Source organism: Cupriavidus sp. UME77 (genome assembly GCF_014170355.1).
Taxonomy (GTDB): domain Bacteria; phylum Pseudomonadota; class Gammaproteobacteria; order Burkholderiales; family Burkholderiaceae; genus Cupriavidus; species Cupriavidus basilensis.
Genome location: NZ_LZZU01000007.1, coordinates 1 through 114059 on the forward strand (window position 1 = coordinate 1; position 114059 = coordinate 114059).

At 64.7% G+C, this 114059-nt stretch carries 94 protein-coding genes, 3 tRNA genes, 3 rRNA genes and 4 pseudogenes (1 of these 104 running past the window's edge); 59 read left to right on the forward strand and 45 right to left on the reverse strand.

Annotation, left to right across the window (positions count from 1 at the left end):
• The 5 genes from A9975_RS03160 to rrf form a co-directional block, all read left to right on the forward strand.
• Positions 1–552, forward strand: a 16S ribosomal RNA gene (locus A9975_RS03160); the annotation flags it as partial.
• 61 nt (positions 553–613) lie between these two features.
• Positions 614–690, forward strand: a tRNA-Ile gene (locus A9975_RS03165).
• Between the two features lie 48 nt (positions 691–738).
• Positions 739–814: transfer RNA gene (locus tag A9975_RS03170), tRNA-Ala, on the forward strand.
• Between the two features lie 314 nt (positions 815–1128).
• A 23S ribosomal RNA gene (locus A9975_RS03175) occupies positions 1129–4101 on the forward strand.
• Positions 4102–4237: 136 nt separating this feature from the next.
• Positions 4238–4350, forward strand: a 5S ribosomal RNA gene (rrf, locus tag A9975_RS03180).
• A gap of 205 nt (positions 4351–4555) precedes the next feature.
• On the opposite strand, the gene A9975_RS03185 is transcribed toward rrf, so the two are convergent.
• Positions 4556–6610 carry a hypothetical protein gene (locus A9975_RS03185; RefSeq protein WP_183031359.1) on the reverse strand — a complete coding sequence of 685 codons (2055 nt, stop codon included), beginning with the start codon at positions 6608–6610 and terminating at the stop codon, positions 4556–4558.
• Between the two features lie 281 nt (positions 6611–6891).
• On the opposite strand from A9975_RS03185, the gene A9975_RS03190 reads away from it, so the two are divergent.
• Both A9975_RS03190 and A9975_RS03195 read left to right on the forward strand, forming a co-directional pair.
• Positions 6892–7104 (forward strand): hypothetical protein, encoded by a 213-nt coding sequence (locus tag A9975_RS03190; protein ID WP_183031360.1) that lies wholly within the window; start codon positions 6892–6894, stop codon positions 7102–7104.
• 141 nt (positions 7105–7245) lie between these two features.
• Positions 7246–7321: transfer RNA gene (locus A9975_RS03195), tRNA-Met, on the forward strand.
• 489 nt (positions 7322–7810) lie between these two features.
• Here A9975_RS03195 and A9975_RS03200 read toward each other — a convergent pair.
• The 5 genes from A9975_RS03200 to A9975_RS03220 form a co-directional block, all read right to left on the reverse strand.
• On the reverse strand, positions 7811–9139 hold the full coding sequence (locus A9975_RS03200; RefSeq protein ID WP_183031361.1) for a CsgG/HfaB family protein: 1329 nt from the start codon (positions 9137–9139) through the stop codon (positions 7811–7813).
• A gap of 37 nt (positions 9140–9176) precedes the next feature.
• A complete protein-coding gene (locus A9975_RS03205; RefSeq protein WP_150984667.1) occupies positions 9177–9851 on the reverse strand; it encodes a hypothetical protein in 675 nt (224 codons plus the stop codon).
• Positions 9852–9931: 80 nt separating this feature from the next.
• A complete protein-coding gene (locus A9975_RS03210) occupies positions 9932–11005 on the reverse strand; it encodes a hypothetical protein (RefSeq protein WP_183031362.1) in 1074 nt (357 codons plus the stop codon).
• Positions 10996–12156: a hypothetical protein gene (locus A9975_RS03215; RefSeq protein ID WP_183031363.1), complete on the reverse strand. Its 1161-nt coding sequence runs from the start codon at positions 12154–12156 to the stop codon at positions 10996–10998. Before A9975_RS03215 ends, A9975_RS03210 begins: the two co-directional genes overlap by 10 nt.
• Positions 12157–12469: 313 nt before the next feature.
• Positions 12470–13120, reverse strand: a complete 651-nt coding sequence (locus A9975_RS03220) for a TetR/AcrR family transcriptional regulator (RefSeq protein WP_183031364.1) — start codon at positions 13118–13120, stop codon at positions 12470–12472.
• A 192-nt stretch (positions 13121–13312) separates the two neighbouring features.
• Here A9975_RS03220 and A9975_RS03225 point away from each other — a divergent pair, with 192 nt between their 5' ends.
• The 3 genes from A9975_RS03225 to A9975_RS03235 all read left to right on the forward strand — a co-directional run bounded on the left by A9975_RS03225 (position 13313) and on the right by A9975_RS03235 (position 16362).
• Positions 13313–14881: an NAD(P)/FAD-dependent oxidoreductase gene (locus A9975_RS03225; protein WP_183031365.1), complete on the forward strand. Its 1569-nt coding sequence runs from the start codon at positions 13313–13315 to the stop codon at positions 14879–14881.
• Between the two features lie 79 nt (positions 14882–14960).
• Complete coding sequence (locus A9975_RS03230) at positions 14961–15899, forward strand: alpha/beta fold hydrolase (protein ID WP_183031366.1); 939 nt, start codon at positions 14961–14963, stop codon at positions 15897–15899.
• A gap of 130 nt (positions 15900–16029) precedes the next feature.
• Positions 16030–16362, forward strand: coding sequence for a hypothetical protein (locus A9975_RS03235; protein WP_183031367.1), 333 nt, complete (start codon positions 16030–16032; stop codon positions 16360–16362).
• Between the two features lie 26 nt (positions 16363–16388).
• Here the strand turns inward: A9975_RS03235 and A9975_RS03240 are convergent, their stop codons facing one another.
• The 3 genes from A9975_RS03240 to A9975_RS03250 form a co-directional block, all read right to left on the reverse strand.
• On the reverse strand, positions 16389–16595 hold the full coding sequence (locus A9975_RS03240) for a hypothetical protein (RefSeq protein ID WP_150984659.1): 207 nt from the start codon (positions 16593–16595) through the stop codon (positions 16389–16391).
• 185 nt (positions 16596–16780) lie between these two features.
• Positions 16781–18298 (reverse strand): MFS transporter, encoded by a 1518-nt coding sequence (locus A9975_RS03245; protein ID WP_255503038.1) that lies wholly within the window; start codon positions 18296–18298, stop codon positions 16781–16783.
• 135 nt (positions 18299–18433) lie between these two features.
• Positions 18434–19189 carry a hypothetical protein gene (locus A9975_RS03250; RefSeq protein ID WP_183031368.1) on the reverse strand — a complete coding sequence of 252 codons (756 nt, stop codon included), beginning with the start codon at positions 19187–19189 and terminating at the stop codon, positions 18434–18436.
• 756 nt (positions 19190–19945) lie between these two features.
• On the opposite strand from A9975_RS03250, the gene A9975_RS03255 reads away from it, so the two are divergent.
• Positions 19946–21370: a DUF1254 domain-containing protein gene (locus tag A9975_RS03255; RefSeq protein WP_183031369.1), complete on the forward strand. Its 1425-nt coding sequence runs from the start codon at positions 19946–19948 to the stop codon at positions 21368–21370.
• Positions 21371–21443: 73 nt separating this feature from the next.
• Here A9975_RS03255 and A9975_RS03260 read toward each other — a convergent pair whose 3' ends face one another.
• A complete protein-coding gene (locus tag A9975_RS03260; protein ID WP_183031370.1) occupies positions 21444–23564 on the reverse strand; it encodes a TonB-dependent receptor in 2121 nt (706 codons plus the stop codon).
• 293 nt (positions 23565–23857) lie between these two features.
• Positions 23858–26245, reverse strand: coding sequence for a 5-methyltetrahydropteroyltriglutamate--homocysteine S-methyltransferase (gene metE / locus A9975_RS03265; RefSeq protein ID WP_183031371.1), 2388 nt, complete (start codon positions 26243–26245; stop codon positions 23858–23860).
• Positions 26246–26398: 153 nt separating this feature from the next.
• On the opposite strand from metE, the gene A9975_RS03270 reads away from it, so the two are divergent.
• Entirely contained in the window at positions 26399–27322 is a 924-nt protein-coding gene (locus A9975_RS03270) for a LysR family transcriptional regulator (RefSeq protein ID WP_183031372.1), read from the forward strand.
• A gap of 8 nt (positions 27323–27330) precedes the next feature.
• On the opposite strand, the gene A9975_RS03275 is transcribed toward A9975_RS03270, so the two are convergent.
• Entirely contained in the window at positions 27331–28260 is a 930-nt protein-coding gene (locus A9975_RS03275; RefSeq protein WP_183031373.1) for a sugar kinase, read from the reverse strand.
• Between the two features lie 89 nt (positions 28261–28349).
• Positions 28350–29381, reverse strand: coding sequence for an SPFH domain-containing protein (locus A9975_RS03280; protein ID WP_183031374.1), 1032 nt, complete (start codon positions 29379–29381; stop codon positions 28350–28352).
• Between the two features lie 173 nt (positions 29382–29554).
• Between A9975_RS03280 and A9975_RS03285 the strand changes: the two genes are divergently transcribed.
• Positions 29555–30268, forward strand: a complete 714-nt coding sequence (locus A9975_RS03285) for an NUDIX domain-containing protein (protein WP_183031375.1) — start codon at positions 29555–29557, stop codon at positions 30266–30268.
• A 66-nt stretch (positions 30269–30334) separates the two neighbouring features.
• Here the strand turns inward: A9975_RS03285 and A9975_RS03290 are convergent, their stop codons facing one another.
• Positions 30335–30655, reverse strand: a complete 321-nt coding sequence (locus tag A9975_RS03290) for a hypothetical protein (protein WP_255503039.1) — start codon at positions 30653–30655, stop codon at positions 30335–30337.
• 172 nt (positions 30656–30827) lie between these two features.
• Between A9975_RS03290 and A9975_RS03295 the strand changes: the two genes are divergently transcribed.
• Positions 30828–31298 carry an Lrp/AsnC family transcriptional regulator gene (locus tag A9975_RS03295; RefSeq protein ID WP_045240794.1) on the forward strand — a complete coding sequence of 157 codons (471 nt, stop codon included), beginning with the start codon at positions 30828–30830 and terminating at the stop codon, positions 31296–31298.
• 16 nt (positions 31299–31314) lie between these two features.
• Here the strand turns inward: A9975_RS03295 and bluB are convergent, their stop codons facing one another.
• The 5 genes from bluB to A9975_RS03320 all read right to left on the reverse strand — a co-directional run bounded on the left by bluB (position 31315) and on the right by A9975_RS03320 (position 37108).
• Complete coding sequence (gene bluB, locus A9975_RS03300) at positions 31315–31992, reverse strand: 5,6-dimethylbenzimidazole synthase (protein ID WP_183031377.1); 678 nt, start codon at positions 31990–31992, stop codon at positions 31315–31317.
• Between the two features lie 128 nt (positions 31993–32120).
• On the reverse strand, positions 32121–33338 hold the full coding sequence (metC, locus tag A9975_RS03305; RefSeq protein WP_183031378.1) for a cystathionine beta-lyase: 1218 nt from the start codon (positions 33336–33338) through the stop codon (positions 32121–32123).
• A gap of 105 nt (positions 33339–33443) precedes the next feature.
• Positions 33444–34451 (reverse strand): tripartite tricarboxylate transporter substrate binding protein, encoded by a 1008-nt coding sequence (locus A9975_RS03310; RefSeq protein ID WP_183031379.1) that lies wholly within the window; start codon positions 34449–34451, stop codon positions 33444–33446.
• Positions 34452–34735: 284 nt separating this feature from the next.
• On the reverse strand, positions 34736–36376 hold the full coding sequence (locus A9975_RS03315; protein WP_183031380.1) for a rhodanese-like domain-containing protein: 1641 nt from the start codon (positions 36374–36376) through the stop codon (positions 34736–34738).
• A gap of 144 nt (positions 36377–36520) precedes the next feature.
• On the reverse strand, positions 36521–37108 hold the full coding sequence (locus tag A9975_RS03320) for a cysteine dioxygenase family protein (protein WP_183031381.1): 588 nt from the start codon (positions 37106–37108) through the stop codon (positions 36521–36523).
• A 137-nt stretch (positions 37109–37245) separates the two neighbouring features.
• Here A9975_RS03320 and A9975_RS03325 point away from each other — a divergent pair, with 137 nt between their 5' ends.
• Complete coding sequence (locus A9975_RS03325; protein ID WP_183031382.1) at positions 37246–38112, forward strand: LysR substrate-binding domain-containing protein; 867 nt, start codon at positions 37246–37248, stop codon at positions 38110–38112.
• A gap of 46 nt (positions 38113–38158) precedes the next feature.
• On the opposite strand, the gene A9975_RS03330 is transcribed toward A9975_RS03325, so the two are convergent.
• Positions 38159–39715, reverse strand: a complete 1557-nt coding sequence (locus A9975_RS03330) for a methyl-accepting chemotaxis protein (RefSeq protein WP_183031383.1) — start codon at positions 39713–39715, stop codon at positions 38159–38161.
• 245 nt (positions 39716–39960) lie between these two features.
• Here A9975_RS03330 and A9975_RS03335 point away from each other — a divergent pair, with 245 nt between their 5' ends.
• Both A9975_RS03335 and A9975_RS03340 read left to right on the forward strand, forming a co-directional pair.
• Entirely contained in the window at positions 39961–41502 is a 1542-nt protein-coding gene (locus A9975_RS03335) for a methyl-accepting chemotaxis protein (protein WP_183031384.1), read from the forward strand.
• A 262-nt stretch (positions 41503–41764) separates the two neighbouring features.
• Positions 41765–44758 carry a transglycosylase domain-containing protein gene (locus A9975_RS03340; RefSeq protein WP_255503040.1) on the forward strand — a complete coding sequence of 998 codons (2994 nt, stop codon included), beginning with the start codon at positions 41765–41767 and terminating at the stop codon, positions 44756–44758.
• Positions 44759–44781: 23 nt separating this feature from the next.
• Here the strand turns inward: A9975_RS03340 and A9975_RS03345 are convergent, their stop codons facing one another.
• From A9975_RS03345 to A9975_RS03355, 3 genes are all read right to left on the reverse strand, one after another.
• Positions 44782–44961, reverse strand: a complete 180-nt coding sequence (locus A9975_RS03345; protein WP_183031386.1) for a hypothetical protein — start codon at positions 44959–44961, stop codon at positions 44782–44784.
• Positions 44962–45084: 123 nt separating this feature from the next.
• Entirely contained in the window at positions 45085–46227 is a 1143-nt protein-coding gene (locus tag A9975_RS03350) for a DUF1275 domain-containing transporter (RefSeq protein ID WP_183031387.1), read from the reverse strand.
• A 25-nt stretch (positions 46228–46252) separates the two neighbouring features.
• Positions 46253–46540 carry an HPr family phosphocarrier protein gene (locus tag A9975_RS03355; RefSeq protein ID WP_370563795.1) on the reverse strand — a complete coding sequence of 96 codons (288 nt, stop codon included), beginning with the start codon at positions 46538–46540 and terminating at the stop codon, positions 46253–46255.
• Between the two features lie 220 nt (positions 46541–46760).
• Between A9975_RS03355 and A9975_RS03360 the strand changes: the two genes are divergently transcribed.
• Positions 46761–48125: a M20/M25/M40 family metallo-hydrolase gene (locus A9975_RS03360; protein ID WP_183031389.1), complete on the forward strand. Its 1365-nt coding sequence runs from the start codon at positions 46761–46763 to the stop codon at positions 48123–48125.
• A 41-nt stretch (positions 48126–48166) separates the two neighbouring features.
• Here the strand turns inward: A9975_RS03360 and A9975_RS03365 are convergent, their stop codons facing one another.
• Entirely contained in the window at positions 48167–50734 is a 2568-nt protein-coding gene (locus A9975_RS03365; protein ID WP_183031390.1) for an EAL domain-containing protein, read from the reverse strand.
• Positions 50735–50976: 242 nt separating this feature from the next.
• Here A9975_RS03365 and A9975_RS03370 point away from each other — a divergent pair, with 242 nt between their 5' ends.
• The 7 genes from A9975_RS03370 (at position 50977) to A9975_RS03400 (ending at position 56622) form a co-directional block, all read left to right on the forward strand.
• Entirely contained in the window at positions 50977–51666 is a 690-nt protein-coding gene (locus A9975_RS03370; protein WP_183031391.1) for a cobalt-precorrin-7 (C(5))-methyltransferase, read from the forward strand.
• Positions 51667–51832: 166 nt separating this feature from the next.
• Positions 51833–52684 (forward strand): universal stress protein, encoded by an 852-nt coding sequence (locus A9975_RS03375; RefSeq protein ID WP_183031392.1) that lies wholly within the window; start codon positions 51833–51835, stop codon positions 52682–52684.
• A gap of 132 nt (positions 52685–52816) precedes the next feature.
• On the forward strand, positions 52817–53140 hold the full coding sequence (locus tag A9975_RS03380; protein WP_253930483.1) for a metalloregulator ArsR/SmtB family transcription factor: 324 nt from the start codon (positions 52817–52819) through the stop codon (positions 53138–53140).
• Positions 53130–53564, forward strand: a complete 435-nt coding sequence (locus A9975_RS03385; protein WP_183031394.1) for a YeeE/YedE family protein — start codon at positions 53130–53132, stop codon at positions 53562–53564. The genes A9975_RS03380 and A9975_RS03385 overlap by 11 nt, the downstream gene beginning before the upstream one ends.
• Before the next feature lie 8 nt (positions 53565–53572).
• Entirely contained in the window at positions 53573–54037 is a 465-nt protein-coding gene (locus A9975_RS03390) for a DUF6691 family protein (protein ID WP_183031395.1), read from the forward strand.
• Positions 54038–54094: 57 nt separating this feature from the next.
• Complete coding sequence (locus tag A9975_RS03395) at positions 54095–55045, forward strand: cation diffusion facilitator family transporter (protein ID WP_183031396.1); 951 nt, start codon at positions 54095–54097, stop codon at positions 55043–55045.
• Positions 55046–55197: 152 nt separating this feature from the next.
• Positions 55198–56622 carry a DHA2 family efflux MFS transporter permease subunit gene (locus tag A9975_RS03400; protein WP_183031397.1) on the forward strand — a complete coding sequence of 475 codons (1425 nt, stop codon included), beginning with the start codon at positions 55198–55200 and terminating at the stop codon, positions 56620–56622.
• A 56-nt stretch (positions 56623–56678) separates the two neighbouring features.
• On the opposite strand, the gene A9975_RS37925 is transcribed toward A9975_RS03400, so the two are convergent.
• Positions 56679–57125, reverse strand: a complete 447-nt coding sequence (locus tag A9975_RS37925) for a hypothetical protein (protein WP_255503050.1) — start codon at positions 57123–57125, stop codon at positions 56679–56681.
• Between A9975_RS37925 and A9975_RS37930 the strand changes: the two are divergent.
• Positions 57087–57431 (forward strand): annotated as a pseudogene (locus A9975_RS37930) (ATP-binding cassette domain-containing protein); the annotation flags it as partial. The gene A9975_RS37925 and the pseudogene A9975_RS37930 sit on opposite strands and share 39 nt — an antisense overlap.
• A gap of 20 nt (positions 57432–57451) precedes the next feature.
• On the opposite strand, the gene A9975_RS03410 reads toward A9975_RS37930, so the two are convergent.
• A complete protein-coding gene (locus A9975_RS03410; RefSeq protein ID WP_150984633.1) occupies positions 57452–58396 on the reverse strand; it encodes a LysR substrate-binding domain-containing protein in 945 nt (314 codons plus the stop codon).
• A gap of 157 nt (positions 58397–58553) precedes the next feature.
• Here A9975_RS03410 and gtdA point away from each other — a divergent pair, with 157 nt between their 5' ends.
• The 12 genes from gtdA to A9975_RS03470 all read left to right on the forward strand — a co-directional run bounded on the left by gtdA (position 58554) and on the right by A9975_RS03470 (position 72334).
• Positions 58554–59615: a gentisate 1,2-dioxygenase gene (gene gtdA, locus A9975_RS03415; protein WP_183031399.1), complete on the forward strand. Its 1062-nt coding sequence runs from the start codon at positions 58554–58556 to the stop codon at positions 59613–59615.
• 55 nt (positions 59616–59670) lie between these two features.
• A complete protein-coding gene (locus A9975_RS03420) occupies positions 59671–60369 on the forward strand; it encodes a fumarylacetoacetate hydrolase family protein (protein ID WP_183031400.1) in 699 nt (232 codons plus the stop codon).
• A gap of 49 nt (positions 60370–60418) precedes the next feature.
• Positions 60419–61063 carry a maleylacetoacetate isomerase gene (gene maiA / locus A9975_RS03425; protein WP_183031401.1) on the forward strand — a complete coding sequence of 215 codons (645 nt, stop codon included), beginning with the start codon at positions 60419–60421 and terminating at the stop codon, positions 61061–61063.
• Between the two features lie 73 nt (positions 61064–61136).
• Positions 61137–62345 carry a 3-hydroxybenzoate 6-monooxygenase gene (locus A9975_RS03430; RefSeq protein ID WP_183031402.1) on the forward strand — a complete coding sequence of 403 codons (1209 nt, stop codon included), beginning with the start codon at positions 61137–61139 and terminating at the stop codon, positions 62343–62345.
• A gap of 134 nt (positions 62346–62479) precedes the next feature.
• Positions 62480–63823 (forward strand): MFS transporter, encoded by a 1344-nt coding sequence (locus A9975_RS03435; protein ID WP_370563803.1) that lies wholly within the window; start codon positions 62480–62482, stop codon positions 63821–63823.
• A 306-nt stretch (positions 63824–64129) separates the two neighbouring features.
• Positions 64130–65980, forward strand: coding sequence for an OPT/YSL family transporter (locus A9975_RS03440; RefSeq protein ID WP_255503041.1), 1851 nt, complete (start codon positions 64130–64132; stop codon positions 65978–65980).
• A 404-nt stretch (positions 65981–66384) separates the two neighbouring features.
• Positions 66385–69210, forward strand: coding sequence for a monovalent cation/H+ antiporter subunit A (locus A9975_RS03445; protein WP_183031404.1), 2826 nt, complete (start codon positions 66385–66387; stop codon positions 69208–69210).
• Complete coding sequence (locus A9975_RS03450; RefSeq protein WP_220810615.1) at positions 69210–69605, forward strand: Na+/H+ antiporter subunit C; 396 nt, start codon at positions 69210–69212, stop codon at positions 69603–69605. Before A9975_RS03445 ends, A9975_RS03450 begins: the two co-directional genes overlap by 1 nt.
• Positions 69602–71134, forward strand: coding sequence for a monovalent cation/H+ antiporter subunit D (locus tag A9975_RS03455; protein WP_183031405.1), 1533 nt, complete (start codon positions 69602–69604; stop codon positions 71132–71134). The genes A9975_RS03450 and A9975_RS03455 overlap by 4 nt, the downstream gene beginning before the upstream one ends.
• Before the next feature lie 4 nt (positions 71135–71138).
• Positions 71139–71642: a Na+/H+ antiporter subunit E gene (locus A9975_RS03460; RefSeq protein ID WP_183031406.1), complete on the forward strand. Its 504-nt coding sequence runs from the start codon at positions 71139–71141 to the stop codon at positions 71640–71642.
• On the forward strand, positions 71627–71902 hold the full coding sequence (locus A9975_RS03465) for a K+/H+ antiporter subunit F (RefSeq protein WP_183031407.1): 276 nt from the start codon (positions 71627–71629) through the stop codon (positions 71900–71902). The genes A9975_RS03460 and A9975_RS03465 overlap by 16 nt, the downstream gene beginning before the upstream one ends.
• Before the next feature lie 18 nt (positions 71903–71920).
• Positions 71921–72334: a Na+/H+ antiporter subunit G gene (locus A9975_RS03470; protein ID WP_183031408.1), complete on the forward strand. Its 414-nt coding sequence runs from the start codon at positions 71921–71923 to the stop codon at positions 72332–72334.
• 18 nt (positions 72335–72352) lie between these two features.
• On the opposite strand, the gene A9975_RS03475 is transcribed toward A9975_RS03470, so the two are convergent.
• On the reverse strand, positions 72353–72670 hold the full coding sequence (locus A9975_RS03475) for a high-potential iron-sulfur protein (RefSeq protein WP_183031409.1): 318 nt from the start codon (positions 72668–72670) through the stop codon (positions 72353–72355).
• 235 nt (positions 72671–72905) lie between these two features.
• On the opposite strand from A9975_RS03475, the gene A9975_RS03480 reads away from it, so the two are divergent.
• Positions 72906–73613, forward strand: a complete 708-nt coding sequence (locus tag A9975_RS03480; protein WP_183031410.1) for a hypothetical protein — start codon at positions 72906–72908, stop codon at positions 73611–73613.
• 110 nt (positions 73614–73723) lie between these two features.
• Here the strand turns inward: A9975_RS03480 and A9975_RS03485 are convergent, their stop codons facing one another.
• Positions 73724–74488, reverse strand: a complete 765-nt coding sequence (locus A9975_RS03485; RefSeq protein WP_183031411.1) for an SDR family oxidoreductase — start codon at positions 74486–74488, stop codon at positions 73724–73726.
• 131 nt (positions 74489–74619) lie between these two features.
• Between A9975_RS03485 and A9975_RS03490 the strand changes: the two genes are divergently transcribed.
• Positions 74620–74901: a XapX domain-containing protein gene (locus A9975_RS03490; protein WP_183031456.1), complete on the forward strand. Its 282-nt coding sequence runs from the start codon at positions 74620–74622 to the stop codon at positions 74899–74901.
• A gap of 68 nt (positions 74902–74969) precedes the next feature.
• On the opposite strand, the gene A9975_RS03495 is transcribed toward A9975_RS03490, so the two are convergent.
• Both A9975_RS03495 and A9975_RS03500 read right to left on the reverse strand, forming a co-directional pair.
• Positions 74970–75188, reverse strand: coding sequence for a DUF2188 domain-containing protein (locus tag A9975_RS03495; protein ID WP_183031412.1), 219 nt, complete (start codon positions 75186–75188; stop codon positions 74970–74972).
• Between the two features lie 85 nt (positions 75189–75273).
• Positions 75274–75999: a GntR family transcriptional regulator gene (locus A9975_RS03500; protein WP_183031413.1), complete on the reverse strand. Its 726-nt coding sequence runs from the start codon at positions 75997–75999 to the stop codon at positions 75274–75276.
• A gap of 170 nt (positions 76000–76169) precedes the next feature.
• On the opposite strand from A9975_RS03500, the gene A9975_RS03505 reads away from it, so the two are divergent.
• The 5 genes from A9975_RS03505 to A9975_RS03525 all read left to right on the forward strand — a co-directional run bounded on the left by A9975_RS03505 (position 76170) and on the right by A9975_RS03525 (position 84413).
• The gene (locus A9975_RS03505) at positions 76170–77390 is read left to right on the forward strand and encodes an alanine--glyoxylate aminotransferase family protein (RefSeq protein ID WP_183031414.1); all 1221 of its coding nucleotides are present in this window, start codon (positions 76170–76172) and stop codon (positions 77388–77390) included.
• Positions 77391–77636: 246 nt separating this feature from the next.
• The gene (locus A9975_RS03510) at positions 77637–78905 is read left to right on the forward strand and encodes an MFS transporter (protein ID WP_183031415.1); all 1269 of its coding nucleotides are present in this window, start codon (positions 77637–77639) and stop codon (positions 78903–78905) included.
• A 198-nt stretch (positions 78906–79103) separates the two neighbouring features.
• Positions 79104–82109 (forward strand): FAD-binding and (Fe-S)-binding domain-containing protein, encoded by a 3006-nt coding sequence (locus tag A9975_RS03515; RefSeq protein WP_183031457.1) that lies wholly within the window; start codon positions 79104–79106, stop codon positions 82107–82109.
• Positions 82110–82543: 434 nt separating this feature from the next.
• The gene (locus A9975_RS03520) at positions 82544–83614 is read left to right on the forward strand and encodes a porin (RefSeq protein ID WP_183031416.1); all 1071 of its coding nucleotides are present in this window, start codon (positions 82544–82546) and stop codon (positions 83612–83614) included.
• Positions 83615–83885: 271 nt separating this feature from the next.
• On the forward strand, positions 83886–84413 hold the full coding sequence (locus A9975_RS03525) for a group II intron maturase-specific domain-containing protein (protein WP_255503042.1): 528 nt from the start codon (positions 83886–83888) through the stop codon (positions 84411–84413).
• A gap of 371 nt (positions 84414–84784) precedes the next feature.
• On the opposite strand, the pseudogene A9975_RS03530 reads toward A9975_RS03525, so the two are convergent.
• The 6 genes and pseudogenes from A9975_RS03530 to A9975_RS03550 form a co-directional block, all read right to left on the reverse strand.
• Positions 84785–85407: pseudogene (locus A9975_RS03530) on the reverse strand (trimeric intracellular cation channel family protein).
• Positions 85404–86669: a M20 family metallopeptidase gene (locus tag A9975_RS03535; protein ID WP_183031417.1), complete on the reverse strand. Its 1266-nt coding sequence runs from the start codon at positions 86667–86669 to the stop codon at positions 85404–85406. Before A9975_RS03535 ends, A9975_RS03530 begins: the two are co-directional and overlap by 4 nt.
• 295 nt (positions 86670–86964) lie before the next feature.
• On the reverse strand, positions 86965–87576 hold the full coding sequence (locus A9975_RS37935; protein WP_370563826.1) for a DUF4434 domain-containing protein: 612 nt from the start codon (positions 87574–87576) through the stop codon (positions 86965–86967).
• A pseudogene (locus tag A9975_RS03540) lies at positions 87530–88585 on the reverse strand (acyl-CoA dehydrogenase family protein); the annotation flags it as partial. The gene A9975_RS37935 and the pseudogene A9975_RS03540, both read right to left, overlap by 47 nt.
• Before the next feature lie 7 nt (positions 88586–88592).
• Positions 88593–90236 carry an AMP-binding protein gene (locus A9975_RS03545; protein WP_255503043.1) on the reverse strand — a complete coding sequence of 548 codons (1644 nt, stop codon included), beginning with the start codon at positions 90234–90236 and terminating at the stop codon, positions 88593–88595.
• A gap of 32 nt (positions 90237–90268) precedes the next feature.
• Entirely contained in the window at positions 90269–90526 is a 258-nt protein-coding gene (locus A9975_RS03550) for an acyl carrier protein (RefSeq protein WP_183031418.1), read from the reverse strand.
• A 1147-nt stretch (positions 90527–91673) separates the two neighbouring features.
• Here A9975_RS03550 and A9975_RS03555 point away from each other — a divergent pair.
• The gene (locus A9975_RS03555) at positions 91674–91802 is read left to right on the forward strand and encodes an AraC family transcriptional regulator (protein WP_183031419.1); all 129 of its coding nucleotides are present in this window, start codon (positions 91674–91676) and stop codon (positions 91800–91802) included.
• A 55-nt stretch (positions 91803–91857) separates the two neighbouring features.
• Here A9975_RS03555 and A9975_RS03560 read toward each other — a convergent pair whose 3' ends face one another.
• A complete protein-coding gene (locus A9975_RS03560; protein ID WP_183031420.1) occupies positions 91858–93057 on the reverse strand; it encodes a tyrosine-type recombinase/integrase in 1200 nt (399 codons plus the stop codon).
• Between the two features lie 141 nt (positions 93058–93198).
• Between A9975_RS03560 and A9975_RS03565 the strand changes: the two genes are divergently transcribed.
• The gene (locus tag A9975_RS03565) at positions 93199–94242 is read left to right on the forward strand and encodes a DNA-binding protein (protein ID WP_183031421.1); all 1044 of its coding nucleotides are present in this window, start codon (positions 93199–93201) and stop codon (positions 94240–94242) included.
• Between the two features lie 97 nt (positions 94243–94339).
• Here the strand turns inward: A9975_RS03565 and A9975_RS03570 are convergent, their stop codons facing one another.
• Positions 94340–95842: an aldehyde dehydrogenase family protein gene (locus A9975_RS03570; RefSeq protein ID WP_183031422.1), complete on the reverse strand. Its 1503-nt coding sequence runs from the start codon at positions 95840–95842 to the stop codon at positions 94340–94342.
• Positions 95839–96783, reverse strand: a complete 945-nt coding sequence (locus A9975_RS03575) for a LysR family transcriptional regulator (RefSeq protein WP_183031458.1) — start codon at positions 96781–96783, stop codon at positions 95839–95841. The genes A9975_RS03570 and A9975_RS03575 overlap by 4 nt, the downstream gene beginning before the upstream one ends.
• Positions 96784–97124: 341 nt before the next feature.
• Here A9975_RS03575 and A9975_RS03580 point away from each other — a divergent pair, with 341 nt between their 5' ends.
• The 5 genes from A9975_RS03580 (at position 97125) to A9975_RS03600 (ending at position 102802) form a co-directional block, all read left to right on the forward strand.
• Entirely contained in the window at positions 97125–98618 is a 1494-nt protein-coding gene (locus tag A9975_RS03580) for a UbiD family decarboxylase (RefSeq protein ID WP_183031423.1), read from the forward strand.
• Between the two features lie 4 nt (positions 98619–98622).
• On the forward strand, positions 98623–99216 hold the full coding sequence (locus A9975_RS03585) for a UbiX family flavin prenyltransferase (RefSeq protein WP_183031424.1): 594 nt from the start codon (positions 98623–98625) through the stop codon (positions 99214–99216).
• A 69-nt stretch (positions 99217–99285) separates the two neighbouring features.
• The gene (locus A9975_RS03590; protein ID WP_183031425.1) at positions 99286–100248 is read left to right on the forward strand and encodes a tripartite tricarboxylate transporter substrate binding protein; all 963 of its coding nucleotides are present in this window, start codon (positions 99286–99288) and stop codon (positions 100246–100248) included.
• 34 nt (positions 100249–100282) lie between these two features.
• The gene (locus tag A9975_RS03595) at positions 100283–102022 is read left to right on the forward strand and encodes a GMC family oxidoreductase (RefSeq protein ID WP_183031426.1); all 1740 of its coding nucleotides are present in this window, start codon (positions 100283–100285) and stop codon (positions 102020–102022) included.
• 78 nt (positions 102023–102100) lie between these two features.
• Positions 102101–102802 (forward strand): sterol desaturase family protein, encoded by a 702-nt coding sequence (locus A9975_RS03600; protein WP_183031427.1) that lies wholly within the window; start codon positions 102101–102103, stop codon positions 102800–102802.
• A 20-nt stretch (positions 102803–102822) separates the two neighbouring features.
• Here the strand turns inward: A9975_RS03600 and A9975_RS03605 are convergent.
• Positions 102823–103047, reverse strand: a pseudogene (locus tag A9975_RS03605) (LysR substrate-binding domain-containing protein); the annotation flags it as partial.
• A gap of 98 nt (positions 103048–103145) precedes the next feature.
• Here A9975_RS03605 and A9975_RS03610 point away from each other — a divergent pair.
• The gene (locus tag A9975_RS03610; protein WP_183031428.1) at positions 103146–104489 is read left to right on the forward strand and encodes an MFS transporter; all 1344 of its coding nucleotides are present in this window, start codon (positions 103146–103148) and stop codon (positions 104487–104489) included.
• A 625-nt stretch (positions 104490–105114) separates the two neighbouring features.
• On the opposite strand, the gene A9975_RS03615 is transcribed toward A9975_RS03610, so the two are convergent.
• The 3 genes from A9975_RS03615 to A9975_RS03625 all read right to left on the reverse strand — a co-directional run bounded on the left by A9975_RS03615 (position 105115) and on the right by A9975_RS03625 (position 106307).
• Positions 105115–105396 carry a hypothetical protein gene (locus tag A9975_RS03615; protein WP_183031459.1) on the reverse strand — a complete coding sequence of 94 codons (282 nt, stop codon included), beginning with the start codon at positions 105394–105396 and terminating at the stop codon, positions 105115–105117.
• A 255-nt stretch (positions 105397–105651) separates the two neighbouring features.
• Positions 105652–105933: a hypothetical protein gene (locus tag A9975_RS03620; protein ID WP_183031429.1), complete on the reverse strand. Its 282-nt coding sequence runs from the start codon at positions 105931–105933 to the stop codon at positions 105652–105654.
• Positions 105934–106124: 191 nt separating this feature from the next.
• On the reverse strand, positions 106125–106307 hold the full coding sequence (locus tag A9975_RS03625; protein ID WP_255503044.1) for a hypothetical protein: 183 nt from the start codon (positions 106305–106307) through the stop codon (positions 106125–106127).
• 606 nt (positions 106308–106913) lie between these two features.
• Between A9975_RS03625 and A9975_RS03630 the strand changes: the two genes are divergently transcribed.
• The 4 genes from A9975_RS03630 to A9975_RS03645 are packed head-to-tail and all read left to right on the forward strand — an operon-like array spanning position 106914 to position 110601.
• A complete protein-coding gene (locus tag A9975_RS03630; RefSeq protein WP_183031430.1) occupies positions 106914–108110 on the forward strand; it encodes a hypothetical protein in 1197 nt (398 codons plus the stop codon).
• A gap of 17 nt (positions 108111–108127) precedes the next feature.
• On the forward strand, positions 108128–108766 hold the full coding sequence (locus A9975_RS03635) for a TerD family protein (protein ID WP_183031431.1): 639 nt from the start codon (positions 108128–108130) through the stop codon (positions 108764–108766).
• Positions 108767–108790: 24 nt separating this feature from the next.
• Positions 108791–109870 (forward strand): hypothetical protein, encoded by a 1080-nt coding sequence (locus A9975_RS03640; RefSeq protein WP_183031432.1) that lies wholly within the window; start codon positions 108791–108793, stop codon positions 109868–109870.
• Positions 109858–110601 carry a VWA domain-containing protein gene (locus tag A9975_RS03645; protein WP_183031433.1) on the forward strand — a complete coding sequence of 248 codons (744 nt, stop codon included), beginning with the start codon at positions 109858–109860 and terminating at the stop codon, positions 110599–110601. The genes A9975_RS03640 and A9975_RS03645 overlap by 13 nt, the downstream gene beginning before the upstream one ends.
• A gap of 339 nt (positions 110602–110940) precedes the next feature.
• Here A9975_RS03645 and A9975_RS03650 read toward each other — a convergent pair whose 3' ends face one another.
• Positions 110941–111600 carry a carbonic anhydrase gene (locus A9975_RS03650; protein ID WP_183031434.1) on the reverse strand — a complete coding sequence of 220 codons (660 nt, stop codon included), beginning with the start codon at positions 111598–111600 and terminating at the stop codon, positions 110941–110943.
• A gap of 117 nt (positions 111601–111717) precedes the next feature.
• On the opposite strand from A9975_RS03650, the gene A9975_RS03655 reads away from it, so the two are divergent.
• Positions 111718–112659, forward strand: a complete 942-nt coding sequence (locus A9975_RS03655) for a hypothetical protein (protein ID WP_183031435.1) — start codon at positions 111718–111720, stop codon at positions 112657–112659.
• Between the two features lie 129 nt (positions 112660–112788).
• Here A9975_RS03655 and A9975_RS03660 read toward each other — a convergent pair whose 3' ends face one another.
• The gene (locus A9975_RS03660) at positions 112789–113139 is read right to left on the reverse strand and encodes a hypothetical protein (RefSeq protein WP_183031436.1); all 351 of its coding nucleotides are present in this window, start codon (positions 113137–113139) and stop codon (positions 112789–112791) included.
• A gap of 749 nt (positions 113140–113888) precedes the next feature.
• Here A9975_RS03660 and A9975_RS03665 point away from each other — a divergent pair.
• Positions 113889–114059 carry the start of a universal stress protein gene (locus A9975_RS03665; protein WP_183031437.1) on the forward strand. 660 nt of this gene lie beyond the right edge of the window, so 171 of the gene's 831 nt are visible here — the first part of the coding sequence; its start codon is at positions 113889–113891; its stop codon lies beyond the right edge, outside the window.

Genomic DNA, 114059 nt, shown 5'->3' on the forward strand with positions numbered 1-114059 from the left:
CCCTTGACATGCCACTAACGAAGCAGAGATGCATCAGGTGCCCGAAAGGGAAAGTGGACACAGGTGCTGCATGGCTGTCGTCAGCTCGTGTCGTGAGATGTTGGGTTAAGTCCCGCAACGAGCGCAACCCTTGTCTTTAGTTGCTACGCAAGAGCACTCTAGAGAGACTGCCGGTGACAAACCGGAGGAAGGTGGGGATGACGTCAAGTCCTCATGGCCCTTATGGGTAGGGCTTCACACGTCATACAATGGTGCGTACAGAGGGTTGCCAACCCGCGAGGGGGAGCTAATCCCAGAAAACGCATCGTAGTCCGGATCGTAGTCTGCAACTCGACTACGTGAAGCTGGAATCGCTAGTAATCGCGGATCAGCATGCCGCGGTGAATACGTTCCCGGGTCTTGTACACACCGCCCGTCACACCATGGGAGTGGGTTTTGCCAGAAGTAGTTAGCCTAACCGCAAGGAGGGCGATTACCACGGCAGGGTTCATGACTGGGGTGAAGTCGTAACAAGGTAGCCGTATCGGAAGGTGCGGCTGGATCACCTCCTTTCAAGAGCGTGCATCTCAAGTCGAGCGTTCACACTTATCGGTTTGTTTGCTGTTACAGCCAAGGGTCTGTAGCTCAGGTGGTTAGAGCACCGTCTTGATAAGGCGGGGGTCGTAGGTTCAAGTCCTACCAGACCCACCAAGTTATAGACGGTGGTTCGATGTTGAGCTTCCGGCGCTAGTAGTATTTGGGGGATTAGCTCAGCTGGGAGAGCACCTGCTTTGCAAGCAGGGGGTCGTCGGTTCGATCCCGTCATCCTCCACCAATTACCTCGCACTTCACTGTGCACCTTGGATTGGTCGTCAAAGGCAAGCGCTTAGGATTGAGCGTTTGCCTTTGGCCTTGGCCAAGACGTTGCGAGACGAAGTTTCGCACGGCTGTTCTTTAACAATATGGGATGTAGTAAAGGTGTCGTGAGCGTTGATGAGACGCTGCAGTAAAACACGATACCGGGTTGTGATTGTATCAACCAAAATGTATTTAAGTGATCGAAAGATGACTTGGAATACGGCACAAATGCGAGAACTCATCCTGTAGCGAGCACGGCTTGAACGCAAGTTTGAGACACACTCGTTATAGGGTCAAGCGAACAAGTGCATGTGGTGGATGCCTTGGCGATCACAGGCGATGAAGGACGCGGTAGCCTGCGAAAAGCTTCGGGGAGCTGGCAAACAAGCTTTGATCCGGAGATGTCCGAATGGGGAAACCCGGCCCGTATGGGTCATCCCTGACTGAATACATAGGTCAGGGAAGCGAACGCGGCGAACTGAAACATCTAAGTAGCTGCAGGAACAGAAATCAACCGAGATTCCCAGAGTAGTGGCGAACGAAATGGGAAGAGCCTTGTACTCTTTAGCAGCATTGTTAGCAGAACGGGATGGAAAGCCCGGCCATAGCAGGTGATAGCCCTGTATGCGAAAACAGCGTTGTGGAACTAGGTGTACGACAAGTAGGGCGGGACACGTGAAATCCTGTCTGAAGATGGGGGGACCATCCTCCAAGGCTAAATACTCGTGATCGACCGATAGTGAACCAGTACCGTGAGGGAAAGGCGAAAAGAACCCCGGGAGGGGAGTGAAATAGATCCTGAAACCGCATGCATACAAACAGTCGGAGCCTGGAAACGGGTGACGGCGTACCTTTTGTATAATGGGTCAGCGACTTACATTCAGTGGCAAGCTTAACCGATTAGGGAAGGCGTAGCGAAAGCGAGTCCGAATAGGGCGTTCAGTCGCTGGGTGTAGACCCGAAACCAGACGATCTATCCATGGCCAGGTTGAAGGTGCGGTAACACGTACTGGAGGACCGAACCCACTAACGTTGAAAAGTTAGGGGATGAGCTGTGGATAGGGGTGAAAGGCTAAACAAGTCTGGAAATAGCTGGTTCTCTCCGAAAACTATTTAGGTAGTGCCTCGTGTCTCACCTTCGGGGGTAGAGCACTGTCATGGTTGGGGGGTCTATTGCTGATTACCCCGCCATAGCAAACTCCGAATACCGAAGAGTGCAATCACGGGAGACAGACATCGGGTGCTAACGTCCGGTGTCAAGAGGGAAACAACCCAGACCGCCAGCTAAGGTCCCTAAGATTGGCTAAGTGGGAAACGAAGTGGGAAGGCTAAAACAGTCAGGAGGTTGGCTTAGAAGCAGCCATCCTTTAAAGAAAGCGTAATAGCTCACTGATCGAGTCGTCCTGCGCGGAAGATGTAACGGGGCTAAGCCAGTCACCGAAGCTGCGGATGCGTGCATTCCTTTAAGTGCACCTTGCTTGTCGATGCGCAGCATCGACAAAGCGCCCAACAGTGATCGTTGGGATGCAAGTGAAGTGGATTTAAAGGAGTGCACGCATGGTAGGAGAGCGTTCTGTAAGCCTGTGAAGGTGTCTTGTAAAGGATGCTGGAGGTATCAGAAGTGCGAATGCTGACATGAGTAGCGATAAAGGGGGTGAAAAGCCCCCTCGCCGTAAGCCCAAGGTTTCCTACGCAACGTTCATCGGCGTAGGGTGAGTCGGCCCCTAAGGCGAGGCAGAGATGCGTAGCTGATGGGAAGCAGGTTAATATTCCTGCACCGTCGTATGATGCGATGGGGGGACGGATCGCGGAAGGTTGTCCGGGTGTTGGAAGTCCCGGTCCCTGTATTGGAGAAGGCGCTTAGGCAAATCCGGGCGCGGAATTCAAGGATATGGGGCGAGCGGCCTAGTGCTGCGAAGCAATTGGAAGTGGTTCCAAGAAAAGCCTCTAAGCTTCAGTCATACGAGACCGTACCGCAAACCGACACAGGTGGGCGAGATGAGTATTCTAAGGCGCTTGAGAGAACTCGGGAGAAGGAACTCGGCAAATTGGTACCGTAACTTCGGGATAAGGTACGCCCTTGTAGCTTGACTGGCCTGCGCCAGGAGGGTGAAGGGGTTGCAATAAAATGGTGGCTGCGACTGTTTAATAAAAACACAGCACTCTGCAAACACGAAAGTGGACGTATAGGGTGTGACGCCTGCCCGGTGCCGGAAGATTAAATGATGGGGTGCAAGCTCTTGATTGAAGTCCCGGTAAACGGCGGCCGTAACTATAACGGTCCTAAGGTAGCGAAATTCCTTGTCGGGTAAGTTCCGACCTGCACGAATGGCGTAACGATGGCCACACTGTCTCCTCCCGAGACTCAGCGAAGTTGAAGTGTTTGTGATGATGCAATCTCCCCGCGGCTAGACGGAAAGACCCCATGAACCTTTACTGTAGCTTTGCATTGGACTTTGAACCGATCTGTGTAGGATAGGTGGGAGGCTTTGAAGCGTGGACGCTAGTCTGCGTGGAGCCGTCCTTGAAATACCACCCTGGTTTGTTTGAGGTTCTAACCTTGGCCCGTGAATCCGGGTCGGGGACAGTGCATGGTAGGCAGTTTGACTGGGGCGGTCTCCTCCCAAAGTGTAACGGAGGAGTTCGAAGGTACGCTTGGTACGGTCGGACATCGTACCTAAAGTGCAATGGCAAAAGCGTGCTTAACTGCGAGACCGACAAGTCGAGCAGGTGCGAAAGCAGGACATAGTGATCCGGTGGTTCTGAATGGAAGGGCCATCGCTCAACGGATAAAAGGTACTCTGGGGATAACAGGCTGATACCGCCCAAGAGTTCATATCGACGGCGGTGTTTGGCACCTCGATGTCGGCTCATCTCATCCTGGGGCTGTAGCCGGTCCCAAGGGTATGGCTGTTCGCCATTTAAAGAGGTACGTGAGCTGGGTTTAAAACGTCGTGAGACAGTTTGGTCCCTATCTGCCGTGGGCGTTGGAATCTTGACGGGGGCTGCTCCTAGTACGAGAGGACCGGAGTGGACGTACCGCTGGTGTACCTGTTGTCTCGCCAGAGGCATCGCAGGGTAGCTATGTACGGAAGAGATAACCGCTGAAAGCATCTAAGCGGGAAACTCGCCTGAAGATGAGGATTCCCTGGAGCCTTGAGCTCCTTGAAGGGTCGTTCGAGACCAGGACGTTGATAGGCTGGGTGTGGAAGCGCAGTAATGCGTTAAGCTAACCAGTACTAATTGCCCGTAAGGCTTGATCCTATAACCAGTGTGTTTCTACCTGGTGTGAGTGTCGCGTGCCGCTGCAGCAGCAAAAAGCAGCTTGGCCGATACGCACAACCCCTACTACATCCCTATTTGCTGCGTTGAGCGAACCTCAACGCGGCCACCGTTTATGCCTGGTGACCATAGCGAGTTGGAACCACCCCTTCCCATCCCGAACAGGACCGTGAAACGACTCCACGCCGATGATAGTGCGGATACCCGTGTGAAAGTAGGTAATCGCCAGGCTCTCCCTTGAAACCCCCCAGTACGAAAGTACTGGGGGGTTTTGCTTTTGCACGATCGAAAGTGCGGTCGAAATAGCGACGGAAATAACGATGAATTGCCGAGATGGAGATATCCAGATCATTCGTGATGGAAAAAGGCCGGCAAGCGCCAGCCTTTTTCCATGCGTAATCGCCGCCGACCATTGTCAGCGGCGATAGCATCTCGGTTACCGCACCGTGCCAACAATACGCACGAACTTCTGCGTGTCGTCCGCAGTCGTGGATCGGATTTCAACAGTGCGCTGGTCGCCCGCCAGGCCGAATGCCGGGAACTTCGCGGCGTTGCAGGGCGTCAGCTGCGCGCTGGATGCCGAATTGCTTGCACTGATCGTATCGCTGCGCGCGGACCGCGCGACGGGCGATCCCTGAATCAGCACGCGCTCGGGCAGTGGCACCGCACTCTGCAGGGCGCCAAACGCCAGGGCGCGGTCGACAGGCTCTGCGTTCTGCGTCCAGCTGATCTGCATGTCGGACTGCGCCGCAGTCTTGCTGCCCCCCGTGGCGACAAAGTCCTGGCTGCCTGCGTCGATGCTGTTCCAGGTCTGCCGCGCCAGTACCGACGGCGTGAGCACGCTGCCCGATGTAGTCACGTAGAACGTATCGTCAGCCGCTGCCAGGCTGGTTTTGTAGCTGGAGTTGACGTTGCGGTTCCACACCTCGAACTTGTAGCGGCCATAGGCCGGAAGGCTCTCGATGGCGGAGTCCGACAGGGCTGCAGGCAGGTACGTGTTGCCGCCGGTGGATAGCCCGCCCCACCTTACTGCCTGGTTGCTATCGATTGCCGTGGCCGCCAGGACCACGGTGCTGCTCGATTGCCCGCTGTCGCCGATGATCTGGCTGGGCGTCACAGGATCGTCTGTGGCGTAGGTCAGCGACCCGGCCAGATTTTGTACCACCAGATTGTTGTAGCTGCCGCAAACGCGCGAGCGCGAGAGGGTAATGCCAGCAGCCGGCAATCCCGGGCCCGTCACCCGTACCAGTTGCACATTCATACCTGCGCCCCGGGCGGGGTTGAACAGAAAACGTAGCGAACTCTCATAGCGCGATACGATCCCCTGCGCCGATAGCGGGTTCAACTCGGTGACCTTGCTGATTCGCCGCGTGACCGCAGCTTCGTAGCTGCGCTGGTTGCCCGTCAACTGCCAGCCGGCGGGCGCACGATTGGTGACAAGGCGCGTGATGTGGTCGGTGGATTTGTCGGTGCGAACGAAGGGCAGGCGTACCAGCGCGGTTGCCTGGTTCTGGGCATTGGTCGAATTGAACAGGACAACTGGCGCCTCGAACTTCGCGCCCTTCATGTCGCTCGCAGCCAGCAGGGTGGACAGGTCGTCGCGAACGGTGTAGCTGTTGTTCAGGTAATCGCTCGAGAATGCGGTGCTGCAAGCGCCAAGCACGCTATTGCCATCCGCGCGGGCGGCGGGGTCCAGCGCAAAGCAGGCCTGAAGGGCAGCACGGATGCCTTCAAACGTCGCGGCATTGGTCTTGACTTCAGGCTTGGGCAAGGCGGGCGGAGGCGATGCCAGCGAGTCCGCCGTCAGGATGACTTCGTATGCGGCATTGTTGCCGGTGATCACGGAGCCGGTGCTCGTCAGCTTTGCACCACTCGTTGTCAGCGTGACCCGGATGACGTCGAGAACGCTATCGGCACCTTCCCCTTGTTTGCTGAGCGGCGTGGAAATCGGATCAAAGGCGGCAGGGTCCAGCCCTGCATCGCTCGTGACATTGGCAAGCACGGAGCGCAGCAAGCTGACGATTTGCTGCACCTGGGCGCTGCTTGCCTTGCTGCCAAGCACCGACGACTTCGTCAGGTCCAGGGGGTTGCCACCAACCAGCAGCGCTGCCACGGCAGTCGTCAGTGGCGTGACATTGACGGTTGCAGAGCCATTGGTTGGCTTGGTCGCCAGCACCGAAACATAGGTCAGCTGATCGCCACCGCTGCTGCCCGTTGCGACAACCGCAAACGGTGCGCGGAAAGCGGTGACATCGAATTCAAAATGGCCACTGCCATCTGCCGTGTTGCTGCCCACGACTTTTCCGTCAGCGTCATAGACGGTGACCAGGGCGTTGGCCATAAAGGCGCCGCTGGCTGCCGTGCCTTGCAGCGTTACCTTGCCAGCCTGGCTCGCCGGGGTCGTCGCCGTGCTGCCGTCTCCGCCACACGCACTCAATACGGCAAGCGTGATCGCTGCAACTACGGGCGTGAGCAGGGTGCGGCGATTCATCCCCGACCTGGATTCCCCTCTAATATTCATTGGATTTCCCTTTCATTATTATCTGTAAATACAGCGGGTTTTCGAGTCCCTGACCACGCTGCGCATGCAGATTACAGGAAGAGACGTCGAAGGCACCCCCCCCGGCGGTGGGGTGATTCGGCAATTTTGCAAAAAATGACAATTGGCATTTCGTGTCGGGGATACACCGGCGCTGATGTGAATGAAAAACCTGCGCGTGCTAGGATCCTGCGAGATTTCGACGAGAAGCATGCAGGGGAGCCAGGACACAGATGGAAAGCGGCATCGCAGAGTACAAAGGGTACGTAGTCCACGTCTTCTGCAAGACGATCAAGGACGGTTTGCACATCGCGTCATGCGCGATCTGGGAGGACGGGGCGGTAGTGCAGGATTCCAAATCCATCGGCCGCAATCACGCCACGGCAGCCGACGCAAAGATCGCGGCTTACGAGTGGGCGAAGCAGTGGATAGATGAAAATAGCTGAGTGGCGCTGACGCGGCTGCGTGCACTCGCGAACGTACATGGAGCGGCAGTCGCCGCACGCCAAAAGAATGGGTGCTAGCACTTTTCACTTCTTTTTGTATTAGGGCTATCCAGATGCCGCTAATCCGCGTATATTCTCATTCGCGGGGTGGAGCAGTTGGCAGCTCGTCGGGCTCATAACCCGAAGGTCGCAGGTTCAAGTCCTGCCCCCGCAACCAAATTCCAAAAGCCCGTCCGGTTCAAGCCGCACGGGCTTTTTGCTTTGTCGCCCTGCAATTGTGCGCTAAGCGAAATCACCCGGCGGGTCGTCCGGGATGGTCCACTTCATCGGCTTTTCTACAGTGGCCGGTGGCGGCTTCTGCGATCGCGAAGGGGCTTGGGGCGCAATCTGAGACAGGAGTTGAGCGGACGATACATTGACGGTTTCCTCATCGCCGTCTTCTGACCAATACCTGAGCGTCACTGACATGTTCCTCTCCGGTAAGTGACTCAAAGAACCCCAACTGCCAGTCGCGCAGGAGGGGGCCAACTCTTACCTTAGGACCATTTCGCGCGCTTGCCTGTCGTCAATGGCGATGGCGATGGCGTGCGCAGGCGGCGTCCAGAATGGACAAAGCCGCACGCCAGGACGGCGTGCGGCTTTGTAATGCGAGCCGTCTTTCAGACCGGCTGGCGCCAGGGCTTCAACAGATCACCCAATCACCCGATCACCAGTTCGAGTCGCTCTTGGGCGGGCCCAGCGACTCTTCCTTGCGCGGAGCTGCCTTCTTCTTGGGCTTGGCATCAGCAGCCGGCGGCGCCGGCGGAATTTCCGCGCGCAGCTGCAGGGAGCCAGCGGGAATATCGTCGAGCTTTACCTTGACGTCTTCCAGATGCCCGTACGACAAGGAGGGCGTGACCCGGTCCACCACCACGGTACAGCACTCCTGCTCGGTACGTCCGAGCGAGCGGCCGGTCTGCGGATCGCGCAGCTCGTTGCCCAGCATGACGACCTGATAGGCCGTACCGCTGCTCACCGACTGGCCACCCTGGCTCAGCACCACGTTGTGGCCATCGCGGGAGGCTACGCTGACCGGGTAGAGGCGCACCAGGATGTCGGCTACCACCTTGGAGACGACGGCGCCTTCCATGGCTTCCACGCGCTCGCCTGCCGCGCGGCCGGCGTCGCCCTTGGCGGTATTGCTGAACAGGACTTCGCTGGTGGTCACGTTGACGAACTTCTGCGAGACCGACCAGTGCCCTGGCACGCTGCCCTCACCATCTGCATTGGCGCGGCGTCCCGGCTCGAATGCATTGACGCGGCCAAACCAGATCAGGTCCGCACCGAGTCCCTGGCCGAGCTTGGCGAACTGGTCCGCCGAAGTCTGGCCGTTCGAGATGCGATCCATTTCGTCACCGAGCTCCGGCGCGAAATCGCGCTCTAGCACGGTAAAGCGTCCGCTCTGCGTCAGCGCGTCCATAATGCGCTGGCGCAGCTCGGCGGCGATGCGCACGGTGTCGCCGCCGGCGCGGCTGTCCACGCGCAGCGGGGCAATGGCGATGCGCAGCTTGCCCTGGTCCGCCGGCGCCTTGTACTTGGCCACATTGGCTTCGATGGTGGCCTTGATCATGCGCTCGGTCAGGCCGGGCTCGCTGATCTCGATCACCTTGAAGTTGCTGATGGCGCCACGGCTGCTCTGGCTCACCAGCTCCGCGAAGCCGGCCGAGCTCAGCGTGAGCGGATCGCGTCCCACGGCCAGGCCCAGCACCGACTTGAACTGCGTCGACGACTGCTCGATGGTCATGCCATTGACCTGCATGACGGCCTGGCGCAGTGCCTGGTCGATGGCTTCGGCCGGCGTGTGGCCAAGCCCGGTGGTGGTGACCCGCACCTTTTCGACCTGGCCCACGTCGGGTGCGCCGCCCCCGCTCGCCACCGGCGCGGAAGCGCTGGCGGATGCGGCGGCAGGTGGCGGCTCTGCGTCACGGCCTTTGCAGCCAGCCACCGACACCGTCAATGCGAGGCCGCAGACGGCCAGCGCACGATGCCATTTCATGGGGAGTGTTCCGCTCTGGTTCACGATGGCAACAGGCTTAGAACTTGGCCGAGAGTGCCGCGGTGGCATCCTTCGGCACGGGGATTTCGTTGCTCTTCGCGTATGCGGTGGCAGCCTGCAGCGTGCTGCCCAGGCGGGTCACGTGGCCCGGCGCTTCGCTAGCGATGTAGGTGCCCGTCGACAGCTTGTTGGTCAGCGTCAGCTTTTCCATCACCGATGCGCTGGTGAGTTGCGACTGTGCGGCATCCTTGAAGGCGATCAGGCTGGGACGCAGGCCCACATAGCGCAGCACGCCCAGGCCAAGGTGCTTCATGCCTTCGGCGTACGATTGCTTGCCGGCGGCGTCGATCTTGGTGTTCGAGTCTTTCAGCTTAGCTTCGATGGCGGCCGAGGCTTCGCTCTGCAGCTTGTCGGAGTCTTCCAGGTTGCCCTTGGTGGCGCCGTCGGTCAGCGCGTCAGCCGTCGCCTTTGCCTTGGCCGACAGTTCCTTCAGGCCAACCGCGTCCGCCAGGTAGGACTGGGCCACCAGCACTTCGCGGCCGGCAGCCACGTAGGCCTTGGACAACTGATCTTGCGCGCCGCTTGCATCGGCGGTGGCGCCGCTGCTGGACGAGGACGAACCACCCGTCAGGCTGCCCAGCGAAGGCAAGGCGTGGGCCTGGCCAGCGGCCAGCAGGGACAGTGCAGCGATCGAGATGACTTTCTTCAACATGTTTGTTCTCCAGGGAAAGCAAAGGGGTAGGGAGGCCGGCCGTACGGTACCGTGACGCGCTTGCGCCGGCCTGGGAGCGATTAGCGGACCTTGGCGTTGTTCAGTTGCGCCGCCAGCTCGCGTGCTGCCGAATCGGCCGCGCGCTTGAGCGCGTTGGTCTGCGCCACGCTGGCATCCGGGCCGGTGCCGGCATACTGGACCGGGCCGACCGACGACACCGTGCGCGGGAAACGCGTGGTCACGTCAAGCAGCCTGGCCGTTACCGTCACGTACACGCGGGTCAGGCCGGTGACCGGGTCGCTGTCCTGCATGCCGATGTCGAGTGTGCCAAGCGCCAGGTAAGGGACCTGGGCGGTCTGCAGGCCCAGCACGGCCTCTCGCATGGTGGCGGGCTGCAGGTCGTTGCCGCTCTTGTAGTCGTTTTCCAGCGCGCTGATGCGCAGGTGACCACCCGAGGAGGGCTCGACATAGGCGGCTTCCACCACCTGGAAGCCCGACTGCGCGAACACGCCGGTGAACACCGAGTTCAGGTTGCCCGACGGCACCAGGCGCCAGCTCACGTCGTCCGCCTTGCGGGTACGGCTGCCGCCGGTTTCGACGGACACGGAGGCATTGGCCGAATAGCTGTTGCGGGTCGACTTCTCGTTGACATTTTCCTTCACGTCCGCGCGCTTGTAGACGCGCGTATCGAAGGACTTGACGGAGTCCTGCTGGCGCGCCACGAACAGGAAGGTCAGCGGGGATTTCTGCGCGTCCGAGGCGGTGGCCACAGCCGCGCCGCCCTTGACCGCGTTGCGTAGCTTGGCGACGTTGATGTCGACACGGACCACGACTGAATACTGGCTGGCGTCCTTCTTGTCTTCCTCGCTGATGATGGTCGCGCCCAGCACGAACTTGTCGAGGTTGGCGGCGACCTTGTCGCGGATGCTGTCGAAATTCTCGGCCTGCGACTCACCGCTCTCGGCGTAGTAGCGCTCGATGGCGTTGACCTGCGCGGTCTTGAAGGCGCGGTCCTTGTCCTCGGCGCTGGCCTTGCTCGAGAACACCGAGCTGTCGTACTTCACGTTTGCCATCCCCTTGGACGACACCACTTGTGCCGACGCCAGGCTGCACGCGAACAAAAACAGCCAACAGAGCTGACGGATTACTTGCATGACTTGACCACTCCTCTTGTGACATCTACTTGTTTACTAACGTTATCGCCCGACGAAGCCGCAGCCAGCCAGTCGCTGTCCTGGCCGCCCAGCGAACTGGACAGCTTGGTGAACAGGCCTCGCAGGGAATCCGCGTAAGCCGGGAAATCGTCGATCTCTGACTGCGTGACGGGGACGGCTTTCACTTCGCCGTTCTTGAAATCGGCGTCGAGGTACTGCTTGCCGGACATCGGCTCGCCCAGCTTGACGTGGCTGTACACCGCGTAGATGTAGCTGGTGCCGGCCGCGGAGCTGCCGTACTCGACCCGCTTGAAGCCCTTCAGGTCCACCTGGATGGTGTAGTCGGGTTCAGGCAGCTTGAGGTTGAAGACCTCGCCGTCGGCGAAGCGCATCGCCATCGCATTGCCAATGGCATAGCCTTTGGTGAACGGCAGGATCGGTACGCCAGCCTTATCCAGCAGGGCTTCGCCGAACATGTCGGCGAGCCAGCCTTCGGCCACGCCGGAACCCGTCTTCAGACCTTCGGGCAACTGGGCCAGCGCTTCGGGCGCCACGTTGACTTGCGATACCTGCAGGTAGCGGGTGCCCGACGACGGCAGCTTCGCGCCCGACAGGACCTGAGCGTAACGATCGAACAGGCCCGGCTTGTCGCCGCCGAGCAGCAGGCGCTTGACGCGATCGCGCTTCTCACGTTCGCTGGGCGGATGGTCGAGTACGTCGAGGTAGGTCACATTGATCGGGTAGGCGCGCAGCACCGTCATGGCCTTGAAATCGAACACCAGGGCCTGGCCACGTACGTTGGCCAGCACTTTGTACAGGCGGCCGAAGCGCTCGGAAGAGATGGTCTCGCTGGTCACCACCAGTGCGGTGGCGAGAGCCTGCTCGCTATTCTTCAGGCTAGCCATGCCGTCGCTGGACAGCGAGAAATTGGCGGGCGGGCGCGCGGCCAGGGACCGGCTGATGGCCTTGTTCGGCGCGCTGCCGGAGGCGGTCAGCTCGGCCTCTACCTGTCGCGTAACCGGAAAGCGGGCCGCGATCTGCTGAGCGTCGCCGGCATAGGCAAAGCCGGCAAAGGCGACGCTATCAGCAGCGGCTGCCTGGGTAGCCGCGAGGGCAGTAAACAGCAAAACGACAAGTCGGAAAGCTTGCATGGGCAGAGTCAAAAATGAAGGGAAGGCAGCGAGAGATGCAAGGTGCCGCGCATTCAAGCGAACGCGCCGGCCTGTGAAAACTTGATGGGCATTCTGAAATGTCTTAGGACTAAATCAGAAATGTCTTAGGACTCGCGCGCTCGCAAGGCCGGGATTCTACTGTAGAAAAACAGCAAAAATGACTTTAGTGACTTTTTTTAGAAAAATTGAGAATTGCCTTATTGACTTCCACATGCCTTTAATGGCATGGCATGCCGGAGTTGGCAATTAGAGGGCGGTGGAGGTCCGCCTCTCAAGGTCGCGGCGCGCTGCGTCAGCCTTCGCTTGGCTGGATATTCAGCAAGCCGGTGCCGGCCTGCGTGAGGAAAGGCGAGAACAGGCTCATGACCTGCGACGCGCCCCAATTGATGTGCTCGCGCTTGATGGCATCGATGCCGTGTCGGGACCGCAGGTAGTCGATCCAGTAGGTCGATACGATCCACGTGTTGACGACCAGTTGGTCAAGCTGTTCGGGCGTGGCGCGCAGCAATCCTTGCGCTTGCATGGCGCCGAACACGCGACGGACATGGTGTTGTCCGTCGTTGGCCAGCGTTTCGGTGCGCAACCTCAGCGTTGGCGCCAGGCTGTGGATGGACGCCGCATCGCGATAGAAGAAGCGCCACTCCCACATCAGGTTGAACCAGCCGCTCAGGTAGCCCGCGAAACGGTCGGGTGCATCGCCATGTGCCAGATCCGCGATCGAGGTGTCGCGTAGCGCCCGCTCGAAGTTGTCGAACAGGGCCTCGAGGATCTGTTCCTTGCGGTGAAAGTGATAGTAGAGGTTCCCTTCCTGTATGCCGACCGCCGAGGCGATCTCCGCGGTGGTCACGACGACTGGCCCGCGCTCGTTGAACAGGCTCAGGCAAGCGTCAAGGATGCGCTCGCGCGTTTTGGGACGCCTGGCTGGCGCGACTTGCACCGTCATGGTCGGTAACTCCCTGCATATTCCGTTATCTGCATGTTTGCACGGCAGATGGTTAGGGGTAAGCCCTAGTTTTGGCAATCTCGGTTGATTAATTAGGGTGAACACCCTAGTCTAGTCTGAATACAGCACGGACGCACCGTGAAAATTCGACGCGGCAAGCGCCGTTTCGGTTTGGCCAACAGGAGACGATCGATGCTTTCAGGCAATGCGAAGCACCCGCATCCCGACGTTCACGCCGGCACGGCGGCGGGGCGCCAGGACGAGCCGGCGCCAGGGCCGGCAGCGGCGCAGCACCTCGATGTGCTGGTAGTCGGGGCGGGGCTTTCCGGCATCTGCGCGGGCTACCATCTGCAGACCAGTTGCCCGGGCAAGACCTACGCGATCCTGGAAGGGCGCGACGCCATCGGTGGCACATGGGACCTGTTTCGCTACCCTGGCGTGCGGTCCGATTCGGACATGTACACCCTGGGCTTCAGCTTTCGCCCATGGCGAAGCGAAAAATCCATTGCCGATGGTGACGCGATCCTTGAATACATCCGTGGCACGGCGAAGGAATTCGGCATCGAGCGGCACATTCGCTTTGGCCATCGCGTATTGCGTGCGTCGTGGTCGTCCGAGACCGCAAGGTGGACGGTCGATGCCACGGTAGGCCCGCAAGGCACGCCTGCCCGTTTTACCTGCAGTTTTCTCTACCTGTGCAGCGGCTACTACGACTATGCGGACGGCTATATGCCCGGGTGGCCGGGCATGGAGCGCTTCAATGGCCGTGTGGTGCACCCCCAGCACTGGCCGGCGGACCTGGCGTATGACGGCAAGCGCGTGGTCGTGATCGGCAGCGGCGCCACGGCCGTCACGCTGCTGCCGGCGATGGCCCAGCGGGCGGCCCACGTGACCATGCTGCAGCGCTCGCCAACGTACGTAGTGGCGCGCCCGTCCAGCGATCCTGTCTCCGCATGGTTGCAGCGGCGGCTGCCGGCGTCCATGGCGCATCGCGCCACGCGCTGGAAAAACGTGCTCTTGGGCATGTACTTCTACAATCTCTCGCGCAAGAAGCCGGACCTGGTCAAGAGCAAGATCCTCAAGGGGGTGCGCGCGCAACTCGGTCCGGACTACGATATCGACAAGCATTTCACGCCGTCTTACAAGCCATGGGACCAGCGGCTCTGCCTGGTGCCTGACTCGGATCTGTTCAAGTCTATTCGCTCAGGGAAGGCTTCGGTGGTTACCGACCAGATCGAGTCGTTCACCGAGACTGGCTTGCTGCTGCGCTCCGGCGAGCGGCTCGACGCGGATGTCATCGTCACGGCTACCGGGCTTCAGTTGAAGGTGGCCGGGGGGATGAAGCTCGAGGTGGACGGCACCCGGATGAACCCGGCGCAGGCCTTCATGTACAAGGGCATGATGTATAGCGACATGCCGAACCTGGCGGTAGCCATGGGCTATGTCAACGCTTCCTGGACGCTGAAGGCCGAGCTCTCGTCGACCTACGTGTGCCGCCTGATCAATCATATGGACGCGAAGGGCCACGCCTGGTGCGCGCCGCGCCGCACAGATCCGGCATCCGATGAAGAGCCTTCGCTCTCGCTGAGATCCGGCTATGTCCAGCGGGCCAGCAACATCTTGCCCAAGCAGGGCTCCAGGCGGCCATGGAAGGTGCATCAGAACTACCTGTTCGACCTGATGGCCCTGAAGTTCGGCAAGGTGGAGGACAGCGAGATGGCCTTCGGCCGTGCGGGCACGGCCGCCTCGGTGGATGGCTAACGGATAATGCCTGAACGTGAAAGTTGAACGTGAAGGTTGAACGTCAAGGTTGAATTTCAAGGGTGAAGGTACATACACAATGACCATATTGATTGCCTGCGTCGCCGTGGGCGCCGTCGTTCTGCTTGGGTTGGTGGCATTCTCCGGCCTGATTGCGCGCAAGGTGGAAAATGCGCTGCCGCCCAAGGGGAAGTTCATCGAGATCGATGGCGCCCGGCTCCATTACATCGACAAGGGCGAAGGCCCGGCCATCGTGATGGTTCACGGGCTGGGGGGGCAGACCGGCAATTTTTCCTACGCGCTGCTGGAAAAGCTGACCGGCCGGTTCCGGGTGATCCTGGTCGACCGGCCCGGCTCGGGCCATTCGACCCGGCCACCGGCGATGTCGGCCCGCCTGAGCGTGCAGAGCACGGTCGTGGCCAAGTTCATCCGAGCGCTAAACCTGCAGAATCCGCTGTTGGTCGGGCACTCCCTGGGTGGGGCGGTGGCGCTTGGCGTCGCGCTCGATCATCCCGGCACGGTCGGCGGGCTGGCGTTGATTGCACCGCTGACGCATCCGGTGGAGGGCGTGCCGCCCATGTTCCGTACGCTGTCCATTTCCTCAGCTACGATGCGCCGCGTGATCGCGTGGACGTGGGCGATCCCACGGTCTATCTTGCGCGGCAAGGCCATGGTCGAACTGGTCTTCAGTCCCGACCGGCCGCCGCAGGACTTCGGCACCGCAGGCGGTGGCCTACTCAGCCTGAGGCCCCGCAGCTTCTTTGCCACTTCGACGGATATGGTCAGCGTGGAGGAGGACCTGCCATCCATGGCGCAGCGCTATGCCTCGCTGGCCTTGCCGATCAGCATCCTGTACGGGACCGGGGATGCCGTGCTCGACTGGCAGGCGCAGGGCAAGGCGATGAAGGACAAGCTGCCGGCGCTGGATCTCGAACTTGTCCCTGGCGGCCATATGTTGCCGGTCACATTTCCCGACCAGACCGCGGCCTGGCTCACGGCGGCTGCCGCGCGGCTCTGACGCGGCACTGATGCGGCGCGCGGCAGTCGCCGCGCTGGCCGGTCAAGCGTCGATGGTGAAGCCGATCTCCTTGATGAACTCGCCCCAGCGCAGGTAGTCCGCCTTGACCTGCGCGGCGAAGGCAGGTTGCGTGAGCCAGCTCCTGGCCGAATCGCGCGGAGTCGCTCATGCTACGATCCAGCCTCTGAATCAACGTGAGCTAACGATGTCGACTGCCTTCCTGATATTCAATCCGGCCCCGTCCGAAGATGGCGAGCAAATCGGCTTTTCCATTGCGGCAAACGGCGTGGACAGCAGCGGCTTTGTGTCGCGCTCGGCGCTGGATGAACTGGCCCAGGGCCAGATTGGCAGCCACCTGGATATTTTCGAGCGCAATCTCGACCGCATCCAGGAAGTGGCCATGCAGAAGTGGTCTGCTGACCCGTCTCTTAACCCCGTCATGTTGGGGGACCACGATTTCTGAGAGGGTCACGCAGCTCCCCGCACGCGCTACGCCTGAGAGAACGTGCGGACCAGCTTGGTCTTCAGTGGCCAAGGGCGTGACGCAAGAATCCAGATGCATAGCAGCGGCCCGATGAACGGCAGCAGCGCCAGATATGCGTAGAGTGCACCAAAATGGGCCGCCTTGAATACCTTCCTGAACGGGAAGAACCACAAGGCTTCGAAGAATAGGAACCCGAGTAGATAAAGCGTCATGGTGTGCTTCCTGTGCGGCTCGCCTGGCGAGGCAGATGCCCCGCGCAGCCGCATTGTAGAACCCATTCGTTCGCTCACAATCCCGCCACTTCGGGGGATTTTTGCCGGTCCGGCATCCATACCTACGTCGCAATTGCGTGCGCCGCTGAGTCCGCCGCCTCCTTCCGCCCCTTCTTTGACGCGGCTTAGCGCAGCGCGCGCTGCGCCACGGCGATCAGCGCCACGCCCATGCACGCTACCGCCAGCAGCGCGAACAGATTGCTTACCGCAATCAGCTGCGCCTGTTGGTCGATCAGCGCCGACCAGCGCGCCAGCGTGGCGGCGTCAAAACCATCGGGCAGGTCGAAGGGCGTAATCCGCGCGACCAGTTGTGTGCGTGCCATGGCCTCGCCATACTGGAGCCAGAGGCTCGCCACGCCCGTGCCGGCGGCCGTTGCGATCTGGCGCACGATGTTCTTGAACTGATAAGCGTGGGCAAAATCCTCGGCGCTGAATTCCGCATAGGTCAGCCCCGCCACCAACGCCAGGATGAAGGGCGTGGTCAGGCTTTGCAGGGTCAGGGCTGGCAGCAGCACGGCCATGGAGGCCCCCGGCATCATCCGCTGGCTCAGCATCCAGGCCGCGCCGGCGAACATGCAGTATCCGAGGGCGAGGTAGCGGCGTTGCCCTGTCAACCGGGCGCCGGCATAGGTAAAGACGCAAAGACCCGCGAAGCCGATCAGTCCGGTGATGGTGAGCACCTTGCCGGTGGTCTGGAAGGTAAAGCCCAGCCCGGATTGCAGCGTGGTGGGTACCACGTAGCCCCATAGCCCGTTGAGGAAGTAATACAAGGTATAAAAGCCCAGCCCGACCAGGTAGCGGCGGCCGAACAGCAGCTTAGGGTTGAGCCAGGGATCGGGGTGGCGATGCTGGTGGACGAAGACGCTAGCCACGAGCAATAGCCCGACGATCGGGGTGATCGCTACCGAGGGCGAGCTCGCCAGCTCGTAGAATCGCAGGTCGCCCAGCCCGTGTAGCAGCACCAGCGCGCCCGTGCCCAGCAATATGACGGTCACCCAATCCATGCCGCCGACGTCAACCTCCCACGGTGGCAGCGAGGCCGCGACACGGCGCGGATACGAGAGCAGCACCAGCAGTATCGCCGCGACCGACATCCCGGCCTGGACCACGAAGATCATCCGCCAGCTCGCATCCTCCACCAGCACCGCGGAAATCCATGGGGCCAGTGCCGCCAGGCCCATGGCGCCGGCGTTGAAGCCCAGGAACAGGGGCCGGCGCTCTTCACGGGCGGCTGCCAGCTGGATGATGATGCGCGACGCGGTGAACAGGCCGCCCGCGCCCAGACCTTGCACCGCGCGCGCAAGGCTCAGTTCGAGCGGTGTATCGCAGACGGCGCAAAGCGCGGCGCCCACGGTGGCGACGAGCAGGCCGAGCAGGGTAAATCCGCGATAGCTGATGTCCCGCGCGATGCGCCGCAGCACCAGGTTGGCGACGGTGGCCGCTGCGGCATAGGACGTGAGACTCCAGAGAAAATCCTCGGGCGAGGCGTGAGTGCCACCCCGGATATGGGTGCCCGCGACGCCCATCATGGACGACGCTACGAAGTCCACGCCGGTGGTGCAGCCCAGGGTAAAGGCGAAGAGATAAACCTGCGCAGCGGACAGGTCAGGGTGCTTGCCCAGCATCGCGCTGCCAGTTGCCATGACGGTCCCATCTGTCGCGTAGATGCAATTCGCGGTCTGGCGCCGCCGGGGCGACGACCCGCCTACCCAGTATCGGCGAAATGATCCGGGCGCCCAAGCGGAACCGATGGGGGATGACAGGAAGGGGGAGGGGCTCTATGCCCGCGGCCTGGTGTGCTGGAACGCGTCGAGCAGCCGGTCGCGCAACGCGCGCCACGCGCGCGGCACCGCGCTGAGCCCGGCGGTCAGGCCGGGATCATAATAGTGGACGATCAATGAGCGGCGCTCGCCCGCCTCGGCATGCAGGTTGGCGTGCAGCGTGACGAAGCCGTTGAACGCATAGACATTGCCCGGCGCACAGGCGATGCGGTCGCACTGGTGCTCGGCAAGATGGCGGAAGGTCTGCGCGCGGCGAATGACGAACGGCAGGTTACGCAACAGGATCAGCCGGATCTTTGCAACGATATTCGATATGGCCGTCACCGCATGGCGTTGGCGCCGGTAGATGATCAGGTCCCCGTTTTCCTGGGTGGCCTGCGCCTCTTGCAGCGGAATCAGCAGCGTCAGGATATGGGAGTCGTAATGCCGCAAGTGGCTCTGGGCGGGCAGGCCGCTGTTGACACAGCGCAGCACGCACAGTGGCGGCTCGCCATTGAGTTCCCAACCGGCCTTGCGCGCCCATCGTCGCGAGATCTCGCAGGCCTGCCGCTCCGCCAGCTGAAAGCCTTCGTTTTGCCGCAGCATGTCTGCGAAGTGCTGCGCTGCCTGCGTGGCGCGGCGGCCATCCGCCGGCCGCCATGTCTCCCGGCTGGCGTCGATTGCCGCATTGATCTCATCGAGCAGATGTCGAGTCACGACGCCTTCGAATACCTGGAGCCTGGGCAGCTCCGCGTCGATGTCGTAGTCACGCATCGCATGTTGCTCCGCTTACCGCCCCGTTCCGCCCGGTACAAGGGCCGGGAAGGGAGCGACATGTTGCGGCCGGCCACAAATGGCCCGCCGCTACCGGACTAGGCGCGGCCCGCGTTGCCGGCCTTCCTCCTGATGATCTTGCGCAGGCCGCCGCTGGCATCGATCGGTGCTGCCAGGGAAGAAAACGCGGGCGGTCCCATATCCGGTGCTATGAATCTACGGCGTCAGAGCGTTACCGAACGGACAAAACTACTTTCAGATCCGCCAGACGAAACAATCCGAGTCGCTTCGCTTGTGTTAATTATGATGCACTTATGGGTATCGCGCGTACGGGTGGGTCGCCGCAGTCCCACGTGCTCAGGTTCCAGCTTTGCGGAGCGCAATCCAGGATGAAGGTGTCGGGCCGATAATGGAATTTGGGGGCTTGGTCATATTCATTCAATCAGACGGATCTTGTCGGAAAGATAATCACCAAGGTAATCAAAGAGGTAATTACCAGGACAATCTCAAAGGTAATTTCGGCGGCGATGAGCGGCCGCAGCGGTTCATCGGCTTTGCAGTCAAATGCGCTGCGGCGGGGCCGGCGTTGGTGCGTTGGTGCGTTTGCCCTCACTGTTTAGCGTTGTTCAATTGACAACTCCGGTTGCCGGGAACATCATCGCTCGGGGAAAATAGACGCGCCTCTGTGCAACGATGTCGCCCGTTCGTCGTCGAAAAGCGCATGGAAGGTAGCCATTCCGACAAGGAACCGGGGTCATGATCATTTCGCTACGTCGAATCGCGAGCGCGCTTGCGCTTGGTCTGCTGTTGTCTGCCTGCGCTGCGGGTCCGCAAACTTCAGCGGTGCCGCAGCCAGCCTCGCCGCCGTCCGATGGGGCGATCAAGGCTTTATCCGCCCAGATTTTTGTCTACGCCTATCCGCTGGTGCTGATGGATGTCACGCGTGAGGTCATGAGCGAGCGCGTGCCGCCCAATACCTTCTCGCATAAGCGCAGTTTCCCGGACGCGACCTTCACCGACGTGGTCAGCCCTAATGCCGATACGCTTTACTCGACGGCATGGCTGGATTTGTCCGGCGGCCCGGTGATCCTCTCGCTGCCCGACACGCACGGGCGTTATTACCTGATGCCGCTGATGGATGCCTGGACCAACGTCTTCGCGTCGCCGGGCAAGCGAACCACGGGCACCAAGAAAGCGGTTTACGCCGTAACGGGGCCGATGTGGAACGGCATCTTGCCGCCTGGGGTCACTGAAATCCGTTCGCCGACCGAGATGGTGTGGCTGATCGGCCGTACGCAAACCAATGGCAAGCAGGATTACGCAGCGGTCCGCCGCTTGCAGGACCAATATCGCCTGGCGCCGCTCTCCGCCTTGCAGCGTGGCGGCAAGGCACGGCCCAAGCCCGCCGAGGCGATGCTGCCCGAAGCGGTTCCCGTGGATGTGGAAACGCCGCCCGTTGAGCAGGTGGCGGCGATGGACGCGCAGGCATTCTTCACCCGCTTCGCCGAATTGCTGCCGGCTAATCCTCCGGCCGCGGCCGATGCGGCCATGGTGGAGTCGATCAAGAAGTTCGGGATCGTTCCGGGCAAGCCCTTCTCCGTGACCGCGCTGGAGCCTTCGACGGCCCGTGCGGTGCAGGAGGGCGCCACCACCGCCCTGGCGGGCATCGTGGCCATGGCCAAGCGCGGCGGCGGCGAAGGGGATGGCAAATGGACCGTGCACCGGGATCTGGGCAACTACGGCACAGCCTATGGCAAGCGCGCGCTGGTGGCCTGGGTTGGGCTTGGCGCCAACCTGCCGGCGGATGCGCTGTATCCCAGCACGCGGGTCGACGCTGCCGGCAAGCCGTTGAACGGGGCAAACCGCTACGTACTGCATTTCAACAAGGGCCAGATGCCGCCGAGCACGGCCTTCTGGTCGCTGACGCTCTATAACGACAAGCAGGCGTTTGTCGCCAATCCGCTCAACCGCTATGCCATCGGAGACCGCGATCGGCTGCGGTACAACCGGGACGGCTCGCTTGATATCTATATCCAGAATGCGCGCCCGGCGGGCAAGCGGGTGGCCAACTGGCTGCCGGCGCCGCCTGATGGCTTCAACCTGATGATGCGGGTGTATTGGCCCCGGCAGGCGATGCTGGACGGCAAGTGGAGCGCGCCGCCGGTGACTCGGGTGGAGTGATTGCGGTCCCCAAGCCGGTCACTGAGATGAAAAAACCCGCCGAGGCGGGTTTTTTTCATGACAAGGTGCAGGCTCAGAACTTGTATTTGACGCCAGCATAAAGCGCGCGGCCCGAACCGGGGTAGAACACCGTGGTGTTGGCTGTCCGCGCGTCGGCCACGGTGCTGAAGTCGCTCACATAGCGCTTGTTGCCGAGATTGCGCGCATCCAGGAACACCGTCACGCCGCGCTGGAATTCGTAGCTGGCCTGCAGGCCAAACAGCACGTAGCCAGGCGTGCGCAGCGTGTTGGCGTAGTCGACATAGGCGCCGCCCGGCACCCAGTCGATGGTGCCGGCAACGCGCAGCCCGGCCGCGCGGCTGTAGGCAACGGTGGTGCGCAGCACATGCTCGGGTATGCCGGCGATGCGGTTGTTGCCGTACTGCGGATCATTGTCGAAGCGGAAGTCGCTGTAGTTCCACAGTTGCGACAGCGTGAGCTTGTCGCCGGAGCCGAACAGGTTCTGCAGCACGTCGCCGCTGACGCCGAGCTCAACGCCTTGCAGCGTGGTGCGGTTGGCGTTGAAGGTAGCTGCCGGGATAATCGGGTTGGTGGTGTATTGCAGCAACTGGTCGCGCACCAGCGAGCGGTAGGCCGTCACGTCCCAGGAGAAACGTTCGCGCTTGCCCCGCGTGCCCAGCTCGAGCGTCCAGCCGCGCTGCGCGCTCAGCGGCACAAAGCGGGTGGTGGTGGCCATGGTCTGGCTCAGGTCGGTAAAGTCGGGTACGTCCGCGCTGCGCGTGATGTCGGCAAATGCCTGCACGTCAGGCACCGGCTCCCATAGCACGCCGAATTTCGGGTTCACGCCGCTGTAGGTGGCGCTATCGGACTTGGCCGTGGGATTGGCCGGCAGGCCACCGTAGTCCTGATAGCGGCGGACATTGCGGTAGGCCTTGGCACCGGCCATCAGCGCGATGGTGGGGGTCACGTAAAGGCGGTCTTCGAGATAGGCCTCGTAGTTGTACGCATCCTGCGCGGCGTTGAGTGTCTGCGCGCCGCGGTTGCCGGCGTTGTTGACGTACTGGCGCGCATCGTTGTTGCCGCCGAAGAAGCGCGCGCCGACGATGAGCTGGTTGCGCAGGCCGCCGATGGTCTGCGTGCCGGTGTAGCGCGGCGCGAATCCATAGGTCCAGTAGTCCTGGTCGATGACCTGGAAGATCGGGTGATACAGGCTCTTGTGGATGACCCAGGTGCTGAAATCGAGCTGGCCGCCGTCGAGCTTGACGGTGGTGACATTGGCCACGCGCTCGGTGCGCGTGTTGCGCGCCTGGTCGCCGGACAGCGCGGCCGGCGCGGCCTTCTTCGGATTGTTCAGCGCATCGGTGAGCGACAGCGCGCCGGGCAATTGCTGGTCGACGATATAGGCGCCCACGTAGAAGCGGGTTTCCACCGCCGGGCTGAACCGGTAGCCGAAGTTGGCGTTGAACTGCTCGTACTGGCCGCGCTCGTGCGCACGGAATCCGTCCGAGTGGTTGACGCTCAGGTTGGCGAGAAAGTCGAAGGCGCCGATCTGGCGCGAGACCTGGCCGCTGGCGCGCGCCGTGCCGAAGCTGCCGCCATCGACGCGAACCTGGTTGGGCGCATCAGCGGTGAGCGCGGTGGGCGTGGTGAAGTTGATCGCACCGCCCAGCGTGGTGGTACCGTAGGCCAGCCCGTTGCCGCCCTTGTAGATTTCGGCCGCGCTCAGGCCGAGCGGGTCGATCTGGTAGTAGTCGCCGCTGCCGTCGGCAAAGTTGGTGGGGACGCCATCCTGCAGGAGATCCAGGCCACGTGCGTGGTAGCCGCGCGCAACGCCCGAGCCGCGGATCGACAGGCGCAGTTCCTGGCCGTAGCGCTCCTGCACATACACGCCGGGCGCATCCTTGAGCACGTCGCGCAGGTTGCTGGCGTAGGTGTCGCTGTAGGACGCGGCGTCGACAAAGCCGATCGAGCCGGCCGTCTGCTCCAGTGCCTGCTGTTGCTGCTGCACGTTCGGCGCGGTGAGCGAGCCTGGGGCCTTGGCCGTGACGGTCGCCGCAGGTAACGTGACAGCGGCATCGGGTGTGGCGGGTGTGGCGGGCGCGCCAGCCTGTGCGAGCGCGGCAGTGGTGAATGTGGTGAAGGCGGCGGCGGGCAGGGCGGCGGCGCGCTGCTTCCAGTGTCTGGCTCGTTTCATGATTTCCCTTGTGGCGGCAGGCCTGCTTTGGGCCGCGCCTTTTAACCGTGCTTGGATAGCCGCGTACGATACGGAGGGAAGCCTGGTGTGCGCTATGTGACACAGTGCCGCAACGTGCGCCCCGGAGCAGTCTGTCCGTCGCGGTGCGGCGTTTTGCCGCTTTGCGTGCAAGGGAACGCAAGACGGCCAACGGGCCGGCATGCAATGCATGCCGGCCCGTTGGCTTGGTAAGGCTAATGGAAAGGCCGTTGGTAAGGCTTGGCAGGGCTTGATCGGACCCGACAGGGCGCGGATCAGGCCGCCTGGCTAGCGCAATCGACGCAACCCGCTGCGTGCGTGGCGCCCCGGTGTGCCGCGTGGCCGCCCAGGCCCGTGCGGCGGTTGGCGCGCTGCCACTTGGTCGCGCTGTCCTTGCCGATCTGCTCGCGAAGGCTACGCGCGGCGGCGACCATATTGGCCAGCGCGGCTTCGGTTTCGGGCCAGGCGCGCGTCTTCAGCCCGCAGTCCGGATTGACCCACAGCCGTTGCGGCGGAATCACCTCGCAGGCGCGCTCCAGCAGGTGCGTGATGGCTTCCACGCTAGGCACGCGCGGCGAGTGGATGTCATACACGCCCGGTCCGATCTCGTTGGGGTAGTCGAACTCGCCGAAGCCTTCGAGCAGCTCCATGGCGGAGCGCGAGGTTTCGATGGTGATCACGTCGGCGTCCAGCGCGGCAATGGCGGGCAGGATATCGTTGAACTCGGCGTAGCACATGTGGGTGTGGATCTGCGTTTCATCCGCCACCGAGGCGGCCGAGATCTTGAACGCATGCACGGCCCAGTCCAGGTACGCGGCCCAGTCGCCCTTGCGCAGCGGCAAGCCTTCGCGCAATGCGGGCTCATCGATCTGGATGATGCGGATGCCGGCTTGTTCCAGGTCCGAGACCTCGTCGCGGATCGCCAGCGCGAGTTGCAGCGTGGTGGTGGCGCGCGGCTGGTCGTCGCGCACGAAGGACCATTGCAACATGGTGACGGGTCCGGTGAGCATGCCCTTCATCGGACGGTCGGTGAGCGATTGCGCATAGCGCGTGGTTTCCACCGTCATGGGCTCGGGGCGGTACACATCGCCGTAGATCACCGGTGGCTTGACGCAGCGCGAGCCATAGCTTTGCACCCAGCCGTTTTCGGTGAAGGTGTAGCCGCACAGCTGCTCGCCGAAATACTCGACCATGTCGTTGCGCTCGGCTTCACCATGCACCAGCACGTCCAGGCCGAGCGCTTCCTGCTTGCGCACGGCGGTCTCGATTTCACCGCGGATGCGCTGCAGGTATTCCAGCGCGCCGATGTCACCGCGGCGGTAGGCGGCACGAGTCTGGCGGATTGCCGGTGTCTGCGGGAACGAGCCGATGGTGGTGGTCGGCAGTGCCGGCAGCTGCAGCGCGGCGCGCTGGCGTTCGATGCGGGTCTGGAACGGGCTCTTGCGCCGGGCCATGGCAGCGCTGACTGCCGCGACCCGTGCCTGCACCTGCTGGTTGACCACGCGGCGCGAGCTGCGGCGCGAGGCCAGCGCGGCATCGGCGGCGGCCAGCTCGGGGGCGACCGCTGACTCGCCTTCGTTCAGGGCGCGGGCCAGCACGCTGACCTCGGCCAGCTTCTCGGTGGCGAAGGCCAGCCAGGTCTTGATTTCCGCATCGAGCTTGCGCTCGGCCTCTAGTGAGACCGGCACGTGCAGCAGCGAGCAGGACGGCGCGACCCACAGGCGCTCGCCCAGTTCGGCATGCAGCGGTGCCAGCGCGGCCAGCGCGCGGCGCAGGTCGGTGCGCCAGATGTTGCGGCCATCGATGACGCCGGCGGACAGCACCGCGCCGGCCGGCAGCACTTTGCGCCAGGCGTCGAGCTGCTGCGGTGCGCGCACCAGGTCGATGTGGAAGCCTTGCACGGGCAGGGCGGCGGCGCGCGCGGCGTGGTCGGCAGCGCTGTCGAAGTAGGTGGCCAGCAGCAGCTTGACGCCGGACTTGGCCAGTTCGGCATAGGCGCCGTCATAGGCATCGAGCCATGCCGGCGCCAGGTCCAGGCACAGCGCGGGCTCGTCGATCTGCACCCATTCGATGCCGCGTTCGCCCAGGCGGGCCAGGATGCGGCCATAGGCGGCCACCAGGCTGGGCAGCAGGCTCAGGCGGTCGAAACCGTCCACGTGGGTCTTGGACAGCCACAGGTAGGTGAGCGGCCCGATCAGCACCGGCTTGGCCTTGAGGCCCAGCGCCAGCGCTTCTTCCACTTCATCGAAGAACCAGTCCACGCCGCCGTCGAAACGGGTGTCGGGGCCGAGTTCCGGGACCAGGTAGTGGTAGTTGGTATCGAACCACTTGGTCATTTCCATGGCCGGCTGGGCCTTGTTGCCGCGGGCCAGCTCAAAATACTGCGCCAGGCTCAGCTGCTTCGGGTCGAAGCCAAAACGCGCGGGCAGGGCACCGAGCAAGGCGCTCAGGCCCAGCACCTGGTCGTAGTAGGCGAAGTCGCCCACCGCCACGCTGTCCAGCCCGGCATGCGCCTGCGACTGCCAGTGGCGTTGGCGCAGGCCGGCTGCCACCTGGCGCAGGCTGGCCTCGTCCGTTTCGCCGCGCCAGAACGCCTCCTGGGCGAATTTCAGTTCGCGCTGGGCGCCGATGCGCGGAAATCCAGCGATATGAGTGCGTGCCATGCAGTGCTCCGTATTGGGATATTGGGAATGTGACGATGGCGCCCAGTGTGGAATCCAGCGTAAAATGAATCAAGCGATAAGATTTAATCAACGTATGAATCAATTTCATATCATGCCATCCAGGCGTTATTCTTCACATTCCAGGAGCCAGCCGTGATCGAAGTCAGGCACCTGCGCTCGCTGGTAGCGATTGCCGAATCCGGCAAGCTCGCCACGGCCGCGGAGCGCGTGCACGTCAGCCAGTCGGCGCTGTCCCATCAGATCAAAGGCATCGAGGCGCACTACGGCCTGCCGCTGTTCGACCGCACCCGCCAGGGCCTGCGTTTCACGCCGGCCGGCGAGCGGCTGCTGGCGCTGGCGCGCGAGACGCTGGCGGCCATCAGCACGGCCGAGCGTGACCTGGCCCGGCTCAAGGGTGACACGCGCGGCGAACTGCGCATCGTGCTGGAGTGCCATACCTGCTTTGACTGGCTGATGCCCGTGATGGACGAGTTCCGCCGGCGCTGGCCGGAGGTGGAGGTGGACCTGGTGGCGGGCTTCCACGCCGATCCCCTGGCGCTGCTAGCCGAGGGCCGCACGGACATGGTGATCGGCTCGATGCCGCCGGCCAAGCGGGGCTTGGCGGTGGCGCCGCTGTTCCGCTTCGAGATCCTCGCGGTGATCGCCAACGAGCACCGGCTGCGCAACAAGCGCCGGATCGAGGCGGCCGACCTGGACGGCGAAACGCTGATCACCTATCCGGTGCCGGAGCAGCGCATCGACCTGATCCGCGAAGTGCTGGAGCCAGCCGGCATCAAGCTGCAGCGGCGCACCGCCGAGCTGACGGTGGCCGTGCTGCAGCTGGTCGCCAGCCGCCGCGGCGTGGCCGCGCTGCCCAACTGGGGCGTGAAGAACTACGTCGACCACGATTACGTGCTGGCCAAGCGCATCGGCGCCAAGGGTTTGTGGAGCGAGCTTTATGCCACCACGCCAGCGCCGCTTGCGCAGCGCCCTTATGTGCGTGACTTCGTCTCCATCGTGCGCGATACCTGCGCGGCCGCGCTGGATGGGATCGAACTGCTGGCGGAGGGCGAATAAGGGCGGCCCTACTGCACAAGCTGCCCGCTGCGCTCGGCCACGCCGATGCGGGCCTCGGTGCCCGCGTTGAATTGCAGGAAATCCGCTTCGATACCGTCGCTGAAGATCACGCCGGTTTCCGGCATCAGCGAGCGCAGCACGATCTGCTCGCCGCGCGGCACGTTGCCGTAGACCAGTGTGGCCTGGCTGGCGCGGCTCGGAAAGGGCTCACGCACCGCAAATACCAGCCGGTCGGTATCCCATGGCAAAGGTTGATACGCGGCTTCGGCGCCACCGTCTGGCTGCGCAATGGCCCGCGCGCCGGTCACGATGCTCTTGAGCCAGGCAGTGGACCCCAGTCCCGTGGAGACAATGACGCCGCTGGACGACTGCGCCTCGCTGCGCGCGCCGAGCTGGATCTCGTAGCGCGCCGAGGTGTGGCTGCGCGGGCCGATAAAGAAGTCGTTGACCGCGTACAGCACCTGCTGGTCCGACAGCTCGGCGCGCGCCATGGTGACCGGGCGCGCGGGACGGCGGTCCTGCATGGCTTCGGCCAGCACACGCGCCAGGTCGCCCACCTTGAATGGCAGCAGCACACCGTCGTGGCGCGCCGGATCCGGGTTCACGCCGATCAGCGGCTGGCCGTTCAGGTACTTCATGGTGTTGGCAACCAGGCCGTCCTGGCCCAGCGCTACCACGATGTCTTCCGGGCCGAACAGGAAGTTGGGCAGGAACTGGCGGTCCACCACCTGCCGGCGCAGGTAGCGCGACAGCACGGCTGCCACCTGTTCGCGCGCGGCAAGATAGGTGTCGTGCTCACGCTGGTAATCGGTGATGTCCGCGCCCAGGTGTTCGAGGTAGAAGCGTGCCTGTGCCAGCGAGTGGTAGCGCGCCAGCAGCTCTTCCAGCCGTGTCTTGCGCGTCACCAGCACTACCTTGCGATCGGCGGTTGCGCTCATTGTTCTGGCTCCTTTTCATTTAACGGCTTAATTCCGCCTAATTCCGCGTAATCGCGCTTAAAGCTTCTGAAAGCTGCGCCGAACTTCGGTTATTTTGCGCGGCCGCTGCCCAGTGGCACCAGCAGCGACTGAAGCAGCTCAGGTGACATGTTCAGCTGCCCGATTTTCTCGGCCTTGTCGGCAATCCCGCCGAAGGCCTGCGCGATCAACTGGCCCGGCGCCATGCCTGATGCGGCCAGGGCCTGCACGATGCGCGCGTCGGCGCCTTGCAAGGCCCGCATCACGGCGCCCAGGCGCTGTGCCTCGGCCTCGGCGGTGGTGCGCGTGTTGTCGGCCTCCAGGTCCACGAACTCCTTGCGGCGCGCTTCCAGCGTGATCTGCGCCTCCATGGTGCTGGCCTCCAGTTCCGCCTGTTTCTTCTGCACCGCGGCTTCGGCTTCCATCTGGGTTTCGCGGATCGTGCGCTGCTTGAGCTCCACGGCGACTTCGGTGTCGAGCTCGCTTTCCTTGATGGCGCGTTCGTTTTCCACCGCGGCGTTGCGGCGGGCGTAGATGGCGTCGTCGGCCGCCTTCAAGATCTGCTCGCGGACCTCGGCTTCCAGTGCCCGCGCGGTTTCGGCGCGCGGCTTGACGGCCACCATCGAGAACGACAGGATTTCCAGGCCGAGGGCCAGCACGTCCGGATGCGCCTTGAGCGCACCTTCGACCTGGCGGGCCATGCGGTCGGACGCCTGCAGCGCGGAGCGCAGCGTTTCGGCGCTCACGGCCTGCTGCACCAGTACCTCCACCACGCCCTCGACGCGGGTGCGCAGGTTCTGCGGATCCTCGGAGACGTAGTTGCGGCCGTCCGGCTTGAGCGCGAAATTGAGCATGGCGGCCGTCTTGCGCGGCTCGGTGATGCGGTAGGAGAGGTTGCCTTGCACGGTGACGGACTGGAAGTCGGTCGTGATCAGCTCGAAGATATACGGCAGGATCTGGCTGCCCACGGGCACCGCAACGAGGGATGTGGTGGGCGCGTAGTAGTAGAACGACTGGCCGCTGCCTTCGCGGATGATCTTGCCGCTCTTCATCTGCATCAGATAGGTGGTGGGATCTGCCTTGATGAATCGGATGCCGAACATGGTGGTCCTTTCCGGTGGTGGGGTTGGATTCGCCCGCGCTGGGCGCCTGGCATTAAGTGTGTCTGTGCCACTAATATAAGTGTGGCTGAGACACTTGTCAATCTATAATCCGGCGTGAATCGCTTGAACTGCTTGCGCTGCTTGAACCGCCTCCTTCCAGGAACGCCCGCCCTATGACAAAACCCACCACCGCCGCATTTCAGCGCCCGCTGACCACCGTCGACGTGGTCATCCTGACGATCCGTGCGGGGGCGCTGCAGGTCCTGCTCGTGCAGCGGCCGCAACAGTCCGGCGAGCCATTTCCTGGCCAGTGGGCCTTGCCGGGCGGCTTTGTCGATATCGAGCGGGACCAGGATCTGCAGGGCTGCGCGTTGCGCAAGCTGGCGGAGAAGACCGGGGTGAATAGTCCCTATCTGGAGCAGGTAGGCAGTTGGGGCAGCGCCACGCGCGACCCGCGTGGATGGTCCACCACCCATGTCTACGTTGCCTTGCTGGCGGATGACACGCTGGTTCTGCACAAGGGCGGCAACGCCGCCGACCTGCGCTGGGCGCCGGTGGAGGGCGATGGCGTGGGGATGGCGCTGGCCTTTGATCACGCCACGCTGCTGAGCGCGGCGCTCGGGCGCGTGCGCGGCAAGACCGAGTACACCTCGCTGCCCTCGCATTTGCTGCCGGCCGCGTTCACGTTAGGCGAACTGCAGCATGTCTACGAGATTGTGCTGGGCCGTCCTCTCGAGAAAAAGGCCTTCCGCACCCGCATGCTCGCCGCGGACTTGCTGGAAGACCTGGGCGCGCAAAAGGAGACCGGGCGCCGCCCGGCCTCCTTGTACCGCTTGCGCGAGCAGGCCGGCCTGGTCTACTTCACGCGCAGCTTCGAGCAGCGCTGAATCAGGCGGGCGCGGTGCCGGGCTGCGTACCGGGCTGTGTATCGGGCCCCGTTCTTTGGCAACCGCCTAGGCCAATGCCAGCGAAGGTTCCACCTCGTCACGACGCGCCTCGACGGGTGCCGGCGCCTGGGCAGCACGCTCGCCCGGCGCCGCGATCTCGAATACCTCAAGCACGTCCACGCCGTTTTCCAGGCGCCTGACGAACAGGTCCAGCCGGTCCGCATCGTCCGCGCCGACCGACAGCGTGAGCTGGTAGGGCGCGGCCGCTTGCCCGAAGCACAGGTCGATCAGGTGCAGGCCGGTGCGGCGGGCGTTGGCCAGCGTCCATTCGACGGCGCCAAAGAGGTCAGTGCGGTCCAGCCGCAGGGCGAGGTTCAAGGTTGACATGGTATCGGCGGCAGTTTTAATGGGGTTTGTGGCCGGGAAGGCATGCGACAAATTTACCAGCGCCACCCCAGAATGGGCTTCTTTATTGCCTCCAGTTTTGATCAATATGGAGATGAATTATCTATCGATGGTAGAGTTTAAGGTGATTCCTTCCCTATCCTTGGCAGAAGACATGGCAACCTCCCCAAAACTGGACGAAACCGACCGCCGCATCCTGCGCGCGCTGCGGCGCGACGGCAGGCTCTCCAACCTCAAGCTGGCCGAGCAGGTTGGCCTGTCGCCCACGCCGTGCTGGAACCGCGTGCGCGCTTTGGAAGAAAGCGGTGTGATCGAGGGCTATGCGGCGCTGCTGAACCAGAAGGCGCTCGGACTGCCCGACACCGTGCTGATCGAGGTCACGCTGGACCGGCACGACGACGACATGCTGGATCGCTTCGGCGAAGCGCTGGCCGAATTGCCGGAAGTGATGGAGGCGTACCTGCTCACCGGCGAATACGATTACCTGATCAAGGTAGCGGTGGCGGGCACGGAAGGGTACGAGGAATTCCTGCGTCACAAGCTCTACAAGCTGCCGGGCTTGCGGCACAGCCATTCCACCTTCGTGCTGCGCTGCATGAAGCGGGAGCCGTCAGTGGCGCCTTGAGTGGCCCGATGGGGCTTCAGGCGTCCGGGCGGTCCCAGGTGTCCGTGGACATCAGGTCCGCCAGCGGGCGGCCCTGGCGCCAGCCTTCCAGCTCCAGCATCGGCGCGGGGTAGAAGGCCTGCACGGGGCCCAGGCAGAGAATGGCGATAGGCTGGCCACCCGGCGGCAACCGCAATAGCGCAGCCAGCGCGTCGGGCGCGAACATCGAGACCCAGCCCAGCCCGAGGTTTTCCACGCGCGCCGCCAGCCAGAGGTTTTCAATGGCGCAGGCCGCCGAGCACAGCGCCATCTCGCGCGGCATGGTGCGCCGGCCAAACACGGTGCCGTCATCCGGTGCCATCGCCACCACCAACAGCTCGGCGCACTCGCGCACGCCCTCCACCTTCAGCCGCAGGAACTCGCCATCGCGCTCGCCCAGCGCCACGGCGGTCTTCTGCCGTTCGGCCTCGACCAGCGCGGCGATCCTTTCCCGCAAGGCGGCATCGGCGACGCGGATAAAGCGCCACGGCTGCATCAGCCCCACCGAAGGCGCATTGTGCGCGGCCCTCAGCAGGCGCATCAGGACAGCGTCATCGACCGACGCGCCCGCAATGAAATGCCGCATGTCGCGGCGCGAAGCGATGAGACGGTAGAAGCTCTCCTGTTCCTCGGGCGAGAAAACGGCGGAGTGGCTTTCGGTCAGGGGTGCAGGCATCGCGCGGCGCAAGGGCAAAAGCCGGCATTGTATGCCTGTGCGAAGCGGCGGATCGCAAGGTGGGCTTGCGAGGGGCACGGTCAGGACGTAGCGTTGAGTTTTTGCGCTGACACCTGCAGATTGGTTCACTAAGCCGTATCCAGGCGCGCCTCCAACGCTCGCCCGGCAACCCGGCCGCCGCCAATTACCTCGAACCCTCGCGCCAGATCCGCCAGCAGGTCGTCCACATCCTCCAGCCCGATATGCAGCCGGATCACCTGGCCGCGCCCGGACCAGTCGGTGACGCTGCGCGCGCCGCGCATGTCGGCGATCACGGCGAGGCTTTCGAAGCCTCCCCAGGAGGCGCCGATGCCGAACAGTGCCAGGCTGTCGATGAAGCGTTCGGCGGCGTCCGGTGACGCGGCGCGCAGCGAAAACGACAGCAGGCCGTTGGTGCCGCGGCAATCGCGCTGCCATAGCGCGTGGCCGGGGTCGCCGGGCAGGGCGGGGCAAAAGACCTCCGCCACTTCGAGGCGGTTGCGCAGCCAGTGCGCGACCGCCAGCGCACTGCGCTCGTGCTGCGACAGGCGCGCGCCGAGGGAGCGCATGCCGCGCTGGACCAGGTAGGCGTCGTCCGGGCTGACGCTGATGCCGAAGGCGTCGGCCACCGCGGCGAGTGCCGGCCAGGCGGGTTCCAGGGTACAGACCGTGCCCATCATCACGTCCGAATGCCCGGACAGGTATTTGGTCGCGGCCATCAGGGAGATATCGGCGCCCAGCGCAAGGGGCTGGTACAGGAGGCCGGAGCCCCAGGTGTTGTCGGCCGCCACCAGCGCGCCGTGCCGGTGGGCGATGTTGGCGATGGCCGGCAGGTCGCACATTTCATAGGCCAGCGAACCGGGCGCCTCCACATACACCAGCCGGGTTTCGCGCCGCAGCCTGGCTTGCAGGTCGTGGCCATCGGCCGCGTAGAAGCTGGCGGCGATGCCGTGCTGCGCCAGGAAACCTTCGGCCAGCTTGCGCACCGGCTCGTACACGCAATCGGGCAGCAGCACGTGCTGGCCGGGGCGCAGGTAGGCCAGCAGCGTCATCGCGGCGGCTGCCAGCCCGCTGGGGAACAGGCGCGTGCGGTAGCCGCCTTCCAGCTCGGTGACCATGTCTTCGAGCGCAAACGCCGTGGGATTGCCGCGCGCGCCGTAGGTAAACAGGCGTTCGCTGCCGCGCCGCGAGCGCATCTCGCGCATCTGTGCCACCGAGTCGAACAACACGGTGCTGGCGCGCACCACGGGCGGGTTGACGGGCTGTCCGCCATCCACGCCGCTGGCGCGGCCGGCGTGCGCGAGGTGGGTAAGGATGCTGGGCTTCATGGCTTGGCCTGGTGGGGTGCCGCGCCAGGGTGGCGCGGCTGGTGTGACAATTTGTGGTGGCAGGCAGCAGCAAGAGCCATGCCGCCTGCACCGGCTGCGCCCGGATCAGTCCACGCGGGCGCCGGAGAGCTTGACGATCTGCGACCAGCGCGCGATGTCGCCCTTGAGCTGCGCGGCGAATGCCTCCGGCTTGCTGCCCACCACGTCGCTGCCGCCTTCGTTGATCAGCTTCACCACCTCGGGCATCTGCAGTACCTGCAGGATGGCGCGGTTCAGGTAGGCCACGCGCTCGGGCGAGGTGCCGGCGGGGGCGAACACGCCGTACCAGTCCTCGAAACGGGCATTGCGGTAACCCAGTTCCTCCAGCGTCGGCACCTTGGCGAACACGCCCAGTCGGCGCGGGCTGGTGACCGCCAGCGCGCGCATGCGGCCGGCCTGGATAAATCCCGCCACCGAGGAAGTCGAGGTGATCAGCACGTTGACCTGCCCGCCCAGCAGGTCATTGATGGCCGGGCCGGCGCCTTTGTAGGGCACGTGCTGCAAGGCGATGCCGCTATCCTTGTCCAGCACCACGCCGACCAGGTGAGAGAGGGTGCCGTTGCCGGGCGTGGCAAAGGTGATCTTTTGCGGCTGGGCCTTGGCCTGCGTGGCCAGTTCGGCAAAGGTCTGCCAGGGCGCGTTGGCTGCCACCACGATCGCCAGCGGCGCCGCATTGATTTGCGTGACCGGCATGAAGTTCTTGATCGGGTCGAAGCCGGGCGCGCTGTACAGCGTCGGGTTCACGGCCATGACCGACACCTGCGAGGTCAGCAGGGTGTAGCCGTCCGGCTTGGCCTCGGCGACGAAGCGCGTGCCGATATTGCCGCCGGCGCCGCCGCGGTTGTCGGTGACGGCGGTCTGCCCTAGCACTTCGCCGAGCCGCGTAGTGACGATGCGCGTGACGGCATCGTTGCCGCCGCCGGCGGGAAACGGCGAGACGAAGCGCAGCGGCTGCGAGGGAAAGCCGCCGACCGGCGCGAGCGGCTGCGCGCTGGCGGGCGCGTCGGCCATGGCGAGGGTGACGGTGACAGCGGTGGCGAAGGTGCGGGTCAGGACTTGCTGGATGCGTGACATGAAAAACCCCTGTGTATGTAGAGAGTTGTCAGAGCGAAGGGGGCTAGGCAGGCTTTCGTGGCCCCGGTGGCCGGTCTGGCATACCGGTCACTGCCTCTTGCCCCTGTGTCCCCGGAATGCCGGGGTGTCCCCTTGGCGCTGCACCGTCGAGCCGGATGGGAATCAATGCCTCGCGACTCGCCTTGCCAGCCATGCGCGCCGTTGCCCGCCGCGAGGGGCGCGAGGTGGCTGCGTGACGGGCTCGGTCGCTGATGGCGGGTCATGTTGGAAGGACGCTGTACGGATCAGGCGAAGCGGAAAGTGGCCAGTTCCTGCGCGTCGAGCTGGCCGATCAGGTTGGTTTCCCAGGCCAGGTAGCGGCGAGCAGCCTCCTTGTTGCCGTCGTGACGGTCATGGACGAAGAACAGGAAATCGATGCAGCGCGCATCGGGCAGGCCGTTTGGTGCATCGCCATCCCCGGCATCGCTTGCCAGCGCATGGCCTGCCGCCTGCCAGGCGCCTGTGCCGCCGGCGAGCAGCCTGATGTCGCTGTAGCCAAGTGCGGCCAGTTCGCCGGCGGCCAGCGCGGCCACACCCGGTTGATCGTCATCGCCGATGAGCGCGATTGGCGTGTCGCGCGGCACGCCGGCGAGGTCGCGGGCAAACACCGGGCGGATCGACCAGCGGCTGCCAGGCACGTGCCCGGCGCGATACGCCATGCTGGCGCGCACGTCGAGCGCCAGCAGCTGCCGCCCGGCCAGGCCCGCCGCCAGCGAGCTGGCGTCGATGCCCGGCAAGGCACGGGAGGGCGCCACGGGGCCGGCGGGCGCGGCGAGGCCGCAGGCAAGCGCAGCTGCAAGCCCGCCTTCGAGCACCACGGCGTCATGGCCCATCTGGCGCAGCCAGCTCGCCACCACCGTGGCGCGCACGCCATCGGCATCGATCAGCACGAGGCGCGCGCGGCGCACGCCCACGTATTGGTCGGTAGCCTGCATCAACTGGCCGCCCGGCGTGTTCTGGGCGCCGGGCACGGAGCCGGCGGCGTATTCCTGCGGCGTGCGCACGTCGCACAGGAAGGTGGTGCGCGAGCGGTCGTTGAGCCACGCGCCCGCTTCGGCGGCGTCGATATGCGGTACCGCAAAGCGCACCGCCATCGTCTGCGCCGCGGCCCGGGCGGCATCCAGCCCGGCAGGCGCGGCGCTGTCGGGATAGCGCCGGGTGCCGCCGTGTTCCAGCTTGTAATCGTTCAGGTACCAGCCCTGGGTGCCGTTTTCCAGCGCGAACACAGGGTTGGGCACGCCGAAGTTGATCAGGGTTTGCGCGCCGATGATGCTGCGCGTGCGGCCGGCGCAGTTGATCACGATGGGCGTCGCCGGATCCGGTACCAGGTCGCGCAGCCGGTAAGCCAGCTCGCCGTTGGGGCAGCAGATGGCACCGGGGATATTCATCTTGCGGAATTCCGAGACGGGTCGGCCATCAAGCACCACCGGAGCTTGCTCGCCTGCCTGCATGGCCGCCAGCTCCGCGGCCGAGACGCGCGGCGTGCGGTAATGGTGCTCGGCCAGCTCGCCGAAGGTCTTGGAGGGCACGTTGACGCCAGCGAACAAGGCATAGCCGGCGGCTTGCCAGCCCGGCACGCCGCCGTCCAGCACGAACAGGCGGGTGTAGCCGAGGGTGGCCAGGGCCTGCGCGGCGCGCGCTGCCACGCCGTCGGCGTCGTCCGCCAGCACGATGCGCGCCGCGGTGTTGGGGGCCAGGCGGCCGATATCCAGCTCCAGCCGGCTAAAGGGGAGCGGCACCGCGTAGAACGGATGGCCTTCGCCATACTGGCCATGCTCGCGGATATCGAACAGGGCGATCTCGTCCTGGTCGTGCAGCCAGGCCTTGAGGGTGGCCGGGTCGACTTGGGTGTAACGGGTGTCGGGCGTGTGCAGGATGGCGGGCATGCGTTTGTTCAGGCAAAAAGGGGGCCAGGCCTCCTGGCCGCACGCGGGCGGAAGGCAACTGGAAATGCGTTGGATATGGGCTTCGGCGGAAGCCGGGAGGTGGGGGGCTGAGGATTGGTTAGCGCCGCACCTCCCGGGTGCCGTCTAGCGGCGTGTCTTGACGCCCACGCTCATGGCCTGGCAGCGGCCGGTCTCGAGGTCGTAGGCAGTGCGCCCGGTCAGGGTTTCCAGCGCGCGGCCGTACATGTGCAGGTGGCGGATCACGGATTCGCCGCGGATCTCCACCGAGTGGATGTCCTCGGGCAGCAGCGCGATGCCCGACCCCGGGCCCACTTCCACCGTGTGCGAGTGCTTCAGCGTGCCGACGCCCGGCTCGCTGCCATCGTCGGTGCGCAGGTAGACGTCGTTGTACTCGGTGCCCACCACGCCCGCCACGCAGGCCCAGGTGGTGTGGTCGTGCGGGGGAATGCGCTTGCCGGGGCGCATCACGTTGAGGTACAGCGCGAAGGTCTGGTCGGGATCTTCTGCGATCAGGTAGCGGGCCTGGCGTTCGCCTTCCTCCGGTGGGGCGAATTCGCTCTGAGCCCACAGGTGCGGCTTGGCCGCGAGCTGCTCCACCTGGCTCAGCACGCTGGCCAGCGATTCGCGGGTGACGCCACCGCTAGCTACGATTTCCTTGATGGATTGAATTGTGTCCCCGACGGCGGCCTGGCGTTGTTGTGCGATCGACATGTCTCTAGAATCCTTGCTGAGTCTTGATGGTTCTTGGTTTGCGGGGTGTTGCATAACCTTGCATGGTTTCACTGTAATGAAGGCTGGCACCTGAAACCACTTAATCACTCATGAAAATACTTAAGCAAGTCTAATGAATGCGTAATCTCGATCTGGACCTGTTGCGCACCTTGGTGGCCATTGCCGATCACGGTACCTTTGCCGCCGCGGCGCAGCGGCTGCACCGCACCCAGTCCGCCGTCACCCAGCAGATGCAGCGGCTCGAGGAGCAGGTGGCGCTGGCGCTGTTCGAGCGGCACGGGCGCGGCAAGCAGCTCACGCGGCACGGCAACAAGCTGGTGGAATACGCGCGGCAATTGCTGAACCTGAACGACGAAGCACTGCGCGTGCTGCGCGAGGGCGACCTGACCGGCTCGTTGCGGATCGGGGCGCCGCACGATGTGGCCGACACGATCCTGCCGCCGCTGTTGTCGCATATCGCGCGTGCGTCGCCCGCCCTGCGGCTGGAGATCCATGTGGGGCGCAGCCCCTTCCTGATGGAATCGTTGCGGAGGGGGGAGATCGACCTGACCGTTTCCACCCGGGAAGACACCAGCCTGGACGGCCTGGTCTTGCGCACCTCACCCACGATCTGGGTTTGCGCGGCGGATTTCGCCTATGAGAGCGGCAGCACGGTGCCGCTGATCCTGGCTGACGAGCCCAGCCTGTTTCGCAAGCTGGCGCTGGATGCACTGAAGGAGGGCGGCGTGCCCTGGCGCGCGGCGTATTTCGCGCCGAGCCTGATCGGCATCAAGGCGGCGATTCGTGCTGGTCTGGGGATCACGGCGCGCAGCATCGACCTGCTGGGCGCCGACATGCGGGTGCTGGGCGACAAGGACGGGCTGCCGCGCCTGCCCGATGTGACGTACTACCTGTGGGCGCGGCCCAATGCGGCCAACCCGGTGGCGCGGCAGGTGTTCTCCATGCTCAAGACCACCTTGCAGCGCGGCATCACGGCCGTGTGAGGGTGGCTTGAAGTCGGCTTGGTTTGGCTGGGGGGCTGGCAGTCCCTCAGGCTGCCGGCGCAAGCCGGAAGGCACCCACCGCCTCGGCAAGCTGGCGCGCCTGCGCTTCCAGCGATCCGGCCGCGGCGGCTGCCTGTTCTACCAGGGCGGCGTTCTGCTGGGTGACGGCTTCCATCTGCGTCACCGCCTGGCTGACCTGCACGATGCCGGCACTTTGTTCCAGCGACGCCGACGAGATGTCTTCCATGATCCGCGCCAGGCGGCCCACGGCATCCACGGTCTCGCTCATGGTCTGGCCGGCCTGGGCGACGAGCGCGTTGCCGGCGCCCACCTTGCTGGCCGAGTCGTCGATCAGCGACTTGATCTCCCTTGCGGCGTTGGCGCTGCGCTGCGCCAGCGCGCGCACCTCGCCCGCCACCACGGCGAAGCCGCGGCCCGCCTCGCCCGCGCGCGCCGCTTCCACGGCGGCGTTGAGCGCCAGGATATTGGTCTGGAAGGCAATGCCGTCGATCACGCCGATGATGTCGGCGATCCGTTGCGAACTGCTGCTGATGTCGCCCATGGTCTGGACCACGCCGCGCACGTCGTCGCCGCCGCGCGTGGCCAGCCGCGCCGCTTCTGCGGCCAGCGCGCTGGCCTGGCGCGCGCTCTCCGTGTTGTTGCTCACCGTGGAGGTGAGCTCCTCCATGCTGGCCGCGGTTTGCTCGAGCGAAGCGGACTGCTGCTCGGTGCGCGAGGACAGGTCTGTATTGCCGGCCGCGATCTCGCGCGCGCCGATGTTGACCGAGTCCGAGCTGGCGCGCACCTGGCTGACTGTACGCGTGAGCGCAGCCTGCATGCGTGCCACGGCGGCCAGCACGCGGCCTACCTCGTTGTTGCCGGCGGCAGCGGCGGGATGGCTCAGGTCGCCCTGCGCCACGCGATCGAGGTGCTCGGCGGCCGTGGCCAGCGGCGCCACGATGGCCGCGCGCAGCCCGAGGTGCACTGCGACGATCAAGCCTAGCGCGGCAGTGATGCCAACCACCACAAGCTTCACCACCCACTGGTAGCGCGAGCTGCTAGTCTCGGTTTCCTGCTGCGCCAGCTGGCTCGCCTGTTCCTGGAAGCGCTCGACGCCCACCGAATACTCCGCCCCGGAAACGGTGATGTCGCGGTCGTTGATCGCCGCGTAGGCGGCGGGGTCTCCCGCGCGCAAGGCGGCCAGGGCTCGCTCGACCGTGCCGGCATGCCGGCGCGCGGCATCCACGACCTGGCGGCGCTGGGCGTCGTCCTGGCCTTCCAGCAAGGGCGCGGCCGCGAAGCGCTGCAACGCCTCGTCCGAGCGCTTGAGCGATTTGCCGGCGGCATCGAGCGCGCCGGTGTTGACTTCGGCGCTGCCCTCGCGGGCCGAGGCGTAGGCGCGTGCGAGCGCCGAGCGCGCCCGGGTCATGTCCTTGTATGCATCGTTGAGCAGCAGGGCGCTGGCGGAGAGTTGCTGCACGCGACCGGTCGCCTGGTCCGCGGCGCGCAGCGCGAGCACGCCAACGCCCGCCCCGAACACGATCATGCAGGCAAAGGTCACCAGGACCGCCAACAGGGCAGTGCGCACGCTCAGGTTTTTCATCATCGTCTGGAACAGGAGATTGAGATCACTGGGCTAACGGTCTGCTTTGCCGGGACTTGACCGAGGCTGGCGCGCGGACGCATGAAAGTTTGCGCAAGATCAATCGCGGTGCCCGAATTCGTCCTTCAGGTGAGGTCTTGCGCACAAGCGATGGCACGGCCTCAAGTTGTTGTTGCAGCGCACCGATAGACAGGTTTTCCGCCCAGCGCGGCATCTCAGCCTTTCACTATCCGGGCCTCTCTCACATGCTTGCCAGCCTCACCATCCGCGCCCGTCTCATTGCCACCGTCTCCCTGCTGTTCCTGCTTGCGCTTGGTGTGGGCGTGGCCGGCTTGCTTGGCCTGCGCGCCGCCAACGACGCCCATGAGTCCACTTACGCAAACCAGCTTGCCTCTGCCCTGGCGCTAGGCGAGGCGGACCTGAGCCTCACCCGGGCGCGTACCGCGCTGGACCGCGCCATGCTGTACCCGGACAGCCCGGAAGCCCCGGGCCTGCTGGAGCGCACCGAAGAGCTCACGCGGCGCTCTGACGAGGCCTGGAAGCGCTTCATGGCCCTGCCGCGCGACAGTGAGGAAGACCAGCTCGCGGTGGCCGTGTCGGCCAAGCGGGATGCCGCCAACCGCGAAGGCATCGCTGCCATCATCGCCGCGCTGCGCGCCAAGGATCGCGCGCTGGCCGACCAGATCATGGATGGCAAGCTGTCCAGGCTGTTTCGGGACGCCAACGACAGCAGCCTGAAGCTGAGCCAGTTCCAGATGAAGATGGCCGCGGGCAATTTCGAAGCGTCGCAGGTGGCGTACCGGCATTTTCGCCATGGCGTGATTGCCGCGATCGTGCTGGCGCTGCTGGTGGCGGCCGCCTGCGCGGTGTTTCTGCTGCGTGCCATCGTTGGCCCGCTGGAGCTGGCGCTGGCGCAATTCGACCGCATCGCGGCCGGCGATCTGAGCCACACGGTGCAGGTCACGCGCCGCGATGAAATGGGCCGCCTGCTGGAAGGCCTCGCCCGCATGCAGGCCAGCCTTGCGCTTACCGTGGGGCGGGTGCGCCAGGGCTCGGAAGCGATCACGGCGGCCACCCGGCAGATCGCCGCGGGCAACGCGGATTTGTCCAGCCGCACGGAAGCGCAGGCTGCCTCGCTCGAGGAAACGGCCTCTAGCATGGAGCAGATGACCTCCACCGTGCGCCAGAACGCAGACAATGCGCGCCAGGCCAGCCAGCTTGCCGTTAGCGCGGTCGAGGTGGCTAGCCAGGGCGGTGCGGTGGTGGGCGATGTGCTGGCCACCATGGGCGATATCAGCACGGCGGCCAGGACGGTCGCAGAGATCATCGGCGTGGTCGACGGTATCGCCTTCCAGACCAATATCCTGGCGCTCAACGCCGCCGTGGAAGCGGCCCGCGCCGGGGAGCAGGGGCGCGGGTTCGCGGTGGTTGCCGGCGAAGTGCGCGGCCTGGCTCAGCGCAGCGCCGGGGCGGCCCGCGAGATCAAGTCCATGATCGAGACGTCGCTGGCGCATGTGGCTTTGGGCAGTGGCCAGGCCGGGCGCGCGGCCAGCACCATGGAGGAGGTGGTCGCGGCGATCCGCCGGGTGACCGACATCATGAGCGAGATTGCGGCGGCTTCGGTCGAGCAGAGCAGCGGCATCGAGCAGGTCAATCAGGCGGTGGCGTCGATGGACCAGGCCACCCAGCAGAACGCGGCGCTGGTCGAGCAGGCCGCTGCTGCTGCCGCGTCGATGGAGGATCAGGCGCGCCAGCTTGACCAGGCTATCGCGGCGTTCCGCATATAGGCGGCCGGGCGGCCAGGCGGGCCGGGAGCGCCGGTGAGCGGCAGGAAATGACGGGAACATGGCAGCAAACGCCGGGCTGGTGCACGCGCACTTTGTGCGTTAGGCCCCATTAGACTAGGGTATACGTTGTGACGAGAGTGGCGGAATAGTGCCATCGTTGCCAGCAGGCGCCCGGCATAGGCCGACGCGCCGGGAAAAGCCCCGGTTTCCTCGCAAACGGACCTGAATCGTGCGTCGACGTGTCTGGCCCAGGCTCCTGGTATTGGCTCTGCTTGTAGGGGGCGGCTACCTCCTTTGCGCCGTCGTTGCCGAGGAACTCGCCACCTCGCGGTTGCAGGCGCGCTACTTCGCCGGGCGGGCGAAAGACGTCGCCTTCGCGGTAAGGGACGGCCCGAGCGAGCGCATCCGCTTTCCGGACGACGGCCCCTATGACCTGCGCTTCGGCTATAGCCGGATACCGCAGTTCACCGAATTGCTGGAAGCGAGGGGCTTTCGGCGCGAACGCCAGGCACAGTGGTCTGACCGCATGCTGGAACTGACGGACGCCGGCCTGTTCGCGCCCTATCACGAGAAGACCCAGGCCGGCCTGGACCTGCTCGACTGCAATGACCTGCCATTTGGCGCCAGGCGCACGCCGCCTCGTACCTACGCCAGGTTCGAGGACATTCCGGCCCTGCTCGTGAACGCGCTGCTCTTCATCGAGAACCGCGACCTGCTCGATCCCGAATTCCCCACGCGTAATCCCGCGCTGGATGTGCGGCGTTTCACGCGCGCCGCAATGGATCAGGGCGTGCATTTCTTCAACGACAAGCACGACGCCGCCGGCGGCAGCACGCTCGCTACCCAGATCGAGAAATACCGGCATTCGCGCGCCGGCCGCACCGGTTCGCCCAAGGAAAAGCTGCGCCAGATGGCCAGCGCATCGATGCGCGCTTACCTGGATGGCCCGAACACGGTGGCCGCCAGGGAGCGCATCCTGCTGGATTACCTCAATACCGTGCCACTCTCGGCCCGGGCCGGCCTGGGTGAGGTCAACGGGCTGGGCGATGGCCTGTGGGCCTGGTACGGTCAGGATTTCGACGAGGCCAACCGCTTGCTGGCGAACGCCGCCGGGCCGGGACCCGGCGCGGGGCAGGGCGAGGGCGAACTCGGCCAGCGGCAGGCGCGGGTGTTCAAGCAAGCGCTCTCGCTGATCATTGCGCAGCGCGGGCCATCGCATTTCCTGCGTCGCGATACAGCCACGCTGGTGGAGCTGACCGACAGCTACATCCGCTTGCTTTCGGCTGCCGGCGCCATCCCGCCCTGGCTGCGCGACGCTTCGCTGGCCCAGTCCTTGACGCTGGGCGCGCCGGCGCTGGACCGGCCGGAGGTGTCATTTATCTCGCGCAAGGCCATCAGCGGGGTGCGCACCGATTTACTGCGTTATCTTGACCTTGGCAGCAGCTACGAGCTGGACCGGCTCGACCTGACTGCCCACAGCACCATCAACACGGGCCTGCAACGCGTGGTCACCGAGGCGCTGCTGCGGGCGGGCACGCGCGACGGCGCGCATGACTTCGGGATGTACGGCCACAACCTGCTGCGCGAGGGCGACGACCCGGGCAAGCTGGCGATCAGCTTCACGCTCTACGAGAAGGTCGACGGCGCCAACCTGCTGCGCGTGCAGGCCGACAACCTGGACCTGCCGTTCGACCTGAACCGCGGCGCGCGGCTGAACCTGGGCTCCACCGCCAAGCTGCGCACGCTGGTGACCTACCTGGAAATCCTCTCCGAGCTCCACGAGAAATATGCCGGCATGTCCGCCGCCGAGCTGCGCGAAATCAAGCCGGCCAAGCTGGATGCGCTGACCCAGTGGGTGGTGAGCTACCTGCTCGCCGCGCCCGACAAGAGCCGCCGCGCCATGCTGGAAGCCGCCATGCTGCGCCGCTATTCCGGCAGCGCGGGAGAGGCTTTCTTTACCGGGGGCGGGCTGCAGACGTTCACCAACTTCGAGCGCTGGGAAAACATGAAGATCATGACCGTGCGCGAAGCGTTCGAGCACTCGGTGAATCTGGTCTTTATCCGCCTGATGCGCGATATCGTGCGCTACGAAACCTATCGCTTGCATCCCGATGCCGACGACTGGCTGAACAATCCGGCCGCGCCGCAGCGCCGCGCCTACCTGGTGCGCTTTGCCGACAAGGAGGGCAGCGACTACCTGCGTGCCTTCTATGGGAAATATCGCGGCATGAGCCAGCAGGAAGCGGCCAGGCGCGTGCTCCAGAACCGCCATTTCTCGCCGGTGGGGCTGGCGGTGACGCTGCGCAGCATCGATCCCGACATCGATCCGGCGCAGTTCAACAAGGTCATGCTTGCCACCCTGCCCAAGGCGGGGCTGACCGATGAGAAGCTGGCCAAGCTGTACAGCAAATACGGACCAACCAGCTTTTCGCTGAATGACCGGGGCTACCTGGCGCGCGTGCATCCGCTTGAGCTATGGCTGCTCAATTACCTGCGCCAGCGCCCCGATGCCAGCCTGGATGAAGCCTTGCGCGACAGCACCGAGCAACGCCAGGAGGTGTATGCGTGGCTGTTCAAGACCCGCCATCCCGGCGGCCAGACGCGCCGCATCCGCAGCCAGCTGGAGCGCCAGGCCTTTGTTGAAATTGCGCGCCGGTGGCAGCGCCTGGGCTATCCGTTCAGCGCGATCACGGCGTCCTATGCCTCGGCAATCGGTGCCGCGGGGGACCGGCCGGCCGCGCTGGCCGAGCTGGTCGGCATCGTGCAGGGCAATGGCGTGCGCCAGCAGGCCACGGCGCTGCGCAGCCTGGAATTTGCGGCGGGCACGCCGTACGCGACTGACTTTGGCTTGGGGCAGAAGGGCACACGCTTGCTGAGCGAGGATATCACCGACGTGGTACGCGCCGCGCTGATCGGCGTGGTGGATTCGGGCACGGCGGGCATGCTCAAGTCAGCGCTGGTTGGCAGCGGCATCGTGGCGGGCGGCAAGACCGGCACGGGCGATCATCGCTACGAAGTCTACGGGCCAGGCGGCAGGCTGATTTCCTCGCGCGTGGTCAGCCGCTCGGCCACCTTCGTGTTTTTCCTTGGCGACCGTTACTTCGGCAACGTCACGGCGTACGTGCAAGAGCCCTATGCCGCGCGCTATGCCTTCACCAGCGCGCTGTCCGTGCAGTTGCTCAAATCGCTGGCGCCGACCATCCTGCCGCTGGTGCGCGACGGCGGTGTGCGTTCGCCGCTGGCATGCAAGCACTGACCGGCAGCGCTGCCGGGGCGAGTCTAGTCCCAGCTATGCCGTCGGGCGCAGTAATTGTCTTCGGAGGTGCGGGCGTGCCGTTCGTACTCGGCAATGACCTGCAAGGTGGCGGACTGGAGCAGGGAGCCCGCGGTGAGCAGGGCCGCGAGATCGCGCAAGCCCTGCAGGCAGGTCGCGGTGGGGGGTAAGGCTTGGTCCTGCATGATGCGTTGCTGGCTCGGTGATGGGCGGGATGTGCCTCCCGACAATTCGATTGTAGGTAGCGCTGGCCGTGCCAAATGCAAACCAATGTGTCCGCGCGTACCTTCAGGGCCTGGAATCGAAAATCAGTTGCTCCGGAGCCACGGAACATAGCGCGCAAGCAGCGCCGCCATCACAAGCGCGCTACCAATCCACAACGCGATGATGACTGCTGCCGCCATGCGGCTGCTTGGGCGTTGCCCGGCCGCAACGGCGGCGGCCCGGTACTCGCGCATGAGGTCCGGCGGGATCATCCGGATGGCCAGAATGACCCCGAGCGGCACCAGCACGACGTCGTCCAGGTAGCCGAGCACCGGGATGAAGTCGGGGATCAGGTCGATCGGCGACAGCGCGTAGCCCGCCACCAGCAGGGCCATGGCTTTTGCGTACCAAGGCGTGCGCGGGTCGCGCGCGGCCAGCCACAGGGCATGGACATCGCGCAAGACCTCGCGCGCCCATTTGCGCCCGTAGGCGGCCAGCCGCGCGCCGTGGGCCCGCGCATCGTCCACCACCGGCACGAACGCCAGCACCAGCAGCAAAGCCGCCAGCGCCAGCGTGGCGCTGAATCCCAGATGCTTGAAGCCCAGCGCGCCGACGACGCCGCCGAAGAAGAACAGCGCCACCAGCATGGCCAGCATGCGCAGCCGGGACCGGTTGGCCAGCACCGGCGGCCTGGCCTCGTCGGATTTGGCGAGGTTCCAGTAGAACAGCTTGCCGAGCTCGATGCCGATATCGGTCACCATCCCGGTGATATGGGTGGTGCGGATCTCGGCGTGGGAAATCTTGGTGATCATGGCGTTTTGCAGGCCCATGATGAAGCACAGCACCATCACCGTGGCGGGTATGAACAGCCATTGGTGATTGCCAAGGTTGCCGCCGAGCAAGCCAAAGCACAGCAACAGGAAGGCCTCCAGCATCAGGGGCAGGGCATATTCGCTGTTCAGGTGCTCGCGCCGTGCCCAGTTGATGAGCACGGCGGAAGTGGCCGCGCCAGCCAGGAAGGACAGCAGCGCGCCAAGTCCCTCCAGGATCAGCCCGACCTGCCCCAGCGCCAGGTGGTCCGCCATGGCCGAGACGATGCCCGTCATGTGGGAGGTGTACTGCTGCACGGCAAGGAAGCCCCCGGCGTTGGTGGCGCCGGCCACGAAGCTGAGATAGCCGGCAAGCTGCCGGTTGGCGCGCGGGCTGCGTACCCGTCCGGTGAGGTTGCGCAGGTAGGTGATGGGCATGGTCGCTGACTGCCGGGCCGGCCGCTTAGTCGGTCAGCAAGGCGCAGATGACGCGCAGCGCCACCGACTCATCCGCGCCGCTGGCCTGGATGCGCAAGCGCAGGCCGGCGCGCGCCGACAAGCGCATGACCTCGGACACATTCTTGGCATCCGCCGTGCAGCCGTCGCTGCTCAGCTGGATGTTGCACTCGAACTGGCTGGCCGTGGTGGTCAGCCGTGTGGCCCTGCGGCCCTGCAGGCCGTGAGGGCTGGACATCTCAATCGTTGCTTCTACCACATCACCCTCGGTAAGACCTCTATGCAGCGTGGACACCGGACAAGCCGGAAGGCGGGCAACTGGCACGGCATAGCCTGCCGCCAAGTATGGAATGGTAATCCAATTACCTTGCCCGGCACATGGATGCCTCATGCCGCCCACTTCTTGCCGCCCACCATCTCCTGCCTCGCTGGCAGAATATGGCTTCGCCCGGCCACGCCTGATGCCTGTGCCGTTTGTCTTGCCGCCATGTCCTTTCCGGAGCCATCGCCCCGCCATGCAAGTACGCCCCCAATCTGTTGCCAACCCGTTCCGTCCGCTTTCCCTGGCGCTCGCGGCGCTCGCCCTGGCAGGCACCCACGCCGTTGCGCAGACCATCCCCGTGCCAACGGTCTCGCCTGCGGTGGAGCGCACCTACGCCACGCTCGAAGCCACCCCGCTGGTCAAGAAAGTGCTGGCCGACGTGAAGGCGGATGACGCGCGCTCGCTGGGCGATCTCAAGGCGCTGACCGAGATCCCTGCGCCTCCGTTCAAGGAGAAGGCACGGGCCGAGCATTTCCTCTCCCGGCTCAAGGCGCTTGGCCTTGCCGATGCGCATATCGATGCCGAGGGCAATGCCATCGGCATCCGCAAGGGCAGCGGGAGCGGTCCCAAGCTGCTGATCTCGGCGCATCTGGACACGGTCTTTCCTGAAGGCACCGATGTCACGGTCAAGCCGCGCGATGGCCGTCTCTATGCGCCAGGCATCTCGGATGACACGCGCGGGCTGACGGTCCTGTTGTCATGGCTCAAGGTGCTCAACGACAATCAGGTGCGCACCGTGGGCGACCTGTTGTTCGTTGGCAACGTGGGCGAGGAAGAACTGGGCAACCTGCGCGGCATGAAGGCCGTGTTTCGCGATCACCCGGATATCGATGGCATGGTCGGGCTGGAGCCGGGCGTGGGCGACCGGGTGCTGTCGCTCGGCACCGGCAGCCATCGTTACGAGGTGACGTTCCGTGGCCCGGGGGGCCACAGCTTCGGCGCCTTCGGCCTGCCCAGTGCCATCCACGCGATGGGGCGGGCCATTGCCAAGGTGAGCGACGTGCGCCCGCCCGAGGATCCCAAGACCACGTTCACGGTGGGCACGGTGGGCGGCGGCACGTCGGTCAACGCGATTGCGGGCGATGCGCGCATGGCGGTCGATATCCGCTCCAACGCTACGCCGTCGCTACTGGAAACCGAGAAGCAGATCATGGCGGCCATCGAGGCCGGGGTTGCCGAGGAAAACCGCCGCTGGCATCCGGCCGACGCCGCCAGCCAGATCACTTACCAGGTCAAGCTGATCGGCGACCGTCCGGCGGGCAGCACCCCACCTGACGCCACTATCGTGCAGGCGGCGGTGCGCGCCATCAAGGGTTACGGCAAGGGCACGCCCAGCCTGCGCGGTGGCAGCACCGACGCCAACGTGCCGATGTCGCTGGGCATTCCCGCCATCATCATCGGCAGCGGCGGCAAGACCGGCGGCTTCCACGCCCGCGATGAGTGGTACGACCCGACCAACGCCTGGGAAGGCGCCCAGGTCGGGCTAACCACCGTGCTCGGGCTGGTGGGCGTGCAGGGCGTGAGCCAGCCGTTGCTGGAAAAGCGCGCCGCCAAGTAGCCAGCGGGCGGTGCCGGCCTAGGTCGCCACCGCCTTTTCCTTCAACGCCGGGAGTGCAGCTCCCCATGTTCCGCCGGCTGCCGCTCAACCGCCCGTGGCGCGGCGATCCATTTCGCCACCGCCAGGGCATCCAGCGGGCGCGAGAACAGGTAGCCTTGCCCCATATGGCATCCCTGCGATAACAGGAAGCGCCGCTGGGCTTCGTTTTCCACGCCTTCGGCGATCACCGCGAGCTTCAGGCTGTCGCCAATGCGGATGACGGCGCTGGCCAACTCGCGGGCGGCGGCATCGCTTTCCAGGTCGATCACAAAGCTCTTGTCCAGCTTGAGCTGGTGCACGGGCAACTGCCTGAGGTAGCCCAGGCTGGAATATCCCGTGCCGAAGTCGTCCATGGACAGGCGCACGCCCTGCGCGTGGATGGCGGCAACGGTGGCAGCGAGGCCAGCGTCGTCTTCCATCAGCAGCCCTTCGGTCATTTCCAGCACCAGCGCCTGGGCGGGCAGCCCATGGCGGGCCAGGGTCTCGGCCACTTGCGCCGGCAGCCCCGGGTCGCGGAAGCTGGCGGGCGAAATATTGACGGAGATCGTGGGTACGGAAAGCCCTTCCCGGCGCCAGGCCGCTAGCTGCGCGCACGCTTGCTCCAGCACCCAGCGATCCAGCGTGCCGATCAGGCCGCTGTCTTCGGCCAGTGGCACGAAGCGGTCCGGCGACACCATCCCAAAGTGCGGGTGGTGCCAGCGCACCAGCACCTCCAGGCCGTAGAGACGTCCATCGCGCAGGAACACCTGCGGCTGGAAGTTCAGATGAAGCTCCTCTGCCAGCAGGGCGTCGCGCAGCGCGGACTCCAGCGCCAGGCGCTCCTGGGCGGCCCAGTTCATCTCGATGCTGAAGAAGCGGAACAGGTTGCGCCCCGCGGCCTTGGCGTCGTACATGGCCATCTCGGCGCAGTGCAGCAGGTAGTCCAGCGCATCGCCATCGCCAGGGAACATGCTGATGCCGATGCTGGCCGAGGGTGCAATGCTGGCGTGGTCGATGCGCAGCGGCTGGCGCAGCGCGGCCAGGATGCGCTTGCCCGCCGCAATGGTCTGGGTGCGGTCGCTGTCGGGCAGCACCAGCGCGAATTCGTCGCCCGACAGCCGCGCCACCAGCGCGGTATCCCCGGCGTGCGCGCTAAGGCGTTGCGCGACCTCGCGCAGCAGCTTGTCGCCGCCGACGTGGCCGAGCGAGTCGTTGATATGCTTGAAGCGGTCCAGGTCGACGAACAGCACGCTGAGCGTGGTGCCGGCCGAGCGTGCCGCGAGCAGCAGGGTGCCGGCCTGCATCTGCAGCAGGCTGCGGTTGGGCAAGCCGGTCAGTGAATCGTAGTGGTCGAGCTGCAGGATCCGCTCGGCAGCTTCCTCGCGCTCGAACGCGAGCTTGCACAGCGAGGCGCATACCTCGGCCAGTTGCTGGTGGAAGGCGTCGGGCTGGCGGACGGTGCGGTAGTAGAAGGCCAGCGTGGCAAGCACGCGGCCATCGCTTGCCTTGATCGGATAGGACCAGCATGCCGCCAGGCCGAGGGGTAGGGCAAGATCGCGAAAATCCGCCCAAAGCGGATCGTTGGCGATATCGCTGACCATCACCGGCTCGCCCAGCCAGGCGGCCGTGCCGCAAGAGCCTACGGATGGCCCGATGATCAGGCTGTCCAGCGCCGCCGAATAGCCCGGCGGCAGGCCAGGCGCGGCCAGCGGGTGCAGGCGCCCATCGGCGTCCACACGCAGCACGGACGCGATCACGGAGGGTGCCACGCGTTGTACTTCTTCGCAGATCAACTCCATCACGGCGGGCAGCGGCTGCTCCATCACCATGGCTTGCAGTACCTTTCGCTGCAGCATCTCGTAGGTCCGCTGCTGGGTGATGTCGGAGAGGATGACGATGGCGTGATGCCGGTCGCCGGTGGCGCTGACCAGATGGCGCACGGTGGCGCTGACCCAGAGTGCGTTGCCGTCGCGCGCATACACCAGGGCCTCGTGGCGCTCGCCGCCCGGGGATGAGCGCTGGGCATGCAGGCGCTGCATCACGCCGGGATCGGTGAACTCGCCGGCCAGTATCTCGCGCGGGGTCTTGCCCCTGAGCTCGCAGGGCTTGTAGCCCAGCATGCGTGTGAGCCCGGCGTTGGCGTACACGATGTGCCAGTCAGCATCGACCACCAGCACGGCACTGTCGATCTCGTCGGCAATGACCGATAGCAACGGGTGATCGTCGCGGCTGGCATCCGGGTGGTTGGCCACCTTTACCAGCAACGTGCGCAGTGTCACGTCTCCCAGGCGGGTGCTGGATTCCGCGACATGGCCAAAGCGAAGTTCGCCATCCGGCCTCAGGATCTGGACGGCGGGCAAGGGCTGGGCACGCTGTGCGTCGGTATCCGGCAGCTTTTGCACGAGCGCCTCCACGTTCATGCCGAAGACTTGCGTACGGGATGCGCCATAGAGTGCCTCCGCAGCAGCGTTCAGGAAGATCACCTTGTTGTCCGTGTTCAGAATGAAGACGGCATCGGTGGCTTGCTCGAGCGAATTGCGGAACAACTGATGGGGGTCGGCTATGCTGAGCGCTTTGTCTCTATCTGGCATGAGTGAGGTAAACGTCGCTAACGACCGAGGATGCCTGCCTTGCCCGGGTGGGGCTCGCGGGACATTGACTCGGCTCTGAAGCAGGTATCGGCATCCAGTTGCGGATCCTGAAGTACTTTTTTTGCGCCAGGCGTTTCTCGGCGCAGGCCTCGCGCTCCGATGGCTTGGCATAATTGCGCCCTGTCTTGACGGGGCGATGCGCGCGCCGTCCCCTTTTGCATCGATCGATGCCGGGATTCTTCATGATCATCTGCGCTGGCGTTGGCCCCGGGCACCTCGACTTCCTGACCCATGGCGTGGCGGAACTGATCCGTGGCGCCGACATCGTGGCCGGCTTCGACACGGTCATCGACGCCGTCCGCCCTCTGGTGCCGCCGGCGGCCCAGGTGGTCACCATGGGATACCAGGACCAGGTGGAGCGGCTCGCCTGGGTTGCCGCCGAGCACCATGGCGGCCGGCGCTGCGTGGTGCTGTTCATGGGCGACATGCATTTCAGCGGTTTCCAGTACCTGGAGCGGGTCGAGCGGGCATGCGGCCATCCGGTGGATACCGTGCCGGGCATCTCTTCGGCCCAGGTGCTGGCCGCGCGCGGCAAGGTTTGCTTTGACGAGACCACCTTCCTGACTTTTCACCGGCGCGGAGAGCTGGAGCCGTTCAAGCGCCATCTGGTGCACGTGCTGGCGGACCAGCGCAACGCCATTGTGATTCCGCGCCCGTGGGATTTCATGCCCAGCGATATCGCCGCCTGGCTGGTGGCGCAGGGCGTGCCGCCCGAGCATCCGGTCGAGGTCTGGGAGAATCTGACGCTGGCCGATGCGGACTGGCGTGGCACGCTGGCCAGTTGCACGCTGGCGTTCACCGATATGAGCATCATGCTGATCCGTGCGCTGGCGCCAATGGCCAGCCAGATCGAGCCGCCGCCGCTTGCGTAGCCCCGCGCGCCGGCCGCGCCCCGGCAGGGTCTCGGCGTTGATCTGCCGCAATTCGCCCGCATTGCCCGCTTGCGCTGCCCCGCGCACGGAGTAGAGTCCATTTTCGGATAGTCGGAGAAACGCCTGCAACCGTGTGCAGGGGGCTCCAGATCGGAGGGAAAACATCATGGATTTCAAGACCGTGCTGGTCGAACTCGGTGCCGACCCCGGCTGTGCGGATCGCGTCAACCTGGCGGCGGAACTGGCGCAGCGCTCGGCCGGCCATGTGATCGGGGTGACGGCCACCGGCATGCGGCTGGAGCCGTTCCGGGGCGCGGGCGACGAGGCGGGATACTACGCGGAACTGGCCCGGCGCCAGTTGCTGGCGCAAGGCGCCGAAGCCAGCGCCGCATTTCATCGGGCCATGAGCGAAGCGGCGCCCGGCGTGGGCTTCACCCACCGGGTCATCGAGGATGACGTGGGCTGGGCGCTGGTCCAGCAAGGGCGGGTGGCGGACGTGGTTGTCCTGGCCCGCTTGCCCGGACCGGAGTCCATTCCCGTGCTGGTGGCACAGACCCCGGAATATGTGTTGCTCAACACCGGCCGCCCGGTGCTGCTGGTGCCGCCGGGCGTGCGGCATCTGCCCTGCGAGCATGTTGCCATCGCATGGGATGGTGGGCGGGAAGCTGCACGGGCCGTGGCCGATGCGATGCCCCTGCTGCGCCTGGCCAAGCGTGTCACCGTCGTGTCGGCGTCCAGCACGCATGACGGCTCGGCGACCCACGGCATGCCCGATGTGCCCGGTGCGCACGCCGGCCTGCGCGATCACCTGGCGCGCCAGGGCGTTACCAGCGTCATGCACGCCGTGCAAGGCAGCCACGGGGTCGGCCAGTTGCTGCTGGAGGCGGTGGCGCACTTGCGGGCCGACCTGCTGGTGGCGGGTGGCTATGGGCACGCCCGGTTGCGTGAACTGGTCACTGGCGGCACCACCCGCACCCTGATGCGCCACGCCGGCATTCCGGTGTTGATGTCGCATTGAAGGCCGGTTTCGGCTGGCATCAATATACTTTTTGATATAATATTCAGCCGTATATTGATTAGCAGGCCGGGGTCTCGCCCGGCCTTTGCCGAACCCATGCAAGCGGCTTCTCCCTCCCTGAGCCTGGACACGATGCGCGCCGCCGCGGGCGACGCCACCGCCATGCTGCGCGCCCTCGCCAATGAAGACAGGCTGCTGCTGCTTTGCCAGCTCAGCCAGGGCGAGATGTCGGTGGGCGAACTCGAAGCGCTGCTCGGCATCCACCAACCCACCTTGTCGCAGCAACTCGGTGTGCTGCGCGCGGAAGGGCTGGTCAACACGCGGCGCGATGGCAAGCGGATTTTTTACGCGGTTGCCGATGCGCGGGTGCTGGCCGTGCTCGAAACGCTCTACGCCTTGTATTGCCCCGCTGAAATTGCCCCACTGAATGAAGGAGCCACTGGCCATGATCATTGACTGGACACACTTCACGCCCTGGTCCGCGCTGGGCGGGGGCTTGCTGATTGGCCTGGCCGCCGCCGCGCTCGTGCTGCTCAACGGGCGCATCGCGGGCATCAGCGGCATCGTTGGTGGCTTGCTGCGGCCAACGCGCGCGGAAGCGGGCTGGCGTATCGCCTTTGTGCTTGGCCTGCTGGCGGCGCCGCTGCTCTGGCGCCTGTTCGGCGCACTGCCGCAGATCCGGGTCCATGCCGGCGCCGGCCTGCTGGCCGTGGCCGGCTTGCTGGTGGGATTGGGCACGCGCTACGGCGCTGGCTGCACCAGCGGGCATGGCGTTTGCGGGCTGTCGCGGCTCTCGCCACGCTCGCTGGCGGCCACCGCGGCCTTCATGGCGGCCGGTTTTGCGACTGTCTTTGTCGCACGGCATCTGCTCGGAGCATGAGGAGCGATATGAACCGCCTTTCTTCCTTGTTGATCTCGCTGGCCTCTGGCCTGGTGTTTGGCCTCGGGCTGATCCTGGCCGGCATGGCCAATCCGGACAAGGTGCTCGGATTCCTTGACCTTGCCGGGCGCTGGGATCCCTCGCTGGCGCTGGTGATGGGCGGCGCCATCGCGGTGGGCGTGGTGGCGTTCGGCATCGCCCGGCGGCGTGCCATCTCGTTGCTGGGCTTGCCTATGCAACTGCCGGCGTCGCGCCGGATTGACCGGCGCCTGCTTGGCGGTAGCCTGTTGTTCGGCGTGGGCTGGGGGCTGGCGGGGATCTGCCCGGGGCCCGCGCTGGTACTGCTGGGCGCGGGCGCATGGCAAGGCGCAGTCTTTGTGCTGGCCATGCTGGCCGGCATGGCGCTGTTCGAGTGGCTAGAATGGCTGGGGCGCGGCCGCGCTTTGGCCGGCAAGGCATTAACTGGGCATTAACTGGGCATTAAACGGACATGAACCGGACATTAACCGGACAACAGGAGTCATCCATCGATGCGAACTGATGAGGTCATCGACGAGGCCGAAGTAGAAACGCCCGCCAGAGCCCAGGCGGCGCGGCGCAGCACCTGGGTGAGCGTGGCCGTGAATATCCTGCTGACCTGCATGCAGCTGGTGGCCGGCGTGGTGGCTGGCTCCCAGGCGTTGATCGCGGATGCCATTCACTCGCTCTCCGACCTGGTCTCGGACTTTGTGGTGCTGTTTGCCAGCCACCATAGCCGCAAGGGCGCGGATGCCGACCACCAATACGGCCACCAGCGTTTCGAGACCGCCGCCTCGCTGGCGATCGGCCTGCTGCTGCTTGCGGTCGGCGTCGGCATGCTGTGGTCGGCCGTGCAAAAGCTGGAGCATCCCGAGTTGATCCAGCCGGTCAAGGGCGTCGCGCTGTGGGTGGCATTGGGCGCGCTGGCGGCAAAGGAATCGTTGTTCCGCTACATGCTCGCGGTGGCCGAGCGCGTGCGCTCTAGCATGCTGGTTGCCAACGCATGGCATGCGCGCTCGGATGCGGCATCGTCGCTGGTGGTCGCCGTGGGCATCGGCGGCAACCTGCTTGGCTACCACATGCTCGACCCTGTGGCCGCCCTGGTGGTCGGCCTGATGGTGACCCGGATGGGCTGGAAGTTCTCCTGGGATGCCCTGCATGACCTGATGGACCGTGCCGTGGACGCGCAGAGCATCGAGGCGATTCGTCAGGCCATGCTTGCCACGCCAGGCGTGCTGGGCCTGCATGACCTGAAGACCCGCAAGATGGGCGACGCGATCCTGGTCGATGTGCATCTGGAGATCGATGGCGCAATGACGGTCGAGGCAGGGCACCGTATTGCGGTGGAGGCGCGCCTCGCCGCCATGCAGATTCAGGACGTGCTGAATGTGATGACCCATGTCGACCCGGTGCCCGTGCCGCAGCGCCAGGCGGAGGACCCGGCGCGCGCAGGCGCGGCATGATGGACTGAACAAAGCGCGGGCGGGGCGGGGGGAAACGTCCTTTGCCGATGCCCGGTATGATTGCCATCCTGGCTTGAAATGGCTTTCCCGGTGGCAAAGAGCGGTCCGCCCGCTTCGCCGCGCAGACACGCACCCCCCGCACCCGCCGCTCCATGGACCAAACGCAAACCCAGTCATCGTCGATGAGATTCCTGCCCTATCTCGTCGCGGCCACCTTCTTCATGGAGTACCTCGATACCACCGTGCTCGCCACTGCGCTGCCACAGATGGCGCAGTCGTTCGGGGTCGGGCCGAATGACCTGAGCCTGGGCATGACGGCCTATATGCTGGCGCTGGCGGTGTTTATCCCGATCAGCGGCTGGATCGCTGATCGCTTCGGGTCAAGGACGGTGTTCGGCGGGGCGATCGTTGTTTTCACGGTGGCCTCGGTGCTGTGCGGCGCATCGAACGGGTTGTTCGCGTTCACCGCGGCGCGCGTGCTGCAGGGCATTGGCGGCGCGATGATGGTGCCGGTCGGGCGGCTGATCGTGGTGCGCAACACGGATAAGCGCCAGTTGATCAAGGCCATTTCCACCATCACCTGGCCGGCCATCGTGGCGCCTGTGGTGGGGCCGCCCATCGGTGGGTTCATCACCACCTACGCCTCCTGGCGCTGGATCTTCCTGCTCAACGTGCCGTTCGGCATCGCCGCGCTGATCGCCACCTTCATGATGATCCGCAACGAACGCGCGAGCGAGCCCAAGCCGCTGGATGTCGTTGGCTTCCTGCTCAGCGGCACCACGCTCACCTTCGTGCTGTATGGCACGGAACTGGCCAGCCAGCAAGGCTCCAGCCTGGCAACGGCGGGCGCGTTCGTGGCCGCCGGCCTCGTCCTGGGCGTGCTCGCCGTGCGCCATGCAGCGGGGCGCGAGCATCCGCTGCTCGATTTCACGACGCTGCGCGTGCCGACGTTCTCGGTCACCGTGATCACCGGGTCCGTCACCCGCATCGGCATCGGCGCGGTGCCGTACCTGATGCCGCTGCTGTTCCAGGTTGGCTTCGGGCTGTCCGCGTTCCGCTCCGGGCTGTTGCTGCTCGCCAGCGCGCTCGGCAACCTCGGCATGAAGGCATTGACCACGCGCGTGCTGCAACACTACGGTTTTCGCGCCACCGCGATCGTCGACGTGGCTTTCGCCAGCGTGTTCATCGTCGCGTGCGGGTTGCTCACGCCCGAGACGCCGCTCGCCATCGTGCTGTTCGTGGTGTTTATCTACGGCGTGACGCGCTCGATGCAGTTCTCCACGCTCGCCACGCTGGCCTACGCCGATATCCCGCAAAACCAGATGAGCAGCGCCAATACGCTATGGAATGCTGCCCAGCAGATGTCGATTGGCCTTGGCATTGCGTTTGGCTCGCTGTCGCTGAGGATTGCCGCGTCGCTGCGTGGCGAGGCCAGCGAGGTGCCGCACTTTACGCTCGGTGATTTTCGCTGGGCGTTTCTCTTCGCGGGCGCGCTGACGCTGGTGTCGTTGATCGGGTATGTCCGGCTCGCGCCGGATGCGGGGCGGCATTTGTCGAGCCGGCGGGCGGCCGGATGACGGGTTCCTTCCGATATGCACGGCAACCTCGGCCTGCTGCCCGGCATCAAGCCGTGTCAAGAAGCCAGGGCGCGCGGGTGGTGCGGCCAGTTTCCCGCCCGCGCGCCGTGCCGTGCCGCGAGCTCATATTCATGCAGGCTCGCATCCTTCCATTCGGTGCCGTCCCAGGCCTGGAAGCGCAGTTCCGAGAGCGCAATCGCGGACATCGTGCCGAGCCAGTCGGTCGGGTTAGCCCCGGCGCGGATGCCGCTGGCAACCATGGCCAGGGCCTCCGGCACTTCGATTCCGGCGATCCGCGTGATGGTCGGCCACGGCAGGAGCCGATTGTCCGAACGGGACAAGCCGAACCGGTAAAGGCCGTTGAGCGTGCGCCCCTGCGCCTGCGTGCGAAATACATCGTGGCGTTTCCATTCCATGTTGGCGGCCGAGGGTTCCCAGCGTTGTTGACGCGAAAACCAGAGCACCTTCGCAGTCCCTTGCCAGAGGGGGTGCTGCGCAGTCATTTGTCGTTGCTCGGGCTGGGCGCGGCGCAGGTGCGGCAGCCTTCCGGCAAATTGAGCGGGGGCGAGCGCCTGAAGGCGGCGCTTGCCTGCGCTCTATGGGCCGCGGAGCCTGCCCAAATGCTCTTGCTCGACGAGCCTACCAATCACCTCGACCTGGATTCGGTGCGTGCGCTGGAGCAGGCCTTGAGCGCCTATCCCGGCGCCATCCTGGTGGCGTCGCACGACCGGCGCTTCCTCGACGCGCTTGGGTTGACCCACATGCTGGCGTGGCAAGGCGGGGACTGGGAACTGGCGGCTTGCGGGTAAGCTGCGCGGGGGGGCTGGCGTCACCCGTGCGTGTCGTCGGGGATTTCATCGACCGAGCGCACCGCCGCGCGCCGCAGGGCATCCAGCGCGGCACTGACCGCGATACGGCCAAAGCCGTCGTCGCGCCAGTACATGGATACCGAGCCAAAGCCCGCCAGCCGCAGCGGCAGGATGCGCAGTGCGCCAAGATGCTCCAGGCGCCGCGCGGTCCGGTGCGAGGCCACGCCGATCATGTTGCTGTGGTTGAGCAAGGTCAGGTTGAGGATGACCGAGTTCGACTCCACGCAATCGGCCGGCATGCCCTGGCCAGCCGCGTTCAGTGCCGACTCCAGCGTGTTGCGGATGGGCGTGCCGCGTGGCCACACGATCCACCGGTATGCCTGCAGGTCGCTCCAGCCCGGTTCGGCCAGCTCAAACAGCGGATGCCGCGGGCGCGTGACGAAGTGGATCGGCTCCATGTAGAGCGCCTCGGCGCGCATCTGCCCGTCTTGCAGTTCCGGCGCGGAGCGGCCCACCACGATATCGACCTCGCCCCGGGCCAGCTGCGCCATCAGCAGGTTCATGGTGCTTTCCACCAGCCGGACATGGGCTTTCGGCAGGCGCTGCAAGAGCGAGGTGACGGCTAGCGGCACGGTATCGGCAGCCGACGCGCCGGAGGCGCCGATCACCACCAGGCCGCTGCCGCCTTCGCGCATGGCCTGCATGTCGTCGCGCGCGGTATCCAGGTGCGCCTCGATGCGCCTGGCATGGGCAATCATCGATTCGCCATAGGGCGTGGGGCGCAGGCCGCGCGCGTGGCGCTCGAACAGCGGCAGCCCGATGTCGTCTTCGAGTTCCTTGAGCCATTTCGACAAGGCGGGCTGCGTGGTGCTGAGCGCGGCGGCTGTCTGGCTCATGTTTCCGGTCTGCGCCAGGCTAAGCAGCATCTGCAGGTTGCGCAGCCGGAGCCGCTGGGTCCAATCCATCAGGGTATTCCCTTTGAGGTATATCCATATCCATATGGATAAGAGGAATACTTCATTTTACAGGGTATATCTCGGGGCGTATAAATCTTCCATCGCACCCCGCAGCCCACAGCGGCTGCCCAGCGCCCCGACCGGGCGATGAATCGGAGACAAGGCCATGCCAGACGCAAAGAAGAGCACCGACCGTTCAGCTTCAGACCGTTCAGCCTATTACAGCCGCATCGGCCGCAACCAGATGGCGCCCCTGTGGGAATCGCTGCACGCGCTGGTCCCGCGCGAGCCTCGTCCGCAAGCGCAGCCGGCGATCTGGAAATACGCCGAGATCCGACCGCTGGTGATGCAGGCGGGCGAGGTCATCAGCGCGGAAGAGGTCGTGCGCCGCGTCCTGGTGCTGGAAAATCCCGGCCTGCCCGGCAAGTCCAGCATCACCTCCACGCTGTACGCCGGCTTGCAACTGATCCTGCCCGGCGAGATTGCCCCCAGCCATCGCCATACCCAGTCCGCGCTGCGCTTTATCGTGGAAGGCCGTGGCGCCTGGACCGCCGTCAACGGCGAGCGCACCACCATGCATCCCGGCGATTTCATCATCACGCCGTCGTGGACCTGGCATGACCACGGCAACCCGTCCGTGGCGCAGGGTGGCGAGCCGGTGGTCTGGCTCGACGGGCTGGATATCCCGCTGCTGCAGCACCTGGATGCCGGCTTTGCGGAAAACTACCCCGAAGCCTCGCAGCCGGTGCTGCGTCCCGAAGGCGACAGTTTTGCCCGCTTCGGCCACAACATGCTGCCGGTGCGCCACCGCGTCACTGATCCCACCTCGCCAATCTTCAGCTATCCCTATGCCCGCAGCCGCGAGGCGCTGGACCAGCTCTACCGCAACGGTGAGCTCGATGCCTGGGATGGCGTGAAGCTGCGCTATGTGAACCCGGCCACCGGTGGCTGGCCGATGCCGACCATGGCTACCTTCATGCAATACCTCCCTGCCGGTTTTCAGGGAAAAACGTATCGCAGCACCGACGCCACCATCTATTCCGTGGTGGAAGGGCGCGGCACCGTGCGCATCGGCGAGGCGCAGTTCCAGTTCGAGGCGCGCGACACCTTCGTGGCGCCGTCCTGGCAGCCGGTGCAACTGGCTTCGGTCGAGGACACGGTGCTGTTCAGCTATTCCGACCGCCCGGTGCTGTCCGCGCTCAACCTGCTGCGCGAGGAGCGCACCTGATCCGGCGCAGTCCCGTTTCTTTGTCTTTTTCCCGTTTTCTTGCCTGAGGTCTTCCATGTCTTTCGTCATTACCCCTCCCGCTGCCGTGGCCGTGCCGGTCGTTGGCACCAGCGACCAGTTTCCCGTGCGCCGCGTCTACTGCGTGGGCCGCAACTACGCCGCGCATGCCCGCGAGATGGGCTTCGATCCGGACCGCGAGCCGCCGTTCTTCTTCTGCAAGCCGGCCGATGCCGTGATCCCGGTCGCCTACGGCGAGACCCTGACGCTGGCGTACCCGGCCCAGACCAGCAACTACCACTATGAATCCGAGCTGGTCGTCGCCATCGGCAAGGGCGGCTCGGATATTCCGCTGGGACAGGCGCTGGAGCACGTCTGGGGCTATGCCGTGGGCCTGGACATGACCCGCCGCGACCTGCAGATGAAGATGCGCGAGATGGGCCGCCCGTGGGAAATCGGCAAGGCCTTCGACGCCTCGGCGCCAATCGGCCCGATCCATCCGGCGAGCGATGTTGGGCATTTCGAGCAGGCGGCGATCTGGCTGACCGTCAACGGCGCCGACAAGCAGCGCAGCGACGTCACGCACCTGATCTGGTCGGTGGTCGAGACCGTGGCGGACCTGTCCAAGTACTTCCGCCTGGAACCGGGCGACCTGATCTACACCGGTACGCCGGAAGGCGTCGGGGCCGTCAAGCCGGGTGACCTGATGGTTGCCGGCGTGGAGCGCCTCGGCGAACTGTCGGTGCGGGTGGCCTGACGGCGTCGAGATTCCGGGACTTCGAGATTTCGAGAAAGAGGGCTTCACCGTGCAGATCTATAGTTTCTTCAACAGCTCCACGTCGTACCGCGTGCGCATCGCCCTGGCGCTCAAGGGCCTGCCGTACGACTACCAGCCGGTCAATATCCGCGTGGGCGAGCATCGCGTCCCGGGCTATGTGGCGGCCATCAACCCCTCGGCGGTGGTGCCGGCGCTGGTGGACGGCGACTTCCACCTGGGCCAGTCGATGGCGATCATCGACTACCTCGACGCCCGCCATCCCGAGCCGCGGCTGATCCCGCAAGCGGCGGAGCTGCGCGCGCGGGTGCTGGAGCTGGCCAATGTGATTGCCTGCGATATCCATCCGGTCAACAACCTGCGCATCCTGCGCTACCTGCAGGACACGCTGGGCGTGACGCCGGAGCAAAAGGACGCCTGGTACCAGCATTGGGTGGACGAAGGGCTGGGCGCGGTGGAGCGGCTGCTCGCGCAGCACGGGCACGGCCCGTGGTGTTTCGGCGACCAGCCCACGCTGGCCGACTGCTGCCTGGTGCCGCAGATCGCCAATGCGCAGCGCATGGGCTGCCGTACCGAACACTTCGAGCGCGCCATGGCGGTCTACCGCCACGCCTGCGAGCACCCCGCCTTCCAGCAGGCAGAACCGCAGCGGCAGCCGGACTACACGGCGCGCTAACCAACGCGTTAACCAACGCGACAGGGCACCCCGGGGCCGGATGGCCACCGGGTGCGCACCCAAGGAGACGAACATGAACAATACGCGCAGCACGGACCGCAAGGTGATCGTGGTCGGCGGCGGCATCGGCGGCCTGGCCGCCGCGCTGGCGCTCGCCCGCCAGGGCATCCGCGTTGAATTGCTGGAGCAGGCGGCCCAGATCGGTGAAATCGGCGCCGGCATCCAGCTTGGTGCCAACGCCTTTGCCGCGCTGGACGCCCTGGGCGTGGGCGAAGCCGCGCGCAAGCGCTCCGTTTTCACCGACTACCTGGTGATGATGGATGCGATCGACGCCACCGAAGTCGCCAAGGTGGATGTCGGCGAGCGCTATCGCCAGCGCTTCGGCAACCCCTATGCGGTGATCCATCGCGCCGACATCCACCTGTCCATCCTGGAAGCCGTGCGGGATCACCCGCTGATTCAGTTCCGCACCGCCACCACGGTGTGCGCGCTGGAGCAGGACGAGCGCGGCGTGACCGTGATCGACCAGCATGGCGAACGCCACCAGGGCGACGCCGTGATCGGCTGCGACGGCGTGAAATCCGCCGTGCGCCAGGCCTTGCTCGGCGACGAACCGCGCGTGACCGGCCACGTGGTGTACCGCGCCGTGGTGGATGTGGCCGACATGCCGGCCGACCTGCAGATCAATGCGCCGGTAGTGTGGGCCGGCCCCAACTGCCATCTGGTGCACTACCCGCTGCGCGGCGGCGAGCAGTACAACCTGGTGGTGACCTTCCATAGCCGCGAGAAAGAAGTCTGGGGCGTGCGCGATGGCAGCAAGGAAGAAGTGCTGTCGTACTTCGAGGGCATCCACGCCCGCCCGCACCAGATGCTGGACCGGCCCACCTCCTGGCGGCGCTGGGCCACCGCGGACCGCGACCCGGTGGAGCAATGGAGCTTTGGCCGCGCCACCATCCTGGGCGATGCCGCCCACCCCATGACGCAGTACCTCGCGCAGGGCGCCTGCCAGGCGCTGGAAGACGCCGTGACACTGGGCGCGGCCGTGGCCGAGACCGACGGCGACTTCGTGGCGGCCTTTGCCCTGTACGAGAAGGCGCGCATCCCGCGCACCGCGCGCGTGCTGTACTCCGCCCGCGAGATGGGCCGGCTGTATCACGCCAAGGGCGTGGAGCGGCTGGTGCGCAATTCGCTGTGGGTCGGACGCACGCAGGAGCAGTTCTACGACGCGCTGCAATGGCTGCACGGCTGGCGCGCGGAAGACTGCCTGGGCGGGGCACGGTAGGGGGCGCGCCGGCCCGAGGTGGCCTGAAGTGACCCAAAGCGTCCAAAAGATGCAAAGAGCAGCCAAAGAGCCGCCAAAAAAATGGCGAGCCGATCGCAAGTCGGCCGCTTCGAAACACAATGCAGGAGACCGCTGTGCCCACGCAACCATCCATCGGCATCACCGAGTTCATCGATCGCCAGCCGCTATCGGCCTTCCAGGTCACGATCGTCGCGCTTTGCTTCTTGATCGTCGCCATCGACGGGTTTGATACCGCCGCGATCGGCTTTATCGCACCCGCGATCCGCGCCGAATGGCAGCTCACGCCGGCGCACCTGGCGCCGTTGTTTGGCGCCGGGCTCACCGGCCTGATGACTGGCGCATTCCTGTTCGGCCCGCTAGCCGACCGCTTTGGCCGCAAGAACGTGCTGCTCTTCTGCGTGCTGTTCTTTGGCATCGCCAGCCTCGCCTCCGCTTTCTCCGGCTCGCTGTGGGGGCTGGTGGCGCTGCGTTTCCTGACCGGTCTGGGGCTGGGCGGCGCCATGCCCAATACCATCACGCTGACCTCCGAGTATTGCCCGGCCAAGCGCCGCTCCTTCCTGGTCACGACCATGTTCTGCGGTTTCACGATTGGCTCGGCGCTCGGCGGCCTGGCCTCGGCGAACCTGATCGAAGAGCACGGCTGGCGCGCCGTGCTGCTGCTGGGCGGTGTGCTGCCGTTGCTGCTGCTGCCGCTCCTGGTCTGGAAGCTGCCTGAGTCGGTCCGCTACCTGGTGCTGAGCGGCAAGCACCCGGAAAAGGTGGCGGCCATCCTGGAGCGGATCGCGCCGCGCGAGCGTGTCGCACCGGGCAGCATCGTGGTAGCGGACAAGCGCGCGCCCGGCTCGCCGGTTGCGCACCTGTTCAAGCCCGAACTGGTGCGCGGGACCTTGCTGCTGTGGCTGACCTTCTTCATGAGCCTGCTGGTGATCTACCTGCTGTCGAGCTGGCTGCCCACGTTGCTGCGGGCGACCGGGATCTCGCTCAAGACGGCGGCCCTTGTCACCATGATGTTCCAGGTGGGCGGCACCCTTGGCGCCATCGTGCTGGGCTGGCTGATGGACCGGGCCAACCCGCACTATGTGCTGGCCGCAAGCTACGCGCTGGCAGGTGTGTTCATCACTGCCATCGGCAGCCTGACCACGGCGCCATGGCTGGCCGGTGTGGCGGTATTCGCCGCTGGCTTCTGCATCTCTGGCTCGCAAGTGGGCGCCAATGCCTTGTCGGCGGCTTACTATCCCACCGATTGCCGCGCCACCGGCGTGAGCTGGGCCAATGGCGTCGGGCGGATGGGCTCGGTGGTTGGCTCGGTCGGGGGCGGCACGATGTTGTCGATGGGCCTGACCATGCCGGCGCTGTTCCTGATGGTGGGGATACCGGCGGTGATGGCTGGCGCCACCATGCTCCGGTTCGGACGCCATCGCGCGGGCCAGGCACGGCGCATGGTGGTGGCGGCTTGAGGCCTGCTTGAGGGCTTCCGGCGGCCTGGCGCGTGTTTCATCCTTGAATATTCAAATGATAATCGTTATCATTTGATGTCTCGGGTTAGTGACACGATCTGAGTCAGCAAATGGGTTACCGGACACGCCTTGTGTCCGGTTTTTTTGTGCCACCGCCTTGCCGTTCCTGCGTCTTGACGTGCCCGCGGTGCGCCGCTTGCGGTAGCATCTGCCCAGCGCCGGCGGCGTTGTCCTTGCCGCGCGCGCCTTTTTCCTTTTCCTTCGATTCAGCGCCACCGATGCGGCTTGCCCGCATGGGGGAAGCCAATGACGGCAGTCGGCAGGCCACCGCAAGACGCTACCTCGCCGGCACACGCCGGGAGGCTCGGTGCCGCTGCCGCCAGTGGCCGGCGCTGGGCGTGGCTGCCAGAGCAGGGCGGCTGGAGGTACTATGCGCTGCTCGGCGCCATCGGGGTCCTTGTCCTCGGCCCGCTGGGCGGGATTGCCGCGGCGTACATGAACTTCTCGCTCGGCTTCTTCGTAGGCGGGCAGGTGCTGGCGGGCATTCTCGGCTCCACGGTGACCTACGGCTATGGCGCGGACGGCCGCCATGGCGCGAACTATATCCAGACCATTGCCGCATCGGTCGCCGGCATGAGCGGCATGGCCGTGGTGATCCAGGCGATGACCTGGATGGGCCTGCCCGAGCCGCCGATCTGGCAGTTGATGCTGTACATGCTTTGCGTGGGCATGTTCGGCGTGGGCGTGGGCATGTTGTACACGCCAATCCTGGTCGACCGGCTGCAACTCACCTTTCCCTCCGGGCTGGCGGTGGCCAATATCCTGCGCGCCCTGACGGATCCGGTGCTGCTCAGGCAGTCGGTGTCGCGGCTGGCTGGCGGCACGGTGCTGGGCATCGTCGGCGGCATTGGTGCGGCCCGCGTGGAGCGGCTTGCCGCCATCGATTTGTCCGCGTCCACCTTTGGCGCGGGCATGATCGTCGGGGCTCGTATCGGCGTGGCGGCGCTGGTCGCCGGGCTGGCGGGCCAGGCGCTGATTCCCTTCTTTGTCTCGATCGGCTGGCTGGCGCCGGGCGACCCCTTTCGCAAGATCACCTTCCTGATTGCGCTTGGCATGATCATGGGCGCCGCATTGCTCGATATCTCGCTGATCCTGCGCAAGGTGTATCGGCATGGCCGGCAGTTGCCCGCCCGGAGACGACGCGAGCCCTCTGCGGGGGCAGGTGGCGCCAGCCTGTGGCGGATGGTGGTGTGGGTGCTGTTCTGGGGACTCGCGGTGGTGGCGGTGGGCGTGGGCCTGCTGCATCAGCCTGCGGGCTACATGGTGCTGGCGGTGCTGCTGGTGTTCGTGTTCGCCATGGTCAACGGCATCTCGGTGGGCATGGTCGACCAGAACCCGATTTCTTCCGCCTTCGTGCTGTCCGTGATCCTGATGGCCGCGCTGGGTTTGCGTGACCCGAATGTGGGGCTGATCGCGGCAACGGTGCTGCTGGTCTCGACCAGCCAGGCGTGCGACATGCAGCAAGACCGCTCCACAGGCTGGCGGCTCGGCACCAACCGCACCGTCCAGTTTCGCTTCCAGGTGGCGGGCATCGTTGCCGGCGCGGTGCTGGCCGTGTTGTTCGCCAGGCTGTTCATGCGGGCTTATCCGGCGCTGGCGCTCGACCAGACCGTGCTCTCGGCCGCCGAGCAGCCTCAGCACTGGGCTTCGGCCATGACTTACAAGATCGTCGGCGCGTTGCGCGGCCTGACCAACGACTTGCCGCACCAGCGCACGGCGGTTGTGCTGGGCATGGCTCTTGGTCTGGCCACGGCGGCGCTGCGCCTCCTGGTCAAGTCGTGGCCGCGCTACCAGTGCTTTGCCCGGGCGGGAAGAGGTGGCAGCGTTGCCGATTTCCTGCTGGATGCGGTGGTGCTGCCGTCGCCCTATGCCTCGTCCTTTGGCGGATTCGTCAACCTGCCCACCTCGGCGTGGTTTGCGCTGGGCGGCGTCGTGGCCGGCGTGCTCAACCGCTTGCGCAATCCCGAGGGCGCGCCGGATGCCTTGCCCGAGGACATGAGCACGACATCGCTGGTGGGGGGCGGGCTGATCGCAGGGGATGCGCTGGCGGCGGTCGGGCTTGGCATCGCGGGGCTGCTGTTTACGGCTTTGGGCTAGCGCATGTGAGAAATCGATGACCAGCGTGCCGTTGCTGCCATTTGGCGCGAAGCCCAGCCCCGTGTTCAATTCTTTTGAGACAGATCTGAATTCTTTATCCGGGATGGAGCGGCCACGCCGGAGGGGAGTGGTTGTGGCGCAAAATAGGCCAGCGGCAGCTGGGGGAGACCTGGCAGCGTGGGCACGCCCGGCTCAGTCGCCACCGCCCTCATCGCGAAATCGGATGTGCCGGTGTTGTCGTCAACCTGCCTGAGGCAGAGGCGCCATTCCACGAGGCCCAAGCCCGCCCATGAACGCCACGGAGCTTCCCAGGACGCCGACACATTGAACGCCCTCGACACCCCCCTCAACCTCATTGATGCGCCCGTCGCCGGCAGCACTCGGCGCGTCTGCGGAGCCCGCCGATGGTGATGGCCTGGTTGATCGCGCTTCCCTTGCTGGCAGCGTTGCCGTTGCTGCCGGTGCGGCGTCACGTACGCTTTCTGGTCACGCCCATCGTGGTGGGCACGCCGTTGCTTGGCCTTGGCTTGCTGCTCAGCGTGCGCAGCGCGGTGTTCGAGGGCCGCACCATTGCCTGGCGCCAGCCCTGGCTCGAGGACATCGGGCTAAGCCTGAGCCTGCGGCTGGACGGCCTGGCCTACGTGTTTGTGCTGCTGGTGCTGGGCATCGGGTTGCTGGTCATCCTTTATGCGCGCTACTACCTGCCGCGCAGCGAATCCACCGTACGTTTTTTCTCCCTGCTGCTGCTGTTCATGGCGGCGATGCTGGGCGTGGTGCTGTCCGGCAACCTGCTGCTGCTGGCGGTGTTCTGGGAGATGACCAGCATCGTGTCGTTCCTGCTGATCGGCTTCTGGTCCTATCGCTCCGATGCGCGCAAGGGCGCGCGCATGGCGCTGACGGTGACCGGCGGGGGCGGGCTGGCGTTGCTGGCCGGCGTGCTGTTGCTCGGGCATATCTGCGGCAGCATGGAGCTCTCCGTGGTGCTGGCCCAGGCCGGCACCGTGCAGCGCCACCCGCTGTATCCGATGATGCTGAGCTTGATCTTGCTGGCGGCGTTCACCAAGTCCGCGCAGTTTCCCTTCAGTTTCTGGCTGCCGCACGCGATGGCGGCGCCCACGCCGGTGTCCGCCTACCTGCATTCCGCCACGATGGTCAAGGCCGGTGTCTTCCTGCTGGCGCGGCTGTATCCGGTGCTGGACGGCACCAACTGGTGGTTCTACATGGTCAGCCTCACCGGCCTTGCCACGCTGGTGTTTGGCGCGGGCATGGCCTTGCTGCAACGGGACCTCAAAGGCCTGCTGGCGTATTCCACCATCAGCCATCTTGGCCTGATCACGCTGCTGTTCGGCCTGGACACGCAGCTGAGCACGGTGGCCGCGCTGTTCCACATCATCAACCATGCGGTGTTCAAGGCGTCGCTGTTCATGGCGGCGGGCATCATCGACCATGAGACCGGCACGCGCGACCTGCAACGGCTGCGGGGCCTGCGCCGCTATATGCCGCACACCGCGTTGCTGGCCATCGTGGCGTCGCTCTCGATGGCGGGCGTGCCCCTGTTCAACGGCTTCCTGAGCAAGGAGATGTTCTTCGGCGAGACGCTCGCACAGGGCCTGCTGGGGGATTTCAACTGGATCATCCCGGCGGCGGCGACCTTTGCCGGGGCGCTGACGGTCGCGTACTCGCTGCGCTTTATCTACGGCGTGTTCTTTGGCGGCGAGCCGGACGACCTGCCGAACTATCCGCCGCACGAGCCGCCGCGCTCCATGAAGATCCCGGTGGAGGTGCTGGTTGCCATCTGCCTCGTGGTCGGGCTGTTCCCGGCGTATACGGTGGGGCCCTTGCTGGCAACTGCCGCCCTGGCCACGCTGGGCGGGCCGCTGCCGCAATACAGCCTCAGCCTGTGGCATGGCGTCAATCTGCCCCTGGTGATGAGCCTGGTCTCGATGGGCTGCGGCGGCGTGCTGTTCTTCTTGCGGCGCAACGCTTTTCATCGGACGCAAGCGCGTTTTGCCCATCTGAATGCGCGTGATGCGTTCGAGGCTGGCATCGACAGCCTGGCGCGGATGGCCGGGCGCATCACCGGCGCATTCGAGACCGGCTCGCTGCAAGGCTACCTGGCGTGGATGCTGGCCGCCATGCTGCTGATTCCCGCCGTCTTCCTGTCCGACCTGGACACGCTGGCTGGCCCGGTGCCGGCGATCCCGCTCGACGTCATGACGGTGTCTGGAATGGGTTTGCTGGGGCTGTCGGCGATCGGCGTTGTGATTGCCCACCGGCAACGGCTGAACGCGCTTGTGCTGCTGAGCGCGTGCGGTTTGCTGGTGGCGCTGCTGTTTACGCGCTTCTCGGCGCCGGACCTGGCGCTGACGCAGGTCTCGGTCGAGGTCGTCACGATCCTGCTGCTGGTGCTGGCCTTGTATTTCCTGCCCGTCGACCGGCCGGATTCGTCCTCGGTGGGCCGGCATGTGCGCGACGGCTGCCTGGCGCTGGGCGGCGGCACGTTACTGGCCATCCTGGCCTACGCGGTGATGACCCGGCCTTACGACTCGATCTCCTCGTTCTTCCTGGCCAACAGCGTGGAAGGCGGCGGTGGCCATAATGTGGTCAACGTGATCCTGGTGGACTTCCGCGGTTTCGATACGATGGGCGAGATCTGCGTGCTGCTGGTCGCCGGCCTGGCGGTGCAGGCGCTGCTCAAGGGCATGCGCCTGACAGCGCCGCCAGCGGGGCCCAACGGGCTGCCATGGTCAAGCCAGAGCCATCCCTTGCTGCTCGCCATCCTGGCCCGGCTGATGTTGCCGCTGACCATGCTGGTCGCGGTCTTCGTGCTGCTGCGCGGGCACAACCTGCCGGGCGGCGGCTTTATCGCCGCGCTGATCACGGCGGTGGCCTTGTTGCTGCAGTACGTGGCCAGCGGCGTGCTGTGGACGCAGGCGCGCATCGCGCTGAACTATCGCGCGCTGGCCGGTGGCGGCATCCTGGTGGCGGGGCTGACCGGCTTGGGGAGCTGGGCGTTTGGTTTCCCGTTCCTGACCACGGCCTTTGGTCATTTCCACATACCGTTGCTGGGAGAAGTCGAACTGGCGACAGCCATGATGTTTGACCTTGGCGTTTATTTCACGGTGGTGGGCACGACCTTGCTGATCGTGTCCCACCTCGGCGTGCGCGACAAGCGCGTCAACGTCATCGCCAATGTCAATGGCAATGTCAACGCGAAGGAGGGGGACTGATGGAAGCCGTCTACGCCGGCACGGTCGGCATCCTGATGGCCTGCGGCATCTACCTGCTGCTGCGGGCGCGCACGTTTGCCGTGGTGGTGGGGCTGGCGCTGATCTCGTACGCCGTGAGCCTGTTCCTGCTGGGGATGGGGCGGCTCGCCACCGGGCGCCCGCCGATCATTGCCACGGGCGCGCAGTATGCCGATCCGCTGCCGCAGGGCCTCGTGCTGACGGCCATCGTCATCGGCTTTGCCATGACGGCATTCGCGGTGGTTCTGGCCTTGCGCTCGCTCGGCATCACGGGCAGCGATCATGTGGACGGCAGGGAGGCGGGCCCGGCGCAGGGTGAGCCGCCGGCGGCTGGCACCTCCGGCCCCCCCGGTACCGACAGGGCGGGCGGCCAATGACCCACAGCCTCCAACTGTCGATCCTCCTGCCCATCCTGCTGCCGATGTTTGCCGGCGGCCTGCTGGTGGCCGCGCCGGCGCGCTGGGCACGGGTCCAGCGCGTGCTGAGCACCGCGGTCACGCTGCTGTTGCTGCCGGTCGCGGCGTGCATGGTCAGCGTGGCGGCCACCGGCGCCATCATGGTCGATCACATCGGGAACTGGCCAGCGCCGTTTGGCATCGTGCTCCAGCTCGACCGGCTGGGTGCCCTGATGCTGTTGCTGACCGCGGTGCTGGGCGCGGCCGCCGTGGTTGCGGCGGGCCGGGGCGATGCGCGCCTCGGACGGCATTTCCATGCGTTGTTCCAGTTCCAGCTGATGGGGCTGAACGGCGCCTTCCTGGCCGGCGACCTGTTCAATCTCTTCGTCTTCTTCGAGATCCTGCTGATCGCCTCCTATGCCTTGCTGCTGCACGGTGGCGGGCGGGCACGCATCGGCGCCGGCCTGCACTACGTGGTGCTGAACCTGGCCGGATCCGCTTTCTTCCTGATCGCGATCGGCGTGCTGTACGGGCTGAGCGGCACGCTCAACCTGGCGCATATGGGCGTGCGGCTGGCCGGGTTGGCGCCGGCCGATGTGCCGCTGGCCACGGCGGCGGGTGTCATGCTGATGCTGGTTTTCGCGCTCAAGGCCGCGCTGTTTCCCATGGTTTTCTGGCTGCCCAAGGCCTACGCCAGCGCCACGGGCTCGGCCGCGGCGCTGTTTGCCATCATGACCAAGGTGGGCATCTATGCCATCCTGCGCTGCGCCGCGCTGGTTTTCGATGCCCCGGATGGCATGCTGGGGGTGTTCCTGCATGACTGGGTGTGGTGGCTGGCCCTTGCCACCATGGCGTTCGGCGCCCTGGGCGCGCTGGCCGCCCCGAACCTCAAATCGCTGACCTGCTACCTTGTGCTGGCATCGGTAGGGCTGCTGGCGGCCAGCGTGTCGATGCAGACAGCGCAGAGCTGGGCGGGCGCGCTGTATTACCTGCTCAGCACCACGCTGTGCACGGCGGCACTGTTCCTGCTGGCGGACGCGCTGGAGCCGGCGCTGCCTGCCGCCCCGGCGCGTGAGCCGGTGGCGGTGGTCCGTGGCTCGCGGCTGGCCGGCTTGCTGTTCCTGGTCGCGGCGGTGGCGGCAATCGGCTTGCCGCCGCTATCCGGCTTCATCGGCAAGGTCATGGTCATGCGCAGCGCCTCGCTGCCGGCGGCGGCCGTGTTGTGGCCTTGCATCCTGCTGTCCAGCCTGGCGTTGCTGATCGCGGTCAGCCGCACGGGCACGCGCCTGTTGTGGCGCTTGCCTCAGGATCACGATCCGGAGCGCCATGGCGCCTGCCAGCGCATTGCGCCCGACGGCTGGAAGCTGGGCTGCTGCGCGTTCCTGCTGGCCTGCAGCTTGGCGCTGGTCGTGTGCGCACGTCCGCTGAGCCAGTATCTTGCCGACACGTCCGCCCAGTTGTTCGACCGTGGCGCGTACCTGCGCGCGGTGCTGCCGCCCGGGGGAGGCTGACACCATGTGGAAACGCTTGTTCCCGCATCCTTGGCTCAGCCTGGCGCTGCTGGTTATCTGGCTGCTGCTGACCAATAGCGCATCGCCAGGCAACCTGGCGCTGGGTGCCTTCCTCGGCTGGGCATTTTCGCTGCGGATCGGAGCACGGCTCTGGCTGCGGCCGGTGCGGGTGTCTCGTCCCGACCTGATGCTGCGCTTGTTCGTGCATGTGCTCATCGACATCGTGGTGGCCAATGTGGAAGTGGCCATCCTGGTGCTGGGGCCGGTGTCCCGGCTGCGCCCGGCCTTTATCCAGGTGCCGATCGATGTCGAGCACGAGCTGGCGCTGTCCGCGCTGATCAGCATCGTGTCGCTCAGCCCTGGCACCTTGTGCGCCGAACTCAGCGACGACCGCCGCCGCCTGCTGGTGCATGTGCTGGATCTCGACGATGAGGCCGGCCTGATCGCGCTGGTCAAGAGGCGCTACGAGACACCGCTAAGGGAGATATTCGAATGCTTGCCGTCGTGATGCCGATTTCGCTGGCGATCCTCGGAGTTGCCTGCCTGCTGACCTTTATCCGCCTGGTGCGCGGCCCGGGCCTGCCCGACCGCATCGTGGCGCTCGATACGCTCAATATCAATGCCATCGCGCTGATCATGGTGTTCGGCATCTGGCTGCGCTCGGCGCTGTTCTTCGAGATTGCGCTGCTGATCGCGGTGATGGGCTTCGTTGGCACCGTCGCGCTGACCAAGTACCTGCAGCGCGGCGACATCATCGAACTCAAGTAACGTGCACCGGGAGACCCAATGGACTCGATTAGCCCCTTCGCGGAAATCGCCACCTGCGCGCTGCTGCTGATCGGCAGCGTCTTCACCCTGGTCGGCGCCATCGGCCTCGTCCGGCTGCCTGACTTCTTCATGCGCCTGCACGGCCCGACCAAGTCGACCACGCTTGGCGTTGGCGGCGTGGTGCTGGCGTCGGTGGTGTTCTTCAGCAACCAAGGCGACGGCCTGAGCCTGAATGCGTTGCTGGTGACTGCCTTCCTGTTTCTTACCGCGCCGATCAGCGCCCATATGCTGGCCAAGGCGGCCATGCAGCAGCGCCTGCCGGTGGACCCGCGCACGCGCGGGCGATTGTGGGATGCGCAGGACCGGGAGCGCAGCGAAGGGCCGGCGCAGGGCGCGCAGCCCGCTTTGCCCCGGGACGCTCGGGGCAACTGAGCCTGCAGCCTTCGGTCGTTATCCCTGTTCCCACGAACTGCACCACCCGGCGGCAGCGACCTGCTTGTCGCCAAACAGCACGCAGCCGCCCGTTGCCGGGTTGGCGCCCTCCTGGAACAGCTGGCAGTTGGCGCAGGTCTGGCTGGCGGCATGCCCGGGATATTTCGCCTGGTCCACCTTGCGGGTATCCGCCTTGTAGCCCAGCTTGACCGCCTTCGGGTCGGCCTCGTCGAGCGTGGGCGCGGCGGCGTAAGCGCCACGCCAGGCCGGGACGGCGGCAAGGCTTGCGACAACCGCCACCGGCATTGTTTTCATGAATTGACGGCGGGAGGACATGGGGCTTCCTTCTTTCTGTGGGCCGGCGGATATTGTGCGGGGTGTTTCGGCATCCGGCGGGGCGATTGTGGCACAGGCGATGCTGGCTGGTTGCGGGTTGATGCGGCGCCAACCCATCCGAGCGCATCGCCGTGCCATATCTGTGGCAAACTCGGCGCTAACTTTTTTTGTGCCTGCGCCGCTGGCGCGCATTCAATCCCAAGCCCTTAAGCTCTCATCAAGCCCAATCAAGCCCATGACCGCGTCCACCAATACCGACACTCTCCGCCAAGTCCTGCAGGAGCCGCTGCCTTTGCAGCTCGCGCCCTTGATGGGCACAGCCTTTGCCGAGGCGGGCGAGGCAGAGCGGTTTGCCATCTATACGGAGCCGCCGGAAGCGCCGGGGCGCGATGAGGTGCTCGCTGCGCTGCGCAGCCAGCTCGAGGCGCACGCCGGCGACGAGTCGACAGTTGGCGAAGTCCTCGACAGCGAGGACTGGGAGCCGGGCCAGGCATTCGAGATGGACATGGACACCGATGAGGTTTGCGGCCAGGTCCTGTTCTACCGCCTGATCCTCGCGCGGGACCTGGACCCGGTCGGGTACTGCGCGTTCGAGATCAATGCCGACGAAACCGGCGTGATCTTCGTCACGCTGGTCGAGTCGTGGATTCGCCCGCAGTACCAGCCGCTTGGCCTGCAGCGCGGCTTTGTGCAACTGCTGGCCAATGCCGTCTACGCCTTGCTGGGCGACCTGGATGCGCGGCTGCAGGTGGCGGGCGAGCGCAGCGCGTCGTTCGAGGTGTTGCTGGGGCTGGACCAGGCGTCCACTACGGGGGCGGCGCTGTTGCAGTCGGTCGCCGAGACGCTGAACGCGTGGACGGTCGCAGCGGATGCTGCCGGGCGCGAGCCGCTGGGCATTACCAGCGTCCGTGTTTCGGTGCTTCCCGCCAGTTCGGCGGGTTGATCGGCGTCGGTCAGCATGCCGGCTGCTGGCCTCCAGCTTGCCCAGCAGGCAGCGGCGACCGGTCCACCACGTGCTGGGCTACCAGGTGGCCTCCTATTGGTGGCTTTCGCTCAGGTGCGGGTGATCGATGCGCCACCATCCACCAGGGACGCGGTTCCGGTCACGAAGGCGGAATCGTCGGATGCCAGGTACAGCACCGATCTGGCCAGTTCGTCCGCGCTGGCCACGCGCTTCAGGGCGTGGAGGTTGGTGATAAAGGACTGGGACTCCGCCGTGCTGTTCATGCTGCGGTACATGTCGGTGTCCACCGCGCCGGGCAATATCGCATTGACACGCACCCCTTGCGGCCCGAACTCGGCGGCCAGCGCCTGGGTCAGGCCGATCAGGCCCGATTTGCTTGCCGCGTAGGCTGCCACACCGGGGAATGCAAAGCTGTAGCCGACGAACGTCGAGGTGAAGATGACCGAGCCGCCGCCGTTCTTGAGCATTTGCGCGATCTGATGCTTGGCGCCGAGGAAGGAGCCCGTCAGGTTGATCGCGATGGCGTCATTCCAGCCGGCTTCGGAAACACTGGTGCTGGGGCCGGATTCGCCCAGCGTGCCCGCGTTGTTGAACGCGACATCCAGCCTGCCGTAGCGCTCGACCGCCAGCGCGACCAGCGCCTTGGCATAGTCCTCCGCTCGCACATCGCCAGCCAACGCAATGGCGTCGCCACCGGCCGCGCGGATCTGCGTGGCCAGTTCGTCCAGTTCGGCCTGGCGCCGCGCGCCGATGACAACCTTGGCGCCCTGGGCGGCAAACAGCTTTGCCGTAGCGAATCCGATGCCGCCGCTGGCACCGGTGACGATCGCGACCTTTCCGGCCAAGCGTTCCATGGCGGTTCTCCCTGCTCCCGTTAGGCGCATGCGGACGGCTCCGCCTGATGGCGCCTGGTTAAGCGAGTATGGTTGCTAAAAGCGATTTCCAACAGGGCCGGATCACAAAATTCACGCAAGCGCATGACGCGCTGTTTCTTGTTTCGTTCGGCGCGGGGATTCTGGTTGGCATCATCTATGCGCTGTTGCAGGTCCGCTCGCCGGCCCCGCCCGCCATTGCCTTGATCGGGCTGCTGGGGATGCTGATCGGGGAGCAGGTGGTGCCTACCGCGAAGCGCTTGATGGCCGGCGAGCCGATCACCGTTGCGTGGTTCCGCTCCGAGTGCGTGCCCAAGATCAGTGGTGCGCCGCCTGCGCCGGCACAGGGCGCGGCGGCAACGGTGGCAAGCACGGGGGACAAGAACGGCACGTAGGTACCGGCCCACGCGGGGGGCATGGCGCCAGGACCTCGACTTATGCCCCGGCTTGCCCATCTTCAGCGCTATATCGAGCGAGGCTCATGCCCGAAGCTGCTGCGGGTACGGATTTGTCCGTCCAGTCCGTGGATCAACAACTCGACGTGCTCGCGCTGGGCGTCGCGCGTGCCCGCCTCCACGGCGTCTTCCTGCGACGCGTGATGGGAGTTGGCATAGCGCGCGCCCTCCTGGATCACGTCCCATCCGGAACCATGCGGCAAAACGTGGATGTTATGGGCTGTCATGACGATCTCCTGTGGCTTCTAGCTGATAGCGGCTGACTCCATTCTGGTCCAGTGCCAGCACATCGCTATCGGAGACCGTCTGACTTTAATCGTTGTGGGCGGGCGGGTCGCCGACCGGATCCGGATGGATTTGCATGATGGCGTCGCGCTTTTCCAGCAGGTGGCGCTTGAGGATGGCGCCCAGCAGCTTGCCGTCACGGGCCTCCAGTGCCTTGATCATGTCTTCGTGATCATGCACGGCGCGGTCCCACTTGTCCGTCTGGTGGTTGGAGCGAAAGCGCAGCGCCTTCAGGCGGCGGTTGATGCCCTGGTAGGTCTGGCGCAGCGCGGTGTTGCGCGCCGCCTCGTTGATGCGGTCGTGGATTTCCTGGTTGCGGCTGTAGTAGCCCGGCAGGTCGTTCTGCACGCGGCAGGCCAGCATCGAATAATGCAGCGCCTTGATCTCGGCCAGCTCGGCCGGCGTGATGCGCTCGCAAGCCAGCTCGCCCGAGAAGGCTTCCAGACCGCTCATCAGCTCAAACGTCTCCCAGACTTCGGCCTCCGTCATGCGCGAGACGCTGGCGCCCCGGTTGGGCGAGATCTCGATCAGCCCCTCCGCCGCCAGCACCTTGAACGCCTCGCGCAGCGGCGTGCGGGAGATGCCCAGCGTTTCACATAGCTCACGTTCGTTGAGCTTCATGCCCGGGGACAGCACGCCTTCCACGATGAACTTGCGCAGGTGGTCGACCACCGTGTCGTGCAGCCGCTGGCGCTCGACCTTGGGGAGGACCGCGGCAGGGTGTGTGAGGTCGCTGCCAGATGGATTCTGCATTCAAAGTCCTTATCTTTGCGTTTTTCGCATTCTACTGCATCTCCTGGCAGTCGCCCAAATTCGGGGTAAACACCCGCTATTCAGGCCAAAACAGCGCTTGGAGGTGGTGCGTTTCGTCTGCTAAAGTATTTTGAATGCAAAATGCATAATTCACAAAGGAGAGGCAACCCATGATCAAACTCGACTTCCACCCCGCCGGCCGCCACTTCCTGCAGATCCCCGGCCCGAGCCCCGTGCCCGACCGGATCCTGCGAGCCATGAGCTACCCGACCATCGATCATCGCGGCCCGGAGTTCGGCGCGCTGGGCCGCAAGGTGCTGGTGGATATCAAGAAGATCTTCAAGACCGAGCAGCCGGTCATCATCTATCCGGCCTCTGGCACCGGCGCCTGGGAGGCCGCGCTGACCAACACGCTGAGCCCGGGCGACACGGTGCTGATGTTCGAGACGGGTCACTTCGCCACGCTGTGGAAAAAGATGGCGGAAGCGCTCGGCTTGAAGCCGGAATTCCTCGGGCTGCCCGGCATCGAGGGCTGGCGCCGTGGCGTGCAAGCCGACATGATCGAAGCCCGCCTGCGCGCCGACAGCGCGCACGCCATCCGGGCGGTGTGCGTGGTGCACAACGAGACCTCGACCGGCGTGACCTCCGACATCGCCGCGGTGCGCCGCGCTATCGACGCGGCCGGCCACCCGGCGCTGCTGCTGGTGGACACCATCTCCGGCCTCGCCTCGGCCGACTACCGCCATGACGAGTGGGGCGTGGACGTGACGGTATCGGGCTCGCAGAAGGGTCTGATGCTGCCGCCGGGGATCAGCTTCAATGCGTTGTCGCCCAAGGCCATCGCGGCCAGCAAGGGGGCAAAGCTGCCGCGCGCGTTCTGGGCCTGGGACGAGATCATCGGAGCCAACAAGAACGGCTACTGGCCGTACACGCCGAACACCAATCTGCTCTACGGCCTGTCCGAGGCGCTGGACATGATCCTGGAGGAGGGCCTGGACAACGTCTTCGCGCGGCACCAGCGGCTGGCCGAAGCCACCCGCCGCGCGGTGCGGGCCTGGGGCCTGGAGATCCAGTGCGCGGATGCCTCCGTGTACAGCCCCGTGCTGACGGGCGTGATGATGCCCGACGGCGTGGATGCCGACGACGTGCGCAAGCGCATCTATGAACGCTTCGACATGTCGCTGGGGCAGGCGCTGGGCAAGATACGCGGCAAGATGTTCCGCATCGGGCATCTCGGCGACTGCAACGACCTCACGCTGATGGCCACGCTGTCCGGCTGCGAGATGGGGCTGAAGCTCGCCGGCGTGCCGGTGGCGGACAGCGGCGTCGTCGCGGCGATGGAGTACCTGGCATCGCATGCGGATGGGCCGGTGCTGAAGGCCGCGGCATAAGCCAGCGCGGGAGGCCGGGCGGCCTTGCTGAACCGCGCAACGCAGTAACAATCGAGCAAGTGCAAGCAGGCATGGCTTGCCCCCTGGGGTGAGGCCAGGCAGAGGTGTTGCCCATTTTTGCCGTTCGGCAGCCATGCCAACGCCTGTGTGCAGTAGCGGGAACCGGCCATAGAGCCGGCCGCGATGAATTTGCCCTGGCCCCGGCGCCCCGCCGGGCGGGCAGGAACAACACAATGGAGACAAACCATGAAGCGCCTGCGTGCAACCAGCGTCGTGCTGGGGATGCTATGCATCATGTATTTCATCACCTACCTGGACCGCGTCAATGTAAGCACAGCCGCGGCCGGCTTTGGCCAGGAGTTCAACCTCAGCAAGACCGAGATCGGCCTGGTGTTCTCGGCCTTTGCCTATCCCTACCTGGTGTTCCAGATCATCGGCGGCTGGGTGAGCGACCGGTTCGGCGCCAAGCGCACCCTGATGGTCTGCGGCGTGCTGTGGGCCGTCGCCACGTTGCTCACGGGCTTTGCCGGCGGGCTGGTTTCCCTGCTCGCCGCGCGCTTGCTGCTGGGCCTGGGCGAGGGCGCTACCTTTCCTGCTGCCACCGCCGCCATGGCACGCTGGGTGCCCAAGGAAAAGCGCGGCTTCGCGCAGGGCATCACCCATGCCTGCGCCCGGGTCGGCAACGCCGTGGCCCCGGCCGCGGTCGTCGCCATCATGGCGGTCTACGGCTGGCGCGAGTCGTTCTATATCTGCGGCGCGATCAGCCTGGTCTGGGTGGCGCTGTGGGCGGTGACCTTCACCGAGCATCCGAAGGACCATCCCCGCATGACCCCGGCAGAACTCGAGACGCTGCCCACCCCCAGGAAGAAGGCTGCCAGCGTGCCCTGGCGCCGCTTGTTCAAGCGCATGGCCCCCGTGACCATCGTCTACTTCTGCTACGGCTGGACCCTGTGGTTGTTCCTGAGCTGGATTCCGCAGTACTTCCTGCATAGCTACAACCTGGACCTGAAGAAGTCCGCCATCTTTGCCTCCGCCGTATTCTTTGCCGGCGTGATCGGCGACACCCTGGGCGGCATCGTCACCGACAAGCTCTACGACCGCACCGGCAGCCTGAAGCGCGCGCGCAGCGGGATGGTGGCGGTCTGCATGCTGCTGACCATGTTGTCGCTGCTTCCCCTGCTGTTTACGCACAACCTCTATGTCTCGATGGCTTGCCTGGCCGCCGGCTTCTTCTTTGCCGAGATGACGATCGGGCCGATGTGGGCGATTCCCATGGACATCGCGCCGGAGCATTCCGGCACCGCGAGCGGGATGATGAATTCGGGCTCGGCGCTGGCCGCGATCATCTCGCCGGTGCTCTCGGGCTACCTGATCGACCGCTTCGGCAGCTGGGAGCTGCCCTTTATCGGCAGCATGGTGCTGATGGGCATCGGCGTGATCCTGGCCTTGCGCATGCAGCCGGAGAGCAAGTTCGAAGCCGAGCCCGCGGATGCCGCGAAGCCGTTGCGCGCCTGAGCCACGCAGACATGCCAACCGACCCGCAAACCATGCGCCAGCCTTATTCCCATCTCTATTCCTACCCCGCGCAGGAACTCGCCAGCCGGCTCGCCGGCCTGCCGCTGGTTGATCTGATCGTCGCATGACACGGCGCGCCGGCACCGCACCGCTCCACACAAGCCCTGGAAGAAAGCCGTGAATCCATCCTCCTCCCCGATGCTCGTCAAGCCGATTCATCTTGTGCCGTCGCCGGGCCGCGCCGGCCCGGCCCCGTCGCCGCTCTCGGCCCGTTTGCGCAAGGAACTGCGCGGCGACGTGTTTTTCGACCGCGCCAACCGGGGCCGCTACGCCACCGATGCCTCGATCTACCAGATCACGCCCATCGGCGTGGTGGTGCCACGGGACCAGGCGGACCTGTTGCTGGCGCTGGAGATCGCCCGCGACGAAAAAGCCCCGGTACTGGCGCGCGGCGCCGGCACCAGCCAGTGCGGCCAGACGGTTGGCGAGGCGCTGGTGATCGACAACAGCAAGTGGCTGAACAACGTGATGGATTTTGATCCCGTCGCCGCCACCGTCACGGTTGAGCCCGGCATTGTGCTGGACCACCTCAATGCCTGGCTGAAGCCGCACGGCCTGTGGTTCCCGGTGGATGTATCGACGGGGGCGCAATGCACCATCGGCGGCATGGCCGGCAACAACTCTTGCGGCTCGCGCTCCATCGAGTACGGCAACATGGTGCACAACGTGCTGGGCATCGATGCCGTGCTGGCGGATGGCAGCCAATGCCATTTCGGCTCGCTGAAGGCATCGGTTTCCGATCCGCGCGTGGCGGGCATCCTGAAGGGCTTGCAACGCATCGCCACACGCGAGCGCGACGAGATTACCGAGCGCATGCCCAAGGTGCTGCGCCGTGTGGCCGGCTACAACATCGACCTGTTCGCATGCCAGAATCCGCGCGCCTACACCGACGACGGCTACGCCAATCTCTCGCATATCCTCGTGGGTTCGGAGGGCACGCTGGCTTATAGCCGGCAGGTCACGCTGAAGCTGTCTGCGCTGCCACGGCACAAGGTGCTGGGCGTGGTGAATTTCCCCACGTTCTACCAGGCCATGGACATGACGCAGCATATCGTCAGGCTCAAGCCGGTTGCGGTGGAGCTGGTGGACCGCACCATGATCGACCTGTCGATGGAGAACCCGGCGTTCCGCCCGGTCATCGAGAGCGCCTTGTCCGGCGAGCCGCAAGCCATCCTGCTGGTCGAGTTCGCCGGGGAGGAACGCAGCGCGCTGCTGGCGCAGCTTGACGACCTGGCGGCGCTGATGAGCGACCTGGGGCTGCCCGGCTCGGTGGTCAAGATGGCCGACGCCAAGTCGCAGAAGGCGCTGTGGGATGTGCGCAAGGCCGGGCTCAATATCATGATGAGCATGAAGGGCGACGGCAAGCCGGTTTCCTTTATCGAGGATTGCGCCGTGCCGCTGGAGCACCTGGCCGAGTACACCCGCCGGCTTACCGCCGTGTTCCACAAGCACGAGACCGAAGGCACCTGGTATGCCCATGCCAGCGTGGGCACGCTGCATGTGCGCCCGATCCTGGACATGCGGCGCGACGGCGCGGTGCGCATGCGCGAGATCGCCGAGGAAGCGGCGGAGCTGGTGCGCGAGTACAAGGGCGCGTACTCCGGAGAACACGGCGACGGCCTGTGCCGGGGCGAATGGGTAGCCTGGCAGTATGGCCCGCGCATCAACGCCGCCTTCGGCGAGATCAAGGCGCTGTTCGATCCGGACAACCGCTTCAACCCGGACAAGATCGTACGCCCGCCCAGGATGGACGCGCGCGAGAACTTCCGCTTTGCGCCGGGCTATGCCGCCTTGCCGCTCACGCCGGCGCTCGACTGGTCCGCATGGAACGTCAGCCGCAACCCGCTGACCGGCGAGGAGACGGCGCCCGGCACGGGCACCGACCGCGCCGGCGGCCTGGCTGCGGCGGTGGAGATGTGCAACAACAACGGCCACTGCCGCAAGTTCGATGCGGGCACCATGTGCCCGAGCTATCGCGTGACCAAGGACGAGCAGCACGTCACGCGCGGCCGTGCCAATACGCTGCGGCTGGCAGTGTCGGGCCAACTGGGCGACGACGGCCTTGCCAGCCCCGAAGTCAAGGAAGCGCTTGACCTGTGCGTCTCCTGCAAAGGCTGCAAGCGCGATTGCCCGACCGGTGTGGACATGGCCAGGTTCAAGATCGAAGCGCGCCATGCCTGGGCCCGGCGGCACGGCATCACCCTGCGCGAGCGCATGGTGGCGTTCATGCCGCGCTATGCGCCGGTGGCGAGCCGCCTTGCCACGCTGCTAGCGCTGGCCGATAGCCTTCCCGGCATCTCCGGTGTGGTCAAGCGGGCCATGGGATTCGCGCCGCAACGCTCGCTGCCGCGCTTCAAGCCCGCGTTCTTGTCGAAAGCCAAGGCAACGCGCCAAGGCGGGGCGGGCCGCGAAGTCATGCTCTTCGTCGACACCTTCAGCAACTACATGGAGCCGGAGAACGCATTGGCGGCGCAGCAGGTGCTGGAGGCGGCGGGCTACACGGTGCATTTCAACCGCCGCGAAGGCGAGCGCCCCTTGTGCTGCGGCCGCACCTTCCTTGCGGCGGGGCTGGTGGACCAGGCCAAGGAGGAGGCGCGCCGCCTGCTGGATGCGGTCAAGCCCTATGTCGATCGCGACATTCCCGTCGTCGGCCTGGAGCCTTCGTGCCTGCTGTCCTTGCGCGATGAGTTCCTGAACTATGGCTACGGCGACGAGGCCAGGAAGCTGGCCGCGCAGGCGTTCCTGTTCGAGGAGTTCCTGGTGCGTGAGAAAGAAGCCGGACGCCTCTCGCTCGACCTCGATGCGCTGCAGACGAGCGAGGCCGTGGTGCACGGCCACTGCCACCAGAAGGCATTCGACGCCTTCACCCCGGTGCAGACCGTGCTGGGATGGATCCCCGGCCTGAAGGTCTCCCCGGTGGAATCGTCCTGCTGCGGCATGGCGGGCAGCTTTGGCTACGAGGCCGAGCATTACGAGGCGTCCAAGGCCATGGCCGAGCTATCGCTGCTGCCAGCGGTGCGCAAGCGCGCCGCCAATGCCATCGTGGTGGCCGACGGCACCAGTTGCCGCCACCAGATCCTGGACGGCGCCGACACCGAGGCCATGCACGTGGCGCGGGTGCTGGCGATGGCGCTGAAGCGGTAGGGTGGGCCGCAGGCTTGATGCACGCGCAGTTCATCGTGGATAGCTGTTTTGCCAAGGGGCAAATCCACCGGCCCGAAGGGAGCACTACCGCCGCAGTGCGGCAATTCCATGCCCTGGCGGCATAGCCTGGCAGTCCTTCGGGGCTATTGCAAAACTCACTGCCTTACTGCGACTCACCGCGTGAGTCTCGTCCCCCACGCAGCGCCACGCACGCTCCCAGGGCGACGCTTCACTTGGCTGCCTGCTCGAACAGTTATTCCCGTATCCGGAACAATAGATGTTCCGATTGGATAACTATTTACTTATTGCTGTCACATAAGTGCCTTACGATGCGTCACTCGCATGGGGTTGGCCTTGGCTGTCTCGCTTTCTCGCCAAGGCAGGCTTCCCCGGTAGCGTGACCCTACCGGATCAATCAGAAACCGAAAATGATCATGAAAAAACCTCTCTTCGTTTTGGCAGCAGCTGCTGCGTGCGCCGTGTCCACCGCTGCTTCAGCGCAATCGTCTGGCGTGACGCTTTACGGCATTGCCGATGCCGGCGTTAGCTTCCAGAGTCACGTGCAAGGCCCTAACGGTGGCGGCTCGGTCACAGGCTTGACGTCCGGTGGCCTCTCCGGTTCGCGCTGGGGCATTCGCGGTGTGGAGGACCTGGGCAATAACCTGAAGGGCATCTTCGTGCTGGAAAGCGGTTTTGACCTCGACACGGGGAAGTCCGCCCAAGGCAACCGCTTGTTCGGCCGTCAGGCCTATGTTGGCCTGCAGAGCAACTTCGGCGCAGTCACGCTGGGCCGCCAGCAAAACGCCCTGTATGACCTGTTCGGCGCCTACGACCCGATGGCGGTCGGCACCAGCTACTCGCTCAACTCGGTCGATACCCAGGGCTTTAACGGCCGCGCCGACAACGCCGTCAAGTACACCGGCAAGTTCGGCGGCCTGACCGCCACCGGCTTCTACAGCTTCGGCCGTGATAGCAACATCACCAATGGTGGGGAAGTGCCGGGTAGCTTCCGGGTTGGCAAGAACTTCGGTGGCGGCTTGGCGTACGCGAACGGCCCGGTCTCGGTGGGTGTCGCCTATGACCAGTACCAGGGCAGCACCATTGCCACGTCCGGCGCCGCGGCCAAGCGCGCCGCAATCGGTGGCGCGTATGCGTTCGGCGACGCCAAGGTGTTTGCCGGCTATCGCTGGATGCGCGATGAGGTCTCCAGTGCGACCGTAGTCCGCCAGGACAACCTGTACTGGCTGGGCGCGCTGTATAAGCTCACGCCTGCCTTCAGCCTGACCGGCGCGGCTTACTACACCGACGCCCGCAAGGACAGCAACAGTTCGTGGATGTACGTCTTGAATGCCGACTATGCCCTGTCCAAGCGCACCGATGCCTACGTGCTGCTCGGCTACGTGAAGAACAAGGGGCAGGCAACCTACGGCGTGACCAACGCAATGAACACCCTGCCCGGCCAGAACCAGACCGGCGCCATGGTTGGCGTGCGTCACCGCTTCTAATACCGCTCGCGATATCAGCCAGCGTGCTGTCGGGGTGCGCTGGAGACAAGTCATATCGACCTTGCCTTTGTTCACTGGGTGCAAGGACGCTTGGCCGGCAGATTTGCCGGCCTTTTTTCGGTGCGCCCGGCAGGGCGCACTCACTAGAGAGGGTGGAAGTCCCTTACACACCCGGCAAGGGGAAGTGTTAGCCAGAGGCAAGGGTTCCCCGGGCGACTGGGGGTCTGAAGGAAGCCCGAGGCAAAGCGCTGGCCTGACGAACAGGAAGCGGATGAGGCGCTGTATCGGGGCGAGGTGGCCGGAATCGCCAAAGCCCAGTACTTGCACGGAACGATGCGGCGTAGATCCGACAGGCATAAGCGTGAAGGTGGGTGCGTCATACCCGGGGAGATCTGCACCGCGGGGCAGGCGCCTGGCCCACACGATAGCAGTGCTGAATCCGGTGCTGCGCGGGTGGATCGGCTACTTCCAGCACACGGAAGCGAAAGGCGTGTTGGAGACGCTGGACGGGTGGATGCGGCGGCGGTTGCGCTGCTTGCTATGGCGGCAGGCCAAGAGCCGCGCTACCCGCACTGTGATGCTGCGTCGGCAGGGCGTAACGGAGGATCGCGCGTGGCACTCGGCCCGCAATGGGCAGGGCCCATGGTGGAATGCTGGGGCGCGCGGCCTTCCCGAAGGGCTACTTCGACACCATGGGGCTGATCTCGCTACTGGATACCCAGCGGCGCTTGCAGTCTCGTTCGTGAACCGCCGTATGCGGAACCGCACGTACGGTGGTGTGAGAGGGCTGAGGGGGTGACCCCTCACCCTACTCGATCGCAGTCACATTGCCCAGGGATGACGATACTGTCGTCATTTCTTGACGTATCAGAGCGTGCCAGGGAAATTCAGTACTCAAGTCGTGCACGCGCGATCAGCAATCTGCTCGCGAATCGTCAGAAGCACGGCCTCCTTGCCAAACCATCCCTTGCGCACGTTCCCGCAGATCTACGCAAGACAGACTCCTTGTTTGTCAGTGCCCAGCAAACACGCGTTGATCGGAGGGGGGGCGAGGATCGTGTCCGTCCACATCACCTGTCGCGAGCACAATCCAGTCACACGTCCGTCACGCGAATGGTCGGTCAGGTGCGGCGCTTGCGTCTACACGGTTGGCATCGGACGCTTCGCCGACTACGCGGCGTCCGTCCTATGAAAAACAGGAAGGCTCCAGCAATAGCGCAGGGCAAGCAGGCGGATTGCGAAGCAGATCGACGCCGCAAACCAAGGCGTAACTGCCACCCTCCATTCCATGAATTGTCCAAGAACTTGTATGGCTGCGCCGACCAGTGCGGCGAGGGCGTAGATTTCCTTCTGCAGGATGATCGGCATGCGATTGAGCACCACATCTCTGGCCATGCCGCCGCCGACAGCGGTCACCATGCCGAGCACGATGGCAACCTCGATGTTGTGGCCAAGCAGCAGCGCCTTGTGTGCGCCAACGACCGCAAAGAAGCCCAGTCCAAGCGAGTCAAAAAAACAGGATGCTGAAGATGGTCAACGATTGGTCTCGTCCAGATTGCCATCGCTGCGGCCAATGCCGAAGTCGCGAGATACCGCCAATCTGAAATGCCCACCGGCGGCAGCGAGCCCAGGCAGAGATCCCGAACGATTCATCCGCCGCAGGCCGTCATATAGCTGATCGCGACGACACCGAATAGATCGAGGCGCTTCTGTTCAGCGGCAAGAGCACCGCTGACTGCAAAAGCGAAGGTACCGAACAGGTCGACCAAGACAAAGAGACTGTGCTCCATCATGCCGCTTGCTGATTGCAAAGCCAGGCAGACGCCGCCGTCAGCATTGCCTGCAGCCCCGTTTCGAGCGTCGGGTGGATGACTGGTGCGAACTTGGGCGAATGATTGCTCGGTATCTTATTGATTTGCTTTTCCTTCTTGGCCTGTGCATACACACTGGGGTCGGTACCGCCGACGAACCAGAAAACATATGGCACATTCCACGTACGCCCGAAGATGCTGAAGTCCTCGCTTGCCGACGCCGGAGAAGTCTCGAAGGCCTTGTCGCCAAACTGTGCTTTGAAGGCTGCCGCGATCTTCTGGGTCGAGGCATCGTCGTTTTCGGTTAGCGGGTAACTGCTGAGCGTGGTGAACTCGGGCGCCCGCTCGGCATTGGAGGCATCGCACTCGGCGCAGCAAATGCGTTTGACGGACGACAGCATGTACTCGCGCACATCTTCGTCGAAGGTGCGCATATTGAGCTTGATCGTGGCATCGTCCGGAATGATGTTTTCCTTGGTGCCGGCCTGCAGCGAGCCAATGGTCAACACTGCATTGTCCAGCGGCGAGATTTCACGCGAAACGATGGTTTGCAGGCGCAATGTGGTGGCGGCAGCCATGATCACCGGATCGATGGCGGTCTGCGGTTGTGAGCCATGTGACCCGCGACCGAATAGCTTGATCTTCAAGCTGTCACCGGCTGACAGGATGACACCTGGGCGGTAGCAGACTGTTCCACTCAGTCCTACCATTACGTGCTGCCCCAAGATAATGTCTGGCTTGGGGAAGCGCCCCTCCCCCCAATCCTGAACCATGCTCGCTGCACCCCGGCCCACTTCCTCGCCGGGCTGGAACACGAGCATGACAGTGCCTTTCCAGGCGTCGCGATGCTCTGCAAAAATGCGCGACGCCCCCATCAGCCAGGTCACGTGCAGGTCGTGTCCACAGGAGTGCGCGACGCCTACCTCCACACCGTCCTCATCTTTTGCCTTGACGGTACTGGCATAGGGCAAGCCGGTATTCTCCGCCATGGGTAGTGCATCCATGTCGGCACGCAACATCACGGTAGGGCCTTCGCCATTGCGCAACACGCCAACGACGCCTGTGACGCCCACCGCGCGCGTCACCTCGTAGCCCAACGTTTCGATGTAATCGGCCGCGAGCTTGGCGGTGCGAACCTCCTGCATCGACAGTTCCGGGTGCAGGTGGATATCCTTGTAGATCGTTTCGAGTTCCGCCAGCAGCTCTGCGCCGCAGGTAGTCAGGGCTTGGACGAGCGGATTCATGGCAACCTCCGGATTGTGAATATGTAGGATGCCTTACGCGATCGCGCAATCGTCATCCCGTTTCGCAGCTGGAGACCTATGATGTTGCAGTATAGGACTCAATGCGCCTATCCGTGATTCGGGATGATGCGTCGTCGCTATCAGATAGGCGTATGGCATCCGGGCTCGCACTACCTGCACGTGTGCTATCGCCGCCCTCGCAAATGTCACTTCAGGAAGTCACGAATTGCGCAAAAAGGTTAGCCCGAACAGAAAGCGGCGACCTGGCAGCAACTTGAGGTCATGCCAGCAGTGCTTATGTACTGAGGTCGCGCCAGGCTTCCAGAAGTTGCTTTGCTTGCGGAGATTCTCCAATCACCCAGGGATCGAGAGCGAAGGCAACCAGTTGTTGGCTACCCGTTCGCCGCGCAATGGCAAGTTGCCGCTGCAGCCGCAGCAGGCTGGCGGAGACGGCTTTGAAGGTGGCGGCATCCTGGGAAGGCAATTCCTGGAACAGCTCCACGATCAGGTCGAACGATGTCTCGCGGGTGCGCAGCAGCGCGAGCAACGGCGCTAGCGCTTGGTAGTTGTCCAGGCCGTTGACCCCGACGCCGTCCTGGATCATCGGGCGAATCACCACCTGGTCGAGTATGACGGCCCATAGACCCTCCAGTGTGCCGGACGAGGGCAAGCGGCTGTAGTAGGTGGAAATGGCCGGCTGCGGGGTGCGGCCTGCCGATGTGGCCGAGGCGATGGCTTGCAGCCAGGGCACCAGCAAGGCTTGGCGCTGCGGCGTGCCCCAGTTGTGCTGCTCCAGTTCGTAGGGAATGTACCAGCCGCTGAAATTGTTCCGGCTCGGCCATTTGGCCTGCTCGGCATCCCCATGCGCGGCCAATGCTGTATTCGGCCATATAACCATAGCCGCCATACATCTGCAGCAGGTCGTCGAGCATGCGGCCTTGCAGTTCGGTGGCGTTGAGCTTGGCGATGGCGGCGGTGACAGGGTCGAGGGAGTCCTGCAACTGCAACGTCAGGCAGTGGTCCAGGAACACGCGCAGCATGGCCAACTGTGCACGGCCATCGGCCAGCTTGAAGCGGGTGTTCTGGTAGTCGATCACGCGCCGGCCGAAGGCCTTGCGCTGGCGTGTGTAGGCGATCGCCTCTTCCAGCGTGCCTTCCAGCGAGGCGCAGGCCCGCAATGCAATAGCCAGGCGTTCCGGCGCCAGTTGCTGGGCCAGCAGGTCAAAGCCGTTGTTTTCCGCGCCCAGCAGACGATCGACGCTGACCTGTACATCGTCGAAGAACAGCTCACAGGTGTCTTGCGCGTGCTGGCCGATCTTGGCCATGGGCGGCCCCTTGCGCAAGCCCGGCATGCCGTCGTCCAGACAGAACAGGGAGAGGCCGCGCGCGCCCAGCTCCGGGTTGGTGCTAGCGGCCACGATCACCAGTCCGGCGTTGACGCCGTTGGTGATAAACGTCTTTTGCCCGCTCAGCACGTAGCTGCCGTTGCCGTCGGGGCGGGCGCGGGTGCGGATCGCCTTGAGGTCGCTGCCGGCATCGGGCTCGGTCATGGCGATGGCGCCGATGCACTCGCCGCGCGCCATGGCGGGGAGCCATCGTGCTTGCTGGGTGGGGGTGCCGTAGCGGAGCAGGTAGGGCGAGACCATGTCCGAGTGGATGGAGAAGCCGATGCCGAGGTAGTTGGCGCGCGCCAGTTCCTTGATCACCACGGTGGCATGGCCGAAGTCGCCGCCGGCGCCGAAGGGCTCGGGCAGGGCGCAGTTGAGCAGGCCAGCGCTGCCCGCGCGTTGCCACAGGTGTTTCGGCGTGATTCCCTGGCGCTCCCATCCGGCATAGCACGGGGCGATTTCCTGGGCGATAAAGCGCTGTACCTGCTCGCGGAATTGTTCGTGGTCGTCTCGGAAGACTGGGCGCATGGGTGGCTTATTTGCTGTAAGGGTCAGTGCGGCTGACCTGGCCGCGCAGTACGGGCCTGGCCGCGCTGCCGGTCAGGAACAGGCTGTAGTGGTCGCCCGGCTGCAGTGCAGGCAGTGCCAGTTCGGGCGCGCGCGCGCTGCCGCACGCGGCATCGACGGTTGCGCTGACCGGGTTGATGGCGCGATGGACGGCGCTGTGGGGCCGCACGGCCTGGAAGATCGATGTGCCGGACGGCGCCAGCGCCAACTGGGCGCCCTCGCAGTCGCGGATGGCGTTGTAGAAGCGCAGCTCTGCCTTGAGCGCATCTGGGCCGCCGCTGCCGTCGTCCAGCGGCACCACCGACAGCTTGCCGCCGGTGCGCGCCAGCAGCAGCGTGGTGAAGGTGTCCGGCTGCACCTGCAGGGTGGCGGCCTCTTTGCCGTCGACGCGCACGGTGAAGGGCTGGCTGCCCTTGACCACGGCATAGGTGGCGGCGGCGGCGCCATTGCTGCCGATGGCCTGGGCGTGGCCCTGGGCTACCGCCACGGTAGCCGTGGCGGCGTCCGGGTTGAGCACCCGGACGTAGGCGGATCCCTGTGGCGGACGCGCCGCATAGAGCTGGGCCAGCGCGCCTTCGGTGGCGGGCGGCGCGGCGCAGACGGTTGCCGCGCCCGCGCGTACGCCGGGCAGGCTGGCCAGCGCGGCATCCACTTCGGCCAGTTCGATGCGGTAGCCATGCAGCTTGATCTGGTCGTCGGCGCGCCCCCGGAAATGCACCAGCCCGGCGGCGTCGATATGCGCGAGATCGCCGCTGCGGTACGCGCGCTTGCCCTGGTGAAGAAACAGGCGGGTCTGGTTGAGGTCGGGCCGGTTCAGGTAGCCGCGCATCACGTGGTCGCCGGCGATGCACAGCTCGCCCTGGTCGAGGAACAATGCCGCGTAGGGCTTGGCCCGCCCGATCTGGAAGGGATTGGGGGCTTGCTGGCGCAGCTCGGCGTCGATTTCGACCCAGGTGGTGGAGCAGGTTGCCTCCGTGGGGCCATAGGAGTTGACGATGCGCGCGGCCGGGAAGCGTTCCCACAGCGCCTCAGCCAGCGTCGGCGATAGCGATTCGGCGCCAAACAGGAAGACCTTCAGTTCGGGCAGCGTGGCCGCGTTAAAGGCGGGGTTGAGCAATTGCTGGCGCACGAATGACGGCGTCGACGCCCACATCGTGACGCGGTGGTGCGCCAGGTAGGCGGCGAAGGCATCGCGCTCGGCGGTCAGCTCGCGCGGGCACAGCACGCAGGTGCCGCCCAGGCCCAGCGCGCCGGCCACGTTGAACAGCGAGAAGTCGAAGCTGAACAGCATCTGGTCCATGAACACTGGCGCGGCGTCCAGCCGCAGGCAGTCGCGGATCCAGCCGGCGAACAGGCCCAGGCTCTCGCGGCCGATCTGCACGCCCTGGGGTCGCCGGTGCTGCCCGAGGTGAACATGATGTAGGCCACGCCGCGCTCCTTCAGGACCGTGGCGGCGGTGCCGGGGCGGAAGACGTCGTTGTCCGCCTGCCCAGGCCCCGGTACGGGCGCGCAGCGTGTTCCAGCTCAGGCCGTCCTGCATATCCACCACGGCCAGGGCGCTGCCTGCCGAGTCGGGATCGGCGAAGCGGAAATTGTCAAAGTCAAAGCGCATGGGGAACTCCGGATGGCGCGTTCGAACCGGGCTCAGGCATGGCCCTGGGCGGCGATGAAGGCGGCCAGCGTGCGCACTGACTCGAGCTGGACGTCGATCTCGGTGGGCGGGATCTTGCAGCCGAACTCGCGCTCGACCGCCAGGGCCAGGTCCACCGCGCTGAGCGAGCCGACCAGGCCGGACTCGATCAGCAAGGTGTCAGGATCGACCCGGGTGAGGATGACGCTCTCGATGATCTTGACAAGCTTGTTTTCGACGGCAGCCTGTTTGTCGGTGAATTGCGTGTGCATTGAGTAGTCTCCCTGCGCCTGCGGCGCTCAGCATTGGATTCAGAATTGGAAATAGAGAAAGCGCGATTCAGCGCTTGCACGAGCGGCGCCATCTTAATGGCTTCGGGCCGAGTTACCACAATCGAAAGCACTCTCATGCCGGCTGGTTCTATCAAGATATAGTTTTATTAGTTTGCCGGCCGCTACGCAAAGCTTTATTTAGCGTTGACGTATTGCATCGTTCAAGCAATTCGGCACGGATTCTAGGAGTCCAATTCAATGCAAGTGTTTGCTGGATAGGAAAAAACCTTTGAATCGGCTAATTACTTACATTTTTTGACAATCTAAAAAGTAGGGAGAAATGGCGCTTTGCCTTGCTTGAGCGGAGTGCTCTTGTGGGAGGATGCGGGCGGGGGATTCGCGGCGCCAGGGTATGAGTGACAGCGTTTTTCTGGAGAAATCCCCCGGTTCGAGGGGATTGATGATCGCTTTCCCATGGCCGAGCGATTCGGCACAATGGCTTCCAGGCCCCGCGGTCGCTAGTTATTAAGCGTATGGGTAATGCGCTACGGAGATGAGGCTAATGAGTCAACCTGACCCAAATGAGGGGGCATGTCTAATGAGCTTTTTTTAGTTTACGAATTATGAAAAGCAATTCATAAGCGCGAGGCAATGTTAGTTGATGGATTGGAAGAGGTGATTTTGACTTTTTGATCTCGACTGGGTCGGCATATTTATTTATCAATATTGTTTGGCTGACTGCTTGTCTTGTTTGATATCCCTGATAACATCTCGTCACCGATCCGGTGATGGACTTTCGCGGGAGAAAGCGTGCCATTGGCATATCCGGAGTGTCCATCAGGAACACGGTGACGAGGGCAGGGAGTGACGCCCGATGCGTGGCGTGGCTGTCCGTGACGTTCGCCGGCACCTCATCGGTCCACGGCAGAGCGCTCCGATGCATGGCGGGAGAATCCGCAGCGAGCAAGAACAGTAGTGGGAACGTCTCTCGCCGGATCGCGTGATCGCACGTGAGGCCGAGATGACCCGGCTGGTATTTCCGCCTATGGCTCAATATGACCGCTTATACGTCGCGTGGATCTGTCTCGCATAGTGAAAATGCACGGAGGGCAAGGCCGCCGGCACCGGTGTTGCCCGCGCCCATCTTTTGATTGCCGCGCAAGTCGGTTTCTCCGGCGCGGCAAACTTTGCCACCGCATTTCGCGAGCAGTTCAACCTCACGCCAAGGGCATTCAGGCATTCGGTGCAGGGATACGTGCAAACGTTGGGCGCGTAGTGCGCTGTGCCGGCCGTGCCAGCCCCGGCGCGATCGGCTCGCGGGGTTGCTAGTACTAACGCTTCCACCCAATACGGTGCCGTTCCTGCGTGGCCGCATGCCGCGCATCGTCTTCCGTATGCAGGTATGCGCTGGTCGTGGCGATGGACGCATGTCCGAAGTTGTCCCGCACGAAGCGCAGGTCCACCTGCTGGTCCGTCATATGCGACCCTGCCGTATGCCGCAGCCAGTGTGCCGAGGCGCTGGCCAGCACCTCGGCACGGCTTGCCCATTCGGGTCCGCGCGCGCGCAACTGCTCTGCCGCCAGCGCGAAGATCTCCTTGAGCACCAGATGCAGCGCGCCACGCGACAGGGCGCGCTCGCGCCCGATCACGGGCAGCACGATGGGGCGATCCTCGCCGGGGCTTGGCGCAGGCGGCAGGCCGTTGGCGTTGCGGTAACGCGCCAGCTCCACCATCAACTCATCGGTGGCCGGCACTAGCCGCGTCTTGTTGCCCTTGCCCGTCACCTCCATCCACCACCGCTCCAGGCCCTGGCTGTCGCGCCGGCAAAAAAACGCCCCCATGCGCATGCTGGCCGCTTCCGCGGCACGCAGGCCACCGAGATACAGGACGGTCAGCAGCCAACGGCAACGCGCCGCGTGCAAGCGGTCGCGCTCGGTCTCGACCGGCATGGCATCGGTGGCGTCCTTGACCGCTTGCCACATGTCGTGGCTCAGGTAGCGGGTAATGCGCGGCTTGGGCAGGCTGCGCCGGCTGCGCGCCAGCGACAGTGGGTTGCCGGCCAGGTAGCCCGCGTCGACCAGCCAGGCGAACAAGCCATTGAGGATCACCATGGTGTGCCGCGCACTAACCGGGGAGAGCGGCCCGGCAAACGGCCGCCACTCTGGCGCACCACGCGCTAGTTTCTTGCGCGACGCCATCACCCAGCGCCAGGCTGGCTGCGGGTCGGCCAGGAAACGCTCGTACACCAGTAGATCCTCATGGGTCAGCGACGACAGCGGCTTGCCATGCTGCATCACGGCCCATAGCAGTAGCCGCTCTACCTCGCGCCGATAGGTCTGCAGGGTGGTGGGCGTCTCGGCATAGCGTGCCAGCCAGGCAGTCACCGCGGCCAAATCCTCCGCAGCCGAGATCTGCGGGGTGCCGCCGCGCGCCCGGTTGGTGCCTGCGGCCCCGGATAGCTCGGCGGGCAGGCGCAAGCGCTCGATCGGGGTGGCTGGCAGGGTGGCGAGGGGCAGCTGGCTGGATTCCATGGGTGAGGCGTGAGTCGCGTTCTCAAATTATGCACAATTATAGACAGAACAACAATTATGTCTAAATATTGTCTGTTAGTTCATGAAAACTTACGTATTACGTAGTAATATTTAAAAATTGTCGGATCTTCTCCAAAACCCATGACCACTAGCCCGGAAACCACGGCAAACGAGCAAATCCTGCAGGCTGACATCGTCCAACTGCGCGAACGCTTCCCGGAAACACGTGCTCTCTATCGAGAGGTGTGCGGATTGCTGTTCTTCCGCTATGGCATCACGCCCACCGCCAACAAGCTCTACGGGCTGGTGCGCAAGGGCAGCATGGGCACGCCGACGGAGGTGCTGGCGCAGTTCTGGCAAGACCTGCGCAATAAGATGCACGTGACCATCGCGCACCCCGAGCTGCCGGACGCGCTCAAGGTGATCGCGGCCGATGCCGTGCAGTCGATCTGGCAGGCCGCCAACGAGGCCGCTAGCGGCGAGCTGGCGGCCTTGCGAGCGGAGGCGCGGCTACAGGCGAGCGAGGCGCAAGCGCAGCGCGACCAGGCGCGGGCCGCGGTGGTGGTGGCCGAGCAGGAGACCGCCGCTGTGCAGGCCGAGCTCGACGCCGTCCAGCGCGCGCGCGCGGCGCTACAAGGGGAACTGGACGCCGAGCGCCAGGCCCACGCCGCAGCCCAGGCGCGTCACGACGAGAGCAAGCGCCAGGTCGAGGCGCTGGAGCGGCAACTGGGCGAGATGCACACGCAGTTCTCGGCAGACCTGGAGCGCACCCGCGAGCAGGTGGTGGTGGCACAGGAGCGCGCCAGCGCCACCGAGCGCCGCGCGCTGCGCGAAATCGACCAGGAGCGCACGCTGCGGCAGAAGGCCGAGCAGGCGGTCGCGGACCTGCGCACCGAACTGGCGGCTATGCAGGCGAGGGCGCAAGACGCCGCCGTGGCTGCCGCGGAGGTGCGGGTGCGACTGCAAGCCGAGCGCGATACGCTTAGCCGGCAACTGGCGGCGGCCGAGCAGGCGCTCGGACGAGGGCTGGCGGCACAAGAAGGGCTGCGGGCCGAACTGGAAGCGGCGCTGCGGCAGGCCGAGCGCGCACAAGCCGAAGCCACCGTATCGCGCCGCCTGGCAACGACCCGGCGCCAGGTGCCAGCGACCAAGACCAAACTGAAGTTCAAGGCGGGGCCGGCCTGAAGGGCGTGGGCGGCAGCAGGATTTGTCCACCGCGCCACGGGATAAACCTACGTCGTTGCCTAGCGGGTCCAGCCGTTTGGCGGCGTCGGGGTCGGTGCTAGACGGAAACTCCCATCCGCTCGCGCGCTGCTACCCCACTGAGCCTGCAGCCCGCCTGCGACATCCCTTTCGGCAGGCCCGCCTGGATGCAGATGTGCTTCAACTCGGTGAAGTCCGCGAGGGCGTCATAACCGTGGAGCCGTCCAAGGCCGCTTTGCCGATAGCCGCCCGTCTCCGCTTCGGCGAACAGGCGGTTGTGGTCGTTGACCCAGACCGTGCCGTTGCGCAGCGCCCGCGCTAGGCGTATGGCGCGCTCGCCGTGGTGCGTCCAGACGCTGGCGGACAGGCCGAAGACGGTGTTGTTGGCCTTGGCTAGCGCCTCGTCTTCGGTCGCGAAGGTCTCGAATGTGACGAAGGGCCCGAAGATCTCCTCCTGGCAGAAGAAGGCACCGGGGTCGCTGTGTTCCACTAGTGTGGGGCTGAGGAAGGCGCCGCGCGCTAGCGCGCCGCCCGGCATCGTGCCGCGCAGCAGGACCGTGTCCGCCTCGTCGCAGGCGCGCTCGACTTGCGCGCTCACCATCGCGCGCGTCGGGTGGTCGATCAGCGGGCCGATTTGGGTGTCGGGCTCGATGCCGGGCCCGAGGCGCAGCGCGGCGAGGGCCTCGGTCAGGTGCCGGCGCATCTGTGGCGCGATGGCTTCGTGAACCAGTACTCGCCGCGCGGCGGTGCATTGCTGGCCCGAGATGACGGTGGCGGCAAGCGCAAGCCGTTTCGCGACCGCTTGCGCATCGACGTCGTCGAACACCAGGCAGCACGATTTCCCGCCGAGTTCCAGCGAGAGTTTTTTCACGCTGTCCGCAGCGGCGATCATGATCTTCTTGCCGGTTGCGGTCGATCCTGTGAAGCTCACTACGTCCACGTCGCGCGAACGCACCAGGTGGTCCGCTGCCGCATAGCCCGTTTCGCAGACCAGATTGACGGCGCCGGCCGGCAGGGCCGTGCGCTCGAACAAGCGCAGCATTGCGGCTGTGAACAGCGTGGTTTGCGCTGCCGATTTGACCACTGCCGTGCAGCCCGCGGCAAGCGCTGGCGCGAGGGAGCGCACGAGCAGCACCGCCGGCGCGTTCCAGGGGACGATGATGGCGGCGACGCCGGCCGGCTCGCGCAGGATGGTCGATATCGTGCCTGGCTCGGGCTCCAGCACGTGACCCGGGATGTGCCGCGCCAGCCCGGCGTAATAGCGGACCTCTGAAATTGCGGCGCCGACCTCGCCTCGGGCTTGTGCGACCGGCTTGCCGTTTTCCGCGGTGAGCAGGCTGGCCAGGCGCTCTCGCTCTGCCTCGAGCGCACCAGCCCAGGCTAGAAGCACGTCCTGGCGCAGGCGGGCATCCTGGCCCCAGGTGGTGCGCTCGAAGACATGGCGCGCGGCGGCGATGGCGGCTTCGGCTTGCCAGGTGCCGCCGTCCGCGAACTGCCCGATCAGGGTCCCGTCGGCGGGGTTGACGCTATCGGCGGAAGGCTCGCCGGTCCAGGCGCCGGCAATCCAGTGTTGCGCGTTCATTCCATCTTCTCCTTGTTTAAGTCTTGGCCGCCGGCGGGCGTTGCCGCGTCCGACGTACGCTGGATCTCGCTGGCAATGATGCTGACCAGCGCCTCGGCCGCTGTGCTCAAGGGGCGGCGGGGGTGGCTGATGCGCACGATGTGCCGGATTAGCCGTGGTGCCAGGATGGCGTGCACGCGCAACGTGCCCCGGTCCACCGCGCGCTGCACCGCGATGCGCGGCAGGATCGTGGCCATGTTGGTTGATGCAACAAGCTTGACGATGGTGCCGAGCGCGTCGATCTCGTACTTGGGCGTGAGCATCATGTCCAACTGGTGCGCCGCGCTGTCGAGCACGCCGCGCAGGCCGTGGCGTTTGGTGGGCAGCACCAGTTCCACCGCGGGGAGGCTGGCTAGCTGGACCGAGCCGGGCAGGTCCAGGCCGTGGGCCGCGCTCGTTGCCAGCACCATTTCTTCGTCGAGCAGCGGCCGGGAGTCGAGTGACAACTGGGCGCGCGGCTTGTTGATAATGGCCACGTCCAGCTGGCCGCCCGCTACCCAGTCGATCAGCGTGGTGCTGTAGCCGTCGGCCACGGTCACCTCGACCTGGGGATAGCGCATACGAAAGCTGGTCAGTGCTTCGGCGAGAGCACCCTCGGCGATGGAGGCGATCAGTCCGATCGTGATGTTTCCGGAGACGACCTCGTCCCGTTGCACCAGTTGTTCGCGCGCATGCGTGATGTCGCGCATGATGGGCAGGAACAGCCGATACATCTGGCGGCCCGCGGCGGTCGGCGACATGCCATGCGCGCCGCGCTCGAACAGTTTTTGATTCAGCTCTTCTTCCAGCCTGGCGATCTGCATGCTCAGCGCGGGCTGCACGATATGCAGCCGCTTGGCGGCCCGAGTGACTGATCCGTCCTCGAAGAGCGCGATGAAGTACTGGATCTGCTTTAAATCCATATGCCCGAGTTGCCCCATTTTTTATCATTAAAAATGATACTTGGAAATCAACAAATATAAATCAGTGATCTCAAAGGCGCCGGTTGCCAGCGCCGGCAGTCGGACTGAGGTGCAAAATCTACCGGGCGCAGCCTGTAAAGCGAGATCGCTCCCAAGGTCTCTATTAGCGTTCAGCGCCTGTCGCCTGTCATCGGGTCAAACACGTATATCAGCAACTATGATATTTTGGATCAATAAACAGTATTAGACCTGATGTATCTTCCTGACTAGGCTTGCCTCACATTGCGTGCGGCGGGGCCAGTCTGGCCTGGGCCGCACACCGACGACCCAGGAGTCACGCCATGTCCAGGCAACCCGCCGAAAAGACGAACAGCGCGTCGCAAGCCGCGCCATTGCCCGAAGGGCCGCTGACCCTGCGCAGCTGGCTGCGCCACCTCGGCAACACGGACCGGCTGGCTGCAATCGACGAGCCGGTGGCACTAGAGCACACCCTTGCAGCCGTCGCCAAGCGGCTCGATGGCGAGCGCGCGGTGCTCTTCCGCCGGCCTGGCGGCCATGCCGTTCCGGTTGTGAGCGGGTTCATGTCGCGCCGCGCGTGGATCGCCGAGGCGATGGGCGTGCCCGAGGCCGGCCTGCTCGAGCGCATGCGCAGCGCCGCCGCACAGCCCTTGCCGGTGAGCGAGGTGGCCCAGGGCGAGGCCGCATGCCAGCAGGTCATCCACCTGGACAAGGTGGACCTACACAGGCTGTTGCCCATCCCGACCCACAGCGAGCATGACAACGGCCCCTATATCACTGCAGGCCTGGCCATCGCGCGCAACCCGCGCACCGGCGTGCAGAACGTATCGATCCACCGCATCCAGGTGCATGCCGCGGATCGCATGGCCATCCTGCTGCTGCCGCGGCATCTCGATGCGTTCTACCGCGCGGCGGAGGAATGCGGCGAGGCGCTGCCGATTGCCATTGTCATCGGTGTCGATCCACTCACCATGCTTGCTTCGCAGGCCATCACGCCTATCGACCATGACGAGTTGGAGATCGCCGGGGCATTGCACGGCGCGCCGCTTGAAGTGATCAAGTGCCGCACCAGCGATGTGCGTGTGCCGGCCAACGCCGAGATCGTGATCGAGGGCCGGCTTCTGCCCGGCGAGCGCGAGATGGAAGGGCCCTTTGGCGAGTTTCCCAAGTACTACAGCAGCGCCGAGCCGCGCGAGGTCATCCAGGTCGACGCCGTCACGCACCGTCATCGCCCGATCTATCACACCATCGTGCCGGCGGAGATGGAGCACCTGCTGCTCGGGGCGATTCCGCGCGAAGCGACCTTGCTGGCGCATCTGCAGCGCAGCCATCCCGGGGTGCAGGATGTGCATCTGTCGGTGGGCGGCGTATGCCGGTACCACCTGTATGTAAAGCTCGACAAGAAGCGCGAGGGCGAAGCGAAGAACGTCATTCTCTCGGCGTTTGGCGCGCACTACGACATCAAGCAGGTGGTCGTGGTGGATACCGATGTCGACGTCCACGACCCGGCCGAGGTGGAATGGGCCGTCGCGACCCGCTTCCAGGCAGACCAGGACCTGGTGGTGATCGCCGGGGCGCAGGGCTCGGTGCTCGACCCCTCCACGACCGTCGCCGCCAACCTCGCCGGCATCGACAATCCCGAGCCGCACCTGCAAGGCATCTGCGCCAAGATGGGGCTGGACGCGACCCGCCCGGTCAAGTACGCGGCGCATGTGTTCACGCGCGTGCGGATTCCCGGCGAGTCAACCATCGATTTGCAGGCGCTGGTGTCGGTCGACCCATCGCACTGGGAAGCGTATCTCGGCGAAGGAGCTTGATGCCATGGCCAGCCAGAGACGCATCATTGTCGGTATGTCCGGCGCCAGCGGCGCGGCCATCGGCGTCAATCTCCTCAAGGCGATGCGCAGCCTGGACGGCGTCGAGTCGCACCTCATCGTGTCGGCCTCCGGCATGCTCACCGCGACCCAGGAACTCGGCATCAAGCGCAGCGAACTCGAGGCGCTTGCCGACGTAGTGCATAACGTGCGCGATATTGGCGCAGCGGTGGCCAGCGGCTCTTTCGTGACCGAGGGCATGGTGGTCGCGCCGTGCTCGATGAAGACACTAGCGTCGGTGGCCAACGGGTTTTCCGACAACCTGCTGACCCGCGCCGCGGACGTGGTGCTCAAGGAGCGGCGGCGCCTGGTGCTGGTGGCGCGCGAAACCCCGCTGAACCTCGCGCACCTGCGCAACATGCTGCACGCCACCGAGATGGGCGCGATCGTGATGCCGCCCGTGCCCGCCTTCTACTCGCATCCGACCAGCATCGAGGATGTGGTCAATCACACCGTGGGCCGCATCCTGGACCTGTTCCAGATCGAGCACGGCACGCTGGTCGGCCGCTGGTCGGGCCTCGCTCACGACTTTGCCCGCTGACGGCCAGCGCTGCGGACCGGGGCGCTGATCCCGGCCGAACTTTGAATGCTGAACAGGCAGGAGACAGACATGAAAACTAGGCTCGCCCATGCCGGGCTCGCTTTGCTGTTGCTCACGGGGCTTGCCCATGCGCAAGGGTATCCCACCAAGCCGATCCGCATCGTGGTGCCGTACCCGCCCGGCGGCTTCAATGACACGCTGGCCCGCATCGTCGGCAGCAGGCTCGCCGCAGCCTGGGGCCAGCCCGTGGTGGTGGACAACAAGCCCGGTGCGGGCACCATCATCGGCACCTCGTTCGTGGCCAAGGCCGCGCCCGATGGCTACACGCTGCTGGTGGTGCAGTTCCCCTTCGGTGCCAATCCCTGGCTCTATAAGTCGCTGCCGTACGACACCCTCAAGGACTTCACGCCCGTCATCCTGGCAGGCGAGTCGCCGATGACCCTTGTGGTGACCAACGGATCGCCGATACGCTCCGTGGACGATCTTGTCAAATCCGCTAAGGGCACGCCCGGCAAGATCAACTACGGCTCGTCGGGCAGCGGCTCGTCCAACCACCTTGCCATGGCGCTGTTCGAGCGCAGTGCCGGCATCACGCTCGCCCAGGTTCCCTACAAGGGCAGCACGCCCATGCTGACCGATCTGGCCGGCGGCCAGGTCGAAGTGGCCTTCGACGCGTTGCCCCATGTGTTGCCTTTCGTGAGGTCCGGCAAGGTGCGCGCACTTGCCGTCGCCGACCGGAGCCGCTTTGCGTCGCTTTCCACGGTGCCCACCATGGCCGAGAGCGGCCTGCCCGGCTACGACGCGTCATCCTGGCACGGCATCGTCGCGCCGGCCGGCACGCCCCCGGAGATCGTGCGAAAGCTGAACGCGCAGATCAACGACGCGCTGCGCACGGCGGATGTGCGCAATCTCTTCCACGAGCAGGGCGTGCGTCCCGACGGCGGCAGCCCTGCCGACTTCTCTGCGTTTATCGGCAGGGAACTGGCGAAGTGGAAGCAGGTGGTGCATGACGCGGCCATCCCCTTGCAATGACGGAGCAACGACGCACATGACAAGGGGAGACCGCATGGATACGCCGAGGGAGCGTTTCGACTACGTGATTGTTGGCGGCGGGTCCGCCGGTTGCGTACTGGCCAATCGCCTGTCGCAGGACCCGGCCATCCGCGTCGCGCTGATCGAGGCGGGCGTCGATACGCCGCCGGACGCTGTGCCGGCGGAGATCCTCGACAGCTATCCGATGCCCTTGTTCTTCGGTGACCGGTATATCTGGCCATCGCTGCAAGCCCGCGCCGTGGCAGGGGGCAGGTCCAAGGTCTACGAGCAAGGGCGCGTCATGGGCGGCGGCTCCAGCATCAACGTGCAGGCGGCAAACCGCGGGCTGCCGCGCGACTACGATGAGTGGGCCGCGTCGGGCGCGTCCGGATGGTCGTGGCAGGATGTGCTGCCGTATTTCCGCCACCTTGAGCGCGATGTGGATTACGGCAACAGCCCGCTGCACGGCAGCCACGGACCGGTGCCGATCCGCCGCATCCTGCCGCAGGCTTGGCCGCCGTTCTGCACGGAGTTTGCGCACGCGATGGGCCGCAGCGGCTTGTCCGCGCTGGCCGACCAGAACGCGGAGATCGGCGATGGCTGGTTTCCGGCCGCCTTCTCGAACCTGGATGACAAGCGGGTTTCGACCGCCATCGCCTATCTCGACGCGGATACGCGCCGGCGGGCCAATCTGCGGATCTATGCCGAGACAACGGTGCGCAAGCTCGTCGTATCCGGCCGGGAAGCGCGTGGGGTGATCGCCATGCGGGCCGATGGGTCGCGGCTGGCGCTGGACGCCGGGGAGGTCATCGTGTCCGCGGGCGCCTTGCAGTCGCCCGCCATCCTGATGCGCGCGGGGATCGGCGACGCCGGCGCGCTGCAGGCCCTCGGCATCGAGGTCGTAGCCGACCGGCCCGGCGTTGGCCGCAATCTCCAGGATCATCCCGCGCTGACGTTCTGCCAGTTCCTCGCGCCCCAGTACCGCATGCCGCTCTCGCGCCGGCGCGCCAGCATGACGGCGGCGCGCTTCTCATCGGGGGTGCCAGGTGGCGAGGCGTCGGACATGTACCTGTCCAGTTCCACGCGGGCGGGCTGGCATGCACTCGGTAATCGGCTCGGCCTCTTCTTCCTGTGGTGCAATCGGCCGTTCTCGCGCGGGCAGGTGAGCCTTGCGGGAGCCCAGCCGGATGTGCCGCCCATGGTGGAGTTCAACCTGCTCGACGACGAGCGGGATCTGCGGCGCATGGTGGCCGGCGTACGCAAGCTGGTGCAGATCGTGGGTGCGTCGGCCTTGCATCAGCATCCGGGTGATTTCTTCCCCGCTACGTTTTCGCCGCGCGTCAAGGCGCTGAGCCGCGTGAGCCGCGGCAATGCGTTGCTCACAGAGTTGCTGGGGGCACTGCTTGATGTCTCGGGGCCGCTGCGCAGAAGCCTGATCGCGCGCTTTGTCACGGGCGGGGCAAACCTGGCCAGCCTGCTGGAGGATGAGTCCGCGCTGGAGGGCTTCGTGCGCCAGAGTGTCTTCGGGGTCTGGCATGCCAGCGGCACTTGCCGGATGGGCGCGCATGCGGACCGGAGCGCGGTGACGGATGCGGCGGGCCGCGTTCACGATGTTGGCAGGCTGCGCGTTATTGACGCCTCTCTGATGCCGCGGCTGCCGACGGCCAATACCAACATCCCCACCATCATGCTCGCGGAAAAGATTGCCGACACCATGCAAGCCGAGCGCCGCGCGGTCCGGCCGGCATCGAGCGAAGTTGCCCGTCCGAGTTGAAGACCGAAGCTCAAATCCACGCTGAAGAACGAAGCTGCACGATGGCGCGCCACCGGCGGCTGGAACGAAGAGATAACGATGAAATACGATGACGAAATCCGAGAACGCTCTTACCGCTTCCGCGACGAATATGTCGCCGCCACCCCTGCGTGGTATCGCGGCGAATTGCATCTGGCCTTCACGCTGCTATTCACCGGCGGGGTGATTGCCTGGTGCGCGATGAAACTGCAAGCACCGACGCTGGCGCAGTGGCTCGCGATCGTGCCAATCTTCTTGCTCGGGAACTGGGCCGAGTGGGCCGCGCACCGCTATATATTGCATCGACCGACGCGCTTGTTCAGTGCGATCTATAAACGGCATTGCGCTGTGCATCATCGCTTCTTCACACATCTGACGCTTGAGTACAAAGGCCAGAAGCACTGGCGCGCCTTGTTGTTTCCACCCTTTGCGCCGGTAGCCTTCGTGCTGGCGGCTGTGCCGTTCGCGCTGGTGATCGGCGTGGCGTTCTCGAAGAACGCGGGCTATATCGCGCTGATGACGATGGCGGCGTACTACCTGATGTACGAGGGCCTGCATACGCTGTCGCACATCACGGATAGCCCGCTGCTGGATCGGATGCCGTTCGTGGGGACCGTGCGGCGCCTGCACGTCACGCATCACGATCCTGAGCTGATGGCCACCCAGAACTTCAACCTGACCTTCCCGATCTGCGACACGCTGTTCGGCACGCGCAGCGATGTGCCGCGCGAGGTGCGAAGCCCGATGCAAGGGCAGGGGTAGCCAGGGCCGCCGCACCCGGATCAACTGGCGGTGCCTGACACCCTGCGGATCTCCGCGGCCACGATCGCGATCAGCGCAACGGCTGCCGTGCTGAGCGGACGCTGCGGATGGCTCACGCACACCAGGTGGCGCACGATGCGCGGCGCCAGGATGGGGTACATGCGCAGCCGGCCCTGGTCCACCGCGCGTTGCACCACGATGCGCGGCAGCACCGTGGCAAAACGCGAGGCCTCGACGAACTGGACGCATCGCGGGGGGAGCGCTTGCCTGGCGGCAAGGCACCGCCCGCGCGCCAACCCTGCCGTAATGATCCAGGCAGAGATCCAAATCAAAGGAGACAACAATGGAAGCCGTAGCAAAGAAGCGTACAGAGACGATCAGCGAGGCGCTGCCAGCGGCGAGCAATCGCCAGGTGTTTGGTGCCGTGACGGCGTCGTGCATGGGATGGGCGCTGGACCTGTTCGACCTGTTCATCCTGCTGTTCGTGGCGCCCGTGATCGGCAGGCTGTTTTTCCCGTCGGAGCACGCCATGCTGTCGCTGGCGGCGGTGTATGCGTCGTTTGCCGTGACGCTGCTGATGCGGCCGCTCGGCTCGGCGATCTTCGGCTCTTATGCCGACCGCCACGGCCGCAAGGGGGCGATGGTTGTTGCCGTCACTGGCGTTGGCTTGTCCACGGCGGCGTTCGGCCTGCTGCCTACGGTGGGTCAGGTGGGGCTGCTTGCGCCAGCCTTGTTTATCCTGCTGCGGCTGGTGCAGGGCATCTTCGTGGGTGGCGTGGTGGCATCCACCCACACCATCGGTACCGAATCGGTGCCCCCGTCCTGGCGCGGTGCCGTCTCCGGGCTGGTCGGTGGCGGTGGCGCGGGTATCGGGGCACTGCTGGCTTCCATTACTTACATGGCGATGACCGCGCTGTTTCCGGGGGAATCGTTCGACGCCTGGGGTTGGCGCTGCATGTTCTTCTCTGGCATCATCAGCTCGGTGCTCGGCCTGTTCATCTTCAACTCGCTGGAGGAGTCTCCGCTGTGGAAGCAGTTGCAGGCGGCCAAGGGGCATGCCGCGCCGGTTGAGAACCCGCTGCGCGTGATCTTCTCCCGCCAGTACCGTGGCGTCCTCTTCGTCAACATCCTGCTCACCGTGGGCGGTGGCAGCGCCTACTACCTGACCTCCGGCTATCTGCCGACCTTCCTCAAGATCGTGGTAAAGGCACCGGCGGGCGCATCCGCGGCCATCCTGATGGCCAGCAGCGTTGGCGTTATCGTGGCATCGATAATTGCCGGTCACCTCAGCACGCTGATTGGTCGCAAGCGAGCCTTCCTGCTGATCGGCGCCTTGAACGTGGTGCTGCTGCCGTTGATCTACCAACGGATGCCCGCAGCGCCGGACACCACCACGCTTGGCATGTATGCCGTGGCGCTGGCGATGCTGGGCAGCACCGGCTTCGCCCCGATCCTCATTTTCCTGAACGAACGGTTTCCCACCAGCATCCGTGCTACGGGAACTGGCCTGTCATGGAATATCGGCTTTGCCATCGGCGGCATGATGCCGACGTTTGCGTCGCTGTGCGCCAGCACCCCCGCCGACCTGCCAAAAGTGCTGGGGATCTTCGTCGCGGTGGTCACAGCCATTTACCTGGCCGGTGCGGCGATCGTTCCTGAGACCGCCGGCCGCCTTGGGGAGAAGTGAGGGTGACTGCTCAGTTAGGCAACACCGGCCGTTAAGGATTGTCTAGGCTTGATTGCGCCCTATACCGCATGTCTCCTTAATGCGCGCCGAGCCGGCCCCTAGCAGGTAAGGCTGAATCGCCCGCGCACGGCTCGGACATGAACGCGCAGCGCGCAGAGTTCCGCGCGGCTTCGCTGTGGAACTCTGCGCAGAAATAGCACGGGGAGCGCCAAAGAGAAGAATGCCTTCATCGTGTCGCCTCTTATCCCCCGTTTGGCGCGCTCTGCGCACGCGAGATGTAATAAAGCCATTGAGCAAGATTCGGAAGCGTTGTCCCTAGTCGGTGTAGGTCGTTGCTCGAGGGCATGTTATTCGCAGTTGCCAGCCGCCGGCCTGGAGTTTCGCTATGTGGGACAGGAGCGTCTTCCCACGCGGCTGTGCGAGGAGACGCGCTCTGCCATCCCTGCAGCATGCCGCTTAACGCTCGCCGGACGCCGACACGTGTCGCACATCAAATGGTCTCTTACTGCGACAGAACCTAAAAAAAGCCCGCCGAGCGGCGGGCTACGCCGACTGGGTCGTCGGCTTGCTTCTTGATTGCTGCCTGGCAAACAGTGATACCAGAACGCGAATCCTTAGCGATCAATCAACGGCCAATCTGCCTGCTCACTGCGTTTTCCTGCTGGTTAAGGGCGCGCTGGTCGGCACGGGTAATGTGGCTTCCGTCATGGCTTGCCATGGTGCGTTCTTCGGCGCGGATCTGGTGATCTTCTCTGTGCAGCGTGGCTGCCTGGCCGCGGGATATTTCACCTTCTTTGACCTCTTGGTGGATACGAGCATTCTGGTTGGCAAGACGCCCGTTGACCTGCTCGCGACGCGGGTGATTCTTCTGCCAGTGGGTATCGTTTGCCATTGCGCCACCAGCCATGCCTGCCGCCAGAACGGCGATTGCCACACTTCCGATCAGTTTTCTAGTCAACACCGTGAGCTCCCTTCCTTGTTGATGCCCGGCAGGATTGGCCGCGCATGATTCAGTAACGCCGCGGAACCGGGCTGCGATGACGAAGGGGCAGGGAGTGCTTTGTAACGTTTTGTTGATGTTGAAGCTGGTTTTGATGCGTTGATATCGAAGCGTCGATATCGAGAGTGAGGGTAGTCGTCTGAAATATCCGGCCACTCAGGTTCAGACATGGAATGCCGCAAGCAAGCCGAGCACGCCGTCGAGCGCGCCCACACCGTGCGAGGTGTGCACGAGGCGGGCGGCCTTGGAGTGTTCGTTTAGAATCCGGGGCATGAACCGTAACGCGCAAGGCACAGTCACGAAGTTGTTTCGCATTGCCGCTGGAGCGGTCATGATGCTGGCCACGCTTGCCAGCCAAGGAAGCCAGTATGGCAATACGAGGGGCGTTAAATTTGAACATTTTTCCCTTTTTCCTTCCCTTTGTTCGGCATCGGCTGAAGGCATCTAAGTGTCCTCTTGCGAGGCACACCAAAAAAAGTCCGCAGATCTGCGGACGTGATTCGATATTAGGCAGCCCTTGGAACCGCCTTACCTAAATGTCTCATACATTAAGGCGGTAGCATGCCCCTATAGTGAGGGGCACATTAACGTGTGGAAATTTCGCCGCGCATATTCCGTATTGCGAGGGGGGCAGGCTACTCGGCAGCCTTCGCTCTCGGCGCACGCGGCGCCGGCTCGGCATCCGTGAACTCGGGCGGGTAGGGCCGCATGAAGCTGCGCGCCCGCTCGGGATCCCGGCACGTTAGCCAGTCATTCCATTCCGCCTGCGGCACGATGACGAACTCGGGCTCCTCCTTCAACCAAATCCGCCAGCGCACGGACTTCGCTTGCCCCTCCGCAGTCGTGGATGGGCAGACTGGCGGGCAAGGCCGTCGGAGGCGCCGCCGGCGTGGGCGTGGAGGCGCTAGCGGGCGGCGTGGCAAAGGCGATCGGCGCCTATCTGGGCGTGTCGTAACGCCAGGCCAAAATAGAAAAGGGCGCTCCGCAGAGCGCGCCCAAAGCAGGAAGTTGGGGGCCGCCTACCAGAAGGTAGCTGCCGACACTGATCCCAGCTTTTCACTTGCACTTATCGAAGCATTCCACCCTCAAGTCAATGGACCACCTTTCCGACGAGGAACTAGCCGCCATGGCGGAATACCATTTGAGCACCAGCCCAGCAACGCAGCAGCGCACGATCTCCCATAGATTGAGCGAGCTCGCCACGAGCATGGACTTGCCAAGATCGATTGCGCCGCTGGACATATAGGTCTCGTTTGTAGTAAGAATTACGCCGGTTTGAACCAGGACTTAAGTCCTACCGCCCAAGGCAACAGTTTGTCCATTCGGTAAATGGGCTAAAAACGCCGTACTAATGCGGTGCACCTTGGCAACCAGCAGCTTAGCGGACGAGTATAAGGCCGCCGCGACTGCGTAAGGAACAATCAATGCAACCGACTGCCATCACTGCGGTGCACGACACCGCGCTGAACCCCAACATGGAGCCGGCGCCCGGCGTGGCGCTGCCCATGAATTTCCCGGTCAAGCTCGAGCCCGCTCAGCTGGCCAACATCGAGAACCGCGTGGCGGCATTCAACTTCGCCGCCATGCCCCAATCTCAAATCGCCACGCTCGGGGCCGAGCCCACGCTGAACCTTAATCGGGTGCTCGACGGCTTCCTCGCCCGCATCAACAAGGCGGATAACCCGCAACTGTTCAAGTTGGTGGACGCGCTCAACGACGCGGTGGCGAAGGAGAAGCTTGGTGAGTTGGCCGACGCCATCCTGAACGCCAAACCGGGCATCAAGGACCGAATCATCGGCCTGTTCAGCAAGAAGGCGATGCAGCGCGCGATGGACAAGGTCTACGAGGACCTCGCACGCATCGCCAAGCTCAAGTCGAAGACCTTGAGCGACGAGGTCAACGGTATGGAGAACAAGCTCCGTATCGAAATGAACAGGCTCAACGACGACCTGCAAGTGATGGATGCGCAGAAGGCGGAATACCGCAAGAGTTTCGTCGCATTCGCGCAAGAAACGGCCTTCTTGCACAACGCCTTGAAGAAGGCGCAAGCCGAAGCACCGGCTCTCCTGGCGGCTGCAGGGCAGGACATATCCCTGCAGCAGGAGATACAAGACAAGCTGCAGGCGCTCGAATCGGTTGCCCTGGCCCGTGAAGCCATGATGACCAAGCTGCCGGCTGAACAGCTGGTGATTCGCCAACTGCAGAACGCAGGCGTATCGACGCTGCAAGAACTCATCGTCACGATGGGGGACCGCTTCGCAAGCATCCGCATGACGCTACTGACGATTCACGGCGCGCAAATGGTGCAGAACGTCCAGCGTCTCGGCCAGTCCGGCGCAAACCTGGACAAGAACCTTCAGGAGGTGCGCTCCAGGCTGATGCAGAACGTAGTGGCTACCGCCGCTACGGCCCCAGGTAACAATCGCCTCGATCAGGCCAATAACCTGAAACGCGTCGTCGCCGATACGCAGGCGCTGCAGTCCATCGTTCAGGCCGCTCGCGCCACGAATCAGGCGAAGTTCGAGGAAGCCCGCAGCACAATGTCGCAAGTACGGCAGGAACTGCTGAACCTCGGTAGTCAACTCAACCCCGCGGCGACGGTCGCACCGCAAACCTTCTAACGCAAAGAAAAGATAGCATGAGCAATCTGGTACTGAATCTGTCGAAGCCGGGCGAAGCCGCACCGAAGCTTTCCCTGAACCTGAACAAGGGCGAGGAGTTCAAGGTTCGCCTGTCGTGGGACGGCAATACCGACCTCGACCTGCACGCGCTGGTAACCGTCAACACTGGCAGCGGCGCGAAAGCGTCGAGCCTCGGCGACATCCTGTCCACGTACAACGTCGAGCGCGTGCTAGAAGGTGGCGTGAAGGCCGGCACGCTTCCACTGGCCGCGGACAAGACGTTCTCGGTGCATGGCGGCGCGCTGGTTCATAGTCCGGATGCGCGCGACGGCAGCCTGGCAGGCGACGACGAGTATGTCACCGTCAAGCCGCGCCTGCTCACGATGCCGGCGGCCGGCCATCTCGAGATCCCGCTGCTCGCGATGATTCACCCGCAGGCGTCCGGCAAGACTTTCAAGCACGTCGAGAACGCGCGTGTCATTATCGAGAATAGTGCGGGGCAGCCCCAGCTCGATGTAGGCCTGTCCAGCCAGTTCGGCGCCTTCGTCGGCGTGCAGATGGGCTCCATCGTGGTGGACGGCAACGGTGCCTCGTTCATCGGCGTTGGCGTGGGCTTCAATACTGACTTCAACGGCGTGCTGGGCCACTTCTCCTAAGCAGTCGACCGGAGGCTCTCCATCATGACGCACAAAGTCACGGTGATTGGCGGTGACGCAGTTGGCGCACCGGCAACGCCTGCCGTGGATGGCGGCCTCCAGACGCGTCCTCAAGTGACCGTTATCCAGCCCGCCGCGCTGCCCGGCGTCGGCGTGCCTGCGAAGGTCCCCTCGCCGACCGTCGTCCGGCCGACCGCACTGCCCTCGAATGGCCAGAGCGCGGGCCAGAGCGCGCCGGCCACGGCCGCATCTTCGCTGGCGCCTACTGCCGTGTCAGCCGTCATTGTCGAACGGATGCCGGAGGCTGCTGCACCGGTTCATCCTTCGGCGATGGCCGGTAGTCTCCGTCGCTTGGTCTCGGTAACGCCAGAGGACCTGGTGCGCCGCTTTCCTGGCGCGGAGCCTGGGTGTATCGCTCAGGCGCGCGCGGTACTGGCAGGGGTTGCGGCCGACAGCATGGGGTCGGCGGACTGGCTGGCCTTCGGGGTGGCCGCGCAGGAGAACGTCAACGCAATCATCAAGGACCGGCTTCAGCTGCTTGAGGCGACTGCTCCGAGACAGGTTGCTGCGCTGATGACCCGCTTGCACAGGCTGCTGGCTGAGATAGTGGATGCAATGGCAGGCGGCTTCCTGAAAAAGTCAGCGAACGCAGTCTGGATGCGAAACGAGGCGGAGATTCGCCAGCTCGAGGCTCGGCTTTCGACCGACGGGAAAACGGTGATGGCGTTGCTGTCTTCGTTCGCGGAACTGGTCGCACGCAACGTGGCCGCCCAGGACGAGTTGGAAGGGGTCTTCCTCGCCGGCGAGTACCTGCTGGAGGGGCTACGCACGGATGAGGCACTGCTGCTGCAGTCACGGCTGATGGCCCTCGCCACATCGCAAGCCATGGCGCAGGAAAATATTCTCTCGTTGCGCCAGGATGAGACGAGGTTCAAGGAACTGGTGCTCCTGGTGCAGGACGGCGTGCTGGTCAAGTTGCCCGCGATGTATGGGCAACTCGCCACGCTGACCGACAAACCGAACGAAACACAACGGTACCTGGTGCTGGAAAAGCTCAGTGACCTGACTCAATTTCTTGAAAGGAAGAAAGCATGGCTCTCGTAGTGAACCTCGAAAAGGCAACCCAGGCTCTGGTGCTCAATCTCCAGAAGGCTGGCGTGGTGAAGCCGCCAGAGCTTGAAGTAGGCTTCGCAATCGATGTGTCGGGCTCGTTCGAGGACGAACATCGTGACGGCGTGACCAATGACCTGCTCACGCGCCTGATTCCCTGGGGCCTTGCCTTCGACCCGGACAAGAAGGTCGACTGTTTTACCTTCTCTAACGGCGCGTCACACGTCGAAGATGTGTGCCCCATCAACGCCGACAACTACCAGGGCTTCGTGAAGAAGCACATTATCGGCAAGGTCAGCGGCTGGAACGGCGGCACGGACTACTCCTACGTGCTCGAGCGCATGCTGGCGCATTTCGGCTGGACGCAAATCGTTGAGAGGGCGAGCGTCATCGGCCGCTTCTTCGGAAAGAAGGACAAGGTAGTGCAGTCCGGTCAGAAGCGCCGCAGCCTGGTGATTGTCATCACTGACGGCGAAAACTCGGACAGGGGCCGCACGCTGGATGTGCTGCGTGCATCTCAGGAACGCAGGGACGAGGTTTATTTCCTCTTCATCGGCGTGTCAAACCAGGGTGGCGGCTTCCCCTTCCTCGAGCAGCTGGGCGACGAGTTCGATAACACGGGATTTGTTGGCATCGACAATTTGCGTGCTTTCGTGGCCCTGTCGGACGACGAGTTGAACATACGCTTCATCAGCGAAGAGCTGATTACCTGGCTCAAGTCCTAAGTCGCGGCAAGGCGGCTACGGCCGCCGGCGATGCAAGAAGACCTCGACGAGACGTTGGCAAAGTCAGCGGAACCCGTCTGGAGCTGGTGGCAGTGTTACGCCATGATTCGACCTTGTGCGCTCCGGCGCATGTGACAAATACCACCTGGTCGGCACCATGGCCACTTTCAATTTTAAATCAATCGCTTAGCGTGTCGCCCAGGCGCCGGGTGCCAGCGACGAAAACCAAGTTCAAGCCGGGGCCAGCCTGAGGCGACCCCGAGGGCCCCGTCCTGCCGTTGCAGGCGCAGGCACCTGGTCAAGCGGGTCCCTGTTACATCGAGTCGCCGCCAGCTTCTCTCACACCTGTCCGCGATTGCGCGAAGCCACAGCCACAGTGGTCGGCGAGTCGGCAAGCGGTACGAATCGTCGTGTCGGGCCGTCGAGGGCATCAATGCTACCCTCCTCGATGTCGTAAACCCATCCGTGCAGACTCATGCGCCCCTGTTCGAGCGCAAGTGCCACAGACGGATGGGTGCGTAGATTGGCCAATTGCGCGATCACGTTTTCTCTGACGAGACCGTCGAGCTTAGCGCGAGGGGTATCGAACTGATGCGCCGCGTTGATTGCTTTTGCAGCATCCGCGTGACGCAACCAGCTCGCGACTGCCGGCAGGTGATCAAGACAAGTGCAACGCGAGATCGCGCCCATCGCGCCACAGTCGGAGTGCCCGCAGATCACGATGTCCTGCACGCCCAGGACCGCGACCGCATACTCGACGGTGGCCGAAACGCCACCAGGTTCCGGACCGTAGGACGGCACGATGTTTCCGGCATTGCGAATGACGAACAGTTCTCCCGGCTCACGCTGGGTGAGGAGCTCGGGCACGACGCGACTGTCCGAGCAGGTGACGAACAGCGCCTTGGGATTCTGTGTCGTTGCGAGTTGCTTGAAAAGCTCGATTCGTTGAGGATAGACGTCGCGCTGAAAGCGCAGAAAGCCGTCGATGATGTCACGCATGGCGTCCTCCAGATTGGTTACGTGATACAGGCACGACCGTTCGATATTTTGTCATGCCGGTGCGCAGCGATTATCGCCGATGTGACTGGCCACCAACAATATGGGACGTGAGAACTCATGAATGAGAGCACTTGCCAGGAGCGCGGCCGACACAGGTTCGCGCAAGTCAAGGCCTACCATATCGCAATCTTGACGATGTGCCTTCTATTCCATGTGTCAGTCGCGCGGGCGGCGGACAATGCTGCAAGCTTGCATGACCGATACGAGAGTTCAGTACAACAACTCAACCACAGTCCGTTCCAACGCAGGCTGTACCTGGAATCGATCGAGTCGGCCTCTATGCTTAAAGGCGAGATCTACAGCGTGTTGGATCACCCGTTCGCGGTAGTCGATGGGGCGCTGCATAGTGGCCCTGAGGCGCCGGCCAACTGGTGTGATGTGCTGATATTGCACCTTAACATCAAGTACTGCCATGCTGCGATCGGAGGAAACGGAACCATACTTGAGGTGAACCTAGGCAAGAAAGTCGAGCAAAAGCTTGTGGACACCTACCGCTTGCAATTCAATTACCGAGCGATACCCAGCCCCACTACGGAGTACTTCCGGGTAGAGCTTAGGGCTGACAACGGGCCGCTAAGTACCAAGGACTACCTGATTGTGCTCGAGGCGGTACCCGTTGAAGGGAATCGGACTTTCTTGCATCTCACCTATTCCTATAGCTACGGACTGGCCGGGCGCGTTGCAATGAGCACCTATCTGGCTACCATCGGTAGCGGCAAGGTAGGCTTCACAGCTATCGGCAAGGTGGCTTCCGCTGGAAACAGCAAATATGTGGGAGGTATCCGCGGCTTGATAGAGCGCAATACCATGCGCTACTACTTGGCCATCGACGCGTACCTGAGTGCGCTGTCAAGTCCGCCGGGAAAGCAGCTCGAGCAACGCCTGACCAGCTGGTTCAATGCCACGGAGCAATATCCCCGGCAACTGCATGAAATTGAGCGCCCGGCGTATATGCAGATGAAATTCAAAGAGTATCAACGTCAGCAGGCCGCAGGATGACAGACGCATCCTCATGTTGCCACGTCAGCGATCACGAGACGCAAGATCAGGTGCGAGGAACGCACCACTTCCCTGGAGGTAGCGGCGGGTGTACCGGTTTTACCTAGCCAGGGAAGCTGCGGTGTGGGCTTAGTTTTTCTGCGCGTCGGCAGGCGTACTGGACATTTCCTGCTTCATTTTCGCGTCGTTCGCCTTCTTCTCAACGCTCTTGTCCTGCTTGGCGGACTTCACGCTCTGGTTGTATTCGGTCTTCGCGGCCTTCTTCTTGGCTTTGTATTGGTCCGATGCTTGCTTGTTGGCATCGCGGCGCTGGACCAGCGGATCCTTCGGTGGCTCGATCTGTGTCATGCCGGAAGGTACCGCAGCATTGCTGCGATCAGGAGGGGCCCCAGGCGCCTGGGCAAAGGTAGCTGCGCATAGCAGGCCTGCCGCCAGTGCCGTAGTAACCCGCAAGGTGCGAATCCGCTCGTTCTTGGTCATGTTTTTCCTCACCGATGAGGGTTCGAATCTGTGTTGGTTGACTTCGCGGGAAGCGAAGGCTGAACTGCACCACGCCGATGGCAGCGTTTCTTGCGCATTTCGCTGATGGTGGACTCCGCGACCGTGGGGCATAGGCGCCAATTCGCCCCGAACCGCACGGCGGTTGAGGTACGGCCGAGTCAGCGTACCGACCAATGCCTTTTCCCGATGGCTTCGAGAACGTGGCGACCCTGGTCAGTGAGATGCAGACGGCATCGATTAGGGGATAGCTGCTCTAATCGGACGAGTTGCCGCTTCACTAACGCGTGGAGATCATCGGGGTTCAACTCGTGAGGCCCCTGAGAGTCCAGGATAAGCATTAGTGCTGCATATTCATGAGGACTTAACATCATCGTCTCCAGCGACGGGGCGGAGCTTGTATGAAAAAGCGCGCTCTTGATGAAGGGTTTTGCAGGCGCGTTGTCCGTGCTGCTGTTCTGGCGATCTATTGAGCGCACCGCAGCTAGATGGTGAGTTGGCGGAGCCTGTTCGCTGCGCCATGGGGTTCAGGCACTCTCCGCTGGATCGCTACGCATCGCAATCTTGGATACATTCGCTTACAGAGGTGCGTCATATTCTCAGGAGGCTACCGAAATCGGCACCAGTGCAGAAGGTGCAGAAGGTATCGGGCTTGACCTGAGTCAATAGCCACGTCCAAGCGCTTCCTAGACTGGATTCAGGTTCCCAAACCCAAACCGCACAGGAATGCTATGGAATATGCCAGCATCATGGTCCACCTGGACACCAGCCCACGCGCGCTGGACCGGCTTGAAATCGCTGCCCGGCTCGCCGTGGCCCGCCATGCCCGGCTGATCGGGCTGTTTGCCGGCTTTATGCCGGACGTCGCCTGGTTTTACCTGATGGAGGGCGCCGCGGCCTAT

What these genes read in the sequence shown, in the direction of transcription:
- A9975_RS03470 (WP_183031408.1), top strand. Translation starts at nt 71,921, where the DNA reads ATGGACTCGATTAGCCCCTTCGCGGAAATCGCCACCTGCGCGCTGCTG.
- A9975_RS03280 (WP_183031374.1), bottom strand. Translation starts at nt 29,381, where the DNA reads ATGTTCGGCATCCGATTCATCAAGGCAGATCCCACCACCTATCTGATG.
- A9975_RS03650 (WP_183031434.1), bottom strand. Translation starts at nt 111,600, where the DNA reads ATGCGTGACATCATCGACGGCTTTCTGCGCTTTCAGCGCGACGTCTAT.
- A9975_RS03645 (WP_183031433.1), top strand. Translation starts at nt 109,858, where the DNA reads ATGGCTCTCGTAGTGAACCTCGAAAAGGCAACCCAGGCTCTGGTGCTC.
- A9975_RS03570 (WP_183031422.1), bottom strand. Translation starts at nt 95,842, where the DNA reads ATGAACGCGCAACACTGGATTGCCGGCGCCTGGACCGGCGAGCCTTCC.
- A9975_RS03500 (WP_183031413.1), bottom strand. Translation starts at nt 75,999, where the DNA reads ATGCAGAATCCATCTGGCAGCGACCTCACACACCCTGCCGCGGTCCTC.
- A9975_RS03310 (WP_183031379.1), bottom strand. Translation starts at nt 34,451, where the DNA reads ATGTCACGCATCCAGCAAGTCCTGACCCGCACCTTCGCCACCGCTGTC.
- A9975_RS03215 (WP_183031363.1), bottom strand. Translation starts at nt 12,156, where the DNA reads ATGCAAGCTTTCCGACTTGTCGTTTTGCTGTTTACTGCCCTCGCGGCT.
- A9975_RS03455 (WP_183031405.1), top strand. Translation starts at nt 69,602, where the DNA reads ATGACCCACAGCCTCCAACTGTCGATCCTCCTGCCCATCCTGCTGCCG.
- A9975_RS03440 (WP_255503041.1), top strand. Translation starts at nt 64,130, where the DNA reads ATGACGGCAGTCGGCAGGCCACCGCAAGACGCTACCTCGCCGGCACAC.
- A9975_RS03565 (WP_183031421.1), top strand. Translation starts at nt 93,199, where the DNA reads ATGACCACTAGCCCGGAAACCACGGCAAACGAGCAAATCCTGCAGGCT.
- A9975_RS03320 (WP_183031381.1), bottom strand. Translation starts at nt 37,108, where the DNA reads ATGTCGATCGCACAACAACGCCAGGCCGCCGTCGGGGACACAATTCAA.
- A9975_RS03595 (WP_183031426.1), top strand. Translation starts at nt 100,283, where the DNA reads ATGGATACGCCGAGGGAGCGTTTCGACTACGTGATTGTTGGCGGCGGG.
- A9975_RS03585 (WP_183031424.1), top strand. Translation starts at nt 98,623, where the DNA reads ATGGCCAGCCAGAGACGCATCATTGTCGGTATGTCCGGCGCCAGCGGC.
- A9975_RS03560 (WP_183031420.1), bottom strand. Translation starts at nt 93,057, where the DNA reads ATGGAATCCAGCCAGCTGCCCCTCGCCACCCTGCCAGCCACCCCGATC.
- A9975_RS03330 (WP_183031383.1), bottom strand. Translation starts at nt 39,715, where the DNA reads ATGAAAAACCTGAGCGTGCGCACTGCCCTGTTGGCGGTCCTGGTGACC.
- A9975_RS03240 (WP_150984659.1), bottom strand. Translation starts at nt 16,595, where the DNA reads ATGACGCTTTATCTACTCGGGTTCCTATTCTTCGAAGCCTTGTGGTTC.
- A9975_RS03295 (WP_045240794.1), top strand. Translation starts at nt 30,828, where the DNA reads ATGGCAACCTCCCCAAAACTGGACGAAACCGACCGCCGCATCCTGCGC.
- A9975_RS03620 (WP_183031429.1), bottom strand. Translation starts at nt 105,933, where the DNA reads ATGCCTTCAGCCGATGCCGAACAAAGGGAAGGAAAAAGGGAAAAATGT.
- A9975_RS03230 (WP_183031366.1), top strand. Translation starts at nt 14,961, where the DNA reads ATGACCATATTGATTGCCTGCGTCGCCGTGGGCGCCGTCGTTCTGCTT.
- A9975_RS03460 (WP_183031406.1), top strand. Translation starts at nt 71,139, where the DNA reads ATGTGGAAACGCTTGTTCCCGCATCCTTGGCTCAGCCTGGCGCTGCTG.
- gtdA (WP_183031399.1), top strand. Translation starts at nt 58,554, where the DNA reads ATGCCAGACGCAAAGAAGAGCACCGACCGTTCAGCTTCAGACCGTTCA.
- bluB (WP_183031377.1), bottom strand. Translation starts at nt 31,992, where the DNA reads ATGCCTGCACCCCTGACCGAAAGCCACTCCGCCGTTTTCTCGCCCGAG.
- A9975_RS03200 (WP_183031361.1), bottom strand. Translation starts at nt 9,139, where the DNA reads ATGAAATGGCATCGTGCGCTGGCCGTCTGCGGCCTCGCATTGACGGTG.
- A9975_RS03385 (WP_183031394.1), top strand. Translation starts at nt 53,130, where the DNA reads ATGATCATTGACTGGACACACTTCACGCCCTGGTCCGCGCTGGGCGGG.
- A9975_RS37935 (WP_370563826.1), bottom strand. Translation starts at nt 87,576, where the DNA reads ATGGCGGCTATGGTTATATGGCCGAATACAGCATTGGCCGCGCATGGG.
- A9975_RS03655 (WP_183031435.1), top strand. Translation starts at nt 111,718, where the DNA reads ATGAATGAGAGCACTTGCCAGGAGCGCGGCCGACACAGGTTCGCGCAA.
- A9975_RS03550 (WP_183031418.1), bottom strand. Translation starts at nt 90,526, where the DNA reads ATGCACACGCAATTCACCGACAAACAGGCTGCCGTCGAAAACAAGCTT.
- A9975_RS03225 (WP_183031365.1), top strand. Translation starts at nt 13,313, where the DNA reads ATGCTTTCAGGCAATGCGAAGCACCCGCATCCCGACGTTCACGCCGGC.
- A9975_RS03365 (WP_183031390.1), bottom strand. Translation starts at nt 50,734, where the DNA reads ATGCCAGATAGAGACAAAGCGCTCAGCATAGCCGACCCCCATCAGTTG.
- A9975_RS03390 (WP_183031395.1), top strand. Translation starts at nt 53,573, where the DNA reads ATGAACCGCCTTTCTTCCTTGTTGATCTCGCTGGCCTCTGGCCTGGTG.
- A9975_RS03335 (WP_183031384.1), top strand. Translation starts at nt 39,961, where the DNA reads ATGCTTGCCAGCCTCACCATCCGCGCCCGTCTCATTGCCACCGTCTCC.
- A9975_RS03260 (WP_183031370.1), bottom strand. Translation starts at nt 23,564, where the DNA reads ATGAAACGAGCCAGACACTGGAAGCAGCGCGCCGCCGCCCTGCCCGCC.
- A9975_RS03640 (WP_183031432.1), top strand. Translation starts at nt 108,791, where the DNA reads ATGACGCACAAAGTCACGGTGATTGGCGGTGACGCAGTTGGCGCACCG.
- metE (WP_183031371.1), bottom strand. Translation starts at nt 26,245, where the DNA reads ATGGCACGCACTCATATCGCTGGATTTCCGCGCATCGGCGCCCAGCGC.
- A9975_RS03480 (WP_183031410.1), top strand. Translation starts at nt 72,906, where the DNA reads ATGACCGCGTCCACCAATACCGACACTCTCCGCCAAGTCCTGCAGGAG.
- A9975_RS03275 (WP_183031373.1), bottom strand. Translation starts at nt 28,260, where the DNA reads ATGAGCGCAACCGCCGATCGCAAGGTAGTGCTGGTGACGCGCAAGACA.
- A9975_RS03475 (WP_183031409.1), bottom strand. Translation starts at nt 72,670, where the DNA reads ATGTCCTCCCGCCGTCAATTCATGAAAACAATGCCGGTGGCGGTTGTC.
- A9975_RS03445 (WP_183031404.1), top strand. Translation starts at nt 66,385, where the DNA reads ATGGTGATGGCCTGGTTGATCGCGCTTCCCTTGCTGGCAGCGTTGCCG.
- A9975_RS03210 (WP_183031362.1), bottom strand. Translation starts at nt 11,005, where the DNA reads ATGCAAGTAATCCGTCAGCTCTGTTGGCTGTTTTTGTTCGCGTGCAGC.
- A9975_RS03325 (WP_183031382.1), top strand. Translation starts at nt 37,246, where the DNA reads ATGCGTAATCTCGATCTGGACCTGTTGCGCACCTTGGTGGCCATTGCC.
- A9975_RS03465 (WP_183031407.1), top strand. Translation starts at nt 71,627, where the DNA reads ATGCTTGCCGTCGTGATGCCGATTTCGCTGGCGATCCTCGGAGTTGCC.
- A9975_RS03525 (WP_255503042.1), top strand. Translation starts at nt 83,886, where the DNA reads ATGAGGCGCTGTATCGGGGCGAGGTGGCCGGAATCGCCAAAGCCCAGT.
- A9975_RS03450 (WP_220810615.1), top strand. Translation starts at nt 69,210, where the DNA reads ATGGAAGCCGTCTACGCCGGCACGGTCGGCATCCTGATGGCCTGCGGC.
- A9975_RS03580 (WP_183031423.1), top strand. Translation starts at nt 97,125, where the DNA reads ATGTCCAGGCAACCCGCCGAAAAGACGAACAGCGCGTCGCAAGCCGCG.
- A9975_RS03255 (WP_183031369.1), top strand. Translation starts at nt 19,946, where the DNA reads ATGATCATTTCGCTACGTCGAATCGCGAGCGCGCTTGCGCTTGGTCTG.
- A9975_RS03360 (WP_183031389.1), top strand. Translation starts at nt 46,761, where the DNA reads ATGCAAGTACGCCCCCAATCTGTTGCCAACCCGTTCCGTCCGCTTTCC.
- A9975_RS03430 (WP_183031402.1), top strand. Translation starts at nt 61,137, where the DNA reads ATGAACAATACGCGCAGCACGGACCGCAAGGTGATCGTGGTCGGCGGC.
- A9975_RS03600 (WP_183031427.1), top strand. Translation starts at nt 102,101, where the DNA reads ATGAAATACGATGACGAAATCCGAGAACGCTCTTACCGCTTCCGCGAC.
- A9975_RS03485 (WP_183031411.1), bottom strand. Translation starts at nt 74,488, where the DNA reads ATGGAACGCTTGGCCGGAAAGGTCGCGATCGTCACCGGTGCCAGCGGC.
- A9975_RS03220 (WP_183031364.1), bottom strand. Translation starts at nt 13,120, where the DNA reads ATGACGGTGCAAGTCGCGCCAGCCAGGCGTCCCAAAACGCGCGAGCGC.
- A9975_RS03400 (WP_183031397.1), top strand. Translation starts at nt 55,198, where the DNA reads ATGGACCAAACGCAAACCCAGTCATCGTCGATGAGATTCCTGCCCTAT.
- A9975_RS03520 (WP_183031416.1), top strand. Translation starts at nt 82,544, where the DNA reads ATGAAAAAACCTCTCTTCGTTTTGGCAGCAGCTGCTGCGTGCGCCGTG.
- A9975_RS03205 (WP_150984667.1), bottom strand. Translation starts at nt 9,851, where the DNA reads ATGTTGAAGAAAGTCATCTCGATCGCTGCACTGTCCCTGCTGGCCGCT.
- A9975_RS03285 (WP_183031375.1), top strand. Translation starts at nt 29,555, where the DNA reads ATGACAAAACCCACCACCGCCGCATTTCAGCGCCCGCTGACCACCGTC.
- A9975_RS03575 (WP_183031458.1), bottom strand. Translation starts at nt 96,783, where the DNA reads ATGGATTTAAAGCAGATCCAGTACTTCATCGCGCTCTTCGAGGACGGA.
- A9975_RS03660 (WP_183031436.1), bottom strand. Translation starts at nt 113,139, where the DNA reads ATGACCAAGAACGAGCGGATTCGCACCTTGCGGGTTACTACGGCACTG.
- A9975_RS03610 (WP_183031428.1), top strand. Translation starts at nt 103,146, where the DNA reads ATGGAAGCCGTAGCAAAGAAGCGTACAGAGACGATCAGCGAGGCGCTG.
- A9975_RS03410 (WP_150984633.1), bottom strand. Translation starts at nt 58,396, where the DNA reads ATGGATTGGACCCAGCGGCTCCGGCTGCGCAACCTGCAGATGCTGCTT.
- A9975_RS03505 (WP_183031414.1), top strand. Translation starts at nt 76,170, where the DNA reads ATGATCAAACTCGACTTCCACCCCGCCGGCCGCCACTTCCTGCAGATC.
- A9975_RS03370 (WP_183031391.1), top strand. Translation starts at nt 50,977, where the DNA reads ATGATCATCTGCGCTGGCGTTGGCCCCGGGCACCTCGACTTCCTGACC.
- A9975_RS03290 (WP_255503039.1), bottom strand. Translation starts at nt 30,655, where the DNA reads ATGTCAACCTTGAACCTCGCCCTGCGGCTGGACCGCACTGACCTCTTT.
- A9975_RS03345 (WP_183031386.1), bottom strand. Translation starts at nt 44,961, where the DNA reads ATGCAGGACCAAGCCTTACCCCCCACCGCGACCTGCCTGCAGGGCTTG.
- A9975_RS03420 (WP_183031400.1), top strand. Translation starts at nt 59,671, where the DNA reads ATGTCTTTCGTCATTACCCCTCCCGCTGCCGTGGCCGTGCCGGTCGTT.
- A9975_RS37925 (WP_255503050.1), bottom strand. Translation starts at nt 57,125, where the DNA reads ATGACTGCGCAGCACCCCCTCTGGCAAGGGACTGCGAAGGTGCTCTGG.
- A9975_RS03315 (WP_183031380.1), bottom strand. Translation starts at nt 36,376, where the DNA reads ATGCCCGCCATCCTGCACACGCCCGACACCCGTTACACCCAAGTCGAC.
- A9975_RS03350 (WP_183031387.1), bottom strand. Translation starts at nt 46,227, where the DNA reads ATGCCCATCACCTACCTGCGCAACCTCACCGGACGGGTACGCAGCCCG.
- A9975_RS03590 (WP_183031425.1), top strand. Translation starts at nt 99,286, where the DNA reads ATGAAAACTAGGCTCGCCCATGCCGGGCTCGCTTTGCTGTTGCTCACG.
- A9975_RS03545 (WP_255503043.1), bottom strand. Translation starts at nt 90,236, where the DNA reads ATGCGCTTTGACTTTGACAATTTCCGCTTCGCCGATCCCGACTCGGCA.
- A9975_RS03615 (WP_183031459.1), bottom strand. Translation starts at nt 105,396, where the DNA reads ATGGCTGGTGGCGCAATGGCAAACGATACCCACTGGCAGAAGAATCAC.
- A9975_RS03375 (WP_183031392.1), top strand. Translation starts at nt 51,833, where the DNA reads ATGGATTTCAAGACCGTGCTGGTCGAACTCGGTGCCGACCCCGGCTGT.
- A9975_RS03630 (WP_183031430.1), top strand. Translation starts at nt 106,914, where the DNA reads ATGCAACCGACTGCCATCACTGCGGTGCACGACACCGCGCTGAACCCC.
- A9975_RS03515 (WP_183031457.1), top strand. Translation starts at nt 79,104, where the DNA reads ATGCTCGTCAAGCCGATTCATCTTGTGCCGTCGCCGGGCCGCGCCGGC.
- metC (WP_183031378.1), bottom strand. Translation starts at nt 33,338, where the DNA reads ATGAAGCCCAGCATCCTTACCCACCTCGCGCACGCCGGCCGCGCCAGC.
- A9975_RS03185 (WP_183031359.1), bottom strand. Translation starts at nt 6,610, where the DNA reads ATGAATCGCCGCACCCTGCTCACGCCCGTAGTTGCAGCGATCACGCTT.
- A9975_RS03395 (WP_183031396.1), top strand. Translation starts at nt 54,095, where the DNA reads ATGCGAACTGATGAGGTCATCGACGAGGCCGAAGTAGAAACGCCCGCC.
- A9975_RS03495 (WP_183031412.1), bottom strand. Translation starts at nt 75,188, where the DNA reads ATGACAGCCCATAACATCCACGTTTTGCCGCATGGTTCCGGATGGGAC.
- A9975_RS03635 (WP_183031431.1), top strand. Translation starts at nt 108,128, where the DNA reads ATGAGCAATCTGGTACTGAATCTGTCGAAGCCGGGCGAAGCCGCACCG.
- A9975_RS03535 (WP_183031417.1), bottom strand. Translation starts at nt 86,669, where the DNA reads ATGAATCCGCTCGTCCAAGCCCTGACTACCTGCGGCGCAGAGCTGCTG.
- A9975_RS03190 (WP_183031360.1), top strand. Translation starts at nt 6,892, where the DNA reads ATGGAAAGCGGCATCGCAGAGTACAAAGGGTACGTAGTCCACGTCTTC.
- A9975_RS03245 (WP_255503038.1), bottom strand. Translation starts at nt 18,298, where the DNA reads ATGGCAACTGGCAGCGCGATGCTGGGCAAGCACCCTGACCTGTCCGCT.
- A9975_RS03510 (WP_183031415.1), top strand. Translation starts at nt 77,637, where the DNA reads ATGAAGCGCCTGCGTGCAACCAGCGTCGTGCTGGGGATGCTATGCATC.
- A9975_RS03250 (WP_183031368.1), bottom strand. Translation starts at nt 19,189, where the DNA reads ATGCGTGACTACGACATCGACGCGGAGCTGCCCAGGCTCCAGGTATTC.
- A9975_RS03380 (WP_253930483.1), top strand. Translation starts at nt 52,817, where the DNA reads ATGCGCGCCGCCGCGGGCGACGCCACCGCCATGCTGCGCGCCCTCGCC.